Origin of the sequence: Halomonas dongshanensis (genome assembly GCF_024790395.1) — a bacterium.
Taxonomy (GTDB): Bacteria; Pseudomonadota; Gammaproteobacteria; order Pseudomonadales; family Halomonadaceae; genus Vreelandella; species Vreelandella dongshanensis.
In genome coordinates this window covers 1-115343 of record NZ_JAJISC010000009.1, presented here as the reverse complement: position 1 = coordinate 115343, position 115343 = coordinate 1, and the positions used below count along the sequence as shown (strand labels likewise).

The 115343-nt window shown below is 61.2% G+C and carries 100 protein-coding genes and 1 tRNA gene (1 of these 101 running past the window's edge); 47 read left to right on the top strand and 54 right to left on the bottom strand.

Annotated features, from left to right (window positions below):
* From LLY24_RS17000 to LLY24_RS16955, 10 genes are all read left to right on the top strand, one after another.
* Positions 1-9: the 3' portion of a DUF6094 domain-containing protein gene (locus LLY24_RS17000; RefSeq protein WP_427854573.1), read on the top strand. It extends 1170 nt beyond the left edge of the window; the window shows 9 of its 1179 coding nt (coding positions 1171-1179); its start codon lies off the left edge, out of view; its stop codon occupies positions 7-9.
* A gap of 89 nt (positions 10-98) precedes the next feature.
* Positions 99-2324, top strand: a complete 2226-nt coding sequence (locus LLY24_RS16995; protein WP_345799665.1) for an SNF2-related protein — start codon at positions 99-101, stop codon at positions 2322-2324.
* A gap of 458 nt (positions 2325-2782) precedes the next feature.
* Positions 2783-3517 carry a hypothetical protein gene (locus tag LLY24_RS16990; protein WP_259037498.1) on the top strand — a complete coding sequence of 245 codons (735 nt, stop codon included), beginning with the start codon at positions 2783-2785 and terminating at the stop codon, positions 3515-3517.
* Complete coding sequence (locus tag LLY24_RS16985; protein WP_259037497.1) at positions 3478-4824, top strand: hypothetical protein; 1347 nt, start codon at positions 3478-3480, stop codon at positions 4822-4824. Before LLY24_RS16990 ends, LLY24_RS16985 begins: the two co-directional genes overlap by 40 nt.
* A gap of 344 nt (positions 4825-5168) precedes the next feature.
* Positions 5169-7034, top strand: coding sequence for a MobH family relaxase (mobH, locus tag LLY24_RS16980; RefSeq protein WP_259037496.1), 1866 nt, complete (start codon positions 5169-5171; stop codon positions 7032-7034).
* Positions 7027-7980 carry a site-specific integrase gene (locus LLY24_RS16975; protein ID WP_259037495.1) on the top strand — a complete coding sequence of 318 codons (954 nt, stop codon included), beginning with the start codon at positions 7027-7029 and terminating at the stop codon, positions 7978-7980. The genes mobH and LLY24_RS16975 overlap by 8 nt, the downstream gene beginning before the upstream one ends.
* A 210-nt stretch (positions 7981-8190) precedes the next feature.
* A tRNA-Thr gene (locus tag LLY24_RS16970) sits at positions 8191-8274 on the top strand.
* A 407-nt stretch (positions 8275-8681) separates the two neighbouring features.
* Positions 8682-9518 carry a manganese catalase family protein gene (locus LLY24_RS16965; protein WP_259037494.1) on the top strand — a complete coding sequence of 279 codons (837 nt, stop codon included), beginning with the start codon at positions 8682-8684 and terminating at the stop codon, positions 9516-9518.
* Positions 9519-9582: 64 nt separating this feature from the next.
* On the top strand, positions 9583-10086 hold the full coding sequence (locus tag LLY24_RS16960) for a ferritin-like domain-containing protein (RefSeq protein WP_259037493.1): 504 nt from the start codon (positions 9583-9585) through the stop codon (positions 10084-10086).
* Positions 10087-10525: 439 nt separating this feature from the next.
* Positions 10526-11209: a Crp/Fnr family transcriptional regulator gene (locus LLY24_RS16955; protein WP_259037492.1), complete on the top strand. Its 684-nt coding sequence runs from the start codon at positions 10526-10528 to the stop codon at positions 11207-11209.
* A 132-nt stretch (positions 11210-11341) separates the two neighbouring features.
* On the opposite strand, the gene menE is transcribed toward LLY24_RS16955, so the two are convergent.
* Genes menE through frdA form a run of 7 tightly spaced genes read right to left on the bottom strand, consistent with a single transcriptional unit; the run spans position 11342 to position 17894 of the window.
* Complete coding sequence (gene menE, locus LLY24_RS16950; RefSeq protein WP_259037491.1) at positions 11342-12730, bottom strand: o-succinylbenzoate--CoA ligase; 1389 nt, start codon at positions 12728-12730, stop codon at positions 11342-11344.
* Entirely contained in the window at positions 12727-13680 is a 954-nt protein-coding gene (menC, locus tag LLY24_RS16945; RefSeq protein WP_259037490.1) for an o-succinylbenzoate synthase, read from the bottom strand. The genes menE and menC overlap by 4 nt, the downstream gene beginning before the upstream one ends.
* Positions 13680-14540, bottom strand: coding sequence for a 1,4-dihydroxy-2-naphthoyl-CoA synthase (gene menB / locus LLY24_RS16940; RefSeq protein ID WP_267135383.1), 861 nt, complete (start codon positions 14538-14540; stop codon positions 13680-13682). Before menB ends, menC begins: the two co-directional genes overlap by 1 nt.
* 47 nt (positions 14541-14587) lie before the next feature.
* On the bottom strand, positions 14588-14968 hold the full coding sequence (gene frdD, locus LLY24_RS16935; RefSeq protein ID WP_259037489.1) for a fumarate reductase subunit FrdD: 381 nt from the start codon (positions 14966-14968) through the stop codon (positions 14588-14590).
* A gap of 2 nt (positions 14969-14970) precedes the next feature.
* Positions 14971-15363, bottom strand: coding sequence for a succinate dehydrogenase/fumarate reductase transmembrane subunit (locus tag LLY24_RS16930; RefSeq protein ID WP_259037488.1), 393 nt, complete (start codon positions 15361-15363; stop codon positions 14971-14973).
* Between the two features lie 9 nt (positions 15364-15372).
* On the bottom strand, positions 15373-16110 hold the full coding sequence (locus LLY24_RS16925) for a succinate dehydrogenase/fumarate reductase iron-sulfur subunit (protein WP_259037487.1): 738 nt from the start codon (positions 16108-16110) through the stop codon (positions 15373-15375).
* The gene (gene frdA, locus LLY24_RS16920; RefSeq protein ID WP_259037486.1) at positions 16107-17894 is read right to left on the bottom strand and encodes a fumarate reductase (quinol) flavoprotein subunit; all 1788 of its coding nucleotides are present in this window, start codon (positions 17892-17894) and stop codon (positions 16107-16109) included. The genes LLY24_RS16925 and frdA overlap by 4 nt, the downstream gene beginning before the upstream one ends.
* A 401-nt stretch (positions 17895-18295) precedes the next feature.
* On the opposite strand from frdA, the gene LLY24_RS16915 reads away from it, so the two are divergent.
* Positions 18296-19768: an anion permease gene (locus LLY24_RS16915; protein ID WP_259037485.1), complete on the top strand. Its 1473-nt coding sequence runs from the start codon at positions 18296-18298 to the stop codon at positions 19766-19768.
* On the opposite strand, the gene menH is transcribed toward LLY24_RS16915, so the two are convergent.
* The 4 genes from menH to LLY24_RS16895 are packed head-to-tail and all read right to left on the bottom strand — an operon-like array spanning position 19748 to position 24145.
* Positions 19748-20527, bottom strand: coding sequence for a 2-succinyl-6-hydroxy-2,4-cyclohexadiene-1-carboxylate synthase (menH, locus tag LLY24_RS16910; RefSeq protein ID WP_259037484.1), 780 nt, complete (start codon positions 20525-20527; stop codon positions 19748-19750). The genes LLY24_RS16915 and menH overlap by 21 nt on opposite strands.
* Positions 20517-22253: a 2-succinyl-5-enolpyruvyl-6-hydroxy-3-cyclohexene-1-carboxylic-acid synthase gene (gene menD / locus LLY24_RS16905; protein WP_259037483.1), complete on the bottom strand. Its 1737-nt coding sequence runs from the start codon at positions 22251-22253 to the stop codon at positions 20517-20519. Before menD ends, menH begins: the two co-directional genes overlap by 11 nt.
* A gap of 21 nt (positions 22254-22274) precedes the next feature.
* Positions 22275-23618, bottom strand: a complete 1344-nt coding sequence (locus tag LLY24_RS16900; RefSeq protein ID WP_259037482.1) for an isochorismate synthase — start codon at positions 23616-23618, stop codon at positions 22275-22277.
* Positions 23615-24145, bottom strand: coding sequence for a DoxX family protein (locus LLY24_RS16895; RefSeq protein WP_259037481.1), 531 nt, complete (start codon positions 24143-24145; stop codon positions 23615-23617). Before LLY24_RS16895 ends, LLY24_RS16900 begins: the two co-directional genes overlap by 4 nt.
* Before the next feature lie 130 nt (positions 24146-24275).
* Between LLY24_RS16895 and menA the strand changes: the two genes are divergently transcribed.
* A complete protein-coding gene (gene menA / locus LLY24_RS16890) occupies positions 24276-25217 on the top strand; it encodes a 1,4-dihydroxy-2-naphthoate octaprenyltransferase (protein ID WP_259037480.1) in 942 nt (313 codons plus the stop codon).
* Positions 25218-25565: 348 nt separating this feature from the next.
* Positions 25566-26549, top strand: a complete 984-nt coding sequence (gene thpD, locus LLY24_RS16885) for an ectoine hydroxylase (RefSeq protein WP_259037479.1) — start codon at positions 25566-25568, stop codon at positions 26547-26549.
* 83 nt (positions 26550-26632) lie between these two features.
* Here thpD and ykgO read toward each other — a convergent pair whose 3' ends face one another.
* Complete coding sequence (ykgO, locus tag LLY24_RS16880) at positions 26633-26776, bottom strand: type B 50S ribosomal protein L36 (RefSeq protein ID WP_259037478.1); 144 nt, start codon at positions 26774-26776, stop codon at positions 26633-26635.
* Between the two features lie 306 nt (positions 26777-27082).
* On the opposite strand from ykgO, the gene LLY24_RS16875 reads away from it, so the two are divergent.
* On the top strand, positions 27083-27748 hold the full coding sequence (locus LLY24_RS16875; RefSeq protein WP_259037477.1) for a fumarylacetoacetate hydrolase family protein: 666 nt from the start codon (positions 27083-27085) through the stop codon (positions 27746-27748).
* A 150-nt stretch (positions 27749-27898) separates the two neighbouring features.
* Here LLY24_RS16875 and speA read toward each other — a convergent pair whose 3' ends face one another.
* Together speA and LLY24_RS16865 are read right to left on the bottom strand one after the other, a co-directional pair.
* Positions 27899-29812, bottom strand: coding sequence for a biosynthetic arginine decarboxylase (gene speA, locus LLY24_RS16870; protein WP_259037476.1), 1914 nt, complete (start codon positions 29810-29812; stop codon positions 27899-27901).
* Positions 29809-30765: a homoserine kinase gene (locus LLY24_RS16865; protein WP_259037581.1), complete on the bottom strand. Its 957-nt coding sequence runs from the start codon at positions 30763-30765 to the stop codon at positions 29809-29811. The genes speA and LLY24_RS16865 overlap by 4 nt, the downstream gene beginning before the upstream one ends.
* 163 nt (positions 30766-30928) lie before the next feature.
* On the opposite strand from LLY24_RS16865, the gene polA reads away from it, so the two are divergent.
* Positions 30929-33700, top strand: coding sequence for a DNA polymerase I (polA, locus tag LLY24_RS16860; RefSeq protein WP_259037475.1), 2772 nt, complete (start codon positions 30929-30931; stop codon positions 33698-33700).
* Between the two features lie 50 nt (positions 33701-33750).
* On the opposite strand, the gene LLY24_RS16855 is transcribed toward polA, so the two are convergent.
* From LLY24_RS16855 to dctP, 3 genes are read right to left on the bottom strand one after another with little or no spacing between them, the layout of a single operon-like run.
* Complete coding sequence (locus tag LLY24_RS16855) at positions 33751-35085, bottom strand: TRAP transporter large permease (RefSeq protein WP_259037474.1); 1335 nt, start codon at positions 35083-35085, stop codon at positions 33751-33753.
* Positions 35082-35585, bottom strand: a complete 504-nt coding sequence (locus LLY24_RS16850; RefSeq protein WP_259037473.1) for a TRAP transporter small permease subunit — start codon at positions 35583-35585, stop codon at positions 35082-35084. Before LLY24_RS16850 ends, LLY24_RS16855 begins: the two co-directional genes overlap by 4 nt.
* Before the next feature lie 55 nt (positions 35586-35640).
* Complete coding sequence (dctP, locus tag LLY24_RS16845; protein ID WP_259037472.1) at positions 35641-36744, bottom strand: TRAP transporter substrate-binding protein DctP; 1104 nt, start codon at positions 36742-36744, stop codon at positions 35641-35643.
* Between the two features lie 327 nt (positions 36745-37071).
* Between dctP and LLY24_RS16840 the strand changes: the two genes are divergently transcribed.
* Together LLY24_RS16840 and LLY24_RS16835 are read left to right on the top strand one after the other, a co-directional pair.
* Entirely contained in the window at positions 37072-39192 is a 2121-nt protein-coding gene (locus tag LLY24_RS16840) for a tRNA(Met) cytidine acetyltransferase TmcA domain-containing protein (protein ID WP_259037471.1), read from the top strand.
* Positions 39193-39256: 64 nt separating this feature from the next.
* On the top strand, positions 39257-40738 hold the full coding sequence (locus LLY24_RS16835) for an aminoacyl-histidine dipeptidase (RefSeq protein WP_259037470.1): 1482 nt from the start codon (positions 39257-39259) through the stop codon (positions 40736-40738).
* A 128-nt stretch (positions 40739-40866) separates the two neighbouring features.
* Here LLY24_RS16835 and LLY24_RS16830 read toward each other — a convergent pair whose 3' ends face one another.
* Both LLY24_RS16830 and LLY24_RS16825 read right to left on the bottom strand, forming a co-directional pair.
* The gene (locus tag LLY24_RS16830) at positions 40867-41343 is read right to left on the bottom strand and encodes a Dps family protein (protein WP_259037469.1); all 477 of its coding nucleotides are present in this window, start codon (positions 41341-41343) and stop codon (positions 40867-40869) included.
* Positions 41344-41605: 262 nt separating this feature from the next.
* Positions 41606-42736 carry a glycerate kinase gene (locus LLY24_RS16825; RefSeq protein ID WP_259037468.1) on the bottom strand — a complete coding sequence of 377 codons (1131 nt, stop codon included), beginning with the start codon at positions 42734-42736 and terminating at the stop codon, positions 41606-41608.
* Between the two features lie 109 nt (positions 42737-42845).
* Between LLY24_RS16825 and LLY24_RS16820 the strand changes: the two genes are divergently transcribed.
* The 4 genes from LLY24_RS16820 to LLY24_RS16805 all read left to right on the top strand — a co-directional run bounded on the left by LLY24_RS16820 (position 42846) and on the right by LLY24_RS16805 (position 45707).
* A complete protein-coding gene (locus tag LLY24_RS16820) occupies positions 42846-43391 on the top strand; it encodes a hypothetical protein (protein WP_259037467.1) in 546 nt (181 codons plus the stop codon).
* Positions 43388-43768, top strand: a complete 381-nt coding sequence (locus LLY24_RS16815; RefSeq protein ID WP_259037466.1) for a hypothetical protein — start codon at positions 43388-43390, stop codon at positions 43766-43768. Before LLY24_RS16820 ends, LLY24_RS16815 begins: the two co-directional genes overlap by 4 nt.
* Positions 43769-43807: 39 nt before the next feature.
* Positions 43808-44494, top strand: a complete 687-nt coding sequence (locus LLY24_RS16810) for a DUF1007 family protein (RefSeq protein WP_259037580.1) — start codon at positions 43808-43810, stop codon at positions 44492-44494.
* An 82-nt stretch (positions 44495-44576) separates the two neighbouring features.
* Positions 44577-45707, top strand: a complete 1131-nt coding sequence (locus LLY24_RS16805; RefSeq protein ID WP_427854572.1) for a nickel/cobalt transporter — start codon at positions 44577-44579, stop codon at positions 45705-45707.
* A gap of 10 nt (positions 45708-45717) precedes the next feature.
* Here LLY24_RS16805 and LLY24_RS16800 read toward each other — a convergent pair whose 3' ends face one another.
* Complete coding sequence (locus tag LLY24_RS16800) at positions 45718-46143, bottom strand: HIT domain-containing protein (RefSeq protein ID WP_259037465.1); 426 nt, start codon at positions 46141-46143, stop codon at positions 45718-45720.
* Between the two features lie 206 nt (positions 46144-46349).
* On the opposite strand from LLY24_RS16800, the gene LLY24_RS16795 reads away from it, so the two are divergent.
* Together LLY24_RS16795 and LLY24_RS16790 are read left to right on the top strand one after the other, a co-directional pair.
* Positions 46350-46493 (top strand): entericidin A/B family lipoprotein, encoded by a 144-nt coding sequence (locus LLY24_RS16795; RefSeq protein WP_259037464.1) that lies wholly within the window; start codon positions 46350-46352, stop codon positions 46491-46493.
* Positions 46494-46571: 78 nt separating this feature from the next.
* A complete protein-coding gene (locus tag LLY24_RS16790) occupies positions 46572-46910 on the top strand; it encodes an I78 family peptidase inhibitor (RefSeq protein WP_259037463.1) in 339 nt (112 codons plus the stop codon).
* A 25-nt stretch (positions 46911-46935) separates the two neighbouring features.
* On the opposite strand, the gene LLY24_RS16785 is transcribed toward LLY24_RS16790, so the two are convergent.
* From LLY24_RS16785 to LLY24_RS16755, 7 genes are all read right to left on the bottom strand, one after another.
* Complete coding sequence (locus LLY24_RS16785) at positions 46936-47961, bottom strand: ion transporter (RefSeq protein ID WP_259037462.1); 1026 nt, start codon at positions 47959-47961, stop codon at positions 46936-46938.
* A 37-nt stretch (positions 47962-47998) separates the two neighbouring features.
* The gene (locus LLY24_RS16780) at positions 47999-48517 is read right to left on the bottom strand and encodes an acyl-CoA thioesterase (protein WP_259037461.1); all 519 of its coding nucleotides are present in this window, start codon (positions 48515-48517) and stop codon (positions 47999-48001) included.
* An 84-nt stretch (positions 48518-48601) separates the two neighbouring features.
* Positions 48602-49912 (bottom strand): short-chain fatty acid transporter, encoded by a 1311-nt coding sequence (locus LLY24_RS16775; RefSeq protein ID WP_259037460.1) that lies wholly within the window; start codon positions 49910-49912, stop codon positions 48602-48604.
* A 180-nt stretch (positions 49913-50092) separates the two neighbouring features.
* Positions 50093-51418, bottom strand: a complete 1326-nt coding sequence (locus tag LLY24_RS16770) for an MATE family efflux transporter (protein ID WP_259037459.1) — start codon at positions 51416-51418, stop codon at positions 50093-50095.
* A complete protein-coding gene (locus tag LLY24_RS16765) occupies positions 51415-51663 on the bottom strand; it encodes a YfhL family 4Fe-4S dicluster ferredoxin (protein WP_259037458.1) in 249 nt (82 codons plus the stop codon). The genes LLY24_RS16770 and LLY24_RS16765 overlap by 4 nt, the downstream gene beginning before the upstream one ends.
* 79 nt (positions 51664-51742) lie before the next feature.
* A complete protein-coding gene (gene coaD / locus LLY24_RS16760) occupies positions 51743-52225 on the bottom strand; it encodes a pantetheine-phosphate adenylyltransferase (RefSeq protein WP_259037457.1) in 483 nt (160 codons plus the stop codon).
* Positions 52222-54072 (bottom strand): beta-ketoacyl synthase, encoded by a 1851-nt coding sequence (locus LLY24_RS16755; protein WP_259037578.1) that lies wholly within the window; start codon positions 54070-54072, stop codon positions 52222-52224. Before LLY24_RS16755 ends, coaD begins: the two co-directional genes overlap by 4 nt.
* A 211-nt stretch (positions 54073-54283) precedes the next feature.
* Here LLY24_RS16755 and trmB point away from each other — a divergent pair, with 211 nt between their 5' ends.
* From trmB to LLY24_RS16730, 5 genes are all read left to right on the top strand, one after another.
* On the top strand, positions 54284-54958 hold the full coding sequence (trmB, locus tag LLY24_RS16750) for a tRNA (guanine(46)-N(7))-methyltransferase TrmB (RefSeq protein ID WP_259037456.1): 675 nt from the start codon (positions 54284-54286) through the stop codon (positions 54956-54958).
* Positions 54955-56490, top strand: coding sequence for a D-alanyl-D-alanine carboxypeptidase/D-alanyl-D-alanine endopeptidase (gene dacB, locus LLY24_RS16745; protein WP_259037455.1), 1536 nt, complete (start codon positions 54955-54957; stop codon positions 56488-56490). The genes trmB and dacB overlap by 4 nt, the downstream gene beginning before the upstream one ends.
* A gap of 28 nt (positions 56491-56518) precedes the next feature.
* Positions 56519-56890 carry a diacylglycerol kinase gene (locus tag LLY24_RS16740; protein WP_259037454.1) on the top strand — a complete coding sequence of 124 codons (372 nt, stop codon included), beginning with the start codon at positions 56519-56521 and terminating at the stop codon, positions 56888-56890.
* Between the two features lie 27 nt (positions 56891-56917).
* Positions 56918-59893, top strand: coding sequence for a bifunctional [glutamate--ammonia ligase]-adenylyl-L-tyrosine phosphorylase/[glutamate--ammonia-ligase] adenylyltransferase (gene glnE, locus LLY24_RS16735; RefSeq protein WP_259037453.1), 2976 nt, complete (start codon positions 56918-56920; stop codon positions 59891-59893).
* Between the two features lie 61 nt (positions 59894-59954).
* Positions 59955-60848, top strand: coding sequence for an AEC family transporter (locus LLY24_RS16730; RefSeq protein WP_259037452.1), 894 nt, complete (start codon positions 59955-59957; stop codon positions 60846-60848).
* Between the two features lie 22 nt (positions 60849-60870).
* Here the strand turns inward: LLY24_RS16730 and LLY24_RS16725 are convergent, their stop codons facing one another.
* Positions 60871-61263: a hypothetical protein gene (locus tag LLY24_RS16725; RefSeq protein ID WP_259037451.1), complete on the bottom strand. Its 393-nt coding sequence runs from the start codon at positions 61261-61263 to the stop codon at positions 60871-60873.
* A gap of 174 nt (positions 61264-61437) precedes the next feature.
* On the opposite strand from LLY24_RS16725, the gene LLY24_RS16720 reads away from it, so the two are divergent.
* The 5 genes from LLY24_RS16720 to LLY24_RS16700 all read left to right on the top strand — a co-directional run bounded on the left by LLY24_RS16720 (position 61438) and on the right by LLY24_RS16700 (position 65511).
* On the top strand, positions 61438-63063 hold the full coding sequence (locus tag LLY24_RS16720; protein ID WP_259037450.1) for a BCCT family transporter: 1626 nt from the start codon (positions 61438-61440) through the stop codon (positions 63061-63063).
* A gap of 73 nt (positions 63064-63136) precedes the next feature.
* Complete coding sequence (locus LLY24_RS16715; RefSeq protein WP_259037449.1) at positions 63137-63304, top strand: hypothetical protein; 168 nt, start codon at positions 63137-63139, stop codon at positions 63302-63304.
* Between the two features lie 154 nt (positions 63305-63458).
* Positions 63459-64742, top strand: coding sequence for an MFS transporter (locus LLY24_RS16710; protein ID WP_427854576.1), 1284 nt, complete (start codon positions 63459-63461; stop codon positions 64740-64742).
* Between the two features lie 15 nt (positions 64743-64757).
* Complete coding sequence (locus LLY24_RS16705) at positions 64758-65264, top strand: retropepsin-like aspartic protease family protein (protein ID WP_259037447.1); 507 nt, start codon at positions 64758-64760, stop codon at positions 65262-65264.
* Positions 65265-65331: 67 nt separating this feature from the next.
* Positions 65332-65511, top strand: coding sequence for a PLDc N-terminal domain-containing protein (locus LLY24_RS16700; protein WP_259037446.1), 180 nt, complete (start codon positions 65332-65334; stop codon positions 65509-65511).
* Between the two features lie 141 nt (positions 65512-65652).
* Here LLY24_RS16700 and LLY24_RS16695 read toward each other — a convergent pair whose 3' ends face one another.
* Positions 65653-65784: a hypothetical protein gene (locus LLY24_RS16695; protein WP_259037445.1), complete on the bottom strand. Its 132-nt coding sequence runs from the start codon at positions 65782-65784 to the stop codon at positions 65653-65655.
* Between the two features lie 256 nt (positions 65785-66040).
* Between LLY24_RS16695 and LLY24_RS16690 the strand changes: the two genes are divergently transcribed.
* The gene (locus tag LLY24_RS16690; RefSeq protein ID WP_259037444.1) at positions 66041-66799 is read left to right on the top strand and encodes a winged helix-turn-helix domain-containing protein; all 759 of its coding nucleotides are present in this window, start codon (positions 66041-66043) and stop codon (positions 66797-66799) included.
* A gap of 23 nt (positions 66800-66822) precedes the next feature.
* On the top strand, positions 66823-68418 hold the full coding sequence (locus LLY24_RS16685) for an ATP-binding protein (RefSeq protein WP_259037443.1): 1596 nt from the start codon (positions 66823-66825) through the stop codon (positions 68416-68418).
* On the opposite strand, the gene LLY24_RS16680 is transcribed toward LLY24_RS16685, so the two are convergent.
* The 3 genes from LLY24_RS16680 to hemB form a co-directional block, all read right to left on the bottom strand.
* Positions 68381-69319: a LysR family transcriptional regulator gene (locus tag LLY24_RS16680; RefSeq protein WP_259037442.1), complete on the bottom strand. Its 939-nt coding sequence runs from the start codon at positions 69317-69319 to the stop codon at positions 68381-68383. The two genes, LLY24_RS16685 and LLY24_RS16680, sit on opposite strands and share 38 nt — an antisense overlap.
* A 103-nt stretch (positions 69320-69422) precedes the next feature.
* Positions 69423-71615, bottom strand: coding sequence for a polyphosphate kinase 1 (gene ppk1 / locus LLY24_RS16675; protein ID WP_259037441.1), 2193 nt, complete (start codon positions 71613-71615; stop codon positions 69423-69425).
* 143 nt (positions 71616-71758) lie between these two features.
* Entirely contained in the window at positions 71759-72769 is a 1011-nt protein-coding gene (gene hemB, locus LLY24_RS16670) for a porphobilinogen synthase (RefSeq protein WP_259037440.1), read from the bottom strand.
* Between the two features lie 149 nt (positions 72770-72918).
* On the opposite strand from hemB, the gene elbB reads away from it, so the two are divergent.
* A complete protein-coding gene (gene elbB, locus LLY24_RS16665) occupies positions 72919-73578 on the top strand; it encodes an isoprenoid biosynthesis glyoxalase ElbB (protein WP_259037439.1) in 660 nt (219 codons plus the stop codon).
* A gap of 107 nt (positions 73579-73685) precedes the next feature.
* Here the strand turns inward: elbB and tatC are convergent, their stop codons facing one another.
* The 13 genes from tatC to LLY24_RS16600 all read right to left on the bottom strand — a co-directional run bounded on the left by tatC (position 73686) and on the right by LLY24_RS16600 (position 86353).
* On the bottom strand, positions 73686-74489 hold the full coding sequence (gene tatC / locus LLY24_RS16660; RefSeq protein WP_259037438.1) for a twin-arginine translocase subunit TatC: 804 nt from the start codon (positions 74487-74489) through the stop codon (positions 73686-73688).
* The gene (gene tatB, locus LLY24_RS16655) at positions 74486-74977 is read right to left on the bottom strand and encodes a Sec-independent protein translocase protein TatB (RefSeq protein ID WP_259037437.1); all 492 of its coding nucleotides are present in this window, start codon (positions 74975-74977) and stop codon (positions 74486-74488) included. The genes tatC and tatB overlap by 4 nt, the downstream gene beginning before the upstream one ends.
* Positions 74978-74980: 3 nt before the next feature.
* Positions 74981-75241, bottom strand: a complete 261-nt coding sequence (gene tatA, locus LLY24_RS16650) for a Sec-independent protein translocase subunit TatA (protein WP_259037436.1) — start codon at positions 75239-75241, stop codon at positions 74981-74983.
* Between the two features lie 77 nt (positions 75242-75318).
* Positions 75319-75687, bottom strand: a complete 369-nt coding sequence (locus LLY24_RS16645; protein ID WP_259037435.1) for a phosphoribosyl-ATP diphosphatase — start codon at positions 75685-75687, stop codon at positions 75319-75321.
* A gap of 42 nt (positions 75688-75729) precedes the next feature.
* Entirely contained in the window at positions 75730-77352 is a 1623-nt protein-coding gene (gene ubiB, locus LLY24_RS16640) for a ubiquinone biosynthesis regulatory protein kinase UbiB (protein ID WP_259037434.1), read from the bottom strand.
* A complete protein-coding gene (locus tag LLY24_RS16635; RefSeq protein ID WP_259037433.1) occupies positions 77349-77993 on the bottom strand; it encodes a ubiquinone biosynthesis accessory factor UbiJ in 645 nt (214 codons plus the stop codon). Before LLY24_RS16635 ends, ubiB begins: the two co-directional genes overlap by 4 nt.
* 7 nt (positions 77994-78000) lie before the next feature.
* Complete coding sequence (gene ubiE, locus LLY24_RS16630) at positions 78001-78756, bottom strand: bifunctional demethylmenaquinone methyltransferase/2-methoxy-6-polyprenyl-1,4-benzoquinol methylase UbiE (RefSeq protein ID WP_259037432.1); 756 nt, start codon at positions 78754-78756, stop codon at positions 78001-78003.
* A gap of 196 nt (positions 78757-78952) precedes the next feature.
* Positions 78953-79336, bottom strand: coding sequence for a gamma-butyrobetaine hydroxylase family protein (locus LLY24_RS16625; protein ID WP_259037431.1), 384 nt, complete (start codon positions 79334-79336; stop codon positions 78953-78955).
* A gap of 117 nt (positions 79337-79453) precedes the next feature.
* Positions 79454-80776 (bottom strand): ATP-dependent protease ATPase subunit HslU, encoded by a 1323-nt coding sequence (gene hslU, locus LLY24_RS16620; protein WP_259037430.1) that lies wholly within the window; start codon positions 80774-80776, stop codon positions 79454-79456.
* Between the two features lie 10 nt (positions 80777-80786).
* Positions 80787-81320 (bottom strand): ATP-dependent protease subunit HslV, encoded by a 534-nt coding sequence (hslV, locus tag LLY24_RS16615; RefSeq protein ID WP_259037429.1) that lies wholly within the window; start codon positions 81318-81320, stop codon positions 80787-80789.
* A gap of 238 nt (positions 81321-81558) precedes the next feature.
* On the bottom strand, positions 81559-82293 hold the full coding sequence (locus tag LLY24_RS16610) for an SPOR domain-containing protein (RefSeq protein ID WP_259037428.1): 735 nt from the start codon (positions 82291-82293) through the stop codon (positions 81559-81561).
* Positions 82294-82296: 3 nt separating this feature from the next.
* Positions 82297-83982: an arginine--tRNA ligase gene (argS, locus tag LLY24_RS16605; protein WP_259037427.1), complete on the bottom strand. Its 1686-nt coding sequence runs from the start codon at positions 83980-83982 to the stop codon at positions 82297-82299.
* Between the two features lie 133 nt (positions 83983-84115).
* Positions 84116-86353 carry a primosomal protein N' gene (locus tag LLY24_RS16600; RefSeq protein WP_259037426.1) on the bottom strand — a complete coding sequence of 746 codons (2238 nt, stop codon included), beginning with the start codon at positions 86351-86353 and terminating at the stop codon, positions 84116-84118.
* Positions 86354-86563: 210 nt separating this feature from the next.
* Between LLY24_RS16600 and rpmE the strand changes: the two genes are divergently transcribed.
* Together rpmE and LLY24_RS16590 are read left to right on the top strand one after the other, a co-directional pair.
* Positions 86564-86779 carry a 50S ribosomal protein L31 gene (rpmE, locus tag LLY24_RS16595; RefSeq protein WP_259037425.1) on the top strand — a complete coding sequence of 72 codons (216 nt, stop codon included), beginning with the start codon at positions 86564-86566 and terminating at the stop codon, positions 86777-86779.
* Between the two features lie 426 nt (positions 86780-87205).
* A complete protein-coding gene (locus LLY24_RS16590; RefSeq protein WP_259037424.1) occupies positions 87206-88480 on the top strand; it encodes a malic enzyme-like NAD(P)-binding protein in 1275 nt (424 codons plus the stop codon).
* On the opposite strand, the gene LLY24_RS16585 is transcribed toward LLY24_RS16590, so the two are convergent.
* Positions 88465-89289 carry an acyl-CoA thioesterase gene (locus LLY24_RS16585; protein ID WP_259037423.1) on the bottom strand — a complete coding sequence of 275 codons (825 nt, stop codon included), beginning with the start codon at positions 89287-89289 and terminating at the stop codon, positions 88465-88467. The genes LLY24_RS16590 and LLY24_RS16585 overlap by 16 nt on opposite strands.
* A gap of 96 nt (positions 89290-89385) precedes the next feature.
* On the opposite strand from LLY24_RS16585, the gene tadA reads away from it, so the two are divergent.
* On the top strand, positions 89386-89841 hold the full coding sequence (tadA, locus tag LLY24_RS16580) for a tRNA adenosine(34) deaminase TadA (protein WP_259037422.1): 456 nt from the start codon (positions 89386-89388) through the stop codon (positions 89839-89841).
* A gap of 79 nt (positions 89842-89920) precedes the next feature.
* Positions 89921-90469, top strand: coding sequence for a sterol desaturase family protein (locus LLY24_RS16575; RefSeq protein ID WP_259037421.1), 549 nt, complete (start codon positions 89921-89923; stop codon positions 90467-90469).
* Here LLY24_RS16575 and crtB read toward each other — a convergent pair.
* The 8 genes from crtB to mltF form a co-directional block, all read right to left on the bottom strand.
* Positions 90396-91337: a 15-cis-phytoene synthase CrtB gene (gene crtB, locus LLY24_RS16570; protein WP_259037420.1), complete on the bottom strand. Its 942-nt coding sequence runs from the start codon at positions 91335-91337 to the stop codon at positions 90396-90398. The genes LLY24_RS16575 and crtB overlap by 74 nt on opposite strands.
* Positions 91334-92815, bottom strand: a complete 1482-nt coding sequence (locus LLY24_RS16565; RefSeq protein ID WP_259037419.1) for a phytoene desaturase — start codon at positions 92813-92815, stop codon at positions 91334-91336. Before LLY24_RS16565 ends, crtB begins: the two co-directional genes overlap by 4 nt.
* Positions 92808-94016 carry a lycopene beta-cyclase CrtY gene (gene crtY, locus LLY24_RS16560; RefSeq protein ID WP_259037418.1) on the bottom strand — a complete coding sequence of 403 codons (1209 nt, stop codon included), beginning with the start codon at positions 94014-94016 and terminating at the stop codon, positions 92808-92810. The genes LLY24_RS16565 and crtY overlap by 8 nt, the downstream gene beginning before the upstream one ends.
* Entirely contained in the window at positions 94013-95296 is a 1284-nt protein-coding gene (locus tag LLY24_RS16555; RefSeq protein ID WP_259037417.1) for a glycosyltransferase, read from the bottom strand. Before LLY24_RS16555 ends, crtY begins: the two co-directional genes overlap by 4 nt.
* On the bottom strand, positions 95293-96354 hold the full coding sequence (gene fni / locus LLY24_RS16550) for a type 2 isopentenyl-diphosphate Delta-isomerase (RefSeq protein WP_259037416.1): 1062 nt from the start codon (positions 96352-96354) through the stop codon (positions 95293-95295). The genes LLY24_RS16555 and fni overlap by 4 nt, the downstream gene beginning before the upstream one ends.
* Positions 96355-96449: 95 nt before the next feature.
* The gene (locus LLY24_RS16545) at positions 96450-97370 is read right to left on the bottom strand and encodes a polyprenyl synthetase family protein (protein ID WP_259037415.1); all 921 of its coding nucleotides are present in this window, start codon (positions 97368-97370) and stop codon (positions 96450-96452) included.
* Between the two features lie 135 nt (positions 97371-97505).
* Positions 97506-98105: a YtfJ family protein gene (locus LLY24_RS16540; protein ID WP_259037414.1), complete on the bottom strand. Its 600-nt coding sequence runs from the start codon at positions 98103-98105 to the stop codon at positions 97506-97508.
* Between the two features lie 90 nt (positions 98106-98195).
* A complete protein-coding gene (gene mltF, locus LLY24_RS16535) occupies positions 98196-99632 on the bottom strand; it encodes a membrane-bound lytic murein transglycosylase MltF (RefSeq protein WP_259037413.1) in 1437 nt (478 codons plus the stop codon).
* Between the two features lie 177 nt (positions 99633-99809).
* Here mltF and purL point away from each other — a divergent pair, with 177 nt between their 5' ends.
* From purL to LLY24_RS16500, 7 genes are all read left to right on the top strand, one after another.
* On the top strand, positions 99810-103745 hold the full coding sequence (gene purL, locus LLY24_RS16530; protein ID WP_259037412.1) for a phosphoribosylformylglycinamidine synthase: 3936 nt from the start codon (positions 99810-99812) through the stop codon (positions 103743-103745).
* A gap of 14 nt (positions 103746-103759) precedes the next feature.
* On the top strand, positions 103760-105568 hold the full coding sequence (gene radD, locus LLY24_RS16525) for a DNA repair helicase RadD (protein ID WP_259037411.1): 1809 nt from the start codon (positions 103760-103762) through the stop codon (positions 105566-105568).
* A gap of 158 nt (positions 105569-105726) precedes the next feature.
* Positions 105727-106671 (top strand): segregation and condensation protein A, encoded by a 945-nt coding sequence (locus tag LLY24_RS16520; RefSeq protein WP_259037577.1) that lies wholly within the window; start codon positions 105727-105729, stop codon positions 106669-106671.
* Positions 106668-107456 carry an SMC-Scp complex subunit ScpB gene (gene scpB / locus LLY24_RS16515; RefSeq protein WP_259037410.1) on the top strand — a complete coding sequence of 263 codons (789 nt, stop codon included), beginning with the start codon at positions 106668-106670 and terminating at the stop codon, positions 107454-107456. The genes LLY24_RS16520 and scpB overlap by 4 nt, the downstream gene beginning before the upstream one ends.
* Positions 107443-108309 carry a 23S rRNA pseudouridine(2605) synthase RluB gene (rluB, locus tag LLY24_RS16510; protein WP_259037409.1) on the top strand — a complete coding sequence of 289 codons (867 nt, stop codon included), beginning with the start codon at positions 107443-107445 and terminating at the stop codon, positions 108307-108309. The genes scpB and rluB overlap by 14 nt, the downstream gene beginning before the upstream one ends.
* Before the next feature lie 475 nt (positions 108310-108784).
* Entirely contained in the window at positions 108785-109570 is a 786-nt protein-coding gene (locus LLY24_RS16505; protein ID WP_259037408.1) for an OmpA family protein, read from the top strand.
* A gap of 273 nt (positions 109571-109843) precedes the next feature.
* On the top strand, positions 109844-115343 hold a 5500-nt coding region (locus tag LLY24_RS16500), incomplete at its 3' end, for a BapA/Bap/LapF family prefix-like domain-containing protein (protein WP_259037407.1).

Here is a 115343-nt window from a genome sequence, read left to right as displayed (position 1 = left end):
ACGGCATAACCACCACGCACGCTCATGGAGCGTGCCAACCCTACGGGCAGAACTTCGCCCGTAGGGGCGTGTTCTGCCCGTTTTCATTGGAGACGGATATGAACATGCCCTGCACAGCACCGGATAACGTCATTGCTCTCAACGATTTCATCGATGAGTTCGGCGACGGGCTTCTGGATACGCTCAACCACACCCATCCCCCGGTCTATGACGGTCGCGGGGATCCGGCGCGACAGGCGGTGATGAACGCGTTGGCACGCCAACCGTTCCCGGCACAGGCAGACGTCGTTCACGCGATCTGCGCCCTGCTGCTGGATCAGAACGAACGTGCCGGCGTGATCAACGCCGAGATGGGGACAGGCAAAACGATGATGGCGATCGCCGTCGCCGCCGTGATGGCGAACGAGGGCTATCGTCGATCGCTGATCGTGTCTCCACCGCACCTGGTCTACAAGTGGCGGCGAGAGATCCTCGAGACGGTGCCCGAAGCTCGGGTCTGGGTGCTCAATGGACCGGATACGCTGGCGAAATTACTCAAGCTGCGCGAGCAGTTGGGGCAGCCAGACGATGGTCGGCCGGAGTTCTTCGTGTTGGGGCGCGTGCGGATGCGGATGGGATTTCACTGGGCGCCGGTGGCTACCCCCAGGCGCACGCTGTCCGGCCGCTTCGCGGCGTGTCCGGATTGCGGCCGCATGATCCTCGACAACGACAATGAGCCGATCCGGTTCGAATCGTTCCAGCAGACCGAGCGTCAGCAGGCGTGCGCGGGATGCGGTGGCCTGCTCTGGACACTCATACGACAGCGGCAGCCCGAAGGGGGTGCCCGCCGTCGTTCGGTACTCAAGGCGCTGCAGCGCATTCCCACCATCGGCAAGGTGACGTCCGAGAAGCTGATCGACCAGTTTGGCGAGGGATTTCTCTCGTCGATGCTGGCCGACAACGTGCACGAGTTCATCAACCTGATGGACGAGAACGGCGACCTGGTGTTCAACGATCGACAGGCGACGAGGATGGAGCGGGCGATGGCCAACATTGAGTTCGGCTTCGGTGAAGGCGGTTTCCAGCCGAGCGAATTCATAAAGCGCTATCTGCCGGACCAATTCTTCGACCTGCTGATCGTCGACGAGGGACATGAGTACAAGAATGCGGGGTCGGCCCAGGGCCAGGCCATGGGTGTACTGGCAGCGAAGGCACGCAAGACGCTTTTGTTGACTGGCACGCTGATGGGCGGCTACGCCGACGACCTGTTCTATCTGCTCTTCCGGATCCTGACACCAGTGATGATCGAAGACGGCTATCGTCCCCAGCGCAATTCACTGGGGGCGGCGTCCATGGCCTTCATGCGCGAGCACGGTGTCCTCAAGGACATCTACTCGGAGCGTGAGGGCGTTGGGCACAAGACGGCGAAGGGGCGGAAAACCTCGGTGCGGACGGTGAAGGCACCTGGGTTTGGCCCCAAGGGCATCCTGCGCTACGTGCTGCCCTTCACGGTCTTCCTCAAGCTCAAGGACATCGGCGGCGATGTGCTGCCGCCGTATGACGAGGAGTTCGTTGAAGTCCCGATGTCATCTGCTCAGGCCAGTGCCTACGACAAGCTCTCTGGAGAGCTGACAAAGGCGCTGCGGGAAGCGCTGGCACACAAGGACACCACGCTTCTGGGTGTGGTGCTCAATGTGCTGCTGGCGTGGCCTGACTGCTGTTTTCGACCGGAAGCGGTCAAGCACCCGCGTTCGCGGGAGCTGATCAGTTTCACCAAGTCGATTTTCGACGAAGCGTCGACGATGCCGAAGGAGGACGAGCTGGTCGAGCTATGCCGGTCGGAGAAGGCCCAGGGCCGCAATGTGCTGGTCTACTCAACCTACACCGGCAAGCGCGACACCACGAGTCGCCTGAAGCGCGTACTAGAGCAGGAGGGCCTCAAAGTGGCCGTGTTGCGCTCGAGCGTCGATACCAGTCGGCGAGAGGACTGGATCGCGGATCAGGTCGAGAAGGGGATCGATGTACTGATCACCAACCCGGAGCTGGTGAAGACCGGGCTGGATCTTCTCGACTTCCCGACGATCGCGTTCATGCAGACTGGCTGGAACGTCTACACGCTGCAGCAGGCGGCGCGACGTTCCTGGCGTATTGGTCAGCACCGAGCGGTGCGTGTGCTGTTCTTCGGCTACGCCCAGACGTCACAGATCGCCTGTTTGCGGCTGATGGCAGCCAAGATCGCCGTGGCACAGAGCACGTCCGGAGACATCCCTGAGTCAGGGCTCGATGCGCTCAACTGCGATGGCGAGTCTGTGGAAATGGAACTGGCCCGTCAGCTGGTCGCGTGATGATCAGGTTCACCCCAACCCCTCTTTGGAGGGGTTTTCATTTCATAATGACTTCTGTGCCGCATTTTTCTGAACGTTGCCCAAGTCATATAAGTTATATGTATCAGTCGCTCGAGATGGCTAAGTGTATGCCTGTGCTTTCTGAAACCTAAACCGAATTGCGCGCGCATAGCTCCGAGCGGTATTTTGGAAGCTGAGGCTTTCCGAGGAATCAATGCGGCAAAAATCAAGCTCACCAAATCCTCAGTCGATGCGGCACAGCCTCTGGCACATCTAGTCGAAATGTGCGAGGCCCTAGTTCCTCAGCAGGTAAGGTGTAGTACCGTACTAATACACAAGATGGCGGATGGGGATACATTAGATGGTCTACCATACGCAGGACTTCTTGAACTTGTGCGGGAATTGATCAATTTCGCCTACTGCTGCTTCATCGTTGAGCATCGGCTTGGAGAAAAGACGTGACTATTTTTCGATGGCAGAACTGTTACGCCGATGTCGCTACGGCGATGCATGGGATCAGCGTTCAGTCATTTCTTGATGATGTCATCGTGCCATCGATACAGGCACTCGAAGAAAAGATGCACATACTCAGTCGCAGCGATGAGCCTATTACCGCGCTTGCCCTTTCCGATACAGGAGACATGCTTCGCGAAACTAAGATGGCCTTTGCCCTTTCCATCCAGTCGATCTGGGAGCGTCAGCTACGTGGTTACCTGCGTGGATGTGCTTCGGCTTTGCGTCCGCACAAAGGCTTGGAAGAAAAGGCAGAGAAGGCAAACTGGCGCAGGCTCCGCGAGTTGTTCATTGAACTTCGCGACATAGAGCTTGAGGCGTTCCCCAGTTTCTCCGAGTTGGACAAGTTACACCTGCTGGGTAACGCATGCCGACATGGCGATGGGCCCTCTGCAACCGAATTGGCCAGACATTGCCCCGAACTGTGGCCAGATTACCTTTTGCCCCCGGCCGATGCGAATCAAGTCACAGCGGTGGCTCCGTCCGTCGAATTGATGGACATTCCTTTGGATCGACTTCGATTGTTCTGTGCGGCAATCGTTACCTTCTGGGGCGATGCGGAGTACATCTACAATGAGAGCATCGAATGCAAGCACCCGAGCCTCGAGGCAAGGCTTGCGCAGGAGCGTACACAGCGATCATGGCAGCCGGTGGCTGGCATGAGGAGGCTGCGTCGATGATATCGGTGGACGAGGAACTTCTCGCCAAGTTGGGAGCCCTGTGGCGGATTCCTCCACCAGGTCCCGACAATTTGTTGTCGGCACCCGAATTCATATCGTTGAGCAAATTGATAGCGCAACGCACTGGCAATACGGCAACCTTTGCATTGAGCAACGCACTCAGATCCCTTGGTCTGCCATGTGGTTTGCCTGCCGGCCACAGGGTGCAGGCTCTCGACTTGCCGACAGTGGCAGATATGCTGGTGAAAGCCTTCTCTCGCAGTTCCATCACTAGGCGCCATCTCTGTCCTCTCGATCTTGCCGACGACCTGCCTTTAATGACGTTCGGCCAGGCGCGCGTTGCGAGGTTCAGCGCAGCACAACTATACGATCTTTTCGACTGGCCCAGGCTGAGCCGTTATTTCCCTACGTTGACTTCGGGCGCGGAGCGTCTGTCCGAGTTCCAATGGCTAGTCGTCGAGGAAGAGGTCCCTGTTCGAACTAACCCGGAAGCGCGGGCATTCCCGTTCTTGGACATGGACATCTCTCGCGATCTTGGTGAGATTGAGCCGCATCGTGGCCGGTTTCCCCAGGCTGTAGAGGATGCGCTTTTTTTCCTTCTTCTCGCTCCATGGGAGGATTGGTCCACATTGAACGAGGTCGATTGGCGCGGGTTCCGCGTTCCATGGATATACACGCTGGACGATGATTTGTTCGTATCGCCCACTCGCCCGCCTAGCGCAGAAACCCTGTCTTACGAACCTCGCACCTACACGGATAATAGGGGCGAGGTAATAGAAATCGAGCGTCCCATTGTTCTCCCCCTCGATAATGCTGCTACAGAGGGACTGCAATGGGTGAACGACACCGCATGGAAGCAAGTTCAGGCTGCTCGCGCGACTTCCCTGTTCGAAACCCCGGTGGTGCATTTTCTCGTGCGAGCGTTTCTCGCCAGTGGCATCGACGAATTCATTGCCCACCTGACGGTCATTGAGGCGGCATTGGGCTTGGAGAGCGACTACAAGCGAAAGTTGCGACCTAATACTGATCCCTGTCCCAGACTATCTGCGACCCAGCGCGTCGCAGTCCGCCTACGTGCCGCGGTTGGGGAAGGGAAGGCAGAGCGGGACTATATGAATCTGTTCGATTTGAGGAGCGCATTCATTCATGGGCGGTCTGGGGTTCAATGCATCTCAACGAAGCAAAGAGTGTTGGCACGCAGTCTTGCAAGGCGAGCCGCATGTGCATTGGTTCGGCTGTCTCGACAACCAGAAGTGGCACGGGAACAGGTGCTGTCGGATCTCTTAGGTTCGCCTCGTCAAGCTTAGATCAGCTTGGAAAAACGTATGCATCAAATCGATCGCCCGGTAGACGTCCAAAAGCAGTGAGTCGCCGTCGTCGGTCCTGGCTTGCTCTTTAATATGTCGCAACGGTTGGATGATGTTGCGCATGATGCATAGCTCCCTGTTGTGTGTATTTATACAGTGTTTTGGGGTGGTCCTGAATGGGCAAATGAATTTTTCAACGTTTCACCATCTAGCATGGTTAGTCTTGAACATAAGCAGCCCTTCAAAAGCCAAGAAAGCCAAGCCACACAACTTAACATTCCCGCTTCACCAGTTCCTCATGTCGTGTCACACCTGTTTGTTGCGAAACACAACAGGAACCACAGATGCTACGTCGCCTATTCCAGCGATCCAGCCTGAAGTTAGAGCCGTCAGCAGACTTCACGAAGCCTTCCTCTGGCAAGGAGCTACTAGATACTCCGCGTCGCCAGCAGATGATCAAAATGCTTTGGGACACGACGTCGTTGACCCAGAGCGTCTTTGACGAGTATCTGCTCGCGCCGATCAGAAGGTATGCGGAGCTGGTGCAGCTTCTGCCGGCATCAGAATCACATCACCATGCTTATCCAGGTGGCATGCTAGACCATGCCCTAGAGATGGCGTGCTACGGACTGCGTCTGCGTCAACGTCATCTCCTGCCTCCTGGCGCAAAACCCGAAGACCAAAGTTCAGCAGGTGAGCTTTGGAGTGCCGCCGTGATCCACGGAGCGCTCATGCACGATATCGCCAAGACGTTGGTCGATGTCGAAATTCATCTTGAGGATGGGCGGGAGTGGAGGCTATGGCATGGTTCCATTCCTTCGCCTTATCGCGTCAGATACCGATCGGGACGGGAGTATCATCTCCACGCGGCAGTCAATCCGTTGTTGTGCGAACGAGTCCTTGGGGCGAAGGTGCTCGACTGGATGATGACTCAGCCCAAACTGTTTGCGCTGTTCATGTACACCATCGCAGGGCACACCGAGCGAGGCGGGATCGTCGCAGAGCTGATCCACCAAGCAGATCGTGCGAGTGTTGCTAAGGCTCTAGGAGGTGATCCGGTTCAGGCACTTGCGGCCCCGGTAGAATCTATTCAGCGGAAGCTGGCCGAGGGCCTGCGATACATGGTCAAGGAGCAGTTCAAACTCAATCAGAAAGGCGGGGTCGCATGGCTGACAGAGGAGGCGCTATGGCTGGTATCTCCTCGAGCGGTCAATGAGTTGAAGGCACATCTATATGCGCAGGGAATCAAAAGCATTCCGGCTGACCTCAATCGGCTCTATGGAGAGCTGCAGGCGCATGGACTGATTGAAGAGGTCAGTGAGGGAAAATCGGTCTGGAAGTGCGATGTTTCGGAGGGCAACTGGAACCAGTCCTTCAACATGATCAAGGTGCCTCCAACCCTCATATGGGGAGTAGAGGAAAAACCCCCTCTATTCGGCGGAAAACTGACAATTCAGGGGGCTGGGACGGCAGAGGGGGACAAGCCGAAAACTGACTCTGATATTGGGCTAGGCATGGATTCAGAGAGTGGCCAGCCAGTCATTAAAGGTGAGGTCAGCTCGATCAATCCAGCCTGCGCAGCCCAGAAGCGGCCGGTAGCGCGTCAGGCAGCAGCTGCCTCTGGCGCGGATAACAACGGGCTCGACGATGACATCCTTTCTCTATTCCCCGAAGTTACTCCTTCAGATACCCCTGACCCACTTGGCTCACTTGATATTAATAACAAGGATGTTGTTGATGACAGTTTAACTTCATCTGAATTAGAGATAGGTTGTGAAAGGGATCCTGCTGCAAGTGCTGGTCAGGATTTTAATAATAGTTCGGACCTCGGTGTACAGTTCTGGCAATGGTTGAAGACGGGTCTAGCTGATCATTCAATCGTTATCAATGACACAAAGGCACCTGTTCACATCGTGGACAGAACCTACTTCCTCGTCAGTCCGGGAATATTTAAGCGCTTTAGTACGTTAGTTCTGAATGACGAAGGTCAGTGGAAAACAGTACAGAAGCGCTTCCAAAAGCTCGGGTTACACATCAGAACTCAGGGGCAGAATATCCATAACGTCTCCGTCGAGGGGCCAAACAAGAGCCGACTGCTGAAAGGCTACTTGATCAGGGATCCGAGAACAGTGAGTCAAGAAATACCTCCTGATAACTGGGTGTTGACTCTGAAGAAAAATCAAGGTGACAAGGAAGAAGTGGATGAATGATGTGTCTTTTATGGAGCTGCTGAGCAGTTATGCAGCAGACAAACATTTGCGCCCTAAAAGCGTGACCACCTATTCTGGCGTGGTACGCCTTTTTCGCAAATACCTGGGACACCAGACCTTCCCCAGCATGGTGACAAGAGAAATGGTCATCAAATGGCGGGTTGCTATCATACGGTCAGAAGCCAATCCAAAGGGAATAGCAGAGTCCAGCTGGAACAACTACTCAAGACATCTCAAGGCGCTATACAGCTTCGGCATCAAGCATGATCTCATTGCCAGTATCCAAAATCCGTTCGAGGGGGTGTCTGTAAAACAACCCAAAACACCTAAAAAATCTCTTCAGCCTTTACAGATCCGGTATGCGCGAGAAGTTCTGAGTGTATGCAGACGCTTCGAGTCATGCTATGACGAGTGCTCAAAAATTCATCCAGCCTGGTTCTGGCAGGCTCTTTTCGAAACGTTTTTTCACACCGGGATCCGGTTAAACCAGCTGCTTCATATCGAAGCAGGGGATATAAATTTGAAAAAGAGGATTTTTCGAGCCTCAGCGATCGGGTCCAAAACGCATTCGGAAACCATTCTGCCAATTCCGGATGATCTTTACCCGTATCTTTATGAGCTCATTGTTGCAGCACACAGCGCTGGTTTTAAACGAAAAGATCAGCTTTTCAACGTGAATAGATTTAGCCAAAGACATAAGCGGGCCAACATGAATACTTGGCAGGTGGAGCACTTTTTCCAAGCACTGTCAGAACTCACCGGCTACAAAATGTCACCACATCGTTTCCGGCACTTTCTTGGTACCAGTCTCATGGAGAGCCCCGAACGGAACATCCATCTCACACAGAGCATACTCAATCACACGGATATCCGAACCACAATGGAGTATATTAGTCCTGATGTCGAAGCAATGCGCCGTGCGCTGAATGCTAGACCTCCTGTCTGATTGGAGCACTTGGGCAGGGTGAGGAAATTGTTTCGCTGTCTCTGCCCAAGTCGAAATTAAGATCGTGGCCAAAGAGAGCAATATGAGCGAGTTGACATCTGCTGAATCACACGCCATGATCTGTAGTGCCAATGTAGTGCAGTAGGGCAACGGAAGGGCTATGTTTCCTTGCACACTTGGAGTTAAAGTTCATATAGCGTATAATGCATTGCATATACGCTGTGCTGGTCGCCCACACACAGCAACTGACTTGTAATCAGTAGGTCCCGGGTTCGACTCCTGGTGTCGGCACCATCATTGTGATGAAGCTTAAAGCGCTAGATAATACGAAAAGCCACCCTAATCGGGTGGCTTTTTTGTTGTGGCTAGGGTTATCCACTGTTGTTTATTTGTGTGCTTGTGTAGCCATCTCCTCTAACGTTACTTTGCCTTTGCCTATAATTTAATTCTTGTCGGCAAACAAGATTAAAAAAAAGGTAGGCATCTGCCTTTCTCCTTGAACCCCTTGCCTCTTTGCCTAGGCTCAAGTGACTCGCCCCACAGGCGAGAAACTCTGCCACTTTGGCTTTCGGGGCATGTATTCCCCGTAGTCTGTAGCAGCATGCGAGCGAGACGTTAAGCATCAACACGCTCCAGCAGTAAGTGTTGCTAGTGTGGCGGCTTAATATCATTGCGAATGAAGATCTGCTAAGGAGGGTAAGATGTTTCATCACTCATCCAAATTACAGTATCCCGTCAAAGTGGATAAGCCTGACCCGCAGTTTGCCATGCTTTTGCAGCAGGCTATCGGGGGTATCGAAGGAGAAATTCGCGTAGCAATGCAGTACTTCTTCCAGGCAATGGGGGCACGAGGAGACGACCGCATCCGCGATCTGCTTATGTCTACGGCAACGGAAGAGCTTTCCCATATCGAAATGCTTGGGCATGCCGTGGCTCTTAACCTTGAAGGTGCGCCGGTTTCCTATCAGGAAGAGTCGGCCAAAGACCCTATCATCAATGCCATTCTGGGGGGAGCCAATCCGCGTCACTTGCTCTCGTCGGGGCTTTCAGCAATGCCGGTGAATGCTAATGGGGTACCCTTTGACATGAGCCACATTTACGCGACCGGCAATATTGGGGCCGATATGATGGCTAACGTGGCTGCCGAATCCGGTGGGCGCGTGCTGGCAACCCGACTCTATAACTGGACTGATGATCATGGGATGAAGGATTTCCTGTCCTTTTTGATTGCTCGTGATACCTACCATCAGCAGCAGTGGCTCGCTGTGATCGAGGATTTGGGCGGTATGGAGGCCCAACTGCCGATTCCCAACTCTACCCCGCAAGAGCACGAGGCCACCGAGCACTCTTACTATTTCCTCAATACGCTGCTCGATAAAGAAGCTCCGAAAGGGCGTTGGTCGGAAGGGCCTTCCCTCGATGGTCGCAGTCAGTTCTCGGTGAAAGAGCAGCCCGAGCCTCTGGGGCAGGCACCTTCGTTAGGGGGCGCTAAGCCGAATTCAGGTGCTCAAACCGAGCAGGTCGATCCGTCCAAGTGAGGCGTAAGGCACTTACGCTTTTAAAGCTGTGGGCGCCACAGAATGCAGCGACGAGGATTTTGTCATGATGGAAAAACATCTGCATGATTGGTTTCGTGATGCACATGCCATGGAGCAGCAGGCGGAAAAAATGCTGAAAGCTCAGGCGGGGCGGCTTGAAAGCTATCCTGAGCTTAGGCGGCGTATCGAAGAGCACCTTCGTGAGACGCAGCACCAAAGCGAAAGGCTTGAGCACTGCATGGCGTTAATGAATATCGATACTTCTATTCTCAAGGACATAGGTGCAAAGGCAAGTGCATTTGGTCAGGCCATATCGGGCGTCATGGCCAGTGACGAAGTGCTCAAAGGTAGTATCGCCTGCTATGCATTCGAGAACTTCGAAATTGCCAACTACAAAGTGCTGATAAAAGCGGCTCAAGTGCTCAAGCAAGAGGAGGTGGCGCGTATTTGCACGGAAATATTGCAAGAAGAGCAAGCTATGGCTGACTGGCTGAGTCAGCATTTAGAAGACACGACCCAGCGCTTTCTTGAGCGCTCAGAAAGCGATGAACTGAGGTCTAAGTCATAATTATTGAAAGACGTTATAAAAAGCTCGGCTAAAGTCGAGCTTTTTTTATTTGCATTAAATTTAATAAACAAGGTAGACCAAAAATCAATATTTGTTAATTTTTATTTATTTTAATAAATCATAACTTATGTTAATGAAATTAATATGTTTTGTTGATCTTTTTTTTCGTCTCTTGTTGGCGTTAATTCTCTCATCTATATTTTCTCGGCTCATCGCTGCTCTTTAACGTGCGTTGCTGTTTTTCCTGAATTTTTTCGTCAATATGGAGGCCAGAGGTAGCGCTTGGGGAAGGGTGGGTAATGGATTGGTCGTGAGGTGAGGATATGGAAAAACCCAGTTCATCTGTGAGTGGGGGAGAGGTTTGAATAACATAAAAAGTAATGAGCTAGGTGAGACATTAAGCCTTTATAGTGGCTTAGGAAAGTCTGCCTGGGAAAAGTTGGCAAATCTCGATATTAAAACGCTCGAGCTCAAGAAGAACCAAAAGCTCTACACGGCCCTTGAGGGCCGTGTGGATGTCTACTGGATTAAAGAGGGCTGGGCCAGCTTGAGCCACTCAGCAGATCGACGCGGTCAGGATATTTACAACCTGTTTACGCCAGGTGATTTGGTTGGCATGCGTGAAAGCTACTTCGTTAATCAAGATATCGTATTGATTGCGCTGACCAGCTGTACGCTGGTGAAAATACCTGCGTCGCAGCTTCACGACCTGATCAAGGCAGAGGAGGACGTTGAGCGCGCCATACTGGCGTTTATCCTCTTCAACGATAACATCATCATTGAGCGCCTACGTAGCTGTACGCATCACAAGGCCGAAGAGCGAGTGGCGCACTTTCTGCTCGAAGTCTTTACCCGGCTGAAGTTTCAGGGCTTGGTGAGTGAGCAGGCATACCCGCTTCCCATCACTCAAGAAGTGATCGGCGAGCTCTTGGGTATGACCAGCGTACACGTTAGTCGCTGCATGAACGCCTTGGAGCAGAAAAAGCTGATTCGCAAAACGCGTAACAGCGTTAACCTGCTACAGATCGATCAGATGGTCGCCATGACCGGATTCGATAGCCGCCTCATTTATGGCCATGTCACGCGCGAGGCTGGCGTCTCTGATCTAGGTGCTAGCCACTGACGCCCCCCACGCTCGTGCGTGGGGCGGGGCACTTCATACATTCCGACGTAGCGCTGTACTTTCTCCCCCTAACACTTCGCTGTTTCTCCCCTTTTAAATCGCTCGCCTGTTGTCGTTGACGCTTGGCGATCTTTATACCTGCGCTGCGGCAATCTCGGCAAAGCGCTGGCGCGAAGGTTTTAGCCCCACGGCCTGCCGAGGCCAGCTTAGCCAGGCGTCCGGTGTCATATAAGCGGGTAGCGCTTCGCGCACCCAGGCTGCCAACTGACAATTGGGGATAGGCGCTTTTCTCCAATCGATGAAGGCCACCGGGCGCTGCCCCCACTCGGGATGCTCCACGGGCACGACGAGTGCTTGAGCGACGCCCGGATGATCGACCAGACGCTGCTCGATGGCTTCGGGCTGGATATTCTCTCCACCGGAGATAAAGGCGTTATCCATCCGACCATGCACGATCAGGGCGCCCTCATCCGTAAGCTCTCCCCGATCCCGAGTGGCAAACCAGCCGCTTGTGTTACGTGCGCTATCCACGCCGGTAGGCGTTAGATACCCTGCAAAGAGCGTTTCGCCGCGTACCTGGATCTCACCTGCGACGAGACGGACTTCGCGCCCCGGGAGCGGCTTGCCTACTTCACCGGAGCGTGTAGGCGCGCCCGTGCACACTTGGCTTGCCATTTCGGACAGCCCATAGCTGACCTTAGGAGGCAAGCCGAGCGCCGTCATCCGAGCGACTAGCGGCGCCGGGATGGGCGCGCCGCCAAGCAGCAGTTCGCGCAGGCGCGTTGTACTGGGGTCGAAACCTGCTTCGAGTAGTCGCCAAAGCTGCGTGGGAACCAGCGACAAATGAGTGATGGGTAGACGTTCAAGGCGCATCGCCAACGCCGAGTGACGGTTATCGAGCACCACGCGCGCTCCAGCGCGAAATACGCGAAAGGGGATGGCATAGCCCCCAACGTGAAAGAGCGGTAGCGAAAGTAACCATGCGCTATCGGCGTCGAGCGGCATCAGCGTCGCCGCCCCCTGCGCCGAGGCTAAATGATTTCCTAGCCGATGTAGTACCGCCTTGGGGGCTCCGCTCGATCCCGAGGTGAAGATGGTATTGCTGAACTGCTCGGTATCGAGCAGCACATCCTGCTCCACTCGCGCTCGTTGGCGCGTATCGAGAAGGAGAATGGTCACATTTTCGGGCAGACCGGACGTGGACTCGAGCGGGCAGAATGCCGCCGCCTCAAGTCGCGCCGTGAGCGATGCCTGCAATACCATAGGTAGTGCTGGGTCGAGCGGGCAAAACACGATGCCCGCACGCAGGCAGGCCCAAGCCAGCAGCAGTGCGTCGAGCGAGCCGCGCGCCGTTACCGTAAGGCGCTGCCCTGGCGTTAACCCCTTAACAAGCAGTTGCTGACTAAGCGCCTCGATATGTTCATCGAGAGTGGCGTAATCCATTACCCGGCTGCCGCTCTGTACGGCGATCCGCGCTGGCGCTTCCCGCGCCCAACGGTGAATGGGGCAAACGATCTTCATATACGGGTCTCAACTTGATAGCAGCACCTGAGCCGTTCGCGCACTATCTGGCTGTCTCTGGTTTGGCTGTCATCGCTTAGCAAGCCGCCTACCAGATGGTGACGGGTATCGAGCCCCGGCGCTATGTCGGGCGCCCATTCGGCGGCTAGCCGTGCTAAATGGCCAAGCCCAACGTCGCTTTCAAAGCTTGATGACACCACGATGGCCATACCATGCAGGCGTGCTTTGGCGACCAGTGCCTCGCAGCGTGCGAGCGTCCCTATGAGCGTTGGTTTGATGATCAAGGCGCCTACCCGTGGGTGCGCGTGCCAGGGCTCGTTGCGCGCCAGGGTTTCATCGAGGCCTAGCGAAAGTCCCGTCGCGCTGGCGACGGCAAGGCTTGCAGCGAAGGTCTCGCAAGGCTCTTCGATGTAGGCGACAAGCCCTTCTGGCAGGCGTGAGCAAAATGCCAGCGCCTGCGATTTCGACCAGCCGCGATTGGCATCGAGCACCAATGCGCCAGGAGGCAAATGCGTTGCGAGGGTTTGGATAAGCCGGTATTCGTCGTCGAGCGGATAGCGCGCCACCTTGAGTTTCAAGCGCGATAGCGAGCCAGGTTCGATTGTGCTCAGCCGTTCGATGAGTTCCTGCGGGGTACCCTGCCATAGTGGGTAGGGCTTAACCAGCGGGTGAGCCGATGGCGGCCATTGGCGCTGGGCGCAATCAAGGCCAAAGGCCACCGAGGGCAGGGTAGGTTTACAGTGCCCGAGCGCGGCAAGCTGGTCGAGGCAGCGTCGGCATTCGGTTTCGGCAGCGGCCAGGGATTCGCGTGAAAACCCGGGCAGTGGGGCGATTTCCCCCCAGCGCCCGTTTATCTCTACCAACAATCCCTCGCGGTGTTCGAGCCGCTGCCCAGCGAGAACGAGCGGCGAGCGTAGCGGCAGCGCATAACGATACAGCGCCAGCGTCATCAGGGATTACGCGGATAACGGGAGAAGTCGGGGCGGCGACGCTCGTTGAAAGCGTTGCGCCCTTCCTGACCCTCCTCGGTCATGTAATAGAGCATGGTGGCGTTTCCTGCTAGCGCCTGAAGGCCCGCTTGGCCGTCGCAGTCGGCGTTCAAGGCCGCTTTCAAACAGCGCAGTGCCATAGGGCTATGCTGCAGCATCTCCCGGCACCAGCGTACGGTTTCGCGCTCCAGCGCCTCATGCGCCACTACGTGATTGATCAATCCCATATCGAGCGCCTGATGGGCATCGTATTGGCGGCAGAGAAACCAGATCTCCCGCGCCTTTTTCTGGCCGACGATACGCGCTAGATAGGCAGCGCCAAAGCCACCGTCGAAAGAACCGACCTTGGGGCCGGTCTGGCCGAAAACGGCGTTGTCGGCGGCAATGGTCAAATCGCACATGAGGTGCAGCACGTGGCCGCCGCCAATAGCGTAGCCGGCTACCATGGCAACCACCGGTTTAGGGCAGGTACGTAGATCGCGTTGGAAGTCGAGCACGTTGAGATGATGGACGCCCTGATCGTCACGATAGCCGCCATAGTCGCCGCGAATACGCTGGTCGCCGCCCGAGCAGAATGCCTTGCCCCCGGCCCCGGTAAGAATGATGACCCCGACGCGGCTGTCGTGGCGGGCGCTGTCTAGCGCCTGGATCATCTCAGCGACGGTTTGCGGACGAAAGGCGTTGTGAACGTCGGGCCTGTTAATGGTGATCCGAGCAATCCCCTCGTGGCTCACGTGGTAGCGAATGTCTTCAAAGTGGTCGCCACACTCCTCCCACTCGATGGGGGCATAGAGTTCGGCATCGGTTGGTCCTGCGATCATAGGGCTCTCTCTCAATCAAAAAGCGGCAAAGTGTTAGGCGCGCCTCATCAGCGCCAAAGTCCCAGCGCGACCAGACTCAAGGCGGCAAAGCTCAATAGCGCGGCCAAACCATACATAAACCATTTATTGATGCCGTCGTTGCCAAGGCGTAAATCGAGTAGGCCGTGACGACAGCGGTGGGCGGCGTGAAAGAGCGGCAGGCAGATCAGCGCACCAATCGCTGCCAGGTCCGGCAGGCTGAACACCAGCGCCGTCATGCGTTCGGCTGTGATGGCGTTAGAAGGCAGTAAGCCTAAAGGAGCTAGAACGCCGAAGAAGAGAATGGTGGCCGGTAGCAGGACGGCAAAGCAGACGCCACCGGCGCTGAAGAGTAGCCACCAGAGTGGCTCGTCGAAAGCCTGACGCGAGCTTGGACGCGGTTGAGACATGGTTAGGTCCTCCCAAAAAGCCAGAAAAACAGCAGGCCAATGATCATAACGCCAACCCATTGCCCAGCTACGATGGCTTGCGGTGCTATTGCCCGGCGGCCCAAACGCAGTGGCATGACACGGGGAAAAAGTACGAAGAAGGTCGCCGCATGGTAGAGACTCGCTGCCAACGCCAAGAGATTGAGCGCTACCACCAGCGGTGAGCGCATGAAAACAAGCCATGCCGCCCAGGCCTCTTCACCGCGATAGAGCGCCCATAGCCCGCCCATCAGGCAGAGTAAAAAGAAAATCAGCGGCAACACGGTTGCTTCGCGCAGCATGTAGGCCTTGAAATAGCGGTGTTTCAGCCACCAACTGCGCGGTAAGCGAGGAAAGGCGTCGGGTGGTCGGTTCATAGAGCGCTCCTAACCTTTGAACAAGGCGATCAAGGTATGCTTGGCCGCTTCCACTTTGCCCTGGTTGACGGCAGCGGCGGGATCGACGTGCTTTGGGCACACCTGCGAGCAGAAGCCAACGAAGGTGCAGCTCCATACGCCCTCGTGGCGGTTGAGCACGGGCATGCGTGCCTGTTTGCCGCTGTCGCGACTATCGAGGTTGTAGCGATGCGCCAACGCCAGTGCGCCTGGGCCGAGGAACTCAGGATTTAGCCCAAACTGGGGGCAAGCCGAATAGCACAAGCCGCAGTTGATGCAGTTGGCGAACTGTCGATAGCGTGCGAGTTGAGCAGGCGTCTGGCGATGTGGCGTCGGAGCTGCGGGGTCGAAGGTGCCCACGGCAGCGTCTTCGATCAGGTAAGGCTTAACGGCAGCGAGGTGATCGAGAAACACGTCCATGTCGACGATCAAGTCGCGTGCCACGGGAAAATGCGCAAGCGGTTCGATACGCAGCTCATGGGGCAGGTCTCGCAAGAACGTCTTGCAGCCCAGCCGTGGAATGCCGTTGACCATGACACCGCAAGAGCCGCAGATCGCCATGCGGCAGGACCAGCGATAGCTAAGCGTGCTGTCCAGCTCTTCCTTGACGTAGTGCAGCGCGTCCAGCAAAGACGTGCTGTCGTCAGCGGGCACCTCGTAGCGTTGCCAGTAGGATGCTTGATCCTGATCGGGAAGATAGCGACGAATACTGAGCGCGCGATGGGTCATGCGTGTTTCTCCTTGGCAGCGTCACCGTAAACCCGCTCGGCAGGTGGCGAAAAGCGTATGTCTACCGCCTGCCAGCAAAGCTCGGCGGCCTGCTCGCCACGATAGAATACCTGGCTGTGGCGCAGGTAGTTGACGTCGTCACGCGTCGTAAGCCCAGCATCCAAACGCTGATGAGCTCCGCGTGATTCGCGCCGCTCTAGCGCGCCTAGGCAGGCCGCTTCGGCCACGTCGAGACCGAAACCAAGTTCGAGACATTCGAGAAGCTCGGTATTGTAGGCCCGGCTGGTATCGCTGACGCGGACGTTGCGAAAGCGCTCGCGTAGCTGACGAATAGTATCGAGGGCGGTTTGCATGCCGTCGGTGGTACGGTAGATGCCGCAACCGTTCTCCATCGCTTGCACCATGGCGCGCTTGAGCGTCACCCAGTTTTCACCGCCGTTGCCTCTCTCGCAGCGCTGCGACAGCGCCTGCTGTTGGTGGTTGGCAGCCTCCAGCAGAAGATGCGGGGAAGTATGAGTACGGCTACTGGCGCGTTGGCTTGCGCGCTCGCCCGCCAATCGGCCGAAGACCAGAAGTTCGGTCAGCGAGTTGGAGCCCAGACGGTTGGCGCCATGTAGCCCAACGGAGGCGCACTCGCCTGCAGCGTATAGCCCTTCGATACGCGTCTCGCATTGATCATCGGTTTCGATACCGCCCATGGTGTAGTGCACCGCTGGGCGGATCGGGATGGGCTCATGGATAGGGTCGACGTTGATGTAGGCCTGGGCCAGTTCGCAGATGAAAGGCAGACGCTCCTTGATATGCGCCGCCCCCAAGTGGCGCAGGTCGAGGTAAACCACGTCGCTATCGCCAAACGTGCCCGTCCGCCCTGCCTGCTGCTCCTGCCAAAAGGCTTGAGAGAGCTTGTCGCGAGGGCCGAGCTCCATGTATTTGTTCTGCGGCTCGCCCAGCGGCGTCTCGGGCCCCAGGCCATAGTCTTGCAAGTAGCGGTGGCCCGCCTTGTTGAGCAGGATGCCCCCTTCGCCACGGCACGCCTCGGTGATCAGAATGCCCGAGCCTGGTAACCCTGTGGGGTGATACTGCACGAACTCCATGTCACGCAGGGCAGCGCCGTGGCGGTAGGCCAGCGCCATTCCGTCGCCGGTGACGATGCCTGCATTGGTGTTGAAGCGAAACAGCCGTCCCGCGCCCCCGGTTGCCAGCACCACCGCCTTGGCACCTAGGGTAATGAGCTCGCCAGTGGCGACTTCGAGTGCCACGATGCCTGCAATGGCGCCCTCGTGGAGGACCAAATCGAGCACGAAGTATTCATCGAAACGCTCGATCTCGGGATATTTAAGTGATGTCTGAAACAGCGTGTGCAGCATATGAAAGCCGCTTTTGTCGGCAGCAAACCAGGTGCGAGCGGTCTTCATACCCCCAAAGCGGCGCACTTGAATGTTGCCATCTTCTTGCCGGCTCCACGGGCAGCCCCAGCGCTCCATCTGCACCAGCTCGCGGTAGGCGTGGCGCACGAAGTAGTCGGCCACCCCTTGCTCCACTAGCCAGTCGCCGCCCGCTACGGTGTCATGGAAATGCGCCTCGATACTATCTTCGTGGCTGGTGACTGCCGCCGCGCCCCCTTCAGCAGCAACGGTATGTGAACGCATGGGATAAACCTTGGAGAGTAGGGCTATGCGCTGGGGTCTGCCTTCGGCCCGGGCCTGTTCGGCCGCGGCGATGGCAGCGCGAAGCCCTGCTCCTCCGCCACCCACTACAACGACATCGAAATCACCCTGCTGCATGATAACCCCCTGCTCGGCATTTGCTTTACCTGGAATGACGCTTTTGTGCTTTGCTCATAGCGCGAAACCAGCGTGTCTTAACGCTTCTTTATTCTCGCTCAAGCTTTGTTGTTTTAGCGCCTATTTGAATCTATCACGTAACGTGGACGTTGTTGTAGGTATGCGGTTGGTTAGCTGAGATGTCTTGATCAGGATCAATAAGGCGAGTGATTTTTCGTGTTTTTATGTCAGTGCTTTAAGTGTGTTTAATGAATGATTTTTATTGGCAGAGTAGGTGAGAGTGTTTCTTTTCACTCTGTAACTTGTGTTGTGATTAAGCAGTTGAATGGTTAAGAAGTGTAGTGATTAAAGAAATTTGGTGAGGAAGAAAACAAATCATTCAGAGTAGGAGGGGAGCGCTGATGGCCCATCACGATAAAGCTACACCTCGTTGGAAATCGCTGGCGCCGCTCGTCGTTGCCGTTGTGATCGCACTTTTGCCAGTGCCTGCGGGACTGGCACCCCATGCCTGGTACTTCTTCGCGCTCTTCATGGGCTGCGTGGTAGGGCTGATTTTCGAGCCACTGCCGGGGGCGGTGATTGGTCTCATCGGGGTCACTCTGGCGGCACTGTTTTCGCCCTGGGTGCTCTTCTCGCCTGCACAGCTGGCCCAGGAGGGTTTCGATGCGCCGGGGCAGGCCTTTTCCTGGGCTGTGTCAGGTTTTACCAACGCCACCGTTTGGCTGATCTTCGGGGCCTTTATGTTCGCCCTGGGGTATGAAAAAACCGGGCTTGGGCGGCGTATCTCGCTCTGGCTCGTGGCCGCCATGGGAAGGCGTACGCTGACGCTGGGTTATGCAGTAATGATCGCCGATACCATTCTCGCCCCCTTTACGCCGTCCAATACGGCACGTAGTGGCGGCACTATCTATCCCGTACTGCAAAATCTTCCGCCGCTCTACGACTCGCACCCTAACGATCCGAGCATGAAGCGAATCGGTAGTTTCTTGATGTGGACGGCCATCGCCTCTACCTGTGTGACTAGTTCGCTGTTTCTCACAGCACTTGCGCCCAACCTTTTAGCCATTGCGCTGACCCAAAGCGCCACCGGGATCCATATTAGTTGGGGCAGTTGGTTTCTAGCCGTCGCACCCGTGGGCATCGTCTTGCTGCTCATCGTGCCGCTACTTTGCTACTGGCTCTGCGCACCGGAAATAACCTCAGGCAGCGAAGTATCGGATTGGGCGCGGTCAGAGCTCAAAAAACTGGGCAAGCCAACGCATCACGAGCTTTTGCTGGTGGTGATGGTGGTGGCAGCACTGCTGTTGTGGATCGTGGGTGGTAGCTTCATCTCTGCTTCGTTAGTCGGTCTCGTGGTGGTCTGCGCCATGCTGGTAACCGGCATCGTAAGCTGGAACGACATTCTGGCGAACAAGGCGGCGTGGAATACCTTCGTTTGGTTCGCCACGCTCGTGGCGCTGGCGGGCGGCCTCAGCCGTGTGGGGTTCGTCGACTGGTTCGGCGCGCTAATGGGAGGCTATATCAGCGACTTCGACCCCCTGATCGCGATGTTGGCGCTAACGGTGATCTTCTATTTGCTGCACTATCTCTTTGCCAGCATTACCGCCCACGTCACCGCGCTACTTCCGGTCATGCTGGCGGCGGCCTCGGGAATCAGCGGGCTCGATATGCAGACCTTCGTGCTACTGCTGCTGCCGACGTTAGGCTTCATGGGCATCATCACGCCCTATGGTACTGGTCCTAGCCCGGTCTATTACGGCAGTGGCTATTTGCCGAGCGCGCTTTGGTGGCGGCTAGGAGCGTTGTTTGGGCTCCTTTTTCTCGTTGCTTGGCTGGCGCTGGGGACGCCATGGCTACTGTGGGTCGTGGGGTGAGCGATAACGCATGCAGCGGGCATACCAATCGCTGAGCAAACGCGCGACGGCTTGGGGCACTTCAGCGTGCAAGTTGTGCCCACCATCGAGTACGTGGTGTTCAAGCTGCGGGCAGGTCGTTGCCAAACGCGTGGCCAAGGCATGGAACTTGGCGTCATCGCACCCTGAAAGGTACGCCACCGGTAGCTGCGTGCGCGCAAGCCACGCGGTGAGATCCGGCTGATGGCCAAGTGAGGTGGCGCGCAGCATGGCGGCAACGGCGCGACCATCGTTGCCTTGGCGCCGCTGCTGGCGTTGCATACGCTGGGCAGCATCGAGGTCGGCAAAGACCGGCTGGCGATACCAGTCGCGCAGAACACGATGCAATGGCTCGCGTTCGAAGCGCACCGCCCAGCGCTCGTCATGCTCCAGGCGCGCCTTTCGCTCATTGAGGCTAAGCCCAGGATGGGCGCTTTCGAGCCATAGCCCGCAAAGCCCGGCGGGGGCGTGGCTAGCGTGATAAAGCGCCAGCCGCCCGCCCAAGGAGTAGCCTGCCAAGCAGTAGCGCGATACGCCATGGGAGGCCAGTGTGTGCGATAGCCAGCGATGGGCCTCGCTAAAACCCTCGGTGCGATCTTCCCGCGCTAGCCCATGTCCCGGCAGGTCGAGAGAGAGTATCGGTAAGGAGTTACCGAGCAAGGCTTCGACCGCGGACCAGTCGTGGCGATCCCCCCATAAGCCGTGGAGCAGCACTAGCGTCGGTGGTGTCTCAGGCGTCATGCGACATGCCACTCAATGCACTGCGTAGAGCGTCAAGCTCGTCAGCGACTTCCTGTGAGGGGAGGCGTACCTCGATCAGCGTAGCGCCCTGACCAAGCGCGCAGCGATAGGCGTGCTCGAACGCTTCGAGCGTCGTGGGCGCTTGGTAGGCCAGCCCAAACATAGCAGCGGCATGGCGAAAGGTAGTGTCATGGGAGTGAACGAAACAGCGATCGCGCACTTGGGGATCGGCAGGCACTGGAAGTAAGTGAAAAATACTGCCGCCAGCGTTATTGAGCACGATGACGATGAACGGAGCGTCCAGTGCGTTCACTAGGGCCAGGCTATTGAGATCGTGCAAGGCGCTAACGTCGCCCAGTAGCAGCGTCGTAGCAGAGGCGTGCGTCAGGGCAACGCCACAGGCGCTGGCAATCAACCCATCGATCCCCGAAGCGCCTCGATTGCACAGAACGCGCTCGATATCTGGGTTGGCAGCCCCCAGCATGTTCATCACCCGCGCCGGTAGGCTGTTGCCGACGAAGAGCTCGCCTTTGATGAGCGTACAGAGCCGGTGGCAAACCCCCAGTTCGGAAAAACGAGTATCGAGGCCTTCTAGGTGTCGACGCGTGCGCGCCTGCAGCGCCGCAAGATCATGCCACGGCGAGCGTGATGTGACTGGATGTACGGCAACGAAGGCAGAAGCCGGGCCGACCAAGCGGCGCTGGATACAGGTATCGGGGTCGAGCGAGGCGACGGCGTGATCGACGAACCAGTAGTCGTGCCAGGCGTGGCGAGCGATGAACTGCGCCAAGCGCTTTGATATTAGCCTCCCGCCAAACTGCAGTAGCACCTCGGCGCGTTCGAGCTCGTGAGCAAAGGCGGTATCCAACAGGGCAAGATCGGTATGCAACAAGCTGTGCGTATCGAAGCGCAACTGGCTCTGGAGATCGGCGAGCAGGGGCCAGCCGAGCGTTGCGGCAAGCGCTTTGATGCTCTGCGCCTCTCGGGGATCGTCGATACGCCCAACGACGATGACGCCACGCTGGGCAGAAAATGTGGCCCAGTCGCTCTGAGGTGCGCATGTGAGAGGTGTCGAGTGCCACGCGCTCCAGGGAGTGTCATGGTCGAGCCACGCCCCTAGCGGAGCGAGATAGCTCGAGGTGTCTTCTTGGGGCGCGTAGAGCGGCTCGCGGTAGCGGCAGTTGAGATGTAGCGGGCCAGAGGTGGCGCGTTGGCGTGCCAGGGCGTGGTCGAGCGTGCTCAACACGAAGGCCGCCGAAAGCGAGGTCGTTGGCGGCGGGAAATCGCGCTGGTCGATGACGTGGCGGGCAAAAATATCGCGCTGGTCGATGGCTTGATTGTTGCCGTTGTCAACGAGCTCGGATGGACGATCGGCAGTGAGCGCAATCAACGGCGTGCCTAGTTGGTAGGCCTCTACAATGGCAGGGTAGAGGTTGGCTACTGCGCTGCCAGAGGTGGTGATGAGCGCTACCGGGCGCTTGCTTGCGCGTGAAAGTCCAAGCGCCAGGAAACCCAGACCACGTTCATCGAAGTGGGTGTGGCAGCAAAGCCGAGGGTGGCGCTGAGCAGAGACGGCCAGCGGCGCCGAACGCGAGCCCGGCGCCACGACTATATCGCGTACGCCGTGGCGATAAAGCTCCTCCAGTAACAGCGCGGCCCAAACGTGGTTGATGGTGGCGTGGCAACGGGGAAAGGGCGTTGCTTCGGCTATATCAGGCGCGATCATCCGTACTCCTCTTAGGCGATTCTAGGCGATTCCCAACAGCGCCATGACATCGGCGATCTTGTGGTCGAGTTCGGCCCACTCCGCCTCGGGGCGCGAACCTGCGACGATCCCTGCTCCGGCGTGTAGACAAATACCCTTGGTGTTCACCAAGGCGCTGCGTAGGGTGACGGCCAGCTCGCTGGTATCGCGGCTGATGCGGCCAAAAGCGCCGCTATACCAGCCTCGCGCGTGGGACTCGTGCGTGCGAATGAAAGCAAGTGCCCGGTCGCGTGGGACGCCACCCACCGCAGGCGTGGGCGGCAGCGTTTCCAGCAGAGCGGCGTCGTCGATGGCGGTGGTGAGCGTAGCGTTCACGCGGCGGCGAAGGTGATAGAGCGACGGCAGCGTCACCACTTCCGCTGGGGCGACATCGAGCTGCGTGGTGAGAGGGCTCAAGCGTTTGGTGATATCCGCCTGCACCCAGCGATTCTCACCGTCATTTTTGGCGTCGTCGAGCAGTGCCTGGGTATTGCGTCTCTCGTGGCCTCGCACCCAGCGCGGCCACGTACCGGCCAGCGCTTCACTGGTAAGCGAGCGCTGCTCCCGGCGATAGAGCCGCTCGGGCGAGCAGGCAATCAGCGTATCCTCGTGGGTGAATTGGGCGCCGAGATGAAAGCAGTGGGGTGCGCGCGCTTGCCAGCGTGCGAGCAGTGCCCAGGGCGACGGCGGCGCTATGCAGGCAAGGCGGGTTTGGCGTGAGAGCACGACCTTGGGCAACTGCGCCAGCGCGTTGGGGGCCGTCGCCTCTTCTACCCAGCGACACCAGGTTGCCCGGTCGGGCGTATCGAAGCGCTCGAATGCCGTTGGCGTCCAGTGAGGCAGCGGCCGAGCAGCCACTAGCTGAGCCAGGGTGTCGCGCGCGCGGGCAATCTCGAGCGCATGGGGCGTACCATCGAAGCGCAGGTTGAGCGCAAGCGTAGTTTTATCGGCGCTGACGGCGACGACCACGCGCGGCAGCACGAAACGGCAAGCCCCGAATCCCGGCCAGGCCGTGCCTGCCGCATCGAAGGCGATGCCGCCAAAGTAGTCGCTCGCCGTGCTCCCCGACTGCGCCAGGGCCGCACGCAGCTCATCCAGCGAGGCCACTTCGTGCGCCGCCCCCACGGCGGCGTAGGCAATACTGCCTGCTTCGCGGGAGCGCCAGTAGAGCCGGGGTAGCAGCGTCTGAGCGTTGAGCCAAGCGGGGAGGTGAGTAACACAGAAGGACACCTCCAAACGTACTAGCGCCGCTGGCGACGGCGCGTTAGCTACTCTATCCAACTCGGCATGGAGATGCGCAAGCGCTGTATCGAGCGCCTGCGCATCGGTTGACCAAAGCGCGCTCACGGAGCGGACCTAGGCTCATGATCGACGTTGCCGTGAGATGCGTGTAGACGCGCAAATAGCGTGCGGCGCAGATAGGGCAGCACCCAGCGATCGCCTCCCAGACGTCCCGCATTGGCCCCGGCAACCAGCAGGAAGAAGGTCAGTGCGATCATCCATGGGTTGGTCGAGACGGTGCCTGCCATCAGAAACGACATGTTCATGACGATACCGAAGAAGGCCGCCCATGACGTCAGCACTCCTGCAATCAGTCCCAAACCGACGAGGATTTCGCCCAGCGGAATCATCACGTTGAAGACGCTGGCGTAGGGCAGTGCGACGTGTTCGAGAAACGCAACGTAGGTAGGGTAGACTACTTCGCCCTGGTGCATGACCGGATTGGCGACGGCATTGCCGAGAAAACCGGCGGCATCGAAGCCATCGGTCATCTTGCCAATGCCGTGGTGCAGCCAGGTGATACCTAAATAGAGACGTAGCACGAGCCAGACGAGGGCTGCAAAGGGATGGGTTCTCAACAAATGGCCGATCATCGTTCGCGCTCCTATGGCAAAAATTGACATGGATCAGTATGCGCGCCCGTTCGCAGCGGTTTATTGATCTGGCTCAGGGTTGCGGTGGGTACAATGGTAGCGACCGACCGATCAGCATGGAGAGAGACGGATGCATGCGATTCACCACACCTCTACCCCTTCGCGCGCGAGCGCGTGGCTCTTGGCGGCCCGTCCGCGCACCCTGCCTTTGGCCTGTGCCTCGATCTTTCTCGGCTCAGGGCTGGCCGTACAGGAGGGGGGCTTTCAAACGGCCGTGCTGGTGCTGGCACTGGTGACGGCGATCTTGCTTCAGGTGCTATCGAACCTGGCCAACGATTACGGTGATGCCGTCTCTGGGGCCGACGATGAGCGGCGTATCGGGCCGCAGCGCGCTGTTGCCTCAGGGTTGTTAAGCTTAGATGCCATGCGCCGAGGCATGTGGGTTGCCGCCTCGGGAGCTGCGATTGCTGGGCTTTTACTGGTGTGGCAGGCGCTGGGCGCCGATCCGCTCAAGGCCGCGCTGTTCCTTCTTTTTGGCGTCATCGCGCTGGCTGCAGCCGTCACTTATACCGTAGGTGTACGCCACTACGTGCCCTATGGCTATCGCGGCCTGGGAGATCTCGCCGTCTTCGTGTTCTTCGGTTTACTGGGGGTACTGGGTACTGCTTATCTGCATGCTCAAACGCTTTCTATGGGAGCGCTGTTACCCGCTGTGGCCTGCGGCTTGCTATGTGCGGCGGTGCTCAACGTCAATAACGTCCGCGACATCGAGAGCGACGCGCAAAGTGGCAAGATCACCCTGGCCATTCGCTTGGGGCGTCGGCGTGCCATCGGCTACCACTGGGGACTTTTAGCGGTGGCGTTCTTGGCTACTTTGGCGTTTCTACTCCTCTACCGGGTCTCGTGGCTTGGCTGGGGAGCCCTGGCAGCTTGGGCGCCCTTGATAAAAGCGCCCATGGTGATGGCGCATTGCCGTGATGGCGCAACGCTAACGGCCATGCTCAAGCTAACGGCGCTCGCCACGTTGGCCTATAGCGTACTGCTTTCGGCAGGGCTTGTGCTGGGCGGGTGAGCAAGCGCTTTGCTGCAAGGAGGCCAAGGCGCTTGGGTCGAGGGCTGTTGAGTGAAGGTTTTCTCCTAACACACGTTACGAAAGTGTGTGCAAGACTTGCACTGCTGTATAGGTTAACTACCTTTTCCACTGCACGTAGCGTATACGTCAGAGATATTCAAAGTGGCTGCACTAAGCACCACATGCGCGTTGGCAAACGGCCACGCGTGACCGATTTAGCCGAGAGGGATATTCGAGAAATGTTGGCGCCACGTGAGGGCGTTATTTCAACATCAGACCTAACACCAGCAAGCGTATAGAACGAGAAAACGCTTGATCTGAAGTTTAATCATACAAGGAGTGGATTAGATGACAGTCAAGAAGCCTATCTTCCAAACGCAAGCGCAAAAGCAGTATTCCGAAATGAACGATTTGCCGTCGGCTCAACCCACGGCGGTCAAGGATCCTTACCCATCGCGTCTGGCCTCCCCTCCAGATTCGCTCTGGATCGAGCGCCAAGACGCGGTTGTTAAGGGGCGCGAACTCTCTGGTCCCCTGAGTCAGGCGCAGCTCGATGAGTTCGAGCGTAAAGGGTTTTTGTTCATTCCCAACCTGATCAAGGGCGACGAACTCAAGGCGCTGCGCGATGAGATGGACGCGATGATGAGCCGCGACGAGTTTCGCAATAAAGCGTTCAGTATTACCGAGCCAGAAAGCCAGGAGATCCGTTCGCTGTTTGCCGTGCACTTTCTCTCCGAGCGCTTCAAGGCGCTCGCCGAAGACGAACGTCTCGCGGGGGCGGCGCGCCAAATCATCGGAGACGATCCTTACGTGCATCAATCGCGGATCAACTACAAGCCAGGGTTTGCCGGTAAAGGGTTCAACTGGCATTCGGACTTCGAAACCTGGCACACCGAAGATGGTATGCCGCGGATGCACGCAGTGAGCGCCTCCCTAATCCTGACCGATAACCACGAGTTCAACGGCCCCTTGATGCTAATTCCTGGGTCGCAAGAGAAGTTCGTACAGTGCATCGGCGAAACGCCGGAAGACAACCACAAGAGTTCGCTCAAGGCACAGGAAGTCGGCGTGCCAAGCCCTGAAGCGCTGACCGAGCTCGTTCGCGAACACGGTATCGAGGCGCCCAAGGGCGAAGCGGGCGGGCTCTTGCTGTTCGACTGCAACGTGCTGCACGCCTCCAACGCTAACCTTTCACCGGATCCGCGCAGCAACGTTTTCTTCGTTTTCAACCGTCCGGACAATCGTTGCCACAAGCCTTACGCGGCCAAGAAAGAGCGGCCGAAGTTTCTCGCCCACCAGCCGGGCGAGCAGTGGAGCGTTGACGCCCCCTGAGCACGACCGCTGAAAATGAAACGCGCCAAGCTAACCCTGGAAAGGTTGGTTTGGCGCGTTTTTCGTTGCTACTCGGTTATGGTTTAGCGCTTTTTCTTGGCACTACCTTGGCGTGCTTTGAAGCGCGGGTTGCTCTTGCAAATGACGTAGAGCCGCCCGCGACGCTTGACCACTTGGCAGTCGGGATGGCGGCTCTTGGCCGATTTGAGTGAACTCAGTACTTGCATATAGCTCTCCAAAACGATGAATTATTTTAAATGTTATATCATTTCAATTAAGCATGATTCTCATTGTTTTGTGAAGCCCTATTTGAAACGCTCTATGCGAAGCGCTATGCGAAGTTTTATGTAAAGTGCTATGCGACGTTCTATGCACAGGCAGGTTCAAAGCGCGATCCAAGCTGCGCTCAAGCGCTCTATCCACGACGTAGGCTAAATTTGCACCGCTGGGGTTGTGGTGGGTCGGTAAAGGTAGGGTAGACTGGCTGTTTGCTGCTAATAGGCACTGGTATAACGAGAAGGAGAACACCCGCCATGCGTTTCGTACCACAGTTTGCCGATGGTCAGGCATTTCCCCACCCGCTGGGCAAGATCGTCTGTATCGGACGTAACTACGCTGAGCATGCCAAAGAGCTGGACAACCCGGTGCCCACCGAACCGCTGCTGTTCATCAAGCCCTCCACCAGCGCTGTCGCGCTTGAAGAGCCGCTTGAGCCCCCTTTTGCCCGGGGCGACGTACACTTCGAGACCGAACTTGCCCTGTTGATTGGTGAGACGCTGACCCACGCGACTCAGGACGAAGCCGAGCGCGCCGTCGTGGGGATTGGCCTGGCGCTGGATTTGACCCTGCGCGGCGTCCAGAGCCAGCTCAAGGAGAAGGGCCACCCCTGGGAGATCGCCAAGGGTTTCGATGGTGCCTGCCCGCTATCGACTTTCTTGCCGCTGAGCCAGGTGCCCAACTGGAACGCCCTAGCGTTCACTCTCGAGATCGACGGTGAGACGCGCCAGCACGGCGAAGGCTCCGACATGATCTTCACCGTGCCTACCTTGGTGGCCGAGATGAGCCGCCATTTCACCCTCGAACCGGGCGACGTCATCCTTACCGGCACGCCCGCAGGCGTAGGTGAGCTTCCCCGCGGCGCCAAACTGCGCCTATCGCTGACCGGCGGCCTCGAGATCGAGACCAGCGTCGTCGAATAAGCCTAAGCGTCGAAGATTGAATAGCCTCAACGCAAAAGCGCCATCTGCCAGCATGCATAGAGCATCGCAGCAGATGGCGCTTTGCTATATAGGCCGACGAAAGGCCATACGACGCCTCCTCAGGCGTCGTTAAGGGTCACTCAATAAGGTTCACTCAAGATAGGTATAGCCTTCGAGCCCTTCGGTAAGGCTTGCCGCGAAGCGCTCGCGCTCGTCATCGGAGAAGTCGCTGGTGATGAGCTGAGCGTGTAGCTTCTGCTTGAGCACCGAGGCGTCGAAATTGACGTAGCCAAGTACGTTGGCCACGGTGTCCCCCGCCTGCGGATTGGAGATATGCCACTGACCCTCGGCGTCTAGCGCCACGTCCACCGAATCGGTATCGCCGAAGAGATTGTGCAAGTCGCCCAAAATCTCCTGGTAGGCACCGACCAGGAAGAAGCCGAGCCAGCGCTCATCATCGCTCTCCCATTCGGGGAGCGGCAGGGTGCTCTCCACGCCCTGGCCGTCGACGTAGCTATCGATACGCCCGTCGGAGTCACAGGTGATGTCCTGAATCACCGCGCGGCGGGTCGGTTCGCGGTCGAGGCCGCCCAGCGGCAGCACTGGGAAGATCTGCTCGATCCCCCAGACGTCCGGCACCGACTGGAACAGCGAAAAGTTGACGAAGAGCTTGTCGGCAAGCTTCTCGGCCAGTTCGTCGAGGATGTCCCGGTGGGCGCGGTTGCGTGAGTCCAGTTGGCCCTTGAGCTGTGCGCAGGCGGCCATGTAGAGGCGCTCACCTTTGGCGCGGGCGCTGATGTCGGAAAGCCCGAGCACGAAACGGTCCTGCAGCTCGCTCACCGCCTGGAGCAGATCGTGCCACGCCTCGACCAGTACGCGCGGCTCCTGGGGTGTTTCCAACTGATCGAGGACGCGCCACAAGGCCTCGACCTGAGGATCTTCCTGGGAGTTACGCTCAGGCGGTGTAGCGTCGATGCGCTCTTCGCCGATCACGTTGGTGACCAGCACGGCGTGGTGCGCGGTGAGCGCCCGGCCCGACTCGCTGATCAAATGCGGCTGGGGCAGATCGGCCTCTTGGCAGAGCTGGGCGAAGGCGTTGACCACGTTGCGCGCGTACTCGGGCATCGAGTAGTTGGTCGAGCAGTCGCTACGCGAGCGCGTACCTTCGTAGTCGACGCCAAGGCCACCGCCAACGTCCACGGTGTCCACCGGCGCGCCGAGGGCGATCAGATTCTGGTAGAAGCGTGCGCACTCGCGCAGCCCGCGCTGGATATCGCGGATGTTGGCGATCTGGGAACCCAGGTGGAAGTGCACGAGCTGCAGGCTCTCCAGGGCATTTTCGGCGCGCAGCGTCTCGACCACGGCGAGAATCTGGCTTGCGGTGAGGCCAAACTTGGACTTCTCGCCGCCGGTATTTTGCCACTTGCCCTTGCCCACCGAAGAGAGGCGGGCGCGCAGGCCGATGCGCGGCACGACGTTGAGCGCGCGGGCCTCTTCCAGAATCACATCGAGCTCGGAGAGCTTTTCGACTACCAGGTAAACCCGGTGTCCCAGCTTCTCGCCGAGTAGCGCCAGACGCACGTACTCGCGGTCTTTGTAGCCGTTGCATACGATCAGCGACGAGCCGCCGCCGGAGAGCGCCAGCACCGCCAGAAGTTCGGGTTTGCTGCCCGCTTCGAGCCCCACGCGGCCGTTGCCGCGCTCGGCGGTAGCCAGAATCTCCTCCACTACGCGGCGCTGCTGGTTGACCTTGATCGGGTAGACCGCAGTGTAGCCGCCCTGGTAGTCGATATCGCTCATGGCGGCATCGAAGGCGCCGCAAAGCTGCTCGACGCGGTCGTGAAGAATGTCGCTAAAGCGCACCAGCACCGGCAGGCGAAGGCCGGACGCCTGCAGCTCGCGCACCAGCTCGCGCAGGGGCAGGGCGGGGCCTTGGGCCTCGCTGCCGTGCGGGCGCACCAACGCCTGGCCCTGGTCGTCGACGTCGAAATAGCCGCTGCCCCACTGGTCGATGTTCCAGGTACGGCGAGCGCGCAGCGCGGGGCTTGAAGTCGTAGTGGTCATGGGCGTGCCTCGGGCAGGGGGAGCGCACCCAAGGCGATGCGCGCCTTGAGAATCGTCTTGAAGCGTTCGGGATCGTGGGGCGTCAGGTCGTGGGCGGGCGGGTCGACGTACACCACCAACAGACGCGACAGCCAGTAGCGTAGCGCCGTTAGACGCAGCATCATCGGCCAGCGCTCGCGCTCGATGGGGGTCAAGGGGCGCTTGGCGAGATAGCTGCCGAGAATCGCCGCGTAGCGCGCCGGGTCGAGCGCGCCGTCTTCCTGCGAGGCCCAGTCATTAATGACGATGGCCAAATCGAAAAGCAGATCGCCGGTGCAGCCGTTGTAGAAGTCGATGATGCCGCCAAGTCGATCACCGTCGTAAAGCGTATTGTCGCGAAATAGATCGCCGTGCAGCGCCCCCTGGGGCAGCTCGGCGTCAGCGAAGGCACTTTCGTACTCTTCGACTTCGTACTTCATCAGCGCCTGATCGTCCGGGGCGAGGTAGGCCAAGACTTTATGATGCATCGCCTGGAGCCAGTGTAGATCGCGCGGGTTGGGGCGGTGCCCCGGAAAGCGCTGGGCGACCAAGTGCATCTGCCCCAGCGCCTCGCCGAGGGCTTCGCACTGGGCCAAATTAGGCGCGCTTGGGTGCTGTCCCGGCAGGCGCGGAAACAGTAGCGCAGGCTTGCCCGCCAGGCTGTGCAGGGCGATGCCGTCGCGATCGTGCACCGGGCCCGCCACCGGCAGGCGGTGCTCATCGAAATAATCCAGCAGTTCGACGAAGAAAGGCAGTTCCTCGTGCTCGCCCTGCTCGAACAGGGTCAGCACGAGTTCGCGCTGCTCGGTGGTGACGAAGAAGGTGGAGTTCTCGGTACCTCCGGCCACGCCCTGCAAGCGGCGCAGGGCACCTACATCGAATTTTTCCAAAAACGTGGCGACCTGCGCGTCGCTCAGCGGGGTGAATACGGCCATGAGAATCTCGCCCAGGTTGCTAAGCCGCATATTGTAGCGGCTTGGGTGGCGTCGTTGATAGCCGTTCTGCTGGGAGTCTGGCATGCAAGGCGCCTTTCGATTCGGCAGCGCACGGTACAGCGCGTATCATGCAAGACATTCACGTCTCAATGGATCAAGGATTATGGCCCGCGCTCCTATCGTTCTCGTCGATGGCTCTTCGTATCTCTACCGCGCCTTCCATGCGCTGCCGCCGCTGACCGCGTCCAACGGCCAGCCCACGGGTGCGGTAAAGGGCGTGCTGAACATGCTCAAACGGCTGATGAAGGATTACCCCGAAAGCCCCATGGCGGTGGTCTTCGACGCTCCAGGCAAGACGTTTCGCGACGCTATCTACTCAGACTACAAGGCCCATCGCCCGCCCATGCCTGACGATCTACGCAGCCAGGTCGAGCCGTTGCACGCCTGCGTGCGGGCGCTGGGGCTGCCGCTTCTGTGTATCGAAGGGGTCGAGGCAGACGACGTCATCGGCACCCTGGCCCACGCGGCGACCCAGGCCGGGCGTGACGCGGTGATTTCTACCGGCGACAAGGACATGGCGCAACTGGTCAATGCGCACATTACGCTGGTCAACACCATGAAGGACGAAACGCTTGATGTCGCGGGCGTGAAGGAGAAATTCGGTCTGCCGCCTGAGTTGATCATCGACTACTTGGCGCTGATGGGCGACAAGGTCGATAACATTCCCGGCGTACCGGGGGTGGGGGAGAAGACCGCGCTCGGGCTCCTGCAGGGCGTTGGTGGCGGCCTCGCCGCCATTTTCGGCGACCTCGACAGCATCCAGGGGCTTTCGTTTCGCGGCGCCAAGTCGCTGGGTAAAAAGCTCGAAGAGCACAAGGAGCAGGCCTACCTCTCCTATGAGCTCGCCACCATCAAGACCGACTGCGAGCTGCCCGTGGGCCTCGACGATCTGGAACTCGCTCAGCCCGATCGTGAGGCGCTGCGCCAGCTCTATACAACGCTCGAGTTCAAACAGTGGCTGAGTGAGCTACTCGACGGCAACGACGAAGGCGTTGATGACGTCAGCGGTGGCACGCCCACGCCAGAGGCGGCGGATGAGACGAGCGACGCTACCCAGGGGAGCGCCGAGCGTCGGGACGTCATCATTAGCGACGTAAAGACGCTGAAGGCGTGGATCGCCCGGCTCGAGAAGGCCGAGCGCTTCTGCTTCGATCTCGAAACCACCAGCTTGAACTACATGGAGGCCGAGATCGTCGGTATTGGCCTTGCGCTTGAGGCGGGCGAAGCGGCGTATATTCCCGTGGCTCACGACTACCTCGACGCGCCCGCCCAGCTCGACCGCGCCGAGGTGCTCGACGCGCTCAAGCCGATTTTGGAAAATGACCGTGTCGTCAAGATCGGCCAGAACCTCAAGTACGACATCTCAGTGCTGGCCAATTACGCCATCACCGTTGCCGGGCCCTTTGCCGACACCATGTTGGCGTCGTACGTGCTCAACTCCACCGCCACCCGTCACGATATGGACTCATTAGCGCTGAAGTATTTAGGCGAGAAGACCATTTCGTTTGAAGAGATTGCAGGCAAGGGCGCCAAGCAGCTTACCTTCAACCAAATCGCCCTGGAAGAGGCGGTGCCCTACGCCTGCGAAGACGTCGACATTACCCTGCGCCTGCACGACACTTTGCGCCCGATGGTCGAAAAAGAGGGGCGTTTGAGTGACGTGCTCGACACCCTGGAACTGCCGCTGATCAAGGTGCTTTCGCACATGGAGCGCAGCGGCGTGGCGCTGGACGCCGAGCGCCTACACGCTCAGAGCCAGCAGCTCGATAAACGCATCCGCGAGCTCGAGAGCGAAGCCTTCGAACTCGCCGGACGCGAGTTCAATCTGGGCTCACCCAAGCAACTCGGCGCGATCCTGTTCGATGAGCTCAAGATTCCGGTGATCAAGAAGACGCCCAAGGGTGCGCCCTCCACCGCCGAGGCGGTGCTCGAGGAGCTGGCGCTCGACTATCCGCTGCCCAAGGTGATCATGCAGCACCGCGGGCTCTCCAAGCTCAAATCGACCTACACCGACAAGCTCCCCCGGCTGATCAACAAGCAGAGCAAGCGGGTGCATACCAGCTACCATCAAGCGGTCACCGCCACCGGGCGGCTCTCGTCGAGTGATCCCAACCTGCAGAACATTCCCATCCGTACCGACGAGGGGCGTAAGATTCGCCAAGCCTTCGTTGCTCGGCCCGGCTACAAGATCGTCGCCGCCGACTACTCGCAGATCGAGCTGCGCATCATGGCGCACCTCTCCGAGGACAAGGGGCTTTTGGAGGCCTTTGCCGAAAACCGCGATATCCACACCGCCACCGCCGCAGAAGTGTTTGGCACCTCGCTGGACAAGGTCTCGAGTGACCAGCGCCGCAGCGCCAAGGCGATCAACTTTGGGCTGATCTACGGTATGAGCGCCTGGGGGCTCGCCCGCCAACTGCGCATCGAGCGTAATCAAGCGCAGACCTACATCGACCGCTACTTCGACCGCTACCCGGGGGTGGCGCGCTACATGGAGCGCATCCGCAGCCAGGCCGCCGAAGATGGCTTCGTCGAAACGGTCTTTGGTCGTCGCCTCTACCTACCCGAGATCAACGCCCAGAACCGCGCTCGCCGTCAGGGCGCCGAGCGCACCGCAATCAACGCGCCCATGCAGGGCACCGCCGCCGACATCATCAAGCAGGCGATGATCGACGTCGATGCCTGGCTAGAGAAGGGCGAGTTCGACGCGCTGATGGTCATGCAGGTGCACGATGAGCTGGTGTTCGAGGTAAAAGAAGCCCAGGTAGAGAGCTTCATCAAAGAGGTGCAGCAGCGCATGCAGGGCGCTGCAGAATTGAAGGTGCCGCTCATCGTCGAAGCCGAAAGCGGCGATAACTGGGACGAAGCGCACTAAACGGCGTTCGCCGCCGCTTAAAGAAGCGGCGGCGACGTCTTATTCACGACTCAGTAACCTACCATCACGCCCGGTAGTCCCGTAATCAATACGGGGAAGAGCCAAAGCAGCGCGCAGGCGAGCAGGATGAGAATGACGAAGGGCACCACGGCGCGGTACAGATCGACGATCTCCACCCCGGGCGGGGCGACGCCCTTCAGATAAAACAGCGCGTAGCCAAACGGCGGGGTCAAAAACGACGTTTGCAGTACCACCGCGACCATCACCACGAACCACAATGGGTCAACGCCCATCTGCTGGATGATCGGCAGCATGATGGGAAAGCTCAAGAGCACGATGCCGGTCCAGTCCAAAAACATGCCCAGTACGAAGACCAACAACAGCATCATGATCAGCGCACCGGTAGTGCCGCCGGGCATCGCCAATAGCAGATCCTGAATTACCTGCATACCGCCGCCGCGCGAGAACACCCCGGTGAAGGCGGTGGCTCCCACCAATACCAGCATTACCATGGTGGTGGTCTTGCCGGCGTCGATCAGGGTGCGATAGCAGGTAGAGGGCTTTCTATCGCCGAAGATCAAAAACAGCAGGAAGGCAATCAATACGCCAATGGCCGAGGCCTCCGTCGCCGTGGCGATCCCGGCGAATAGCGCGCCCAATACGCCGAGAATCAGCGACATCGGCGGCACTACGTACTTACCCAGCATGATCAAAAGCGCCCGCGTGCTTACCGTAGCGCGTTCCACGGCGGGCACGCGCGGGCCGTAGTCGGGGCGCAGATGACAGATCACCAGCACGTAGAGCGCGTACATCATCCCAAGCAGTAGCCCCGGCACCAGCGCCCCGGCAAATAGCGCCCCGACCGAGACCGGCGAGTAGCTCGCCATCAGAATCAGCATGATGCTCGGCGGAATCAGAATGCCGAGACAGCCGCTGGCCATGATGACACCGGCGCTGAGCTCCTTGTTGTAGCCGTAGCGCAGCATCGGCACCAGCGCGATCATCCCCATTACCGCAATGGAGGCGCCGACGATACCGGTAGTCGCAGCCAAGAGCACCGAAACGATGACCACGGTGAGCGCAAGGCCCCCGCGCAGGTTGGCAAGCAAGAGGCGCATGGCCTCGAACATTCGCTCGGTGACGCCGGAGTCGTTGAGAAAGCGCGCCATGAGTACGAACAGCGGAATCGCCACCAGGACGTAATTGTCCATGGCGTTGCCGTAGATGTTGTTGATCAAGGTGCCCAGCACCCGCTCGCCGGGGCCGAGAAAGGCGCCGATGACCGCCGTTCCCCCCAGTACGAACGCCAGCGGATGCCCCATGAAGAGCCCAATGATCAGGCCGCCGAACATCACTAGCGTGAGCAGCTCGGGACTCAGGTTCATGCCACACTCTCCTTACGCAACGCGACGATGGCTCGCAGCACGATGGCGACGGCCTGGAGCAGCAGCAGTGCCGCCGCTACCACGATCACACCCTTGATCGGGTAGACCGGCAGCGCGACCATGCCGTAGGTGGTCTCGCCGCGCGTGAAGGCACGGTCGAAAAACGCCCAGCCGTAGGTCAGCAGCATCCACAAAAACGGTGCGCAGAACAGCGCGTAACCCACGAGGTCGAGTACGGCCTGTTTGCGCCGCGACAGCAGCCGTTTGAGGATGTCGACCTCGACGTGGACGTGGTGGCGCAGGCCAAAGGCGGCCAGCAGCATGAAGTGGGCGCCAAAGAGCATCTTGGTGACATCGAACGCCCAGTCGCTCGGGCGGCCGAGAAAGAAGCGCGAGGCGATATCGAAAAGTACGATCAGCGTAATGATCGCGATCAGCGGCGCAATGAGTCGGCCCAGCCACTCATTGATCGCATCGATCGCGTTGGCAAGCGCGGTCATGGAAGGTCTCCATCGTCAGCACACGCCGCCCCGGTCGGGGCGGCCGGTTCATGCCTTACATGCAGGCTTCGATCTCATCGAGCGAAGGTAAGTTATCCATGGTGCGGCTCATGTTGTAAGGCACCGAAACGTCGCGCCAGGTGGCGTACTCTTGCAGATAGCTGATCATCGAGTGGTAGACCTTAGCGTGATCGGCATTTTCACAGGCGCCTTGAACGATCACCTGGTTGGTGACGTCTTGGATGCGCTCGAGATCTTCGGCCGAGAACTGGTTGATGGTGATACCGTCGTCGATGAAGCGCTGGGTGGCATCGTTGGACTGCCGCTCCGACCAGGCCAGCGACCACGCCATGGTGGCATCGGCTGCGATGCGCAGCTTCGCCTGGGTCTCTTCCGATAGCGCGTCCCAAGCATCCTTGTTGATCATCACCCCAAAAACGCTGGCAGACTGGTGCCAGCCTGGCGTTGCCCAGTTGTCGGCGACCTCGGAGAAGCCCGCGTTGTAGTCCACCCCCGGGGTCGAGAACTCGCCGGCATCGATCACTCCCCGTTCGATGGCCTGATACACTTCGCCTCCGGCAAGCGTGACCTGGGAGCCGCCCAGCTGTTCGAGCACGCGGCCCTGGTCGCGCCCGGAAAGCCGCAGGCGCTTGCCCTGCAGGTCGGCGATACTCGCGATCGGCGTGCGGCCCATGAATCCCGACTCGTTATTGGTAATACCGTAGGGCAGGTAGATCATGTTGAACTGGCCGTAGATCTCCTCGTAGAGCTCGCGCCCGCCCCACTGCTGAATCCAGTTGAGGTAATCGACGCCGTTGAACAGGCTCGTGGTGGTCGCCAAGGGAGAAAAGGCCGGGTTGAGCCCTGCCCAGTAGCCAGGCCAGTCGCCGGCGGCCTCGATGCTGCCGGTCTCGGTGGCGTCGAACACTTCGCTGCCGGGCATTAGCGTGCCGCCCGCGCGGAAGTTGATCTGAAGCTCGTCACCGGCCAACTGATTGACCAGCTCGACCCAGTGCTGGTCGATCTTGATCAGGTCCAGGTTTTCGGCCCAGGTCGAGGTCATGGTCCACTGTTGCTGAGCGTAAGCGGTCGAGCTTAGCGCCGCCAGCATGACCCCGGCGGCAAGGCCGGAGAGGGCAAGGGGCATGGTCTTTTTCATGGTGGGATTCCTGTTAGCGTGGCGTTGGTTATTGATGTTGGATACCCAAAGCAGGAAGCAAGCGACTTACGTTGACGTAAAGGGGAGGCAAGGCGCTACAGCGCTAAATTAGCACAGCCTGCGCCAAGCAAAGCAATGTCGACCAAGGGCGAAGCCCGGTAGGAGACGATGCTCGATATTCGTCCTGCGCTGCAAGATTTACGCTATGCACCAATGGCTTAGCACCGCTGGTGAGATAGTCACAGCGCTTTGCTGACGCCAAGAAGCGTTGAAAGCGACGCCGATATCACACCAAAGTGCTAGAGATATTCAATGAAGGAGGGCGATATGGCCGCGAAGGCCACGAGTACGCTACTAGCGCACGTCAAGCGCTTGGCGCGCCGTCGCTGGCGCCAGCTAGTGTGGCTTTATGGCGAGCGCGAGGCGTGCCAGCGTGAAGCGCTGGCGCTGTGGCAGGCCAACGACTGGCAGGCGCCGCTGTGGGTGAGCGAGGCCCCCTTGGTGGCGCCCAGCATACGCCTACGCCGCGCGCGCCAGCAGCTGGGCGGCGAGCACGATCTCGTGGTGATCGATACCTTCGCACCCTCGGGCCTCGACCCTGATGCCTTGGGCGCTCTGGCGGGCACGCTTGCCGCCGGAGGGCTCTTGCTACTGCTCACGCCGCGCGAACTTGGCAGCGCCCCAGACGCCGATTACGCACGCTTGGCCGACTACCCGCATGATGCGTCAGCGCTTAGCGCCCACTACCTCATGCGCCTTGCACGGCTGATGCGAGACGACCCTGGTATCACTCACTGGGACGTTGAGACATCGCCTCGCCTGGGCCGACTAGTCCAGCGTTTGCCCACCGCATCGAGCCAAAGCGATGCCGACTGCCTTAGCGACGATCAAGCCCGCGCGGTGAGGGAGCTGACACGGCTAAAGCGTCGCCGTCCGCTGGTGATCACCGCCGATCGCGGTCGGGGCAAGAGCGCGGCGCTTGGCATTGCCTGCGTGCGGCTGTGGGCGGCGGGCGTGAACGAGATCATCGTGACCGCCCCCCACTTCCGCGCGATTGCCAGCCTATTTGCCCGGGTGAGTGCGCTCTGCCCACAAGCGGGCCATGATGCGTCGCAGCTGTTTGACGCCGAAGGGCGCACGCTGCGCTATCTTGCCCCGGATGCACTCGACCAAGCGCTCGCGCGCGGCGAGGTGGGTGGGGCCGGTAGCTACCTGCTGGTCGATGAAGCCGCTGCGCTTCCCGCTGTGCGGCTGAGCCAGTGGCTCGCGGCATTTCCGCGAATCGCCTTCGCCACCACGGTGCATGGCTACGAAGGTTCGGGGCGCGGCTTTGCGCTGCGTTTTCAAGCCGTGCTGGCGCGCCAGACGCCCGACTGGAAGGCGCTAGAGCTGACCACACCGATCCGCTGGGCCGAGGGCGACCCGCTCGAAGGTAGCGTCAATCGTCTACTGCTGCTCAAGGCGCCATTGCCGAAACTCTCTACAGCGCGCGGCCTCGAGACGCCAACGGCCGTGCGGCTTAAGCGCCCTACGCTTGCCCAAGACGAGCCCGCGCTTGCAGCGCTCTTTGGTCTCTTGGTGCAGTCGCACTACCGCACCTCGCCAAGTGACCTGCGTCAGTGGCTCGATGGGCCGAACGTGGCGCTGCGCGTGCTGGGCACGCCGCAGGCGCCCCAGGCGGTGCTGATCAGCCGTGACGAAGGTGGTTTCGATAGCGCACTGTGCGAGCGCGTGGCGCGAGGAGAGCGGCGGCCTCACGGCCATCTCATGGCGCAGTCCTTGGCCGCCCACGAAGGCAGTCGTGAGGCGCTGGCGGCGCGCTGGTGCCGGGTGACGCGTATTGCCACGCATCCTGAGCTACGTCGTCGGGGGCTGGGAGCGGCGCTGTTGGCAGCAGATCGACGTGACGCTGCCGAGCGCGGTATCGATCTGTATGGCGCGACCTTCGGCGCCGATGCCGAGCTGCTCCGCTTCTGGCTGACCCAGGGCTTCGTACCGGTACGCTTGGGCGTCACCCCAGAGGCGTCGACCGGTGAGGTAGCGGTCATGCTCGCCTGCGCCCTGAGCCCCTCGGGGGAGGCGGTGCTCGCGCGCTTGGCCGAGCGCTTTGCCGAGCAGTTGCCCGAACGGTTGGCTTTCGAACTCAAGGCGCTGCCCGCTCGCGTGGTGGTCGCGCTACTCGCCACGCTTCCGGCGCCGTTATGGGGGGAAGAGAGCAGGCGCGACTGCATGGATGTGGCCCAATCCCATCGCGATCCGGTCTTTGCCCGCCCGGCGCTCAAGGCGCTAGCGCAGCAGGCAAGCCGCTTAGGCGTAACAGGGGAGGCGATAGAGCGGTTGGCGGGTTGGGCGTTTCAGAACCGCGCGCTCGACGCTTCGCCCGGGGCGTCGGTGAAGGCGCTGCGTGCTGCGGTGGCAAGCGTGCTGGAAGAGGGCGCTTTTGGTTAACGCACTTTTCCCGCTCGAGCCTGGGCGCTAAAGTAGGCCGGTTAACGATGACGACGAGCCGATAATGACCGACACTACGAACGCCCATCTCGACGCGCTTGAGCCCACACTGGTTTGGCGCCATTTTCGCACCCTGTGTAATACGCCAAGGCCCTCGGGCCACGAAGCCGCGCTCGTCGCGAAGCTCGAAGCCTTTGCCGATGCGTTCGGCTTTGCCCACGACCGCGACGCCTTCGGCAATCTGCGCATCAAGAAGCCGGCCAGCCCAGGGCATGAAAGCGCCCCCGGCGTGATTCTTCAGGGGCACCTCGATATGGTCGCTCAGGCCAACGCCGATACGCCCCACGACTTCGAGAAAGATCCGATTCGCACCTACGTGAAAGACGGCTGGCTACACGCCGATGGCACGACGCTGGGGGCGGACAACGGCCTGGGCGTGGCGGCAATTCTCGCCGTACTCGAAGACGACACGCTCACCCATGGCCCGCTGGAGGCGCTGTTCACGCTCGAAGAAGAGACCTCCATGGGCGGGGCGCTGGGGCTTGCCGAACACTGGCTCGAAGGATCCTTGCTGCTGAATCTTGACAGCGAAGCCCGTGGCGAAGTCTATATTGGCTGCGCGGGCGGGGCGGACGTGATGGTCGATGCCCAGCTTCCGGGCAAGGCGCTTGGCGATGACGAAGCGGTGATTGCTCTGGCGCTCACCGGCCTCAAGGGCGGCCATTCCGGTATCGATATCCATAAGCCCCTGGGCAATGCCAACCGGCTGCTGGTGCGTGCCCTGCGTGCGCTGGATATGCTCGACGCCCGGTTGATCGACTACCGCGGTGGCACCTTGCGCAACGCCATCCCCCGCGAGGCGTTTGCCACCCTTGCGCTTCCCGCCGATGAGCTCGAGGCCGCTTGTGACAAGATCGCCAAGCTCGAAGCCGTGCTGAAAGCGGAACTTGGCAGCGGCGATCCGGGGCTTTCGCTAACGCTCACGCGCGTTGAGAAGACCGCGCAGGAGCCGCTAACGCGGGACGCCAGCGCCATGCTGCTCGCCGCGCTCACCGCCACCCCCTGCGGCGTGGAGCGCATGAGTGCGGATGTGCCAGGCGTGGTCGAAACGTCCAATAACCTCGGCGTGTTGAGCCTTAGCGACGGGCGCCTGCATCTGTGTGCGCTGGTGCGCTCGCTGCACGACAGCGCCACTGACGCCATGGCGGATCGTTTTAGCGCGCTGTTTGGCCTGATGGGCGCGCGAGTGAAAGTGGATAACGGCTATCCGGGCTGGGCGCCAAATCCGCAAAGCACCCTGTTGGAAACCTTCAAAGCGCGCCATCAGGCGCTTCTAGGGGCAGAGCCAGCGGTGAAGGTGATTCACGCCGGGCTCGAGTGTGGCATTCTCGGAGCCAAGTACCCCGAGCTCGACATGATCTCCTTTGGCCCCCTAATTCGCGGCGCCCACTCGCCGGATGAGCGCGTCGAGCTTGAGTCAGTAGTGGAGTTTTGGAGCATGCTACGCGCGCTGATCGAAGACCTGGCAAGTGCGCAACCTCGCTAAGCGGTGGGATAAGCGTTAGGTATAGACGCGTACGACGCAAGACGGCGCCTTCACGGCGCCGTCTTGCGTTACTGCTTCTCAGCTACTGGCTCACAACGTCATTGCTTTGCGCGCTTGCCATAGAGGCATCAACGGCCAAGGTAGGCGTTGAGCATCCACACGGTTTTTTCCTGCTCGCGGATGTAATCGCTTACCTGCGAGGCGGTACCTTCATCGTCGGCGTCGGAGGCCAGCGAAAGCACTTCGCGCTGCAGCTCGATCAGCGTCTGAAAGCCCTTGAGAACGCCTTTGACGCAGGTCTTGCCGTCGCTGACGTCCTTGTCTTCCTGAATGTGCGAGAGCTTGGCGTAGTCGCTGTAGGCGTGTACCGGCTTGTGCCCCAACGTCAGGATACGCTCGGCGACTTCGTCGATCTTGGTCAGTAGATCGGTGTAGAACTCCTCGAACTTGACGTGCAACTCGAAGAAGTCGTTACCCTTGATGTTCCAGTGGTAACCCCGCACGTTCATATAGAAAATCTGGTAGTTGGCCAGCAGGTGATTGAGTTTCTCGGCGAGCTGGCTGGCGCTGGCTTCGTGAAGACCAATGCTGTTGGTATCGGACATCTCCTACCTCCTTGTCGTGGGCCACGAAGCGGCCCGTTCGCGTTGGTTCCAGAATAGATCGTGCTCGGTGCCGGGTAAAACGAGTTTTCTATATCGCCCCCATACAGGCGTTGCATGAGCGCAAGAACTTGAGCGCAAGCACTTGAGCGTAAGAACATGAACGCAGGGCAGGCGGCACCGCCGTTCTAAAAGAGATGCTGGCGCTGGCTGCGTTTTTCAAGGGGGCTCTTCGTGAGCTTGCAACACGGCCTAGCCGCACGATTTAGCCATACGACCAGAGGCCGGCAAGGCTTAGGGTGCGGGCTTCCAAAAGCTCGGCAGTGCGCGGCAGCGCTTGCTCTAAGGTCATGGGGCCGTCCGCCAAGGCAAAGGCGGCGCTCACGCCTTCGTCGAAGCACGCTTCCCAGCCGTCGCCGAGGCTTCCCGCGAGCACGATCACGGGAAGCCCTGCGCGCTTGGCGGCGCGTGATACGCCGATGGGCGTTTTGCCCGCTAGACTCTGGCCGTCTAAACGACCTTCGCCGGTGATCACTACGTCGGCCTTGGCCAGCAGCTCGGCGAAGGCGACCTGCTCCATGATCATTTCGATGCCGGGGCGTAGCGTCGCTGCGAAAAAGGCACGGGCGGCAAAGCCCATGCCGCCCGCTGCACCGGCGCCTGGTAGATCGCGGTAGTCGGCACCAATGGTGGCGGCGGTGACGTCGGCGAAGCGCCCAAGCGCTGTGTCGAGCGTGGCAACGTCGGCGGCGCTGGCGCCCTTTTGCGGGCCGAAGATGGCACTGGCGCCGCGCTCACCCAGCAGCGGATTGTCCACGTCTACGGCGGCTTGAACGTCGAGGCTTGATAGGCGTGGATCGAGCGCGCTGAGATCGAGCGTGGCAAGCTTTGCCAGGGCAGCGCCGCCGGGAGGCAGCGCGCGTCCTTCGGCATCGAGCGCGCGCGCGCCGAGTGCGCATAGCATCCCGATGCCGCCGTCGTTGGTGGCGCTGCCACCGAGCAGCAACAGGGCGCGCTCGGCGCCCTGATCGAGGGCGGCAAGAAAGAGCTCGCCAACGCCGTAGGTCGAGGTATGTAGGGCGTCGCGCTCGCTCGGGGTCAAGTGCTGCAGGCCGCTCGCTTCTGCCAGTTCGATAAACGCGGTACGCTGGGCGGCAAGCCAGCCCCAAGCGGCGCGGCGCGGGCGCCCTAGCGCATCGCTCACCTCGATATGGCGGCGCTCGGCCTGCGTTGCTGCGATCAATGCATCGAGGCTGCCTTCGCCGCCGTCGGCCAGCGGGCAACAGGTCGTCTTGGCGTCGGGGTGTCGGCGCAAGACGCCTTTGGCCATCGCCTCGGCGGCGTCTTGAGCGCTTAGGGCATCTTTGAAACTATCGGGACACAACAGCACATGCATGGGGCACCATCTCCTGATTATCTTGTCTTTATCACAGCGAGCTTAAGCGCCGATGCGGCTAAAAACCAGCGCTTCTAACCACCAGCGGCGCGCCTCGAAAGGAGTCGTTATGAAGTCTATCCCATTGACCCTTGCCTGCGCCGTCTTGTTAGCGGGGTGCCAGGTAACGCCTGATCGCCTACCTCAGGCAGAGCCGCTACCGGCCGCATCGTGCCATTTTCCTTACGCCGCCGATGACGCGCTCAAGCATAGCGTCGATGTGCTGACCGAGTGGGGCTTCAAGCTTGACAATAGCGATACCGCACTCGGGCTCGTCAGCGCCAGCCGCGCGCGTGAACTACATGGCTACTACGACCCCTACGATAATGCCTACGGCTATGGCCGCGGGTTTCGGCTCTTCGGCGGCTATGGTGTAGCGCGTCACGGTGGTATCGGCGTGGGCTTTGGCACCGGCATTGGTCAGATCCCCACCGAGGTCGAACGGGTCTCGATACTCGCAAGCGACGATTATCTGCGTATTACCCGCGACATTCGTCGTTTCGACCACCTGGGCGACATGCGCGAGTCCTACACCGCCAGTAACGACGACTTCTGCCAGCGCTTTGCCCAAGCCTTGCCGCGTGCGACAAACCCGAACCTAGGAGAGAGACGATGAAACGGCTGCAATGGGGAACATGGCGCCGCCTTGGCTGTCTTGCCATGGTGGTGGGGCTTGCGGGGTGTGCCGCAACGCCGCCGCCAGAGCCGCGTGAGCTGACCTACGCGGTGCCCGCCGAGACCACCTTTCGCCAGGCGGTAGAGTTGATGATGGAGCAGGGCTACGTGGTGCGCTATGCCGATCTCGATCTGGGGCGCGCCGAGGCGACCCTGGCGCGTTGGCCGGAGTACCGTTTGCAGCTGCAGGTCGACGATCAGGGTAGCGCGCAAAGCCGTGTCAGCGTCATGGCACAGCGCGGTGGCCAGGCGCTGCCGCCTTATCTGCTGGATCCTTGGCTGGTGGCGCTGCAGCGGCGCCTTGGCGTGGCGCCTTGAGCAGCCGTGTTGGATAGCACGTTTGACAGCATGAGTACGATGGGAGATGGCGTGATAGTACGATTTCGATGCAGCGCAACCGCGCTGCTAATGGGCTTGGCCGTATGGAGTTTGAGCATGTCGGCGCTAGCTCACCCGCACGGCTGGATCGACCTTAGCGTACGTGTCATCACCGACGAGGAGGGCAGGGCCACGGGGCTGCACCAAACATGGCGAATGGACCCTTTCTATAGCTTGGTGGTGTTCGACGAGCTTAGAAACGTACCGGGAAGCTCGTTCGAGGAGGGGCTCGATCAGTTAGGCGGCGAGATTCGTAACAATCTTTCGACTCAGCATTACCTGACCGAGGTAACCCTCGACGGCGCGCCGCTTACGTTTGGCGATGTCACCGAGTATACCGCCATGGAGCATAACGACCGCTTGACGTTTATGTTCATTCTGCCTTTCGAGACACCGCCGCCGCTCGAAGGCAAGCGTTTACAGTATCGCGTATTCGATCCTACCTACTACATCGAAGTGGTGCACGAGGCCGACCATAACGTGCCGCGTGACGATGCGCTGGTTCACCACGGTGAGCCGAGCTGCGAGCTCAGTATCGATCTTGCCAACCCCGATCCGGAGCTTGTGCTTCAGGCGGCACTGCTTGATATCAACGACGACGGCGGTACCGAGCTTGGCCAATTCTTTGCCGAAACCGGCAATGTGGACTGCCGAACGGGCGAGTAAACAGTGCCGAAAAGTTAGCCGATTATTTTTTTCTATGATTATTCAATGCTCTATTGGGTTTTAGAGGTAAAGGAGTGTGAGGGTGTCAGGAGCACGTAAGTGGATTTATTTGGGCGCTGCGCTAGTGGCGGGGATTTTTATCTTCACCCTGCTGCACGGCGAGTGGCGCGCCTTAAGTCTTCACCTGTTGATGTGGCAGCGCGATCTGCACCGCGGTTTGACGTTGGCGATCATGGAGCTGGCCCAAGCGCCGTCGACCACTACCTGGCTATCGCTGATGGGGCTGAGCTTCGGCTACGGTATTTTCCACGCGGCAGGCCCTGGCCACGGTAAGGCAGTGTTATCGACCTATCTCGCCTCCCACGGTGGCGCCGTCAAGCGTGCGTTGGGGCTGTCGTTCGCCGCCTCGCTGATGCAGGGCGTAACCGCCATCGTCATGGTCATGGTGCTGGTGCACGGCCTTGGCTGGGTCACCCGCCGGGCGATGGGCGGCGTCGCTTGGGTGGAGCAGACGAGCTTCATGCTCGTCGCGCTCCTGGGCCTCTGGCTCTGCTGGCGCGCGCTTGGCCAGCTGCGCCGCGCCTATGCCGCAGACCCAGCCAGCGTCGCCCCTGCGCCCGCTACGGCTATGGCAGGCAACAGCGCCGGGCCTGCTGCAGGATTTGCTCCCGTCAGTGGGGCGGGTTCGGCATCGGGCGCTGCTCCCATGTACGCCTTCTCACCCGTTGCCGCTTCTGCTCGGCCCAGCAATGCCGTGCATACCCATGTGCACGATGCCCACTGCGGCTGCGGCGGAACGCATCATATCGAGCCGTCCCAGGCGCTGGACTGGCGTACGGCGGGGATGACGGTGCTGGCGATCGGTATGCGTCCCTGTACCGGCGCGGTGCTGATCTTGGGGGCTGCGGGGCTCTTGGGCCAGTTTGCCGTGGGTATTACTGCCGTCCTGGCGATGTCGATCGGTACGGGGATTACCGTCTCGGCGCTGGCGCTGCTGAGTCTTTTCGCTCGCGAATGGGCCACGCGGCGGCTAAATCGTCAGCAGGCCAACACGGCCTGGGTGCACAAGCTCACGGGATGGGCGGCGCTGACCGGCGGCGCCGTCATCGTGGCGCTGGGTGTTTCGCTCAGCGTGGTCGGGGTAACCCAGCCAACCGATAGCCCACTATTCAACTCCTCCCCTGCGGCGCGCTCGGGTGGGCCTTTGGGCTAGGAAGCGGTAGCTAGGACAGTGCTCGTGTCAGCTCGGCGCAAAGCGCGCTTAGCTGCTCCCGGGTGGCATCAAGGGCGCCATCTGCGTAGGCGAGAGGGCAACCCTGGCCCCATACCGGCCCCGGCCAGCTGTCGTCGCCCTGGCGGCGTATCACCACGTGAAGATGAAGCTGGCTCACCACGTTGCCAAGGGTAGCGACGTTGAGTTTGTCGCCTTTGAACGCGGTCATCATCGCCTCGCCCAAACGCGTACCTTCCTCCCAGAACTGACGCTGCTCTGCTTGGTTAAGCGCGAAGACCTCGGTGATGCCAGGTCGGCGCGGTACTAAAATGGCCCAAGGGTAGCGCGCATCGTTCATTAGCAGTACGCGACACAGCGGAAGCTCGGCAATGGTGTACGTATCATTTTCCAGGCGTGGGTCGAGGGTAAAGGTCATCGCGAGCTCCTGCTCAGGAAAAAATCAGATAGGGAGTCGCCATCTTAAGGTGGGCAAGCTGTGACGAAAAGGCGAAAGCACGCCCAGTAGGCAAGATTCGTTGATCTTTGTTACTCTGATAGTGACTTGCCGACCGGTAAGGATACCGACGCGCAGATCATCGATCTGCGCAACAATACGTGAAGGAAGACGTGAAGGAGAACACCATGAAAAAATTATTCGCGCTGAGCCTGGTACTGCTGATGTCTGCAGGTGCTTTGGCAGGCTGCAACACCGTTGATGGCGCGGGCAAAGACGTCGAGCGCGGCGGTGAAGCCGTCCAGGATGCGGCTCAAGACGCTTCCAACTAAGTCCAAGGCGCCCGGCATGCCGGGCGCTTTTTTTTGCAGCTCTTTCCCTCCCATTGGCTATCTCCTAGGATTCTCCCCATGCGCTCACTCTCTCTCGTTCTGGGCGGCTGTTGCCTGTCCCTGCTCACTGCCTGTGTCTACTCGCCCATGCCTGAAACGGGTAATGCCAGCGATGTCGAACCAGCGCCGCCGCCGCCTACGCTCGAGCAAACGGGCTCTACCTGCGATGCGGGCCAGCTCGACGCCACCGGGCGCGACTTCGACGAAGCCCAGGTCGAGGAGCTCAAACGCGCCAGCGGCGCGCGCCACGTACGCGTCCTGCGCCCTGGCGATGCCGCTACCATGGATTACCGCATCGACCGCCTCAACATCCGCCTCGACGACAACGACCGCATCAGCGCTCTGGGCTGCGGTTAACGCCACAAGGGCTTGAGTCGCTGCCTCACTCGTAGCGCTCTTTCCAGCGCTGGCGGCGAACGTGGTCCTTGAGCATTTCGAGGGCGTCGATGATGATCGCTTCGGTGACCTGATGGCTGCCCTCATCCACGTTGAGCCAAGTGTCGAAGCCGCTTTCGGCGGTGCGCTCGACGAGTTGGCGAAAGGCCGGAGTATGGATGCCCAGCGCGAGCTCGTCGACTAAGCGCCGGGCCGTATCGCTAAGCGAGGCCTCTAGCGCCTGCGTTACCGCGTTGCCCATGGGCAGGCGTTCGAGGCGTCTGAGCTCTGGGCTTTCGCGCAGCGTGCGTACGATCACGTCGCTGATGTGTGCCATGGCCGCTTCGCGATTTTGCTGGTAGGCGCGCCCGGCGGTCTGCTCGACGCGCTGCACGATCTCATGGATTAGCTGCTGCTTGCGCGGCATGATGACGCGCTCGACCACCTGCTCGGTGAGCGAGTCGCTCGCCCCCACCTGCTGCTGAACGTTGCCCAGCAGACGCAACGCGATGCGATCGGAAAGCTCTTCGAGCAGGATGTCGTAATACTTGGCAACGAAGCGGTAAGCCGACCAGCGCGTTACATCGATCAGTTTGAGATTGTGTAGCCGGTGGAGGAGCGATACCACGCGCAGCGCGCGCAGCCAGCGAAAACCGGCTAGCGGAATGCAGCCGAGTACGTCGTACCAGTGAATGAACGGATAGAAGAACCAGCGGTGGTAGCGCCGCTCGATGATGGCGGCGGCCCAGCCGATCAAGACATCGACCGCGAACAGCGTAACGAAGGCGAGATCGATGGCGAGAAAGCGCTGATGGATGACGCGCTCGTAGTCTGCCTGAAGGGTAGGTGCCAAGGCAGCAAAAGCGTCGTTGAACGGTGGAATCAAGTAGAGCGTATCGAATACGATCAGTGTCAAATTGGCCATCACGGCCAGCAGAATCAGCAGATCCCAGCCGACGTGGACGATTTCGATCCCGCGCGGCAAACGCGGGCGTTGGCGCCGCGGTAGAAAACCTTCCCTCTCTTCCAGCATGCACACTCCTTTGGCTCGATGGTTTTCTTACTTGCCCTCAATGATGCGACTGATGCTGCTGCTGTGCGAGTTTTTCTTCCTGCTCGGCCTGTTTACGGTGCTTCTTGCGCAGCGCGGCCTTTTCGAAGCGCAACTGCTGAAGCGGCGTTTCCAAGGTCAGCGGCGGTACGCGCGCGGGCTTGCCATCGGCATCGACCGCCACCATGGTCAGGTAGCAGCTGTTGGTGTGGCGAATCAATTTGTTGCGAATGTCTTCGGCGACCACTTTGACGCCGATCTCCATGGAGGAGCGACCAACGTGATTGACCATGGCGAGAAAGGTGACCAGCTCGCCGACATGAATCGGCTGCTTGAAAAGCACCTGATCGACCGAGAGGGTAACCACGTAGTGACCCGAGTAGCGGCTGGCGCAGGCGTAGGCGACTTCATCGAGTTTCTTGAGAATGGCGCCACCGTGCACCTTGCCGCTGAAGTTGGCCATGTCGGGTGTCATCAGCACGGTCATCGAAAGCTCGTGCTGGCCGGGAATGAGGTTGGCGTCGGTGGATGCGCTCATGCGGGTTCCTTATCGGGTGTCTTTGCGTGACACGCGACGGCCCACCAAAGTGGGCCGTCGCAGCTAGGTAAGTCGATTCTACGTTCAGAACCAAACCAGGCCCACCGAAATGATCACCCCGGTGACGAACAGCTGGATCAAGCAAAAGCCCATGATGTCCTTGGCCTTGAGCCCGGCGATGGCGAGCACCGGCAGCGCCCAGAAGGGCTGGAGCAGGTTGGTCCAGGCATCGCCCCAAGCAACTGCCATGGCGACGCGGGATATATCGGCGCCGAGCGCCTCGGCTGCAGGCAGCATGACCGGCGCCTGCACCGCCCACTGACCGCCGCCGGAGGGCACGAACAGGTTGACGATACCGGCGCTGATGAAGGTCCAGAAGGGTAGCGAGGTTTCGGTGGCAAACGACACCAGCCACGCCGACATGCTCTCAGCAAGCCCTGACTGGATCATGATCGCCATAATACCGGCGTAGAAGGGGAACTGGATGACGATCCCGGCACCGCCTTTGATCGCCTCGTTCAAGCTATTGAGCAGGCTGCGCGGCGTGCGGTGGAGCACGATGGCGAGGAACAAGAACATGAAGTTGACCACGTTGAGGTTCAGCCCGCCGCCACGCAGGAAGAAGTGGTCGAGCAGAAACAGCAGCCCCGGCACGCCGACCAGCAGCGAAAGCGTCAGGCTATTCTCCAGTCGCTCCGCCGGGCGGGTAATCCGCCCTTGCGTCTCGGGAGCGTCGTCCAGGAGGCTGGCATCGACGTAGACGCTATCCTTGGCGTCCGGCAGCATCAGGCGGTTGACCAGCGGTACGGCGACGAACAAGCAGACAACGATGGCGAGATTGAAGAAGGCGAAAATGGTCGAACCGGTGCCGATCACGCCGATCTGATCGGCGGCGAAGTGGCCTTCAGTGGCGATGGTGAGCGGCACCGAACCGGCGAGCCCGCCGTGCCACACCACAAAGCCAGAGTAGGCGCTAGCGACCAGCAGGCGATAGTCGACCCGCACAAGGCGCGCGAGCTCCTTGGCGAACAGCGCGCCCACCACGAGCCCAAAGCCCCAGTTGATCCAGCTGGCGGCGAGCGACACCAAGGTGACCAGCACGATGGCACCACCCGGGCTCTTGGCGGTAGCGGCCAGGCGTTGAAGCAGGCGCTTGACTGGCGGCGAGCTTGCCAGGATGAAACCGGTCACCAGTACCAGCAGCATCTGCATGGAGAAATTCAACAGCCCCCAGAAGCCGTCGCCCCACATGCGCAGCACGTCCAGCGGCGATTGACGCTCGATGGCAATCGCCGCCACGGCGGCCACGAGGGTCAACAGCAGCACGAAAATATAAGGGTCCGGCAAGTAGCGCTCGACCAGCTTGACCGCTGGCTTCGATATCGTTTTTAGCATGGCAGTGGCTCGCTCGGTGTCATAAACGGTAGGCAGTCGCGCACCAAGGCGCGCTCCTTGTTGGCCACTATAAGGGCGCGCGGCGCCGGGCGCAGTTCGCTCTTGGTCGTGTTCCCCACCGCCTCACGTTAGCTCAGACGAGCGAAAACGCCACCTTGGGCGTCAACGCCATAATCAGTATCAATGCCAATAGTGGCGGCGGTAATGGCGGTAATAGACGACCAGCGTCGCGGAGCGAACCAGCATGAACAGGCTAAAGGCAAACCACAGGCCGTGGTTGCCGAAACCTTGAGTGAGCCACCAAGCGGGAAGGTAGGCGGTCAGGCCAATGAAGATACTGTTACGCATCTCGCGCACGGCGGTCGCGCCGATGAAAACGCCATCGAGCAGATAGCTAACCACCGCTACCAGCGGCAGCAGTACGATCCAGGGTAAGAAGTGGGCTGCCGCCTCGCGTACCTCACTGAGCCCGGTGAGCAGGGCGATCAGGGCGTTGCCGCCCAGCGCGAATACTATAGCCGCGCATAGTGCGGTCCAGAACGAGAAGCGGGCGACGCTTTTCACCGTAGTGGCGAACTCGCGCCAGTCGCGACGGCCGAAGGCGCGACCCACCAAAGATTCGGCGGCGTGAGCAAAGCCGTCCAAGGCGTAACTCGTGAGCAAGATGAACTGCAGCAGCACGGCGTTGGCAGCCAGCAGCGTATCGCCCTGGCGCGCGCCTTGCGCAGTGAAGAAGGCGGTCGCGAACAAAAGCCCCAAGGTGCGTACGAACAGGTGCGCATTGACGCTAAAAAGGGCCTGATAGGCGGAGAGGGCGATGAGGCGCTGACGCTGGAAGTGTCCCTGCAAGTGTCCCAGTTGGCGCATTACCAGTACCGCCCCGAAAAGCAGCGCAGCGTAGTCGGCGATTACGCTGGCGAGCGCCACGCCGTTACTGGTCATGCCCAAGCCGACCACGAAGACAATGTCGAGCACGATGTTGACGCTATTGGTCAGCACCAGAATCATTAGCGTGACGCGGGCGTTTTGCTGGCCCAGAAACCAGCCCAGGATGGCGTAGTTGGCGAGCACCGCCGGGGCCGACCAGAGGCGTATCTCGGCGTATTCGCGCGCCAACGGCGTGGCCGCTTCGCTGCCGTCGAGCAGGGTGAGGCCGAGCGAGACGAGCGGTGAGCCGAACAGGATCAATAAAACGCCGATGAGAAGCGCCATGATCAGCGACTGGCCAAGCAGGTTGCGTACGTCGCTGTGAGCTTCGCGCCCCATTGCCTGGGCCACGAGCCCGGTGGTGCCCATACGCAGAAAGCCAAAGCCCCAGTAGAGAAAACCGAACAGCGTTGCCCCTAGGGTCACGCCAGCCAAATAGCGCGAATCGGGCAGGTGGCCCACCACGGCCGTGTCGACCAAACCCAGCAGCGGTACGGTGACGTTGGAGAGAATGATCGGCCAGGCGAGCGCCCAAACGCGTTGCTGCGTCGTCGTGGTCGTTGCGGGGAGCGTGCTCACGCAGCGGTGATGATGCGGTATTTCTCCATTAGCTGGTCATGCGTCTCCTGGCGCTCCGGGTCGAGCGGAATGCAGTCGACCGGACACACCTGCTGGCACTGAGGCTCGTCGTAGTGGCCCACGCACTCGGTACATCGCGCCGGGTCGATGATATAGATCTCCTCACCGGGCGAAATGGCGTCGTTGGGGCATTCGGGTTCGCAGACGTCGCAGTTGATGCACTCGTCGGTAATCATGAGCGACATGGAGAGACCTCGCGGTAGCTGGCGGATTCGAAAATCGGCGTCAACCGATTTCCGACTATTTTACTCAACAATAGAGGTTCTAGGTAGTGTAGTGGCGTTGCAGGGCGCTTGCGACCTCGGGATGCACCAGCTTGGAGACGTCGCCGCCGAGCTTGGCGATCTCACGCACGATGGTCGAGGAGATGTAAGAGTTCTCTACCGCCGGAGTCAGAAAGACGCTATCGAGCTCGGGGTTTTGCGCCCGGTTCATGTTGGCCAGCTGCAGCTCGTACTCGAAGTCCGAAGCTGCGCGCAGCCCGCGCACGATGATCGTTGCCTGCTGCTCACGCATCAAGGTGGTGAGCAGCCCCGAAAACCCCACTACGCTGACGTTGGGCAGCGCGCCTGTGACCTTGGTGATGAGCGCGGTGCGCTCCTCGATATCGAGCAGAGGGCGCTTGCCAGGGCTCGCCGCCACGGCGACGACGATACGATCAAAAAGCCGTGAGGCACGCTCGATGATGTCGACGTGGCCGTTGGTCACAGGGTCGAAAGTGCCAGGGTAGACGGCAACGGTGCTCACGACTCCTCCTCCAAGCGGCCGAAAGGATTGGCCACTTTCATCGATACCGGCTGGGCGTAGCCCGGAATATGGATGCGATCGGCGTGAATATCGAGCTCGGGGCCTTCGAGCACCGACTCGCCGAACTGATAGCGTGGTGCATAGTGACCTTTGTCGGCTGCGCTCAAATAGGCCGCAGCGCGCTCGCGTACGCCTTCGCGCTTGGTTTTCCAGACGCTAAGGGCTGCCTGGCCGTGGCGCTGGGCTAGCAGGCGCTCGGTCACGCTGGGCGAGAGCAGCACACCGGTGGCGTTGTTGCCGCCAAAGCCCTTGGCGTTGATGAAAGAGGCATCGGCCTTGAACGCCATCGGCGTTTGCGAGAAGCGCAGACGTTCGGCGTAGACGTCGTCGGCCACCGCGTCGAGCGTGGGGATGCCCGGTAGCAGATCGTGGGCGAAGCCGCTCAGAGCACTCACTACCTGATCCCCCGCCGCGGTGCCCTGCGAGTGGCCGATGAACGCCTTGATCGCCACCACCGGCCAGTCGTGCAGGTCGTGAGCGCGGGCGATCTCGTCGAACACGTGGGACTCGGTCACCCGGTTCTTGGGCGTGCTGGTGCCGTGGGCGTGCAGGTAGGTGCGCGTCTTCAGCGCGCGTTCGCCGAGCATATCGCGCACCAGCGCCGTGGCTTTGCCGAGCGTTAGGTAGTTGCCGATGCCGGGGGCCGAAATCGAGCGCTTGAAGCCGTCGGCGTTGACGAAGACGTCGGGCACAGCTCCGAGAATCTCGGCGCCGAGTTCGAGCGCCAGGGCGTCGTCCATTAGCAGCACGAACTGGCTCGCCTCGGCCATGGTGAAGCCGCAGTTGAGCGCAAAGGGGCGGCAAGCGCGCTGATAATCGGCGTCGGTGAGCAGCTCCAGCGCATCGAGCGCCTTGAGGCTGGCGTCGTCGGCAAGCGCCCCCATGACCCGAAAACCCTCGATGATCTCAGGTGTGATGGGGGCGTCGCTGGTACCCACCATGACCACGCGGCGACGCCCAGCGCGAATGTCCTCGACGCCCAGGCGCAGGTTGTAGAGAAACGAGGCGCAGGCGCCTAGTGCAGCACCCGTGCTACCTACGCTACCGAGCACGTAGGCGTTGAGAAAGTCGGCGGGCATCTGGCCATAGCCGAGCGGCATCTGCTTGGAGGTGGCGCGATTGCCGCTGGCGAAGCTCTTGAGCAGCCCCCCCCAGCCCTCGTCGTCCATCTGGCCGATGGAGTTGCCCGCATAGACGCCGATCAAATCAGGATCGAGCTGCTGACGAATCTGCTCCCACTCGAGGCCACTGGCCTCCAGACAGTCGCTGGCGGCGAAAATCGCCATGGCGAGGCCGCGCGGATGGTGCACGCTGCGGTAGAGGCTGGCTGGCTCGAACCCGCTAGGGAGCTGAGCGGCCGTGCTCACCTTGGCCGTCTGAGCGTCGGGTAATAGCACGTCGAGCGTGCCCGCAGGCAGGGTGACCTCGACCTGGCGGGCGTCGATCTCTCTCACCTGCCAGTCGTGGGGCAAGCGGTCGGGCAACTGGCGGCGCTTGACGCGAAAGCGCAGCGGCTCGGCGAATACAAGGCTTGCCTGACGGTTGGCGGGAATGCCCTCGGCGAGAAAGCGCGGGTCTTCGTTGCGACGAATCAGGGTGTGCTTGAGTACCCGCTCGCGCAGCGCCTCGGCACTGAGCGCTGTGGCGTCGCCGGGTTCGATCAGGCGCATGAGCGCCGCCAGACTCTCGATGGTCTGGCGCTGCTGGTCAGCGGGTAGGGCATCTAGAACGGTGCGGCGAAAGGCCTGATGGCCCGAGGTTCTGCCGGCCGGACTGACGCCGCCCATGCCGACGATCACCGGTAAGTGTGGCAAGCCGGGTTCCTCGTGGTGCGGTGGTGACAAAGACGGTGATGACCGTGCGCACGCGCAGGGCGATGGCGCATCCTACATCAAGTGGTGGGATCATAGCACCGGGCACGCAACGGCGTCATGCCGCAACGCTGAAGGACTGATAGAATCATGCTCTTTTAGCGCCATCCCCTTTAGTGAATCCTGCATGCATCACACTTCACGCCCTGTGACCTCCAACCAGCCAGGCCCCCATCGCGACGTCGAAAAGCGCGTTCGCCGGGCGCTGGCTACACCGTTGCAAAAACCGGTGGCCGCGCATACCCAGCGCGCCTTCGAGGCGGCCAACGCCTGGCTCGGTGCCCGCCGCGCGCCCCTGATCCTCGATGCCGGTTGCGGAGTAGGGCTATCGACGCGGGCGCTGGCGACGTGCTTTCCCGAACACAGCGTGATTGGCGTGGATCGTAGCGAAGCGCGCCTCGAGCGCGAGCACGGTGCACTGCCCGATAACGCCCTGCTGGTGCGCGCCGATCTGGTCGATTTTTGGCGTCTGGCCCACGCGGCGGCGTGGGCGCCCGAACGTCACTACCTGCTTTACCCCAACCCCTACCCCAAGGCGTCGCACCTCAAGATGCGCTGGCACGGGCATCCGGTCTTCCCTACCCTGTTGGCCTTGGGTGGGGCGCTGGAGCTGCGCTCCAATTGGGCGCTTTATGTCGAAGAGTTCGCCCAGGCGGTGCAGTGGGCAACGGCAAACGAGCCCACGTGGGGGCGCTTCGAGCCCGAAGGGAGCTTTTTGACGCCCTTCGAAGCCAAATATCACCGCAGCGGGCAAACGCTTTGGCGTCTGCGCGTTGCGCTCGAACACAAGACGTACCCATGAACGATTCAAGCGAGCAGCGAAGAGGAATACAGGGCAATATGGTGACGATGCAGTGGGCAGCAGCAGGGCGTTTGGCAGTGGCGCCTGGAAAAGGGCGTTTAGCGCGCGGCCTGACGCAGGTGGGGATCGCAGCGTGTTTGGCCCTGACAAGTGCCAGCGCTTGGGCCGATTTCGCCCGCTTGGGCGCACTGCAAAACCAAGGGTTTGCCATCAGCGCCGAAGCGCGCATGCTCGATAGCGGGGAAGTGCTGGCCAGCATCGATGCCGAGCGCGAGCTTACGCCTGCCTCTGTGACCAAAGCCTACCTTGCTGCCGCAACGCTCGATCGCTTTGGTCCCCAGCACCGCTTCACCAGCCAGTTCGTCACCTCAGGCTCGGTGCAGGAGGGCGTTCTCTATGGCGACTTGGTGTTCGAGGGTGGCGGCGACCCGAGCCTGACCACGGAGAATCTCTGGCGTCTGGTACAGCGATTGCAGCAGGCCGGGGTGCATCGTGTCGAGGGCAGCCTGGTGGTGAGCCAGTGGCGCTTTGGTCCGGTCACCTGTATTACCAGCGACCGCTGTAATGCCCAGCAGCGGGTCACCAACGCCTATAGCGCGCCGCTCTCATCGGCGGGAGTCAACTTTGGCAACTGGTGCGCCACGGTGGCGCCAAGTGCAGCCGGAGAGCCTGCCCGCGTAACGCTGTGCGACGGCCAGACCTCGATGATCACCATCGACAACCAGGTGGTGACGCGCCCGGCCAACAGCGGCACCGAGATCAGCGCCGAGCGCATCACCGACGAGCGCGGCGACGTTCTGCGCGTTAGCGGCCAGATCTCCACCAACGCCGCTGCGCGCGATGTCTATCGCGGCGTGAGCGATGCCGCCGAGGCGAGCGCTGAGGTCATTTCCAGCATGCTGAATCAGGCGGGCGTGGCGGTCAGCCAGCCCTGGCAGGTCAGCTCGACGCGCCCGCCGAGCAGCGCCCAGCGCCTGGCCGCCGTCGATGGTCAGCCGCTGCAGGAAATCCTGCTGCGCTTGATGAACTACTCCAACAACTACATGGCCGACATGCTGGCGCTGAACCTGGTCGACGGACCACAGGCCCAGCTACGCCAAGCGGGGGCGGAAATCGAAAACTTCGTCTCCCAGTTCCCCGGCCATGGGCCGGTCACACTCTATAGCGGGAGCGGATTGACCACGGAAAACAGCACCTCGGCGCACGGCGTTACCGTGCTGCTGGAGGAGATGTTTCATCGCACGGCGCTGTTTCCAAGCTACGTGGCGGCCTTTCAGTCGCCTGCCAACGGCGTCATGCGCTTCATTCGCCGTGGCTCCTCCACCTTCCAGAACAGCGTCATGATCAAGACCGGCACGCTCAATCAGCCCGTTACTGTGCGCGCACTGGGCGGTTACTTTCGCACCGCGCAGGGGCGCTGGGGCGTGTTTAGCGTGCTGGTCAACGGCACGAGCAGTACGCCTTACCTCAGCTGGTCGGAAGTGCTCGACCCGCTGTCGCTGGATATGGATGCCATGATTCTGGCCAACTGACACCACCGTTCACCGCCTGAGGCACGCAATGAAACCCGAGCATACCGGCTTTACCCACTTGGCCTACTCGACGCGCTACTCGCTCAAGGGCCTCAAGGCGGCGTTTCGTAACGAAACGGCCTTTCGTCAGGAGGTGGCGCTCACCGCCGTACTGCTGCCGCTGGCGTGGTGGATCGGCGAAGGGCCGATCAGTTGGCTGATGCTGGTCGGCAGCTGCTTTTTCGTGCTGATCGTCGAGCTGCTCAATAGCGCGATCGAGAACGTGGTGGACCGCATCGGCACCGAACACCACGAGCTCTCCGGGCGGGCCAAGGACATTGGCTCGGCGGCGGTCATGCTTTCGCTGATACTCGCCGGGTTGACCTGGGGCCTGCTAGGCTGGCAAAAGTTTTTCGGCTGACCTAAGCGCCCACCAAGGAGAGTCGCCATGCCGTTAATCGACGTACCGTTGCCGTTCACGACGCTGCCAGCGTCGCTCAAGTCGGCGACCGAAAACGCCTGGCAGCGCCTTAGCGAGGCGCTTGAGCAGGCCGACAACGTCGCCTCGATGACCGGCAAGGTGCTGCCTTCGGCGGCGTGGCGAACGCTTTCTGCCGCGCGCCTGGAGGCCTTGGTTCGGGTACTTGCCGTGTCGCGCTTTGCCCTGGATACGCTGGCGCGCTATCCCCAGTGGCTCGAACTGCTCGAAGACCAAGGCGAGCTCGACCAAGCCCCTAGCCGTGACACCCAGGCCGCGTGGCTTGACCAGGCGCTTGCCGACGTCGATGACGACGCCGGGCTTCAGCGCGAACTGCGCCGCTTTCGTCGTGCGCGCATGCTCGGCATCGTCTGGCGCGATATCAACCGCACCGACAAAGCCGAGGCGGGCGGGCGCGAAAGTGGCATGTGGGCAACGGCGGCGGCGGTTTCCGAACTCGCCGAACTCTGCCTCGACGCCGCGCTTGGCTGGATCGAGCGCTCGGTGGCGCCACGCTGGGGGGCGCCCGCGCCGCGCAGCGACGGTACGCCGCAGCGCCTGGTGGTGCTCGGCATGGGCAAGCTGGGCGCCGGTGAGCTCAATCTGTCGTCGGATATCGATCTCATCTTCGCTTATCCGGAAAAGGGCAATACCACGGGCGGGCGCACGGCGCTCGAACATCAGGAGTATTTCACCAAGGTCGGCCAGCGACTGATTGCCGCGCTAGACGCCATGACCGCCGATGGCTTTGCCTTTCGGGTCGACATGCGCCTGCGCCCCTTGGGCGACGGTGGGCCGCTGGTCGGTAGTTTCCAGGCGCTGGCAGGCTACTATCAGGACCAGGGCCGCGAGTGGGAGCGCTATGCCATGCTCAAGGCGCGCCCAGTGGCGGGCGATCTGGAAGCAGGGCGCGAGCTTCTGACCACGCTCAAACCGTTTGTCTATCGGCGCTATCTCGATTTCGGCGCCATCGAGTCGCTGCGCGAACTCAAGGAGATGATCAATCGCGAGGTAAAGCGCAAGGGCATGCAGGGCAACATCAAGCTCGGCCCTGGCGGCATTCGCGAGGTCGAGTTCATCGTTCAGGCGTTTCAGCTGATCCGCGGCGGCCGCGATACCGAGCTTCAGGTCACTTCGCTGCGTCAGGCGCTCGTGCGTCTGCCCGAGCTCGAATTACTGCCGCAAAGCGTCGTGGATGAACTGCTGCCCGACTACGCCTTTCTGCGCGATCTCGAACACGCCCTCCAGGCGCTGGAGGACCGCCAGACCCAGACGCTGCCAGGCGAGCCGCTCGATCAGGCGCGCGTGGCGCTGGCCCTGGATACCTCTGACTGGGCGCAGCTGATGGCCCGGCTAGACGAGGTGCGCGCCCGCGTGCGGCGCCACTTCGATGCGGTGATTGCTGCTCCCGAAGAGGAGGCCCCCGAGCAGGCACAGACGCCACCTGCGCGCTTGGCGCAGTGGCGCTATCTGTGGCGCGGTGAAATGGAGCTCGACGAGGCCGAGCCGCTGTTGCGCGACGCGGGCTTTCCCAACCCCGAGGCCGCCTTCAAACGCATTACCGAGCTTTACCGTTCGCGCGCAGTGCAGGGCATGCAGCGAATCGGCTTCGAGCGTCTGGATGCGCTGATGCCGCTTCTACTCGAAGCAGCCGCCTGCCATCCGGCGCCGGAGGTGGCGCTTACCCGGGTGCAGCCGCTCATCGAGGCGGTGCTACGACGCACCGCCTACTTGGCGCTTCTGCGCGAGAACCCGCAGGCCCTCGAACATCTCATGCGGCTGTGCGAGGCAAGCCCCTGGATTGCGGCGCAGCTGGCGCGCTACCCGATCCTGCTGGACGAGTTGCTGACGCCCGCGTCGCTTTACACCCCGGCCGACCGGCAGCGGCTCGAAGACGAACTGCGCCAAGCGCTCAACCGCCTGCCCGAGGACGACGAAGAGGCACAGCTCGAAGCGCTAAGGGTATTCAAACACGCCCAGACGCTGCACGTGGCGGCCTCGGATATCGCCGGTACGCGCAAGCTGATGAACGTTAGCGACTACCTGACCTACATTGCCGAGGTGGTGCTCGACGCCGTGCTGGCGATGGCGTGGAAGAGCGTGGCGGCCAAGCACGGCGTGCCCGAAGGGCTGGACGCTCGACGCCCCGACTTCTTGATCGTCGGCTACGGCAAGCTTGGCGGTATCGAGCTTGGCTATGGCTCCGATCTTGATCTGGTGTTCTTGCACGATAGTCCGTCGACGGGCGTGACCGACGGCCCTCGGCCGATCGATACGCCGGTGTTTTTCACCCGGCTTGGGCAGCGCATCATTCATCTGCTCACCGCAGTGACGCCTGCGGGTAGCCTCTACGAGGTCGATATGCGCCTGCGCCCCTCGGGGAGCGCGGGTCTCTTGGTGACCTCGCTTAGCGCCTTTGCCGACTACCAGCGCCAGCACGCCTGGACCTGGGAGCATCAGGCGTTGGTACGCGCGCGCGTGGTGGCGGGGAGCGAGCGGCTAGCGCAGACGTTTGCTCGCGTGCGCCACGAAATCCTTACCCGTCCGCGTGAGCGAGGCGCGCTGCGCCAGGACGTGGTGGCGATGCGCCAGAAGATGCGCGACCACCTCGGCGGCAAGGCGCCCAGCGGCGCCTTCGATCTTAAGCACGACGCCGGAGGTGTGGTCGATATCGAGTTTCTCTGCCAATACGCGGTGTTGGCGCTCTCGCACGAGGCGCCCTCCTTGACCACCTACAGCGACAACATGCGCATTCTCGATGCCTTGGCGGCAAGCGGCTATTTACCCGACGACGAGGCCGAGCATTTGCGTAATGCCTATCTGGCTTACCGCCATGCTATCCATCGTGCAGCGCTAACCGGCGAGAAAGCGATGGCGAGTTCGGCGGCGTTCGAGGCCGAGCGCGGCGCCGTCGTGCGACTTTGGCAGCGTTTTCTCGACACATGAGGGCCGTTAGGATCGCTGTGTCCGAACGGTCGTTCCTTGGAGTTTTCGTGCACGCGCCATCATGTTAGCCAGTCTGCTCGGCACCTTGCTGCCGGTGTTTCTCATTTCCGGGTGCGGCGCGCTCTATGGTCGCTTTCGCAAGCCCGATATTCGCAGCCTCAATACGCTCAACATGGAACTGTTCGTGCCGCTGTTGGTGTTCGCCGTGTTGGCAGATCGTCAGGCTCCGCTCGGCGATTACGCTTGGCTTGCCACGGGGGCGGCGCTGGTGGTGCTGGGGTCGGGCGTGGTGCTATGGCCGCTAGTGCGCTGGCTTGGGCTTTCGTCCAAGGTGTTTCTGCCGCCGATGATGTTCAACAACACCGGCAATATGGGTGTGCCGCTGCTGGTGCTGGCCTTTGGGCCCGAGGCGCTACCAGCGGCGGTGGTGGTGTTCATCGTCGAGATGCTGCTGCACTTTTCGGTGGGGCTCTACATGATCGACCCCCGCACCTCGCTTAGGCGATTAATGCGCATGCCGATCGTTGCGGCGAGCTTGACGGGACTTGGCGTTAACGTCACGGGCATTCCGCTGCCAGGCTGGCTGGTCGAGGCCATGCACATGCTGGGCGGGGTGTGCATTCCGCTAATGCTCTTTGCGCTGGGTGTACGCTTATTGGAGATCGACTTCAAAGAGTGGCGCACCGGGCTTCTGGGGGCGCTTCTCTGCCCACTGTCGGGGCTCGTCATTGCGTTGCCGCTTCTGTGGTGGCTGCCGCTCGATACGCTCCAGTCAGCGGTCCTGTTGGTATTCGCTGCGCTGCCTCCGGCAGTGCTCAACTACCTAGTGGCCGAGCAGTACAAGCTCTCGCCACACCGGGTGGCCTCGCTGGTATTGATCGGCAACGTCGGCAGTCTGGTGGTCATGCCGCTGACACTGGCAGCGGCCTTCACCTGGTTACACCCGCCTATTTAGGCTGTTTAGGCTGTGTGGTGGCTTATTTGCGACGGTTGTCGTCCTGTTGCATTTCCTCCGTTTTTACTTCGTAGCTGCCTTCGAGGACATCATGGGGTGAACGTGCGTGCGTGCCGTCGTAGCGGTCGCGGTTATGCGCCGCACCGCCGCCGATATCCTGGGCACGCTCGGCACGCATTTGCTCCATGCGCTTTTTCATCTTGTAGCGCACGAAGGGCATCATGATCAGCCCCAAAAGCAGTAAGAAAACTCCAAGCACCACGCTAATGATCAATAGTGCGCCAAAGATCACCCAGGCAAGCAGCAGCTTGAGCGCACCGGCAAGGCCGGTGGCTTGGGTTTGGGTGGCGCGGGCGCGCCACTGACTGGCGGCTTGCCAAGCTGCGTTTTTGCGTTCCCAGTCGGTATTGGGCATATCGCCTCCAAGTAAACGTCTGCCACTTCGAGTGATGGGCAGGACGGGAGTTCCGAAATTCTATTTACCCGCTAAGGTTAAGTAGGGCAACTATGCAGAAAAAGCGCAGCGATGTTACGATTTTTTACGTATTCGCATCACAAATGCGTTCACTCGATATAACAGGATGGTTATATGACGAATCATGGAGGCAAGACCGTTTTCATCGCCTCGGCGCTGATTATCTTTGCGCTAGTGATGGTGGGAGCGTTTTTTCAAGAAGCGTTTGGCAACGCAGCCGTTGCTGCACTCGAAACCGTTACGCGGGTCTTTGGCTGGTTCTACCTCTTTTCGGTGTTCGGTTTCGTCATCTTTCTGCTCGTGCTCGCTTTCGGTAAGTACGGTAAGGTGCGGCTAGGACCGCAGGACAGCACCCCCAACTACAGCTTTTTCTCCTGGGTCAGTATGTTGCTGGCTGCAGGGTTTGGCGTGGGGCTGGTGTTCTACGGCATGGCCGAGCCCATGCGCCACTACCTCGAACCTCCTTACGGCGACATGCCCGGCGAGACCGAGGCCGCTGCCCGCTACGCCATTCAGTACAGCTACTTCAACTGGGGCATTCATCAGTGGGCCGCGTTCTCGGTGGTGGGGTTGATCATCGCCTACTTTCAGTTCCGTAAGGGTCAGCCTGGTCTGGTCTCCTCAGTGCTCTCTTCGGTGACGGCCAAGTATCCGCGCGTGCGCCCTTACGCCTCCTGGCTTGATGTGTTTGCCGTCGTGGCAACGGTCATGGGGGTTGCGACGTCGCTCGGGCTTGGCGTCTTGCAGATGAACGGTGGCTTGAATGCGGTGTTCGGGATTCCCGAAAACGGCTGGTGGCAGTTCATCATCCTCTTCACCATGTTCTGCGCCTACATGCTATCGACCTGGTCAGGGCTGGATAAAGGCATCCAGCGCCTCTCCAACCTCAATCTGGCGCTGTGTCTGTTCCTCATGGCCTACGTACTGGTGACCGGCCCGACGCTGGTGATCCTCGAGACCATTACCCTTGGTATCGGTGACTACCTGCAGAACTTCATTGGTATGAGCCTGCGCATCGTGCCCTTCCAGGACAACGTCTGGGCCGGTGAGTGGACGCTATTCTACTGGGCTTGGGTCATCGCCTGGTCGCCTTTCGTGGGCACCTTCATTGCCCGCGTTTCGCGTGGTCGTACCATCAAAGAGTACGTTTTTGGCGTACTGGTCGTACCGCCGCTGCTAGCCTGCTTGTGGATTGGCATCTTCGGCGCTACGGCGCTGAATTTCGAGCTCAGCGGAGACAATGTTGGCTTGGCGCAGGCGACCAAGGACAACATTACCGTAGCGCTATTCTCCATGTACGACTTGATGCCGTTCTCGGGCGTTTTGTCGGTGGTTTCGATGATGCTGATCTTCATCTTCCTGGTTACGTCGGCAGACTCTGCTTCTTACATCGTGGCCCAGATGACCGATAACGGTTCGATCAACCCGCCGCTCTACAAGCGCATCATTTGGGGCATGCTGATCGCCGCCATTTGTTTGACGCTTATCGTAGCCGGGGGGCTGACTGGGCTACAATCGGCCGCAGTGCTGTCGGCGCTGCCGTTTACCTTCATCCTCTACTTGATGGTGTTCGTGCTGGTACGCGAGCTACGTGCCGACCGCAAGGCGATGTTGACCCAGCTCTACCGCCGCCACGGTGAAACGCCGGTGGGTGCGGATGCCTTCGAAGCCGAGCATCTGGGTGAGGAGGAGCGCCTGCGCCGCGCACCCAATGTGATCAATCGCCGTATCAATCGCTAGGTGGCGCTTTCGCGCCATCACGAGCAAGGCGCTTAACCAGCAAGGAGCTTAGCGCTATGGAGTGTAGTGTGTGATGGCGCGTCAAGGGCGTCATGGAGCGACGCGAAGACAGCCTAAAACATCCAAAGAGCCAACCTTCGAGCGTTGGCTGGATCGCTGGCTCGATACCGTGGTCACCGTTGCGGTGGTCACGGCGTTGGTGATCGGTATCTCGGCGGTCATCGCCCACTGGGTATTCTAAGTCCTTGGCTACTCGGCGATGGCACTGGCCGTCGCCGACCTGCTAGGCTTGGCGTTTCGCGTACGAACGCCTTTAAGAGAGCCGTAAACGAGCCATGACGGTGACCGCTTCCCAACCTGCCTACGCCTCACGCCGCGAAATATTCGGCTGGGCCATGTTCGACTTCGCCAATCAGGCTTACACCCTGCTGATCATCACCGTGGTGTTCGGCGAGCTTTTCACGACGGTGGTCGTGGGGGATCGCAACGATGGCTTTCGTCTGGCCAATTTCCTCTGGAGCCTGGCGCTGGCTATCAGCTACCTGCTGGTGGTGATTACCGCCCCTTTATGCGGTGCGGTGATGGATTACCGCGCCGAGAAGAAGCGCTTTCTGTTTTTCAGCTATCTGGCCACGGTGTTCACCACGGCAATGCTCTACTTCGTTGCCCCTGGCTATGTGGTGTTGGGGCTTTTGCTCATCGTTATCTCCAACTACGCCTACTCGATGGGGGAGTCCTTCATCGCCGCCTTTTTGCCTGAGCTCGGCCCGCCCGAGTCGCTGGGCAAGATTTCTGGTTTTGGCTGGGCGCTGGGCTACGTGGGCGGGCTCTGTGCGGCAGGCTTCACCTTGGTGGTGTTAGGCGAAGCGACGGCGGAAAACTTCGAGCGTATTCGCTGGGTGGGGCCGTTTGCGGCGGGCTTTTTCCTCTTGGCGGCCATCCCTACCTTCCTTTGGCTTAAGGAGCGGGGCACTCCCACGCCGAGTCAGAAGGGCTACCTCAAGATCGCCAAGGCTCAGCTGTTGGGTACCGCTGCCGAGCTGCGTCACTTCAAGGATCTGACGGTCTTTCTGGTCTCGCTGCTTTTCTCCATGGCGGGGGTCTATATCATCATCGCCTTCGCGTTCATTTATGGCGCTCAGGTGATTGGCTGGGAGGCGGGCGTGCGCAATATCATGTTCGTCATCGTACAGATCACCGCCGCCGCCGGGGCCATCGGCTTTGGTTGGATTCAGGATCGCGTCGGCGCCAAGCGCACCTATCAGGTGACGCTGGGGCTGTGGATTCTGGCGATTCTGGCCATCTGGGCCACGCCCGAGGTGACCGCCTTGGCCAATGCGCGCATGGGCTGGGCATGGCAGGCGCAGTACGTGTTTCTCGTCGTTGGCTGCCTGGCGGGGCTTAGCTTGGGCTCGAGCCAGTCAGCCAGCCGGGCGCTGGTGGGGCTCTTCTCGCCGTTGGCGAAGTCGGCGGAGTTTTTCGGCTTTTGGGGGCTTGCCAACAAGCTTGCCGGGGTCTTCGGTATCGTGGCACTTGGCGTGCTGCAAACGCTCGTTGGGCTACAAGCGTCTATCCTTCTATGCGTAGCGCTCTTTGCGGTGGCCATGGCCATCTGCTGGCGCGTCGACGAACAACGTGGCCGTGCCGCCGCGCTTGCCTGGCGCCAGGAGCGCGCCTAGATGCGGAGGGAGCCGATGAGCAAACAGCGTGGCGGTATCGTGGGAATGGTGGTTTTCTGGGTGCTGCTGATAGGCGCGGGCACTTGGCTGATCGATGGCGGCTTCGACAAGCTCATGAGTCCCAATGCGCATATCGTCAGCGCCTCTCAGGGCGAGCCGATCACGCTAAGGCGCAATCGTTCGGGGCACTATGAGGCGCCGGGCCGGATCAACGGCGAACCCGTCGATTTTCTTCTCGATACCGGCGCTACCTACGTAGCGATTCCCTCGCATATGGCCGAAACGCTTGGGCTCACACCGGGGCGCGTGGCGTGGTTCAACACCGCCAATGGGCGGGTTGAGGGAGCATTGACGCAGCTCGACGAAGTATCACTGGGCGGTATTCGTATTGAGAACGTTCAGGGCTCGCTAAGCCCGGGTATGCACGATGACAAAGTGCTTTTGGGTATGAGTTTTCTCAACCTTCTCGATATCAAGATTCAAGGTGGCGAGATGCGCTTGAGCGTGCCCGACGAAGGTTAAAAGCTTGCGATTTCTTAGCTTTGTGCTTAGCTGAAAGTTCAAGGAAACCAATGCAAAGGAAGTTGTTATGGGTATCGAAGTCGGTGGTTTGTTCGGTCTTATCTGGCTCGTCATCATCATCTGGGCAGTGGTTAAAGTAGCCAAGAGCACGGCAAGCGGCCTTGCCAAGCTCATTTGGATTCTCGTACTGCTGTTCTTCCCGCTGGTCGGTTTAATTGCTTGGCTCTTGTTCGGACCTAAAGGATAGCGAATAAACGCCAAACGCTAACAACGACAAGGCAGGCCCTAGGGCCTGCCTTGTCGTTGACACCTACTCATCAGCCTCTGTCTCCTCTTCACGCGCCCATAAAAAATAGAAGGGGGTGTAAAGAGACTCAGCGATACGCGTTTAGGCTTCGCTATCTTCGGGCGGAGATTTGTAGTGGCCAGGAATTTTCAGCTTTTCGCCATTGGGTAAATCGCGCACCTGAGTAGGCACGTAAACACGTTTGATCACGCTCTTGCCGTTGCTAGTGGTCATGACATTGGTCTCCTGTCACCGTCACCTGTCAGATTGTCGACAGTAAGCGGCACCACAGTAGCGCCGAGCGATATAAGAATCAAGTGGCACTAAGCCCCTGGCGATGAACAACTGGCTATGAAACAGCGTCCAAGCAAAAGAGAAGCGTTCAACGCAGGGTGCCGTGGTGGTTTTGAGGTATCCTCTGTAACATCAGGCCCGGCGGTACTCCAAGGATCGGGCAGGACGATATGGGCTCAAGAGGGGGTTAAACAGGATGGTGGACCACTTGGAACAACAGATTCAGTCGCACGGCACTCAGGACGCCGTGACGCTTGATGCAGCCGACCAGGATCACGTACTGATCATCGAAGACGACCAACGTCTGGCCGAGCTGACTCGCGACTACCTCGAAGCCAACGGTTTTCAGGTGACCTTGGAGGCCGACGGCGCCAAGGGTGTCGATTGTATTCTCACGCTGCAGCCGGACCTGGTCATTTTGGATCTGATGCTGCCAGGGGAGGACGGTTTGGCCATCTGCCGCCGCGTTCGCCCCAACTTTGCTGGCCCGATCATGATGCTTACCGCGCGCACCGATGATCTCGATCAGGTGCTGGGACTCGAAATGGGCGCCGACGACTATGTGCCCAAGCCCGTGCAGCCGCGCGTGCTCCTGGCGCGCATGCGCGCGCTGCTGCGCCGCGCCGAGGGCCCCGCGCCGGATGGCCAGATGCGTTTGAACTTCGACAATCTGGAGATCGACAGTGCCACGCGCGAGGCTTGGCTTTCAGGTGAACGCATCGATCTCACCAGCGCCGAATTCGATCTGCTTTGGCTACTGGCGAGTAACGCCGGGCGCGTGCTAACCCGCGAAGAGATCTTTAGCGATCTGCGTGGTATCAAGTACGACGGTCAGGATCGCTCTATCGACGTACGCGTATCGCGTATTCGTCCCAAGATCGGCGATGACCCCAACCAGCCCCACCGGATCAAGACCGTACGTAGCAAGGGATATCTGTTCGTCAAAGAGTGCTAAAAAGAGAGCGGACACCCTCACCCATGCGACAGATGCTCGGACACGGCGCTTTTTTGCGCTTCTACCTTTTGCTTGGTTTGGCGCTGTTCGCCATCTTTGCCATTGCTCTTGGCGGGCGTAGCTTTCTCGAACAGGTACGCCGCGAAGACTACCGCGAACAGCTCGCGGCGCTTCCCATGTCGCTGATGACCCAGCAGCTTTCAAGCCTTCCCGCCGAGGCGCGCAGCGACCAATTGAGCCGCTTCGCCGAAGAGCTCGACATGTCGTTGATGCTACTGCCCCTCGACGATAGCGATATCGGCTTCTTCTCCCGCGCGCGGCTCGAGCGCGGCAGCCTACTCGTCAGCGAAAGCCCCTGGCAGCTCCAGCAGCGCCTGCCGGGGGAGTCGCTGGTGCTGCGGGCAAGCTTGAGCGAGTGGAGCGAGCGGCAGTGGTTCGCCAGCGTCAAACTGCTCGGCGAGTGCCTGATCGACAAGTCCGCTGAAGAGCGCGCCACTTTTCTTTCCTCATTGCGCCCCGGTAGCTGGCCGGTAGCGCTGCGCCAGAACCTTCCGGATGGCCTCACCGCCGAGCAGCATATGCAGCTCAATCGTAATGAGGTGGTGACGCGGCTGCTTGCTGATCGCCTAGCGGTAGTGCTGCTCTACCGGCTGCCCGACGGCTCGGGCTGGCTCCAAGCTGGCCCTATCACCCGGGGCGATACCCTGCCTGCCAACCTGCATTTGCCGCTGTTGATCGGCTTGATGCTGCTGCTGGCGTTGACCATCTATTTGATCATGCGCTCGATCGAAGGCCGCATGGCGCGTCTGGAGCTGGCGGCCACGCGGATTGCCAGCGGGCGGCTGGAAACGCGGGTGAAGGTTGAGAGTAGCGACTTCCTGGGGCGCCTAGGGCTTGCCTTCAACGGCATGGCGAGCCAGGTACAGAGCCTGTTACGCGGCCAGCAGGAGATGATTCGCGCCGTCTCCCACGAGCTGCGTACCCCGGTGGCGCGGATTCGCTTCGCCGTGCAGATGGTCGAGGACATGACCGATCAGCCCGCGATCCGGCGCCAACTGCAGGGCATCGATGGCGATATCGCCGAGCTTGACGAGCTGGTCGACGAGATTTTGACCTACGCACGCCTGGGCGGTGAGACGATCAACGGTGCCGAGCTCGAAACCGCGCTGATCGAGTGCCGCACGATGGCCGAACGGGTCATCGATACGCTTTCCCCGCTGCACGCCGATCTTACGCTTGAACTGCTGCCGAGCCCCGAAATCGAGCTGCTCGCCGAGCCGCGCCATCTGCAGCGGGCACTACAAAACCTAGTCAGCAACGCCTGCCGTTACGGCAAGTCACGGGTTCAGATTCAACTGGTCGACGAGCCGCATCTGGTGCGGATCGACGTCGAGGATGACGGGCCGGGCGTGCCGCCGGAGTCGCGTAACTATATCTTCAAACCCTTCTCGCGCCTCGATGACAGTCGGGCGCGTAGCTCCGGTGGCTATGGCCTGGGGCTCTCCATCGTGCATAAAATCATGGCAGCCCACGGTGGCAGCGTCACCGTCGACCGTAGCCCAAGCCTTGGTGGAGCGCGCTTTACGCTGCTGATTCCCCGTCGTGAGTCGCAGGTTTGATACCCGAAAGCACGGCAAAGGAAGTCTCCTGCGCGGTGCGTAGAAAATCCTGCATCCAGGTGGTATCGCGGGTCTCCTGGCGGATGGCAGCGTAGAGCGTACTCCAGATGCCGTTTTCACCGAGTTTGACGGCGCTAACGTAGTCGCGCTCCAGATACTCGGTCAGCGCCCAGTTGGGCAGGGCGCAAACGCCGCGGCCGCTGGCGACCAGCTGCATCATCATGATGGTCAGCTCAGCGGTGCGGATTTCTTGAGGGTAGACGTTGGCCGGGTTGAGAAACTGGGTAAAAACGTCCAGTCGGGTCTGCTCTACCGGGTAGGTGATCAGCGTTTGGTCGGCAAGGGCGTCGGGGGTAACGAAGGCGCGCTTGGCGAAAGGATGCTGTTTGGCCACGGCGAGCAGTCCCTCGTAGCGAAAGAGCGGCGCGTAGTGAATGCCGTCCAGTGGCTGCGGATCGGCGGTGATGACCAAATCGAGCTGCTCGCGCGCGAGTCCCTGCAGCGGGTCGAAATGGTGCCCGCTTGGAATGTCGATCTCGATCTCCGGCCAGTGATTACGAAAGTAGTCGACCGTGGGCATCAGCCACTGAAAGCAGCTGTGGCACTCGATGGCCATGTGCAGCCGCCCCTGCTCGGCGCCGGAAAGGCGGGCCAAATCGCGCTCGGCGCGGCGCACCTCGGGCAGGATCTGATCGGCCAGCGCCAGTAGGCGCATGCCCGCACGGGTGAACGACACCGGACGGGTCTTGCGCAGAAACAGCGCATTGCCCACGCGCCCCTCCAGATCTTTCAACTGGTGCGACAGCGCCGACTGGGTGAGATGAACGCGCTCGGCGGCTTCGACCAGCGAGCCGGTTTCGCGTAGGGCGATGAGCGTGCGGAGGTGGCGAAGTTCGATCATGAGAGCGCTCACTCGAAAAGACAAAAGCGCCGCGCTAAGGCGAGGCGCCCTCATCATGACAGTTTTTCAGCGCTTTCTCACCCAGGCTTCGTCCCAGAGGCACTCAGGCTTTCGAGGCGTAGGCGTAAAGCATCGTCTCTTGGGCGCTGATGGGATCGCTGCCGCCGGGGTCCTGCTGGCGATAGCGGCCGTCGGGCTGCAAAAGCCAGCTCTGGCAGTTGTCCACCAGGTAGGTTTCCAAGTCCTTGCGCACGCGGGTGGCGAGCTTCTTATCGAGCAGCGGGAAGCAGGTCTCGACGCGATGAAACATGTTGCGCGACATGAAGTCGGCACTTGAGCACCAGGTCTCGGATTTACCCAGATTGTGGAAGTGAAACACGCGGGTGTGCTCGAGAAAGCGGCCGATGATCGAGCGTACGCGAATGTTCTCGGAAACGCCCGCTATCCCTGGCTTCAAACAGCACATGCCGCGAATGATCAGGTCGCACTCCACGCCCGCCTGAGAGGCGCGGTAGAGCGCTTTGATCAGCTTGGGCTCGGTTAGCGAATTGCACTTGATGATGATGTGGCCGCGCTTGCCTAGGCGGGCGTGCTGCGCTTCACGCTCGATCATCTCTAGCAAGCGTTCGTGCAGGGTGAAGGGGGCGTGGAGCAGAGTATCGATCTTGCGCGCCCGGCCCATGCCCGACAGCTGCTGGAAGACGCGATGGACGTCGGCGCAGAGCTGCGGATTGGCGGTCAGCAAGCTGTAGTCGGTGTAGAGCTTGGCGGTCTTGGCGTGATAGTTGCCGGTGCCAAGGTGCGCGTAGTGGCGAAGCTCACGGCCTTCGCGCCGCACGATGTGAAGCATCTTGGCGTGGGTCTTGTAGGCCATGATGCCGTAGATGACGATGGCTCCGGCCTCCTGCAGGCGCGAGGCGAGCTGCAGGTTGTCGGCTTCGTCGAAGCGCGCGCGCAGCTCGATCACCACGGTCACCTCTTTGCCGTGGCTGGCGGCATCGACCAGGGCGTTGACGATCGACGACTCCGCGCCAGTACGATAGAGCGTTTGCTTGATCGCTAGCACGTTAGGGTCGCGCGCTGCTTCACGGAGTAACTCCTCGATAGGCGCAAAGGACTGGAAGGGGTGGTGCAGCAGAATGTCGTGCTTGGCGACGGCTTTGAACAAACTGCCTCCGTTGAGCGCCTTGGGCACGCCCGGCGTGAAGGGGCGATAGAAGAGCTCAGGACGGTCGACGTCGCCCAGAATGGCCATCAAACGCGTCAGGTTGACCGGACCCTGAACGCGATAGAGATCATCCGCTTCCAAGTGGAACTGGCGCAGCAGGAAGTCGGCGAGTACGGAAGGGCAGTTGTCGGCCACCTCCAAGCGTACGCCGCTGCCGTAGCGGCGCGCCAATAGCTCGCCGCGTAGCGCCGAGGCCAGGTCGGACACCTCGTCGGGGTCGACGGTCATGTCGGCGTTGCGCGTCAGGCGAAACTGGTAGCAGCCCAGCACGCGCATGCCGGGGAAGAGTTCGTCGGCGTAGGCGTGAATCAGCGAGGAGAGAAAGACGTACTCGGTGAAGTCCTCCTCGCAGAGCTCCTTTGGCAGCGCCATGAGGCGTGGCAGCGAGCGCGGCGCGGGCAGAATCGCCATGCCCCCGGCGCGCCCGAAGGCGTCCTTGCCTTCGAGCTCGACGATGAAGTTCAAGCTCTTGTTGACCAGACGTGGAAACGGATGCGAAGGGTCGAGGCCAATGGGGCTAATGACCGGCATGATCTCGCTGTCGAAAAAGGCGTGGGCCCATTCGCGCTGGGCCGCCGTCCACTGATCGCGGCGGCGAAAGCGCAGGCCTTGGGCGTCGAGCAGCGGCAGCAGCTGGTCGTTGAGAATCTGGTATTGGCGGGCAACGAGCTCGTGGGCGGCTAACGAGATCTCTGCCAGCACCGCCTTGGGCAGGCGTCCATCGGCACCGGTGGTATCGTCGCCGAGCGCGATCTGGTGCTTGAGCCCGGCCACGCGTATCTCGAAGAACTCGTCCATGTTGGAGGAGAAGATCAGCAAGAACATTAGCCGATTGAGCAACGGGTGCGCGTCGTCCAGCGCCTGTTCAAGCACGCGAATATTGAACTGCAGGTGGGAGAGCTCGCGGTTGAAGTAGAGCTGCGGGTCGTCGAGGTTGGTCTCAAGCGGTGTCTCACGCGCCTGAACGCCGGTCGGCGTGCGGTTGATCCGCAGCGGCAGAGCGTCGATGTCGTTGAAGGCGCCTTCTAGTGATGCCGCAGGCGGCGCATTCGGCTCGACGTTGTCCATGGCAATTCCCCTCGTAGGCGTGCGGGCGCGGCCTCGTCTTAGCGTAGCCCATCCAGATAGCCCATTGGCGTAATACTGAGAAGTATGCCGAAAGAATATGACAGTTCGATGTCATCGAACTGTCATACAAGCGGATGCCAAGGTTAAGCGTCGCGCAGAAGCCTTGCCGCTTCAACGGCAAAGTAGGTGAGGATGCCGTCGGCCCCGGCGCGTTTGAAGCACATCAGTGATTCGAGCACGATGGCGTCGCGATCGAGCCAGCCGTGATCGAAGGCGGCGCAGTGCATGGCGTACTCACCGCTAACCTGGTAGGCGAAGGTCGGTACCTTAAGCTCCTCCTTGACCCGGCGGACCACGTCGAGATAGGGCATCCCTGGCTTGATCATCACCATATCGGCGCCTTCGCTGATGTCGAGGGCGACTTCGTGGATGGCCTCGTCGCTGTTGGCCGGGTCCATCTGGTAGGTGCGCTTGTCGGCCTTGCCCAGATTGCCCGCCGAACCGACGGCATCGCGAAAGGGGCCATAGTAGGCCGATGCGTACTTGGCGCTATAGGCCATGATGCGCACGTTGTGCAGGTTATCCTGTTCGAGCACCTGACGAATAGCGCCGATACGACCATCCATCATATCGGAGGGGGCCAGGACATCGGCGCCTGCCTCGGCGTGGGAGAGCGCCTGCTTGAGCAGGGTATCTACCGTGCGGTCATTCTGTACGTAGCCGTGCTCGTCGAGAATGCCGTCCTGGCCGTGGCTGGTGTAGGGGTCAAGCGCGACATCGGTGATGATGCCAAGATCGGGTAACGCGGCCTTGAGCGCGCGTACGCTGCGCTGGATAAGGCCGTTGGCGCTATAGGCTTCTTCGGCAAGCTCACTTTTGTGCTCGGGACCGACCACCGGAAACAGCGCTAGCGCCGGAATGCCCAGCGCCACGGCCTCGCGAGCGGCCTCGATCAATAGATCGATGGAGAGGCGCTCGACGCCCGGCATCGAAGGAACGGCTTCGCGCTGGTTGTCGCCTTCGAGCACGAATACCGGCCAGATCAGATCGGCGGGGGTGAGCGTGGATTCGCGCATTAGGCGGCGCGAAAAGTCGTCGCGGCGCATCCGGCGCATGCGCGTGGCGGGAAACAGGCGGGGGGTAAGCGTGCTCAAGAGAATCTCCAAATTACGCGTGAACGTCTGGCTTGAGTATATCAGCCCTGACGGAGTGCAGCGAAAGGCACCTTGTGGGCCGGGGAGAGACTGTTCTAAAGTGAGCGACGGTCGTGCCATGGGCGCGGCACTTCGACAAGGAGAACGACATGACCAAGCGGGTAGCCGTCATTTTGGCCGGTTGCGGCGTGTTCGATGGATCGGAAATCTACGAAACCACGCTGACGCTGCTGCGTCTTGACCAGTTGGGTATCGAATACCGCTGCTTTGCGCCCGATATCGAGCAGCATCACGTCATCGACCACCGTACGCAAGAGGTGAGCGAAGGGGAGGTGCGCAACGTGCTGACGGAGTCGGCGCGGCTGGCGCGCGGAGACGTTAGCGCGCTTGACGAGCTCAGCGCCGATGACTTCGATGCCGTTTTCGTGCCCGGCGGCTTTGGGGTGGCCAAGAACCTTTCCGACTTCGCCGAAGCGGGCGCCGAAGCGAGCGTCTTCGAACCGCTCAAGACGGCGCTGGCGGGCTTTCTCACCGAGGGTAAACCTATCGGCATGATGTGCATTGCGCCGGCTCTGGTACCGCGCCTTTTGGGTGAAGGCATTGCTGTCACGGTAGGAAACGACCCTGGTGTTTCAGGGGCGATCAGTGCCATGGGCGGGCTGCACCGCAGCTGCGGCGTCGATGACATCGTGGTCGACCTCGAACACCGCGTCGTTACCACGCCAGCCTATATGCTGGCGACGCGCTTGAGCGAAGCCGCTACGGGCATCTTTAAGCTGGTCGATCGCGTCGATGAGATGATGGCCTAGACGCGGTACGCGGGCTTGGTGAGCATTAGTAACACCGTAAAAAAGCCGCCAGCACCTAGGTGCTGGCGGCTTTCGACATATTAAGTGGCGGCGTTTTAAGTGGCCGCTTAGGCCGACTCTTTTTCTGCTTCGCGCGCCTGCTCGTCGCGGCGCTTGCGCACTAAGCGGCCAAACAGCAGCCCAATCTCGTAGAGTAGGTACATCGGCACCGCTAGCAGGCTCTGGGAGATGACGTCTGGCGGGGTGAGCAGCATGCCGATGATAAAGCAGCCCAAAAAGATGTAAGGGCGCTTTTTCGACAGGCTCTCCACCGTAGTGGCGCCGGAGAGAATCAGCAGGAAAGTGGCAATCGGAATCTCGAAGGCCACGCCGAAGGCAAAGAAGAGCTTCAAGACGAAGTTCAGGTACTGGTTGATGTCGGTCATCACCGCAACGTTCTCTGGGCCCGTTTGGGTAAAGAACGCGAACAGCAGCGGAAAGACCACGTAGTAGGCAAAGGCCGCACCGCCATAGAACAGCACCACGCTCGACACCAGCAGCGGGAATGCCAGCATTTTCTCGTTTTCATACAGCCCAGGGGCAACGAAGGCCCAGGCCTGGTGCAGCACGAAGGGAATGGCGATGAACACCGCCACTACCAAGGTGAGCTTGAAGGGGGCGAGAAACGGCGAGGCCACTTCGGTCGCGATCATCTGCGAGCCTTCGGGCAGAAGCGCCATCAGGGGCTTGGCAACGAAGGTGTAGATGTCGTTGGAGAAGGCGTAGAGCGCCAAAAAGACCACCACGATCACCACCACCGAGCGCAGCAGCCGTGAGCGCAGCTCGATCAAGTGCTCGATGAGCGGGGCCTGCGGAGGTTCGTTTGGGGTGTTGCCGGGGCGTGAATCGAGAGGATCGCCAGTGCTGCTCATCGGGGATCGCTTTCCTTGTGGGACGAAGACTCTGAGGGCGGCGTCGACGTGGTTTCAGGAGGCGTTTCACGCAGTTGCTCGAGCGCCTCATCGACGTGAGCCGAGGCGTTGGCAGCCTGGGCGGCCGTTTCTGGCGCCACCTTGGCCGCTGTATCGGGCTGCGTGTCGGCTTTTGCGTCGTTCGTTGCGCCATCTGCTGCATTAGCCGAAGGCGCGCGTCTGGCGGGTGCCTCGGTGATGCGCTCCATGTCGCGCTTGGCCTTGGTCAGGCTATCGTCGAGCTTTTTCTGCTGTTCGTTGAGCTTCTGGCGCAGCTCTTCCGCTTCGAGCTGGGCGCTGATCTCGCGCTGCATTCCGGATATCGTACGCTTGATCTTGCCGACCCAGAGCCCGGCGGTTCGCGCCGCGCGCGGCAGCCGCTCGGGGCCGAGCACGAGCAGCGCGACGACGCCGATGAGCATTAACTCGAGAAAACCGATATCCAGCATGGCTTACTTGCGCTCTTCGCGCGCGTCGACGTCCTTGGCTTCGGCCTGGACATCGTAGGTGTTGCCCGGCTCCTGGTGGCCAACTTTGGCCTGCGGGTCGGCCTTCTTCTCTTCGTCTTTTTCGTCCTCGTGCATGGCGCTCTTGAAGCCTTTGACCGCGCCACCGAGATCGGTACCGACGTTACGCAGCTTCTTGGTTCCAAAAATCAGGATGATGATGCCGAGCACGATCAACAGTTGCCAAATACTGATGCCACCTAACATATGCGTTTCCTCGCGGGTTCGAAGCGTTCGGTTATGAAAATCGGGGTGTGTTGCGGGTATTAAGGAGGCCAAAGTCCCTAGGGCGACGTCGTGCGCATTGCCTTTTCGGCGTGGCCCGAGAGGCCAAATCGCCGCGCCAGCTCCTTGAGTACGTCCTCGTGATCGAGATCCAGGTGCGACAGCATGACCAGGCTATGAAACCACAGGTCGGCGGTTTCGGCGACCAGCGCCTGACGCTCGGCCTCGCTGCCGTGCTCAGCGTCCTTGGCGGCGAGCAGGGTTTCGGTTGCTTCTTCGCCCACTTTTTCGAGAATCTTGTTGAGCCCCTTGTGGTGCAAGGAGGCAACATAGGAAGACTCGGGAGCGGCGTTGCGGCGATGACGTAACACTTCCCCCAGGGCATCCAAAACGGTGGCGCTCTGCGCAGGCGTGGAGGGCGTATCCATAAGACTCCTTTTACAACGTTGGGCAGGGCGGTGCAACGGCGCCTACTGCCACACTAGCAGTAACAGGCCAATCGCGCCTGCGACGAGTACCGGCCACTGCTGCGCGGCGATCCAAGGCCCCAGCGTCTGCCAGGCAAGGGCGCCAGCAAGTAGTAATAGGCCGATGCGCAGACGCTGGTGACGCTTGCCGCGGGCGTCGAATTCGGCGCGCATGCTATCGACTGCTTTGGCCTGAAGTTGGCGTTGGCGCTGCTCCTGCTCCATGCGCGTCAGCGCCTGATGGGCGAGCACGGGAAGTTCGGGCAACTGATGCGAAAGCTCGGGCGCCTGGCGCTTGAGCGACTCCCAGAAGCCTTTGACCCCGGCACGCTCTTTCATCCACTGTTCGAGAAAAGGTTTGGCGGTGCGCCAAAGGTCAAGATCGGGGTAGAGCTGGCGGCCCAGCCCCTCGATATGCAGCAGGGTTTTTTGCAGCAGCACGAGTTGAGGCTGTACTTCCATGTTGAAGCGCCGCGCGGTTTGGAAAAGCCCCAGCAGCACCTGGCCGAAAGAGATGTCTTTGAGCGGTTTTTCCAAAATGGGCTCGCAGACGGTACGTACCGCCGCGGCGAACTCGTTGGCGCGGGTGTTTTCGCCCACCCAGCCCGACTCTATGTGTAGTGCCGCGACCTCGTAATAATCCTGATGGAAGAAGGCCAAGAGGTTGCGCGCCAGATAATCCTGATCTTCACGGGTCAGGCTGCCGACGATGCCGCAGTCGATGGCGATGTACTGCGGGTCTTCCGGGTCGTCACAGTTGACGAAGATATTGCCCGGGTGCATGTCGGCGTGGAAGAAGTTATCGCGAAATACCTGAGTGAAGAAGAGTTCCACACCGCGCTCGGCGAGCTTCTTCAAATTGGTGCCGCGCGCGGTCAAGCTCTCCATGTCGGCGACCGGAATGCCGCGAATGCGCTCTTGTACCATGACCTGGCGCCGGGTGTAGGGCCAGTAGATAGTGGGCACGAACAGCAGCGGCGAATCCTTGAAGTTACGCTTGAGCTGAGAGGTGTTGGCGGCTTCCTTGTAGAGGTCGAGCTCGTCGAACAGCGTTGCTTCGTAGTCGCGAATCACCTCGACCGGGCGCAGGCGCTTGGCCTCGGGGATCTTGGCAAAAAGCTTGGCGGCCTGGTACATCAGCGCCATGTCCTGACGCATGATGCGCTCGATGCCCGGGCGGATGATTTTCACCACCACGTCTTCGCCGGTGTGCAATCGCGCAGCGTGGACTTGAGCGATCGATGCCGAGGCGAGCGGCGCGCGCTCGAACTCGGCGAAGGCCTCGGCGAGGGTCATTTCGAGGGCTTTTTCCAAGCGCTCGACGGCCAGCTCCCCCGGGAAGGGGGGCACCTGGTCCTGCAGGCGGCGAAGCTCGTTGGCGATGTCGTCGGGCAGTAGATCGCGTCGGGTCGAGAGCATCTGGCCGAACTTGACGAAGATCGGCCCCAGCGACTCGAGCGCCAGACGTAGACGCTCGCCGCGCGAGCGCTGGCCCACCGGTAACCAGCGAAACGGCAGCAGCGGCATGAGCAAGCGCAGCCAGAGCGGCAGGCGCTCGACCGGCACCAGAGTATCGAGGCGGTAGCGAGCAACGATCCAGAGGATCTTGAACAGACGCAGGCTCATTGTGACCGCTCCTGGGCGCGCAGAAGGCGCTGGTGCAGATGCTTCAAGCGTGCTTCCAAGCGGTCGGTGGCGATTTCGAGCTCGGTCAGGTGATCGCGCAGAATGTCGCGCTGCTGACGCCCGGGAAGCAGACGCGCCTCCTCGAAGACGTACTCCGCGATATCTTGCATCAGCTCATCGTGAGCGCGCAGGCCAAAGCGCGCCACGCGGCGCAGGCCCTCGGCCAGCGAGTGAGCGGGCAGAGGACCCAGCAAGCGGGCAAGCTCGTTTTCCCAGTCGAGATCGAGATCGGTCAGCAGTTCGCGGGTCGCTTCCAGCAGGTGGATGCGCCCGCGCACCGAGAGACGCCCCTCGAACATCAAACGCTCGAGGCTGCTGCCACTAAGCCACGCCGAAAGCGTTTCGGGGCAGAGCTCGACCACTGCGTCGACTTCACTCTCCTCGACCTCGTCACCGCGTAGAAGATCGAGCCCCTGGGCGTTGTAATGAATTACCAGGTGAAGGTCGGGGCGCTCGAAACGAATCAGCAGGCGCTGTCCCGCCAGCGCCTGTAGGCGCGCGGGAGCGGCGGGGTCGCGCGCGAGCAGAGCATTGAGCGTACGTTCGCCACCGGCCAGCAGCAGGGTCGGGGTTACCAGCATGCCCACCTCACAGCTTGATGCCGCGGTGTAGGGCGACGATGCCGCCGGTCATGTTGGTGTATTCCACCCGCTCGAGCCCCGCAGCCTCCATCATCGCCTTGAGCGTCTCCTGATCCGGGTGCATGCGGATCGACTCGGCGAGATAGCGGTAGCTTTCGGCGTCGCTGGCGATCAGTTGGCCCATGCGCGGCAAAAAGCGGAAGGAGTACTCGTCGTAGGCCTTCGATAGCAGCGCATTGGGTGGCTTGGAGAATTCGAGCACCAACAGGCGCCCGCCCGGCTTGAGCACGCGGGTCATGGAGCGCAGCGCGGCGTCTTTATCGGTGACGTTGCGCAGGCCAAAGGCGATGGTGATGCAGTCGAAGCTGTTGTCGGGAAATGGCAGGCACTCAGCGTTGGCCTGGACGTACTCGACGTTGCCGCCAACGCCGTTGTCCATTAGCTTGTCGCGGCCGACCTTGAGCATCGAGGCGTTGATGTCGGCGAGAACGACCTTGCCGCGAGGACCGACCAGACGCGAGAACTTGAGCGTCAAATCGCCCGTCCCCCCCGCGATGTCGAGCACCTGATGGCCCGGGCGCACGCCTGCGCGCTCGATGGTGTAGCGTTTCCAGATACGGTGAATACCCATCGACATCACGTCGTTCATGATGTCGTAGCGTGCAGCGACCGAGTGGAAGACATCGGCAACGCGCGAGGCTTTCTCGTCGACCGGCACTTCCTGGTAGCCGAAGTGGGTGGTGCGCTTGTCTGAGGGGCTCATGGGGCTCTGGCTCCCGAATTCGAGGCGGTGACCGCCGACGCCAGCACGGGCGCCGACACGTTCATCTGCTGCGCGCGTGTTGCGGCTCGCTAAGTGTGGGTCGCATTGTAGCCTTGTCGCCCCGGCTTGTCTCTGACCGGTCTCAGGAAACGGGCCTGACTAGGCGCAACAGCACGAATCAGACGAGGCTAAAACGCTACAACTGCTTGAACTGAATACCGGCGGGGTCGCGCGAGGCGCCCGCGTCGGCTAAGCGCTCGAGATAGTTGGCCCAGTAGGTGTCCTGATGCTTGGCCAGATCGAAAAGGTAGTTCCAACTGAACAGGCCGCTATCGTGACCATCGTCAAAGTGTAGCTTCAGGGCGTAGTTACCCGCCTGGGAAATATCGAGCAGCCCAACGTCGCGCTTGCCTACCTGGAGCACGGCGCTTTCGCCGCCGTGGCCGCGCACCTCCGCCGACGGCGAATAGACGCGTAAGAGCTCGATCGGCAAACGGTAGCTATCGCCCGTGGCGTAGCTAAGCTCGAGCAGCCGCTGGCCCTTGTGGTAGTGAACGCGCGTGGGGGTCGGGCTATCCATGAAAAGCTCCCAAGAGGTGTGCGGTGAGCAAAGCATAGCGCCTGGGCGCGATCGGTTTACCGGTCGCGCCCAGGCCGACGAGGGACGGTCCTTAGCAATACCGACTAAAGACGTCGCCTATAGAATATAGCGCGACAGATCCTCGTCCACCGCCAACTCGCCGAGCTGAGCATTGACGTAGGCAGCGTCGATGACAAGCGGGCTATCCATGTCGCCACCCTTGAACGAGGCCTCTTCCAGCAGGCGCTCCATCACGGTGTGCAAACGTCGTGCGCCGATGTTCTCGGTGCCCTCGTTGACCTGCCAGGAGATCTCGGCGATGCGCTCGATGCCGTCGGCAGTGAACTCGATATCCAGCCCTTCGGTGGCCAAAAGTGCCTGATACTGCTTGGTCAGCGAGGCCGAAGGCTCGGTAAGGATGCGCTTGAAGTCGTTGGGGGTGAGGGCATCGAGCTCGACACGGATCGGCAAGCGGCCCTGCAGCTCCGGGATCAGATCCGACGGGCGTGACAGGTGGAAGGCACCCGAGGCGATGAACAGGATATGGTCGGTCTTGACCATGCCGTACTTGGTCGATACCGAGGAGCCCTCGATCAGCGGCAGCAGGTCGCGCTGTACGCCCTCGCGGGAGACCTCGCCACCGCTGGACTGCCCGCTGCCCTTGGCGACTTTATCGATCTCGTCGAGGAAGACGATGCCGTGCTGCTCGACCGCTTCGACGGCGCGCGCCTTGATCTCCTCCTCGTTGACCAGCTTGCCCGCCTCTTCGTCGCGCAGCAGGGTCAGGGCTTCTTTGACGGTGACGCGACGACTTTCGCGCTTCTGCTGACCCATGTTGGAGAACATGCTCTGCAGCTGGCTGGTCATCTCCTCCATACCCGGCGGGGTCATGATATCGATGCCCGGCGTCTGGGCGGTGACTTCGATGTCGATCTCTTTGTCGTCGAGCTGGCCTTCGCGCAGCTTCTTACGAAACGACTGGCGCGTACCGCTTTCATCGCGCGGTTTGTCTTCCTGGCCGCGCGGTGGCGGCAGCAAGGCGTCGAGTACGCGGTCTTCGGCGGCGTCCTCGGCGCGATGACGAACCTCGACCTTGGCCTGTTCACGCACCATCTTGATCGCGGCTTCCATCAGGTCGCGAATGATCGACTCGACGTCGCGACCCACATAGCCCACCTCGGTGAACTTGGTCGCCTCGACCTTGATGAAGGGGGCGCGAGCGAGCTTGGCCAAGCGCCGGGCAATTTCGGTCTTGCCCACGCCGGTGGGGCCGATCATCAGGATGTTCTTCGGCGTCACCTCGGGACGCAGGGCGTCGTCGAGCTGCATGCGCCGCCAACGGTTGCGCAGGGCAATGGCCACGGCGCGTTTGGCATCCTGCTGGCCGATGATGTACTGGTCCAGCGCGTGGACGATTTCGCGGGGAGTCATCTGGGTCATGTGCGTGGCCTTAGCGGTCGTTGATGTTCAGCTCTTCGAGCGTGACGTGATGGTTGGTGAACACGCAGATGTCACCGGCGATTTGCAGCGATTTCTCGGTGATTTCGCGGGCCGAAAGTTCGGTGTTCTCCAGCAGCGCGCGGGCGCTGGCCTGGGCAAAGTTGCCGCCCGAGCCGATGGCGATGATGCCGCGCTCGGGCTCCACCACGTCACCGTTGCCGGTGATGATCAGCGAGGCGCTATGGTCGGCCACGGCGAGTAGAGCTTCGAGACGGCGCAGGGCGCGGTCGGTGCGCCAGTCTTTGGCGAGCTCCACGGCGGCTTTGGTCAGATGACCCTGATACTTTTCGAGCTGCGCTTCGAAGCGCTCGAAGAGGGTGAAGGCGTCGGCCGTGCCGCCAGCGAACCCGGCAAGCACCTTGCCACGGTAGAGGCGACGCACCTTGCTGGCGTTGCCTTTCATCACGGTGTTGCCAAGCGATACTTGGCCGTCGCCGGCGAGGGCTACCTGGTCGCCACGGCGTACGGAAACGATGGTGGTCATGGAGAATACTCCTTGAGGGGAGGCGAGCTCCCGATGACGGGTGGCGCGAAATGCAGCTCAAAGCACGGGTAACGCAGTACGACCCAAGCGCGTTGGCAGGTGAAAGTGACAAGGCCGTGCTTTCGCTCATCGCGCCGATGTAAAAGCGGTTGCCCAACAAAATGCGGGCGGTCGATGAAAAATCAACCGCCCGCATCACTTGTCGCCGTGAAAAGCTCAATAAAGGCTCAGTAAAAACTCAGTTTTGTAGCTGAATCAACAGCGGTTCGATGCCTTGCGTGGTCATCAAATCCTGCGCCCGGTTGAGCTCGCGGGTGTCTTCGTAGGGGCCCACCTGGACGCGGTGCCAGGTATTGCCCCCCGCCTGCACTTCGGTGATTTGAGCTAACAGGCTCAGGTTGCGCAGCCGTCCGCGCAGCTGCTCGGCATCGGCCAGATCGCGAAACGAAGCGGCCTGAAGCATGTAGCGGGTGTTGTTAGCGGGCTGCGCCGGTGCGGAGGCGGCCGCAGGAGGGGACTCGGCCGTCGCCGCGCGCTCTTCCGGCCGCGTATTGGCGGCGATCACCTGGGCGATGGGATCGTCCTCAGCGGTATCGCTGCTGCTCGCGCTATCATCGCTGCTCGACGCGGTGATCTCCGGGCGGTTGACCTCGGAGGGCAGTACACCGCCGGGGGCGATGACCTCGGTTTCCGGCAGCAGGGTGTAGAACTCGAAGGTCGGCATGCTCGGCTGGCTGCCGCCACTCTGTTCACCGCCACCGCTCGGTTTGGGTAGCACCGTCGCTTGGGGCGTCTCGTCGGGGCGCTCCTGCCAGGGTGCGGTGCCGTTTTGATGATGGGCGAGGAAGAACCCCGCCGCGACGCCAACGATGCCCCAGACGACGCCGGGAATGCGAAAACCGCCGCTTTTGCGCGGCGCGCGACGTTGGGTGGTGGCACCGCGACGCGAAGGTTTCTTGCGTTGGCCTGCCATGGCTTACATCTCCTCGGGGGCGCTCACACCCATTAGATCCAATCCGTTGCGTAGTACCTGACGCGCCGCGAGGCCAAGCGCCAGGCGGGCATTGCGTACCGCGTCGTCGTCGACCATCACCTTGACCGCGTTGTAGCAGGTGTGGAAGTCACCGGCGAGATCGAGCAGGTACTGGGCGATTTGCTGGGGCTCGCGGTTCTTCGCCGCGTGCTCGACCACTTCGGGGTAGCGCGCCAGGCGATTGAGCACGGCTTTTTCCTGGTCGCTATCGAGCAGGGCAAGATGGCTCATGGCCAGCGCATGATCGAAGCCTTGGCCTGCCTCTTCGGCCTTGCGCAGAATGCTGCACACCCGCGCATGCGCGTACTGAACGTAGTAGACCGGGTTGTCGTTGGACTGCGAGCGTGCCAGATCGATATCGAAGGTCAACTGGGAGTCGGCGCGGCGCGCGGCCAGGAAGAAGCGCGTGGCGTCGCGGCCTACCTCGTCGATCAGGTCGCGTACCGTCACGTAGCTACCGGCGCGTTTGGAGAGTTTCACCTCGACGCCGGAGCGCGTCACCATGACCATCTGGTGCAGCACGTAGTCGGGCCAGCCCTGGGGAATGCCCACGCCCAGCGCCTGGAGCCCGGCGCGTACGCGGGTCACGGTGGAGTGGTGGTCGGCACCCTGTTCGTTGATCACGCGGGTGAAGCCGCGCTGCCATTTGTCGAGGTGGTAGGCAACGTCGGGCAAGAAGTAGGTGTAGCCGCCTTCGCGTTTGCGCATGACGCGGTCTTTGTCGTCGCCAAAGTCGGTGGTGCGCAGCCACAGCGCGCCGTCCTGCTCGTAGGTGTGGCCGTTGTCGACCAGCATCTTGACCGTCGCCTCGACCTTGCCTTCGGCGTAGAGCGAGGATTCGAGAAAGTAGACGTCGAACTCGACGCCGAAGGCCTTGAGGTCCAGGTCCTGCTCGCGGCGCAGCCACGCTACGGCAAAGGCCTGGATGGCGTCGAGATCGTCGGGGTCGGCTTTGGCGGTAACTTCGCGATCGTCGGCGGTCACCGTCTTGCCCGCCAGGTAGTCGGTGGCGACATCGACGATGTAATCACCGCGATAACCATCCTCGGGCCAACTGTCGTCGTCAGGCCCTAAGCCTTTAGCGCGTGCCTGCACCGAGCGGGCGAGGTTGCTGATCTGGGCGCCGGCGTCGTTGTAGTAGAACTCGCGGGTAACGTCGAAACCGGTGGCTTCCAAGAGGCGGCAGAGGCAGTCGCCGATGGCAGCGCCGCGACCGTGCCCCACGTGCAGCGGGCCGGTGGGGTTGGCGGAAACGAACTCGACCTGCACTTTCTCGCCCTTGCCGATCAGGCTGCGGCCAAAGGCGTCGCCGCTATCGAGAATCTGAGCGACGATTTGGGCGGCGGCATCGGCGGCGGCAAAGAAGTTGATGAAGCCGGGCCCGGCGATATCGGTCTTCTGGATCGCGTCGCTTGCGGGAAGGGCTGCGACCAGCGCCTCGGCCAGCGCGCGCGGATTCATTCCCGCCGGTTTGGCCAGCATCAGCGCGAGGTTGGTGGCGTAGTCGCCGTGCGCCTTATCCTTGGTCGGGTCGACCTTGATGGTGGGGTTGGCGTCGCTTGGCAGCACGCCCTGTTGCTTGAGGGCGGCAACGGCGCCGTCGAGCAGCGTGATAATCGTGTCTTTCATCATTCAATGTCCGGATAACGTCGGTGGCGGCGTGTGCAGGCTTTGCTGCCACGAGGCAGGCGCGCAAAGCGGTCATTATCGGCAATTGGCCGCCAGTTTCAAAGCGCTGTCGCCAAAGCGCCGCGAGTAAGCATCAGCTCAGCGTCTGCGGGTCGATATCGATCGACCAACGTACCTTGCGCGCCTCGCGGTGCGCATCGAGCCACTGCACCAGCCAGTTGGCCGCCGCATGGAGCTGGCTGCGGCGCTCGGCGGTGAGCATCAAATGGAGGTGGTAGCGATTCTGGCGGCGCTCCATCGGCGCCGGTACGGGCCCAAGGCAGAAACAGTCAGCGCTTTGAGGGTTTGCCAGCCACTCGCGTAGCGCCGCCGCCGCTTCCTGGATCAGCGCCGTAGCGGCCTCCTCGCGCGGGCTTTCCACGCGCAGCAGGGCCATGAAGCAAAACGGCGGTAGCTTCGCCTGGCGGCGTTCGTCGAGCAGGCTACGCGCCAGCGCCCCGTAGCCGTGCTCGGCCAGAAGTCCCAGGTGGGGATCGTCCGGGTGTAGCGTTTGGACCAGTACACGTCCTGGGTCGGCGGCCCGCCCGGCGCGTCCGGCGACCTGTTCGAGCAGTTGAGCGCTATGTTCCAGGGCGCGAAAGTCGGCGGCATACAGACCGCCATCGGCGTTGATCACCACCACCAGGGTGACATGGGGCAGGTGATGCCCTTTGGCCAGCATCTGTGTGCCGACCAACAGACTCGCTTCGCCGCGATGGATCTCCTTGAGCATCTGCTCGAAGCTATCCTTGCGCCGCGTACTGTCGCGGTCGATGCGGTAGATCGGCGTCTTGGGAAACAGCGACTGCAGCGTCTCCTCGGTGCGCTCGGTGCCAGCGCCGAGCGCGCGCAGGTCGGCGCTACCGCACTCGGGGCAGGCATCTGGCAAGGCGCGGCGGCTATCGCAGTGGTGGCAGGCGAGCAGCGAGGGCTGGCGGTGCAGGGTCATGCGCGCATCGCACTGCAGGCAGTCGGCGGTCCAGCCGCAGGCGTGACAGGCAAGCGTTGGGGCAAAACCGCGACGGTTGATGAACACCAGTACCTGTTTGCCCGCCGCCAGCGTGGCCTTGATGGTGCGCAGGGTGATAGGCAGTAGCCCGCCTTGGGTCGGTTGGTGGCGTAAATCGACCAGCTCCAGCTTGGCCGGGGGATGGACGCTGGCGCGCTGGGTGAGGCGCAGATGGCGGTAACTTCCCGATAGCGCCTGATGAAGGCTCTCTAGCGACGGCGTAGCGCTGCCCAGCAGCAGCGGAATTTGGTGATGGTGGGCGCGGGCCACGGCCAGGTCGCGGGCGTGGTAGCGCAGGTTGTCCTGCTGCTTATAGGAGCCGTCGTGCTCCTCATCGACGATGATGGCGCCGGGGTTGGCCAGAGGGGTGAAGATGGCCGAGCGGGTGCCGATGATGATCAGCGCTCGGCCGTCGGCCGCCGCCTCCCACACGTCCAGGCGCTCGGCATCGCTAAGCCCCGAGTGCAGGGCCAGTACCGGTACTTTGAAGCGGCTGCGAAAGCGCGCCAGCGTCTGCGGGGTCAGGCCAATCTCGGGTACCAGCACCAGCGATTGACGCCCTTTGGCGGCCACGGCTTCGATCAGCTGCAAATAGACCTCGGTCTTGCCGCTACCGGTGACGCCTTCGAGCAGACAGGGGTGGAAACGCTCGAGCCCTTCGTGAAGCGCTGCCAGCACCACCGCCTGCTCACGATTGAGCGGCAGCGCCGGGGTGGCGAGAAGGTTGCCTCCCTGCAGCGCGGGCGCGGCGAGCGTCACCTCCTCGAAGCGGGCCAATCCCTTTTTTTCTAGCCCCAACAGGGCATCGCGGGGAAAGCCGTGGGCGCTGATCGCGCGTGCAGCAAGGCCGTGGGGGTGCTGGCGTAGTAGCTCGAGCAGCGCGGCCTGACGCGGCGCGCGGGCAAGAGACGTCTCATCAACCCCCGCATTGGCATGCCACAGCCGCTGGGTGCGCCCGGCCATGGGGTGGCCCTGGCGCAGCCGCGCGGGCAGGGCGTGATGCAGGGTGTCGCCTAAACCGTGTTGGTAGTAGCGCGCGGCGAAGCGACACAGCCATAGCCAGTCGGTGGGCAGCGGCGCCTCGTCCAGCACCTCGCTCACCCGGCGCAGTTGCGTCAGCGGCAGGGCGCTGGTGGCCGCCTGCTCGACGATGACGCCAACCACCTCGCGCCGACCGAAGGGCACACGTACGCGAAGCCCCGGCTGCCACCCGCAGGCAGGGGGCGTCGCGCTGGGCAGGTAGTCGAACAGCCGCCGCAGCGGGGAGGGCAGGGCAACGTTGAGGATGCCTGCGGGCGGGGCTGAAGAAAAGGCGTCGGGCAATTGGCCTCCAATAACCAAGCTGCTATAATACGCGGCCGCTTCGATCTGTGCCTTGCAAGCTGGGTTTTAAGAACTTGGTTTTAAAAACCAAGCTTTAAAAACTCAAGGCGCGCAAGGTGGTCGAAGTAATAACCGGTTAGTGTCTCTAATCCCGTATGCGGTGCCTGGCAGATGATCAGGTGGCGGCATACAGCTTCAGTGAGGTTCGAAATGAAACAAGCAATTCACCCGAATTACAACACGGTCACCGCAACCTGCTCTTGCGGCGCAAGCTTCCAGGTAGGCTCCACCTCTGGTGAAGACTTCAACCTGGATGTGTGCTCCAACTGCCACCCGTTCTACACCGGCAAGCAGAAGCAAGCGACCACCGGTGGCCGCGTAGAGCGCTTCAACAAGCGTTTCGGTGCGGCGATCAAGCGCGGCTAATCTGGCCCTGCGATAGCGCTGTACTTCTTCCAGCTCTCAGCTGGGGGGATCCAAAAGAGACCCGCGCCTTGGCACGGGTCTCTTTTTTGCAACGCATTTTTACCCAGCGACCTCTCTTTTTAGTTTATCCCCGCCTCTGTTTTTCTTCCTGTCGCTAATGGCCCTTGTCTTGGCGTCTTTTCTTTAGACGTTTTCCTGAGCTGATGGAAATTTTTTCCAAAAATGCTGCGCTGCATCTATAAGCTTGCCATTATGGCTAGGACTTAAAGCTATAAGTTTCTCTAAATGGTAAGTAAATGTAGCTATCGTGAAGCTAACGAGCGGGATAGGTCGGCTTGGTGTCTAAGTTGACTGCGTCCTTGAGCAGGCGGGGCTTTTTCTATATTCTGAGGCGACATACTCTACTTTAGGCTAATGGAATATACCATGACGGACGCAAGCAAGCAGGCAGCGCTGGACTATCACGCCAAGCCGATTCCCGGGAAACTCTCGGTCGAGCTAACCAAGCCAACGGCAACGGCACGTGATCTGGCGTTGGCCTATAGTCCGGGTGTGGCCGAGCCTGTGCGTGAGATCGCTCGCGATGCAGAAAACGCCTACCGCTATACCGGTAAGGGCAATCTGGTCGCGGTAATCTCCGATGGCAGCGCGATTCTTGGCCTCGGCAACCTGGGCCCGCTTGCCAGTAAGCCTGTCATGGAAGGTAAAGGCGTTTTGTTCAAGTGCTTCGCTGGTATCAACTCGGTGGACATCGAAGTAGACGCCGAGAGTCCCGAAGCCTTCATCGATACCGTGGCGCGCATTGCCGATACCTGGGGCGGTATCAACCTCGAAGACATCAAGGCGCCCGAGTGCTTCGAAATCGAGAAGGCGCTGATCGAGCGCTGCAGCATCCCCGTCTTCCATGATGATCAGCACGGCACCGCCATCGTGACCGCTGCGGGCATGCTCAATGCCTTGGAGATCGCGGGTAAAACCATCGATAGCGTACGTATCGTCTGCATGGGCGCGGGAGCGGCCGCCATCGCCTGCATGCGGCTATTGATCGCCTGTGGGGCCAAACGCGAAAATCTGGTGATGCTCGACCGTCGTGGCGTGATTCACACCGGGCGCGAAGGCATCAACGACTACAAGGCCGAGTTTGCCGTCGATACCGACATGCGCACCCTGGACGATGCCATCGAAAATGCCGACGTCTTCATTGGCCTTTCAGGTCCAGGGCTGCTCTCGGCCGATCAGGTTAAGCGCATGGCCGCCGACCCGGTTATTTTCGCCTGCACCAACCCCGACCCGGAGATCCATCCAGACGTCGCCAAAGCGGCGCGCCCCGATGTCATCATGGCCACCGGGCGCTCCGACTTCCCCAATCAGGTCAACAATGTCCTGGGCTTTCCATTCCTCTTCCGTGGGGCGCTCGATGTCCGCGCTACGCGCATCAACGAGGCCATGAAGCTTGCCGCCGTGCACGCGCTCAAGGACCTTGCTCGCGAGCCGGTACCCGAGGCAGTGCTTGCCGCCTACGAAGGACGCGACATGCGCTTTGGCCGTGAGTACATCATTCCCACGCCGGTCGACGTACGCCTGCTCGAGCGCGTTTCTTCAGCGGTCGCCCAAGCGGCGGTGGACTCGGGCGTGGCGCGTAAACCCTACCCTGCCCACTACCCGCTGAAGACCATCGACGACGTCTACGGCGCGTGCTGATAGCGCGTTAGCCCCTCCTGCGCGGTGGAGGCGATCAAGCGTCCATCGCGGCTATAGATCTGGCCCCGGGCAAGCGCCCGGGCGTCGCCTGCCCAGGGCGAATCGATGACGTAGAGCAGCCAGTCGTCTAGGCGGGTATCGTCGTGCAGCCACAGCGCATGGTCGAGGCTCGCGATGCGTAGCTGCGCATCGCCAAAGGCAATGCCGTGGGGCACGAGGCTCGTGGTCAGCAGGTTGAAGTCCGAAGCGTAAGAGAGCAGGTGGCGATGCAGCGCCAAGGTGTCGGGAAGCGCGCCACCGGCAAAGCGAAACCATAGGCACTGCCCGGCAGGCTGACCACCGGCGGGATTACCCGGCAGGTGCAGGAATTCGATCGGATGGTTGGGAAAGCGCGAGCGCTTGGCCTCGCCGCTGGCGAGTAGCGCTTCCGGGCTTGCCACCTCAGGCATTTCGCGCTGGTGAGTAATGCTTGCCTCGCGGGCGTGAAACGAGGCGCTGCAAAAAAAGATCGGTCGCCCTTTTTGAATGGCGGTCACTCGGCGGGTGGTGAAGCTGCCGCCGTCGCGAACGTTATCGACCTGGTAGACCACCGGCCGGTGTGGGTCGCCCGGGCGCAAAAAGTAGCCATGTTGGGAGTGCGCGCGGCGATCTTCCGGCACGGTATAGGTGGCCGCCGCTAGAGCTTGCCCCAGCACTTGGCCACCGTATAGCTGTGGCAGCCCCAGATCCTGGCTCTGACCACGAAACAGCGTCTCCTCCAGCGGTTCCAGTTCCAATAACGCTACCAGCGTGTTCAGCGCATCGCTCATTCTCGGTATCCTATGGCCTTTGGGTGCCTTGGCACCTACGTTCATACGGTCGTTTGTCGATCATTGTCAGTGCGTAACTTAGCGGAGTTAGCGCCCATGCGCAGCGACGAGTTTTACATGCACCGCGCGCTCGATCAGGCGCATTTGGCCTTTGCAGCGGGTGAAGTGCCGGTCGGCGCCGTGGTGGTGGACGCCGCAGGCGATATCGTTGCCGCTGCGCACAACGCACCGATTGGCAGCTGTGACCCCAGCGCCCACGCCGAGGTTCGCGCCCTACGCGAGGCAGGAAGAACGCTTGGCAACTACCGCCTCGACGGCTGTACGCTCTACGTCACCCTGGAGCCGTGCATGATGTGCGCTGGCGCCATCGTTCATGCGCGTTTGGCGCGGCTTGTTTACGCCGCCGCCGAGCCGCGCACCGGCATGGTCGAATCCAAAGCCAATCTGCTCGCCCAGCCCTGGTTCAACCACCACGTTGAGGTCACCTCTGGCGTACTGGCCGCGCCGTCGAAAAAGCTCTTGAAAGCGTTCTTTGCTGCGCGACGCAGCTAAACCGCACCGAGTGTCCTTTGCTTGTCGATTGCGCCCGAACCTGCCAGATTGAGTGACGACCCTGCCCGTAGGAGAGCCGATGCTCGCGCTGATCAATACGCTGATTGTGCTGTTCACCATTGCCGCCATGGAAGTGGTCGCCACGCTTGCGCACAAGTACATCATGCACGGCTGGGGATGGAGCTGGCACCGCTCGCACCATCGGCCCAGGCGCGGCTGGTTCGAGCGTAACGACCTGTATGCCGTGGTGTTCGCGCTGCTTGCCATCGTGCTGATCGCGCTCGGGGCTACGGTGGGCGTTTGGCCTCTGCAGTGGGTCGGCGCGGGGATGACCGCCTACGGCGTCATCTACTTCGTGCTTCACGATGGTTTGGTGCATAAGCGCTGGCCGTTTCGCTACATTCCCCGGCGCGGCTACCTCCAAAGGCTCTACCAAGCGCACCGATTACACCACGCGGTGAAAACCCGCGAGCAGGGCGTCTCTTTCGGGTTCATCTACGCGCCGCCGGTCAAAACACTACAGGCAACGCTGCGCGCTCGGCGCGATCAACGCCTTAGCGCGGACGCTGCCACAGCGAAGGATCGCGCGCAGGCGCCAGACGAGAGTGTCGAGAAGCCAGCGCGCTGACGCCCGCACTCGCGACTAAGCCCATTTTCTCAAACTTGCCGGTGCCTTGGCGACCGTCCCAGGCGTGTACGCCTTTGGCCCTCACCTTGACGCCGATCTGGCGGTAGACCTTTAGTGCCGATGCGATTGCCCAGGCCGAGCGCAGCGGTAAGGCGCGAAAGCCCTCCCGCGCCGAGGCGTAGTAGGGTTCGGCGGTAGCGAGTAGCCGTGCGGCCAGACGTGCCACACGCTCGCGCTCGCTGGGGTCGAACAGGACGCTGTGAGCCCTCTCTGCGGTAACGTTCTCCTCTCTCAGCCACTCGGCTGGCAGGTAGCAGCGCCCGGCCTGGGCGTCCTCGACGAGATCGCGAGCGATATTGGTCAATTGAAAGGCAAGACCGAGATCGCAGGCGCGGTCCAGCACCTTTTCATCGCGCACGCCCATGACCCGCGCCATCATCAACCCCACCACGCCCGCCACGTGATAGCAGTAGCGCAAGGTGTCATCAAGGCGCTCATAGCGCACGTCACGCACGTCCATGGCAAAGCCTTCGAGGTGATCGAACGCTTGCGAAGGGGGAATGTCGTGGGCCAGGGCGACTTCCTGAAAGGCAGCAAAGGCGGGCGATGCCATGGGCTCGCCCTGGTAGGCGCGCTCTGTCTGCGCCTTGAGCGCCGCTAGACGCTGCTCGGCGGGTGTGGCGTCTAAAGGCGCAGTGCCAAACCCCAGTGCCTGGCCATCGATGACGTCGTCGCAGTGGCGACACCAGGCGTAGAGCATCAGCGCGCTGCGCCGCGTGTCGGGATCGAAAAGCCGTGCGGCGGCGGCGAAGCTCTTCGAGCCCACCGCCATGGTATGGGTGGCGTGGTCGAGTAGGGCTTCGCTCATGGGGCCAACTGCTCCAGCATTAGCCCCGCCGTGGCTTTGGCCGAGCCGATCACGCCGGGAATACCGGCGCCGGGATGAGTGCCTGCGCCAACGAGGTAGAGATTATGCAAGCGGCTATCGCGGTTGTGCGGACGAAACCAGGCACTTTGCGTCAGGATGGGCTCGACCGAGAAGGCCGACCCCAGATGCGCGCCGAGCTGGTCGCGAAAATCGAACGGGGTGAACATGCGATGGGTCACCAGCTGGCTACGCAGCCCCGGCATGTAGTGCTGTTCGAGATAGTCGAAGATGCGCTCGCGTAGGCGCGGTCCCTCCACTTCCCAATCAAGGGCAGCGGTGCCCAGGTGCGGCACCGGCGCGAGCACGTAGTAGCTGCCGCAGCCGGGCGGGGCGAGCGAAGGGTCGGTCACGCAGGGGGCGTGCAAATAGAGCGAGAAATCTTCGGCGAGGCCGTCGCGATGGAAGATCTCGTCGATCAGCTCGCGATAGCGCGGGCCGAAACAGACGGTGTGGTGGGCGAGCTGGGTGTGGTGATGGTCGAGCCCGAAGTAGAGCACGAAGAGCGAGTTGCTCATCCGTTTGCGCTTGAGCGAGCGCGCCCTGGCTGCCCCGACGCGATGGTGACCGAGCAGTTTCTCGTAGGTGTGCACCACATCGGCATTGGAGGCTACCGCGTCGGCCTCGATGCGCCGCCCATCGGCAAGGGTTACCGCCTGGATGCACTGGCCGCTTGCCTCGATGCGCGCCACCTCAGCGTTGAGCTCGATGCTGCCGCCAAGATCCTCGAACAGCTTGACCAACCCCTGCACCAGCGCACCGGTACCGCCGCGCGGAAACCACACGCCCCATTCGCGCTCGAGGGCGTGGATTAGCGTGTAGATCGAGGAGGTGGCGAAGGGGTTGCCGCCGACCAGCAGCGAATGAAACGAAAACGCTTGGCGTAGATGCTCGTCTTCGATGAAGGAAGAAGCCATGCCATAGACGCTGCGCCACGCCTTGAGCCGGGTGAGCTGGGGGGCGGCGCGGAGCATGTCGCGAAACGATAGAAACGGCACCGTGCCTAGGTTGAGGTAGCCCTCCTCGAACACCGCCTTGGAGTAGTCCAGAAAACGCCGGTAACCCTCGACGTCGCGGGGGTTGAAGGTGGCGATCTGGCGTTCGAGCGCGTCTTGATCGTTGGCGTAGTCGAACACCTGCCCCGACTCCCAGCAGAGGCGATAGAAGGGGGTCACGGGGAGCAGTTCGACGTAATCCTCCATGCGCTTGCCCGCGAGGGTAAAAAGCGCCTCGATAGCGCTGGGGTCAGTGATGACGGTGGGCCCGGCATCGAAGGTAAATCCCTGCTCTTCATAGACGTAGGCGCGCCCGCCAGGCTTGTCGCGACGTTCGAGCAGCAGTGTCGGTACGCCCGCTGCCTGCAAGCGAATGGCCAGCGCCAAACCGCCAAAACCGGCGCCGATGACGATCGTTTTACTCATGATGAAAGGCTCGCAGCCGAGGGGTTCGTTTGAGGGCGGCCTGCATGGCCTCGCCCAGGGGTACCGGTGGCTTGCCGCTAAGCAATCGGGCTTTATCGGCAAGCGTGAGCTGGCCGGCGTAGAAGCGCGCGATCAAGCCATCGTTCAAGGTGTAGAAGCGCTGCATTACGCGCCAGCGCTGCTCGGCAGGCCCGGCGAGAAACAGCATGCGGTTGAGCAGGCGGAAAAAACGCTGCGTTTGCCAGTGAGCCTTCGCATGGCGCTGGATCAAGGCCGCTAGCGTCGCCGCGTCAAAAGAGGGGGGCTTGGCAATCGCATCGGCCAGTGCCACCGCCTGGGGCAGCGAGTAGCCTGTGGTGGCATGAAAGAGCCCTGCGCGCAGGCCGCTGACCGGTTGATTGCCGTGGGCCTTCCAGAAAGCGCTGATGTCACCGGTCAGGGTGATCGGCAGCGTGCCCTGCTCTTCGCGTTCGAGCGTTTTAAGCATCCAGCCCTGGGCATTTGCGTAGTGGGTGATGTTGGCGCGTGCAGTGGGTACATCCAGCGCGTCGGCGTCGATGTAGTGGGTGTCTTCGATCAGCAGGGTGTCCGCGCTTAGCGGCAAGGTGTAAACAAAGCGGTAGCCCGCGCCTTGCGCGACGCTGGCATCCATCAGCCGCGGACGAGTCAAGCCGTGGGGTGCTGCGAGCCGCCACTGCTGGCCGAGAAACGCCTGAGCGCCCACGGTGAGGTAGGGGCTTGGGTGGTAGCCGCGCCCATCGATCACGGCGCGGGCGCGAAGGGTTCGGCCATCCTCCAGCGTGACCTGCGTCGGCGTCAGTGCGGCAACCGGCGTAGCGGTCATAAGCCGCTCACCGAGTGCGGCTTCGAGCACGTCGGCAAAGCGCTCGGCGGTGACGCTTAGATAGTCATCCGGCAGGGTGCGGTTGAAATCGGGAAAGCGCACGTCGTAGCCCGACCAGCGGTGCGCGACCAGCGGCGCGAGCCAGGCGTGCTGATCGGCACTCACATCGTGCTGATGAAACGACCAGGTATGGTTACCCCCCGGTCGGGTATCGGACTCGATGACGCCGACGGTAAGCTCAGGACGGCACTGGCGCAGACGCCAGGCGATCAGGCCGTTGGCGAGCCCTGCGCCAACCAGCAGCATGTCGTACTCAATGCCATTACCAATGCAAGCTTCCTTTGCTGATGTGCTCATGCGGCCTCCTGCTCGACCGGACGATTTTGCCCGAGCGCGCGCTCGACGATGTTGGCCGCACGCTCGGCGCCTCCGGCTTGCGCCAGTGCTGCCTGCATCCGCGCAAGCCGCTGGCGATAGCCGGGATCACCAAGCAGCCGCTCTAAGTGAGCGGCCAGAGCGCGATGCGAGGCAAAGCGCGAGGCGCGCCGCCCTAGGCCGTGGTGGGCCACACGCGCCGCCACGCCCGGCTGATCAAAGGCCAGCGGCAGGGCGAGCATGGGCGTGGCGCTTTCGATGGCATCGACCACGGTATTGAGCCCGGCATGGGTGACGACCGCCTGCGCTTGGCGCAATACCCGAGGCTGGTCGACGCCGCCAACGACCGTCGTTGCGCCGATGGCTTCGAGACGCGCCGCCTGGGCCGGGCTCAGGCGGTGGCAGTGGGCCACCAGCAGGGGAGTATCGAGGCGGCGGCAGGCGTGGGCGATTTTGGCGAAAAGTCGTACGCGATGCCCCTGCAGGGTACCGAGCGAGGCAAACACGAACGGCTCTTCGGGCAGCGAGGGTGTCAAGGTCTTCACAATGGGGGCTGCGGGTAGGCGCAGCGGCCCCACGGCGTGAAAGTGCGTGGGCAGAGCGCGGCGCGGAAAATCGAACGCCGGGATGGTTTGACTGATCTGCGCCAGCGGCGATAGGCAGGCGTGAGCATGAGCATGAGCGCGGGCGGGCAGGCCGAACGCTTGCGCCCAGCGGGCGATGACCCGCCTCTGGGCGGCCATCAAACGGTCGTGAATTCGCTCGCTGACGGCGTACTTTTTCAGGCTTTGGGCATCATCGGCGTAGGCAAACGGCATGACCGGCAGCGGCATGCCGGGCTCGCGGTTGATCGGCAGGGCGCAGGCCACCGAGACGAAGGGAAGCGCCAGCGCCTCGGCGACGAGCCCGCCGGCTGGCTCCATCTGGTCGACCAGCAAACCGTCCACCTGCTGAGCGTCTAAGGCGGCGGGTAGGGTGCGACAGAGCATGTCGGTGGTCGTTGCCAGGGCACGAATGGTGCCGATGAGTCCAAAGCCCGACGGGTGCGCCAGCGTGGCATTGAGCTTCGCCAGGGTGCCCTCGCCGTGACTCTGCTGGCCGATGGCGTAAAAGCCGATGCGTGGGTCGTCGAGCAGCGCCCGGGCCTCGCCTTGCTGGAAAAACGTCACCCGGTGGCCGCGTTCGATGAGCCGCACGGCCAGCGCTTCGAACGCCTTGACGTGGCTATGCAGCGGCGGCGCGATGACGCCAAAGTGGCTCATACGCGCTCCCTGAAAAGAGGAGCTGCGTCAGTGCGGTACAGCGGTGCTCGCGACAGGGCGGCAAGATCGGCGCTGCCGGTACAAAAGCAGGCCACGCGCAGCTGCTCGATCACCTGCTCGAAGTGCGCCTTCACGGCCTCGCTCGACTCGGTAGCGCTACTCAGCACGGCAGCGGCCTGACCGACTAGGCGCGCCCCCAGCGCTAACGCCTTGGCCGCTTCGATGCCGTCGCGAATGCCGCCAGAGGCGATCAGGGGAGCCTCGGGGAGCGCTCGATGCAGCTCGGTGAGCGCCTGCGCGGTGGGGATGCCCCAGTCGGCGAAAGCCATGGCCAGGGCGCGGGCGTGGGGCGTGGCGGCGCGCTCTCCCTCGACCGCCGCCCAACTGGTACCCCCGGCCCCGGCGATATCGAGCATGGCGACCCCGGCATCAATGAGCTGTCGTCCTACGCTCACGGAAAGCCCAGCTCCCACCTCCTTGACCACCACCGGCACCTCGACGCTGGCGACGGTGCGCTCGATGGCCGCGAGAATGCCGCACCAATCGCGATCGCCCCCGCGCTGCAGGGCTTCTTGCAGCGGGTTGATATGCACGATGAGGGCATTGGCTTCTATCATCTCGACCGCCTGACGAGCGTAGGCGAGCCCGCGCTCGCTTTTGAGCTGGGCTGCCCCGAGGTTGGCCAGTAGGGGAATATCAGGGGCGAGCTGACGTAGTTCGCGGGTGAGCCCGGCGTTGGTGTCACCTTCGATGGCCACACGCTGCGATCCCACCCCCATGGCAAGCCCTAGCGCCTGGGCGGTTTCGGCAAGGTGGCGGTTGATCTGGGTCGCCCGGGCGGCCCCGCCGGTCATCGAACTGATCAATAGCGGCGCCCGCATGGCGCGACCAAACAGCGTTGTGGAAAGATCAATGGCGTCGAGATCGAGCTCGGGTAGCGCGCAGTGCTCGAAGCGCCAGGCATCGAAGCCGGTGGTGGCGTAGCGGGCGCGCTCGCCTGGGTGAAGCACGATATCCAGGTGGTCGTCCTTGCGCTGGGTCAGCTCCCGCTTGTCCATGCTCACTCCTGTGAATTAGGCGTATGGCGTGCTCGGTAATGAAAAAGGCCGTTCGAGGTTTCTGGCTATATCTGCCGAGAAGCGTGTTCGAACGCTCAGCTTAGCCGGGCGAGTTGGCGGTCGAAAAAGGCGCGCACGAAGAAACGCGTATCGTCGCCATGGGGGCACGCCTTGGCAAGGTGGCGTTCGGCACTTTGCAGGTGGGCGTGCAGGCGGTTACGTACGGTGCAGGCACCGAGTGTGGCGATTAGGGTCGATTTATCTGCATCCTGATGGGCGTCCTTGCCGGTGCCCTCTGCGCCGTCGGACAGGTCGTCGAGCAACTGAAACGCCTGGCCGAGGTCGCGGGCGAAGCGGGCCAGTGCTTGACGAGCAGCGGCGTCTGCGCCGGTGGCGAAGGCCGCCATTTGTAGCGCGGCGTCGAAGAGTACGCTGGTCTTGAGCTCGTTAGTGGCAGTGATTGCCTCTGCGCTGCGCGCGCCTTTACCGTAGCGCAGATCACGAAACTGCCCCTGTACCAAGCCTTGCAGGCCCACCGCGCAGGATAGGCTCGCTGCCGCTTGGGTACGGCACTCACTCGATAGTCCGTGGGCCTGGGCGACGACGCCAAAGGCGCGGCTTACCAGAGCAACGGCGGCCAGAATGGCGACGTCCTCACCGAATTGGCGGTGGCTGGTTGGGCGTCCTCGGCGCAGGGCTGCATCGTCCATGCAGGGCAAGTCGTCGAGCATCAAGGAGGCGGCGTGGATCATCTCTACCGCGCAGGCAAAATCGAGCAGGCCAAGCGGGTCGGCCGCATCGCCCGCATCCACATCGCGCGCCACGAGCAGAAGAAGTAGCGGCCTTACCCGCTTGCCGGGCGCCAGCACGCCTTCGCGCATGGCGCTGCACACGCGGTCGCTCTCATGCCCGGCAGGCAGCCAGTACCCCAGGCGCTGTTCGAGCGCTGCGAGCAGCGGTTGAACGTCCAGTGGCTGGCGCGAGGAAGCGGGTGACGGACGTGCTGAAGTGCTCACTAAGGAGCGCGATGTGGCATTGGCATTGCTCAAGAGGCTGTCCCCGGTTTCCTATCGTAGCGCGATTTCGGCGCCAGTATTGTGTGGGCGCTGACCTCTTCAACATCGGCAGTGAACGCACAAATGTCAATGTCGTCATTGACTTGGCGGCTGGGCTTGCGTGAGCGATTCGAGCAAGGCCATGACGTGTTGTACCTCGCCTAGCGTTAGAGCGCCATCCTTGGCAAAACGCACCTGACCTGCGGCGTCGTGAACCACCACCGCCGAGCTGCCAGCGTTGAGCCCCCAGGCGCGACGTACGGCGCCCTGATCATCGACCACGAAGTGGGCCTCAGGGGCATCGCGCTTACTGCTTTCGACGCTGCGGCGCACGAACATGGCGCTGCCGAAAACGGCGTCGTCGGTATTGACGATGGTGGTGGTGCGGTAGCGCGTCTCGGGCAGGTCGGTTGCGTCGAGCGCCTCGATGAGACGCGCGTTCAGGTCCTTGGCCGATAGTCTCCCGGCCACGTGTAGCACCACGCCGGCCTGCCCAGAAAGCTGCTCGCTTGCCCAAGGTCGGTAGTGAAGATCACCCGCCTCGAGGGCCAGCTCACCGCGGTCGGCCACCGCCACGGCGGTCACTGGCTCGCCCTCAAAAAGCGATAGCGCCTGCACCAAGGGGGAAAAACCAGCGGCGATGGCAAAGGCGCAGCCAGCGGTGGTGAGAAAACGCCAGGGGACACGTCGCTTCATGCAAGGCTCCAGGGAATCGGCGATGACCCTGGCAGTGTAGCCCTTTAGACCATGAGTGCTGAGTGTATCAATGCATTGAGATGAGAGAATTCAGGGCGCATTGGCGGCGGCGAGGCCACGCCGTTCGAGCTGGAAGAACTGCTGGCGGCTGCGCTCGACGTAGTCGAGCATTTCGTAGTAGCGGCGGATGTTGCGCACGTAGATGACCGGCTCGCCGCCCCGGGCATAGCCGTGGCGCGTGCGGCTGTGCCATTCGCGCTGCTGCAACAGCGGCAGGGCGTCGCGAACGTTCTCCCAGCGGTTGGGGTCGGTGCCGCGCAGCTCGGCAATGCGCCGGGCGTCGTAAAGGTGCCCAAGACCGACGTTGTAGGCGGCCATGGCCATGTAGAGACGGTCGTCGCCGCTGATGCTGTCGGGCAGGCGGTCTTTGAGGCTGCGCAGGTAGCGCGCGCCGCCGTCGATGCTCTGGGCCGGGTCGCGGCGGTTTTCGATCCCCATCTCGCTGGCGGTGGGGTGAGTCAGCATCATCAAGCCGCGCACCCCGGTAGGCGAGACGGCACCGGGGTCCCAGTGCGACTCCTGATAGCCCACGGCGGCCAGCAGCTTCCAATCGAAGCCGGTATCGCGGGCGGCCTGCTTGAAGTAGTCGGTAAAGCGCGGCAGGCGCTCGTCGAGGTGAGTCAAAAAGGTGCGCGTGCCGACGTACTCGAGGTAGTCGTCGTGGCCGAAGTAGCGAGCGATCAAGTGTTCGAGTTCGCCGCTTTCGTCGAGTTCGGCAAGGAAGCGGTTGGCAGCGTCGAGTAACCCAAGCCCGCGGCCGCTCGGGACGGCCCACACCATCGATAGTGGATCTCCGAGCGAGAAGCCGCGCTCGACGTTGGTAAAGAACAAGCGGTTTAGGCGGAACTGATGATCGAAGATCACCGCCGCATCGAGCTGCTCGTTTTCGATACGCGCCAGAAGCTCGGCCACGTCGCTATTGGCCTCTGCCGTCCAACTGAGCGTAGGGTAGTGCTGCTGGAGCTCGGCAAGCGCTGCCTGGGTGCCCTCGTGGCTGAGCGTGCCGATCTTGAGCCCAACCAGGTCGCTGGGGGCGTTGATGCCGTGTAGCCCACGGCGGTAGACCACCAGCGGCTGCATTTCGAAAATCGGGCGGGTGTAGTGCACGCCAGGGGTGTCGGGAATCAGCGGCAGCGCTGCCGCACCGAGATCTCCCTGCTCGCTGACGGCGGGCAGGATGCCATCGGCGTCGTGGTCGGCATTGAGGTTGAGGCTCACCCCTAGGTGATCGGCGAAGCGCCGCACCAGCTCGTACTCGAAGCCAGTAGGACCTTGGCTGCCTTCGTAGTAGGTCGTTGGGGTCGTGCGGGTGTGCACCGTTAGGTAGTCCTTGGCGAGCACGTGCGACAGATGCTCGCCGTCGGGGACGAGGGGAAAGCGCGGAATCAGCGTAAGCAGCGTCGCGGTCACGAGCAGCACGTAGGCTTTCCAGTAGATGGAAAAATGACGGTCGATCAGTAGCGGCATAGGAGACGTTTGGCCGAAAACAAGCCGCCAAGATACCCATCCCCGGCGAAGCTGTCATCTTGTCGATGCGCGCGTCGATTTCGTGTGGCCGCCGCTTTCCAGTATCATAGGCGCACTGCCGCGCTGCGGCCCGATGTTTTCCCGCTCGAATTCTCCCTGCTCTAGAGGCTTCAGGATATGCTCGAACTGCGAGGCGCGCCCGCCCTTTCTGCCTTTCGTCACGCTCGGCTGTTATCGGTGCTGCGTGGACGTGTTCCCGAGGTGGAGGCGCTCTCTGCCCACTACGTTCACTTCATCGATCACCGCGACGCGCTGGACGATGCCGCTCGCACGCGCCTGAGTGAGCTTCTGGACTACGGCGTTCAAGCCGAAAGCGACGTGCTGGACGAGGCGGCGCGCTTTTTGGTGGTGCCGCGCCTAGGAACGCAGTCGCCCTGGTCCTCCAAGGCTACCGACATTGCCCATAACTGTGGCCTTGCTCAGGTGGCGCGCATCGAGCGTGGCATCGACTACCGCGTAAGCTTCAGTGCCCAGCCCAGCGATGACGCCTTCGATTCGCTGGCTGCACTGCTCCACGACCGCATGACCGAGACGGTGCTCCAGGAGAGCGCCGAAGCCGCGCGGCTGTTCTCTCACCTCGACCCGGCGCCGCTTGGCAGCGTCGACGTACTCGAAGGTGGGCGCGCCGCGCTTGAAACGGCCAACCGCGAGCTGGGGCTGGCGCTGGCCGAGGACGAAATCGACTACCTACAGACGGCCTTCGAGGAGCTTGGGCGCAACCCGACCGACGTTGAATTGATGATGTTTGCCCAGGCGAACTCCGAGCACTGCCGCCACAAGATCTTCAACGCCGACTGGGTCATCGATGGGCAGGCGCAGACTCACTCGCTGTTCAAGATGATCAAGAACACCTTCGCGTCGTCGCCGGACAACATCCTCTCGGCCTATAGCGATAACGCCGCCGTCATCAAGGGCTCTTACGCCGGGCGCTTCTACCCCACGCCGCTAACCGGCGCCGAAGGGGAGCGCGCGCAGTACGGTGCGCATCAAGAGCCCATTCACATTCTGATGAAGGTGGAAACGCACAATCACCCCACGGCCATCGCGCCGTTCCCGGGGGCGGCGACCGGCTCCGGCGGTGAGATTCGCGACGAGGGCGCCACCGGCATCGGCGGCAAGCCCAAGGCCGGGCTTTCGGGCTTTACCGTCTCCAACCTGCGTATCCCTGAGTTCGTTCAGCCCTGGGAAGCCTTCGACTACGGCAAGCCCGAGCGCATGCAGTCGGCGCTTGCGATCATGCTCGACGGCCCGATTGGCGGAGCGGCGTTCAACAACGAGTTTGGTCGTCCCAACCTCACCGGCTACTTCCGCACCTATGAGCAGGACACCCTGAGCGACGGCGGCATCGAGCGCCGCGGCTTCCACAAGCCGATCATGATCGCCGGCGGCTACGGCAACATTCGCGCTCAGCACGTGCAGAAGGGGGATATCCCCGTTGGCGGCAAGCTGATCGTGCTAGGCGGCCCGGCGATGCTGATCGGCCTTGGTGGCGGTGCAGCGTCGAGCATGGCCTCGGGTGTCTCCAGCGCCGATCTCGACTTTGCCTCGGTGCAGCGGGAAAACCCCGAGATCGAGCGCCGCGCCCAGGAGGTCATCGACCGCTGCTGGGCGCTGGGTGACAAGAATCCGATTCGCTTCATTCACGACGTTGGCGCCGGCGGGCTCTCCAATGCCTTGCCGGAGCTGGTCAAGGACGGTAATCGCGGCGGACTTTTCGATCTGCGCGCGGTGCCCAACGCCGAGCCGGGCATGAGCCCGCTCGAAATCTGGTGTAACGAGGCCCAGGAGCGCTACGTACTCGCCGTGGCCCCCGACGATCTGGCTACCTTCGATGCCCTGTGTCAGCGCGAGCGCTGCCCCTACGCGGTAGTGGGCGAAGCCCAGGAGGCGCACCACCTGGAAGTGCGTGATGGCCACTTCGAGAGTAAGCCGGTCGATCTGCCGATGAGCGTGCTGTTCGGTAAGCCGCCCAAGATGCAGCGTGAATTCAGCCGTCGCGAGGTCGAGCTTTCCGGTGTCATGCTCGACAACCTCGATCTGCGCGAAGCGCTCGACCGCGTGCTGCGTCTGCCTACCGTGGCGTCCAAGAGCTTCTTGATCACCATTGGCGATCGTTCGATCACCGGCCAAGTCGCACGTGACCAAATGGTCGGCCCCTGGCAGGTGCCGGTAGCGGATGTTGCCGTGACCACGGCGAGTTTCGACACTCACGCAGGCGAAGCCATGGCCATGGGCGAGCGCCCGCCGGTGGCGCTGATCGACCCTGCCGCCAGCGCCCGCCTGGCAGTGGCCGAAGCGATCACCAACCTTGCTGCCGCCCCCATTGCCAAGCTCGGTGACATCAAACTCTCGGCCAACTGGATGAGTGCGGCCGACCACCCCGGTGAGAACCAGGCGCTGTTCGATGCCGTTCACGCCGTGGGAATGGAGCTCTGCCCGCAGCTGGGGATCGCCATTCCGGTGGGTAAGGACTCGATGTCCATGCGCACCGCCTGGCAGGCGCCGAACGCAGAAGGCGACGATGAAGAGAAGAGCGTGACCTCGCCGCTGTCGTTGGTGATCACCGGTTTTGCCCCGGTCACCGATGCGCTTGCGACGCTAACGCCGCAGATCAATCTGGAGCAGGACGAGTCGGATCTTTTGCTGATCGATTTGGGCGGCGGCAAAAACCGCCTAGGCGGCTCGGCCCTGGCGCAGGTATACGGCCAGGTGGGCGACGACTGCCCGGACGTCGACGACGCCGAAGACCTGAAAGCGTTCTTCGAAGTCATTCAGGGGCTCAACCGCGACGGCAAGCTCTTGGCCTACCACGACCGCAGCGACGGCGGCCTGATCGTCACGCTTCTAGAGATGGCCTTCGCCGCGCACTGCGGCCTCGAGATCAAGCTCGACTGGCTGGTCGACCAGCCGGTGGACGCCGTCAATGCGCTATTCAGCGAGGAGCTGGGCGCGGTCATTCAGGTCAACCGCGCGGACACCGAAGAGGTGCTCACCCAGTTCGCCATGGCCGGGATCGAGACCTGTGGCGTGATCGCCAGACCCCGCTACGACGACCAGATTCGCGTCACGCTCTTCGAGGAGCCGCTGCTCGAAACCACCCGCCAGCTCACCCAGCGCACCTGGGCCGAGACCAGCTACCGGATGCAGGCGCTGCGCGACAACCCCGAGTGCGCCAAGAGCGAATTCGACGGCCTGCTCGACCTACGCGACCCCGGCCTTTCGGCGACGCCGAGCTTTGCCATCGATGACGACGTGGCTGCCCCCTTCGTCAACCTGGCCAAGCCCGCCGTGGCGGTGCTGCGCGAGCAGGGCGTCAACGGTCAGGTGGAGATGGCTTGGGCCTTCGACAAGGCCAACTTCGACGCCGTCGACGTGCACATGAGCGACATCCTCGAAGGGCGCGTCTCGCTTGACGACTTCAAGGGGCTGGTCGCCTGTGGCGGCTTCTCCTACGGCGACGTACTGGGCGCTGGTGGCGGCTGGGCCAAGTCGGTACTGTTCAACGAGCGCGCGCGCGAGCAGTTCGCGGCGTTCTTCGCCCGCGACGATAGCTTCTCTCTTGGCGTGTGCAACGGCTGCCAGATGCTCTCGCAGCTGAAGTCGCTGATCCCTGGCGCTGAAAACTGGCCGCAGTTCTTGCGCAACGAGTCCGAGCAGTTCGAGGCGCGGGTGGCCATGGTTCAGGTCGAGAAGAGCCCGTCGATTCTGCTTGCCGGGATGGAGGGCTCGCGCCTGCCGATCGCCGTGGCCCACGGCGAAGGTCGCGCGGCGTTCCGTGACACGGCTCACCTGCGTAGCATGCAGTCGAGCAGCCAGGTCGCACTGCGCTATATCGATAACTATGGTCAGGTAACCACGCGTTATCCCGCTAACCCCAACGGCTCGCCCTCGGGCATCACCGGCCTGACCACGCCTGACGGTCGCGTCACGATCATGATGCCGCACCCCGAGCGGGTAACCCGTGCGGTGACCAACTCCTGGCGTCCGGCTGAGTGGACCGAAGACGGCGCCTGGCTGCGCCTCTTCCGCAACGCCCGCGTTTGGGTGGGTTGATGGCGTCTGAGCCCATGCCTTCGTCACTGCATTCACAGGCGGCCTCCGGGCCGCCTTCGCGTTCTGGCGGCGTGGTGCTGCGCGACTATCAGCGTGAAGCCGTTGCTCGGGTCATCACCCACTTTCGTGCTTCGAGCGACCCCGCCGTGGTGGTTTTGCCCACCGGCAGCGGCAAGTCGCTGGTGATTGCGGAACTGGCGCGTCTGGCGCGCGGGCGCGTGCTGGTGCTGGCGCACGTGCGTGAGCTGGTCGAACAGAACCACGCCAAATACCAGGCCTATGGCCTGACCGCGGATATCTTCAGCGCCGGGCTCAAACGCAAGGAGGCCGAACGCCAGGTGGTCTTCGGCTCGGTGCAGTCGGTAGTGCGTAACCTTCATCGCTTCGACGATGCCGGATTTACCCTGCTGGTCATCGACGAGTGCCATCGCGTGTCGCAAGAGAAAGAGGCCAGCTATCGCCAAGTGATCGATCACCTGCGTAAGCAAAACCCCAGCCTCAAGGTGCTTGGCCTCACCGCCACGCCTCATCGACTGGGGCAAGGCTTTATCTATCATCTGCACCACCACGGCATGGTGCGCGGCGAGAGCGGAAGCTTCTTTCGCACCTGCGTGTTCGAGCAGCCGCTAAGACGCATGGTGAAGCAGGGTTATCTCACCCCGCCCAAGCGCCTGGACATGGCCATCGAGGGGTACGACTTCTCTATGTTGGCGCCTGCGGGATGGGGCAGCTTTAGCGAAGCGGCGCTCGATCGCGTCGTGGCGGGCAACCGGGCCACACCCGGGATCGTCGCCGATATCGTCGGTCGGGCGGCTGCACGCCGGGGCGTGATGATCTTTGCCGCGACCGTGGCCCACGCCGACGAGATCATGGGCTATTTGCCCGCGAATGAGGCCGCGCTCATTACCGGCGCCACACCTGCTCGCGAGCGCGCTCGGCTGATCGAGGCGTTCAAGGCGCAGTCGCTCAAGTATCTGGTCAACGTCGCCGTACTGACGACCGGCTTCGACGCTCCGCACGTCGATCTTATCGCCATTTTGCGGCCGACCGAATCGGTCAGTCTCTACCAGCAGATCGTTGGGCGCGGGCTGCGCCTGGCACCCGGCAAGGAGGATTGCCTGGTGCTCGACTACGCCGGTAATCCTTGGGATCTCTACGCCCCCGAAGTGGGCGAGCCGCGACCGGACAGCGATAGCGAACCGGTGCAGGTCGAGTGCCCCGCCTGTGGCCATGCCAACCTCTTTTGGGGCAAGCGCGATGGCGAGTTGGTAATCGAGCATCACGGCCGCCGCTGTCAAGGGCTCGTAGAAACGCCAGAGGGCAAGCAGCGCCAGTGCGACTTCCGCTTTCGCTTCAAGGTGTGCGATCAGTGCGGTGCCGAAAACGATATTGCCGCGCGGCGCTGCCACGGCTGTGAGCGTGTATTGGTGGATGCTGACGACAAGCTCAAAGCGGCGCTCAAGCTCAAGGACGCGCGCGTGCTGCGAGTCAGCGGTATGGCGCTCGAGGCCACGGTGAACGGGCGTGGACTGCCACGGCTCAAAGTCACCTATCACGATGAGGACGGCGCGACGCTGAGCGAATGGTTTGCGCTTGAAACCCCGGCCCAACGCGGCGCTTTCTATGCCGCTTTCTTGCGCCGCCATCTGCGCGCACCGGGCGTTCCCTGGCGCCCGACGACGCCCGAAGAGGTCATCAACGAGCGCGCGCGGCTGCGCCATCCCGACTTCGTGGTAGGGCGCAAGGTAGGGCGGCACTTTCAGATTCGTGACAAGCTCTTCGACTACCAGGGGCGCTACCGTAAAGCGTCTGAGGCGGGTTGAATGCGCGAATGGCGGCGCGGTACTGCCGTCGCTTGGGCGCTCTTTGTTACACTGACGTTTTTGTCTGGCGTGATTGTCGTTATGTCGATCATGTCATTTTACGGCTCTTTTGAAGGAAGCTGCCCTGCGTGAGCGCACCACCCCCTGACTCGGCCGAGCTGCCCCAAGACGATAGCGTGACGCTTGCGCCCGACACGGCGCAGGCGCTCGGGCGTCTGTTCGACGAGCCGATCACCCAGCTTCCCGATGATCTCTACATTCCGCCCGATGCACTGCGGGTCTTTCTCGAAACCTTCGAGGGGCCGTTAGACTTACTGCTCTATCTGATTCGACGCCAAAACCTCGATATTCTGGCGATCAACGTCGCAGCGATTACTCATCAGTACATCGAGTACGTCGAGCTGATGAAGGCGATGGAGATCGAGCTGGCGGGCGAGTACCTGCTGATGGCGGCGATGTTGGCGGAGATCAAATCGCGCACGCTGCTGCCGCGCCCACCCAAAGCCGAGGGGGAGGACGAAGAGGATCCACGCGCTGAGCTAATCCGCCGCCTGCAAGAGTACGAGCGCCTGAAGGAAGCCGCTGAGACGCTGGATACGCTGCCGCGCATGGGGCGCGATTGGTTTAGCGTTCAGGCGGGGCTACCGCCCTTGGAGGCGCGCATCATCCACCCCGATGTTGAACTCGACGAGCTGCTGGGGGCGCTGAGCGACATTCTCAAACGCGCCGAGCTGACGCAGGCGCACCAAATCGGTCGCGAAGTGCTCTCCACCCGCGAGCGCATGCTGAAGATCATGGAGCAGCTCAGTCACGAGCGCTATACCCCTTTCGAGGCCCTGTTCACTCTGAAAGAGGGGCGGGCGGGCGTCATCGTGACGTTCATGGCCATTCTGGAGCTCGCCAAGGAAGCAATGCTCGAAATCGTCCAGAATGCGCCGCTGTCGCCGATCCACGTGCGCGCCCGCAGCGCCGCCTCGCAAGAAGAAACTCCCTTCGACGATGACGTCACTACCGATGCTGACGATGCGGAAAGCCCTTTCGAGCATGCCTTCGAGCGCCCCACACCCGATGACGATAGCCCCACGCCGGAGACGCCTGCATGACCGCCACCGCCCTTGACGACATCATCGAGGCGGCGCTGCTCGCCGCAGGCGAACCGCTGGCCCTTGAGCGCCTGGAAACGCTGTTCCTTGAGGCCGAATGCCCGAGTCGCAAGGAGCTGCGTCAGGTGCTCGAACGCCTGAGCCAGCGCCATGCTGATGGGGCGCTCGAGCTCATCGAAAGCGCCTCGGGCTATCAACTGCGCATTCGGCCACGGCTTTCGCCCTGGGTATCTCGGCTATGGGACGAGCGCCCACAGCGCTACTCCCGAGCGCTGCTCGAAACCTTGGCACTGATTGCCTATCGCCAGCCCGTAACACGGGGCGATATCGAAGAGGTGCGCGGCGTGACCGTCTCGAGCTCGATCATGCGCACATTGATGGAACGCAGCTGGATCCGCGTGGTCGGACATCGCGACGTCCCCGGCCGCCCCGCCGTTTATGCGACGACACGCAGCTTCCTCGACGACTTCGGCCTCAAAACGCTCGACGCCTTACCGCCCATGCACACCTTGGCTCAATGGGGCGATGGCACTGACGACGTTCATGAAGGCCCTAGCGAAGCGCCGACGGACGATGCCTCGAAAACGCTGGACGTTGACGCCGAAAGCGGGCAGGATGCGCAGCCCGCAGCGGCCGAAACGGCCGACCCACACGCCGAGACGGCGTTAACCCCACCGCTGAGCTTCGCCGATCTTGAAGCGCGACTGGCGGCGCGTGCCGAGCATCATCAACGCTTGCGCACGACGGATGAACAGACGAGGTCAGACGACCATGAATCAGAGTAATACCCCCGCGACGACCAGCGAAAAACTGCAGAAAGTGCTTGCCCGCGCCGGTCTCGGCTCGCGTCGTGAAATGGAAACCGCCATTTCCGATGGCCGCGTCAAGGTCAACGGTCAGGTTGCCAAGCTTGGGGACCGCGTCGAGATGCGTGACAAGGTCAGCGTCGACGACCGCCCGATAACGCTGCGCCCCGAGAACGAGTCACCTCGCCGGGTGATCATGTACAACAAGCCCGAAGGCGAGCTATGTACGCGTAAAGACCCGGAAGGGCGGCGTACCGTCTTCGAACGCTTGCCGCGTCTCAAAGGTGAGCGTTGGATCGCCATTGGCCGTTTGGACATCAACACCAGCGGCTTGCTGCTGTTCACCACTGACGGCGAACTTGCCAACCGCTTGATGCACCCCTCGACCCAAGTGGAGCGCGAATACGCCGTGCGCGTCATGGGTGAAGTGAAGCGCGAGCACGTCGTCGCCATGGTCGATGGCGTCATGCTCGAAGATGGCCCGGCCCGCTTTACCGACGTGCAGGAGTTCGGTGGCGAAGGCATCAACACTTGGTTTCACGTGGTCATTCTCGAAGGACGTAACCGCGAAGTGCGTCGCCTGTGGGAGTCGCAGAGCCTGACAGTAAGCCGCTTGAAGCGCGTACGCTACGGCAACATCTTTCTCGACAAGCGCGCCAAAGCCGGTGAGTGGGTCGAGCTCTCTCAAGATGAGGTCGACGATCTCGCCACTCTGGCCGGTCTTGAAGCACGCAAGGTGCCCGAACTCACCCCCGATGAAAAGAACCGTTGGAGCCGCGATAAGCACAAACGCCGTCCCGTACAAGCGATGCGCAAACCTAAGCGTCGTTAAAACGAGCGTTCATTTTATACCCCTTGATGAATAAGATGCAGATCAGCCATTTGGTTATGTGATTTATTTCTAATATTAAAATGGTTTGAGACCGCCAGCCGTATTACGGCTGGCGGTTTTTTTTGCGCAAAATAAAATAACGCCGTTTTAATTAAATTTGTTTTTTGTTTATTTAAATAAATTTTTATATATGTTTTTAAATTAAATTATTTTGGCTTTATTTTAATATTCATATTCGATAACGTTAAGTTTAAAAAAGTTACACGCCTCTTGTTTATTTCTAATTTTTGTTTATCTTCTCCTAATAGCGCATCTAATAGCCGTTAATCGTTAGGCGTTAAATAATAAAATATTAAATCGTTTTAGCGCCAAATGATTGAGATGCTTTTTATATCTGCGCAATAAAAATCAAAAAAAGGTGTGGCTATATTAGCCAACCTTTTTGTTCGTCTATCTACATGTAAAGGGGCGGGTCATGGGAATGCGATTGAAACCCAAGGCGTTTTTATCGTTGGCCGGGGTAGTGCTGCTATTCGGAATGGGGACGGCGCCAGCCGGAGCGCAGCAGTTTACCGATGTTAGTGCTGAACTGGCAGAGCTAGGGCCAGCTTACCTGCGCGATGGCGTGCGCATGCCAATTGAAAATTTGCGCCGAGTAGAGCAGGGAAGCGGCCAGCTTGCCAAGCCAGAGGTAGAGGCGCTTCTAGGCGCCCCCAACGATATGGCTTCCTCGAGAGAAAGTGATAACTGGCTGTTTAATATAAATTTACCCTTGGGTGAGCGCGACTATTTAGTATGCCAGTACCGTGTTGCCTTCGCTCAAAATACGGTAGCTAACGTTCAGTGGCGCCGCCCTCAGTGTGAAGCTCGCTATCGTGAGCTCTCCGTACCGCAAGAGTACTCCCTTTCTGCAGACCTGCTCTTTGGCTTTGACAGTGCTTCCATCTCCAGCGAAGGCCAGCGCGCCATTCAGCAGATCGCTTCTGAAGTACGCCAAAACTTCCAGACGCCCACCGTTACCGTCGTGGGTTACTCCGACCGGATTGGCGCAGCTAACTATAACTTGCAGCTTTCCGAACGCCGCGCCGAAGCGGTGGCAACCGCTTTAATCAATGGTGGGGTCGATCGCAGTTGGGTGCGTTACGAAGGTCGTGGTCAAGCCAATCCCATTGTCGAGTGTTCCGGTATCACGGGTAATCAGCTGATCAGCTGCTTGGCCCCTAATCGACGCGTCGACGTATCGCTATACGAGCAGTTCTAACGAAGCACAAAAGATTAATGCGCCAACTTAATGGGGCGTGGTTTTAGTAAAGAAAAGTAAAAAGAAACGAAAGGCTCGGCTGACGCTGGGCTTTTCATATCGATATCCCCTGGCGCAACACAGTGCCTCTTCTTTTAGCCGTTATACCGGGAAAGGGGAGGTAATGATCGTTGCGGATCCTCTCAAGCTGCGCTTAAGGGCTTAATTCTGGAACGAAGCAGGTGAAACATGAATAGTCAAATGATAGCGGTCACTGGCAAGGCTAATGGCAACATGACCGAACAGCCTTGGACGGGTGAGGTGAGCCTTCAGTCACCCAGCGTTGTGAAGCTCCCCGTCGGCCCTGAAGAGATAGCCTCCTTCAGCCAGTCCGGCATGGATCTCGTCATCGTACTCAACAACGGCGAGCAGATCGTTATCGCTGACTTTTTCGTCGAAGCTGACGGCCAGCGCAGCGAGCTGATCCTCGAAGACGCCAACGGCGTACTCTGGCTGGGCCAATACCAAGAGCCCTGGACCCACTTCGCCTTCGCCGAGATCAATGAAGAAACCGGTGCCGCCGCCGCAGGCGGCGTACCGCCCTGGGTCTTCGCCTTAGGCGCCTTAGGCGTAGTCGGCGCCGCTATCGCCGCTGCTGATTCATCCTCTTCCAACGACGGCGCCCCCGTACCGCCACCAGACGATAGCGAAGACCCCGAAGCTGAGCCAGCGGATCCCGATGATGATGAAGATCCTGACGCTGAGCCTACGGATCCAGAAGAGCCTGTCGATCCGGAAGAGCCTGTAGATCCAGAAGAACCCGTGGATCCAGAAGAGCCCGTGGATCCAGAAGAACCCGTGGATCCAGAAGAGCCCGTGGATCCAGAAGAGCCCGTGGATCCAGAGGAGCCTGTAGATCCAGAAGAACCCGTGGATCCAGAAGAACCCGTGGATCCAGAAGAGCCCGTGGATCCAGAAGAGCCCGTGGATCCAGAAGAACCCGTGGATCCAGAAGAACCCGTGGATCCAGAAGAGCCCGTGGATCCGGAGGAGCCTGTAGATCCAGAAGAACCCGTGGATCCAGAAGAACCCGTGGATCCAGAAGAGCCCGTCGATCCAGAAGATCCTGATGATGGAAATGCAGATGCAGATGCAGATGCAGATGCAGATGCAGATGCAGATGCTGACGCCGATGCAGATGCAGATGCCGACGCGGATGCGGATGCTGACGCAGATGCAGATGCAGATGCCGATGCCGACGCTGATGCGGATGCAGATGCAGATGCAGATGCAGATGCTGACGCTGACGCAGATGCAGATGCAGATACAGATGCCGATGCAGATGCCGATGCAGATGCCGATGCAGATGCCGATGCGGACGCCGATGCCGATGCCGATGCCGATGCCGATGCCGATGCAGATGCTGACGCCGACGCCGACGCCGACGCCGATGCTGACGCGGATGCCGATGCTGATGCGGACGCCGATGCTGACGCGGATGCGGATGCGGATGCCGACGCTGATGCTGATGCGGACGCCGATGCTGATGCCGACGCGGACGCCGATGCAGATGCAGATGCTGACGCCGATGCCGATACCGATGCCGATGCGGACGCCGATGCAGATGCAGATGCAGATGCAGATGCAGATGCTGACGCGGATGCCGATGCCGATGCCGATGCCGATGCCGATGCTGACGCGGATGCGGATGCGGATGCGGACGCCGATGCAGATGCTGATGCCGACGCTGATGCTGATGCTGATGCGGACGCCGATGCAGATGCAGATGCAGATGCAGATGCCGACGCCGATGCCGATGCCGATGCCGATGCCGATGCGGACGCCGATGCTGACGCCGATGCCGATGCCGATGCCGATGCCGATGCCGATGCCGATGCCGATGCGGACGCCGATGCGGATGCAGATGCTGACGCGGATGCCGATGCTGACGCCGACGCCGACGCCGACGCCGACGCCGACGCCGACGCAGACGCAGACGCCGACGCCGACGCGGATGCCGACGCCGATGCTGACGTGGATGCCGATGCTGATGCTGATGCGGACGCCGATGCAGATGCTGATGCCGACGCGGACGCCGATGCAGATGCAGATGCTGACGCGGATGCCGATGCCGATGCCGATGCTGACGCGGATGCGGATGCGGACGCCGATGCAGATGCCGACGCTGATGCTGATGCGGACGCCGATGCAGATGCCGACGCCGACGCCGACGCCGATGCCGATGCTGACGCCGATGCTGACGCCGATGCTGACGCCGATGCTGACGCCGATGCTGATGCCGATGCCGATGCCGATGCCGATGCCGATGCTGACGCCGATGCTGACGCCGATGCCGATGCCGATGCGGACGCCGATGCGGATGCAGATGCTGACGCGGATGCCGATGCTGACGCAGACGCAGACGCAGACGCAGACGCAGACGCCGACGCCGACGCCGACGCCGACGCCGACGCCGACGCCGACGCGGATGCCGACGCCGATGCTGACGCGGATGCCGATGCTGATGCGGACGCCGATGCTGACGCGGATGCGGATGCCGACGCTGATGCTGATGCGGACGCCGATGCTGATGCTGATGCGGACGCCGATGCAGATGCGGACGCCGATGCAGATGCAGATGCAGATGCCGACGCCGATGCTGACGCCGATGCTGACGCCGATGCAGATGCTGACGCGGATGCCGATGCTGACGCAGACGCCGATGCTGACGCGGATGCGGATGCCGACGCTGATGCTGATGCGGACGCAGACGCGGATGCTGACGCGGACGCCGATGCTGACGCTGACACCGATGCCGATGCGGACGCCGATGCTGACGCTGATGCCGACTTCGATCTAGTCGATATTGATATTGCGGCGAATCTTGAGCGTGAAGTTCGCCTTGAGCGCGAAGAAACTCCGGAGACGGATAGCGATAGCCAGTTTGATCTGCTTGGCGTCAACCTTTTAGGTGGACTTGCCAACCTGAATATTGGCTCCGGTAATCATCCGCTGGTCGAGTTTGACCTGAGTGAAGATACCAACGAGACCACGTTCAACGTCGATATTTCGGGTACTTTGGGAATTGGCGTACTGAGCAGCTATGTGCTGATCGTCGAGGCCCTTCAAAACGGTGAGTGGGTTCGCGTTGAGAATAGTGACAACAACCTCGATGAAGGCTTGCTCTCACTGAGCTTGCTGGGTCTGGGTGGTACATCTGCACAGGTAACTCTCAACAACCTGGATGCGGGCGAATATCGCGCCACTTTGGTGCCTGATCCTAGCTTGATTAATGTCGGTGTAGCTCTTACCCGTGATCTTGAGGTCACGGCTACTGACTTAATCCAAGTCGAAGAGATCACGATTGGAGCCTCTGCGGAAGGCAACTTCATTGTTGAGGCGGCTAGTGGAGAGACCGGTAACCTGGAAATCCGGTCGGTCACTTTCAATGGCAATGAGTTCTTACCTAATGATGGCGTAATAACCGTTGTTGGTGAGTTTGGCACGTTAGTCATGAACGTTGACGGTTCATACACCTACACCCCTGATGCAGAAGCTGGCAACGCTGGAGTGGATAGCTTCACGGTAAGCGTCATCGATACCGTCACCAACGAAGAAAAATCCTCGGATATCAACGCGAACGTATCTCTGAGTGATGTGCCAGAAGAAGGAGATGCTGACGCTGATGCCGATGCCGATGCCGATGCCGATGCCGATGCCGATGCTGATGCTGATGCGGACGCCGATGCGGATGCGGATGCGGATGCGGATGCCGACGCTGATGCGGACGCCGATGCTGACTCGGATGCGGATGCGGATGCGGATGCGGATGCCGACGCTGATGCCGACGCCGACGCCGACGCCGACGCCGACGCCGACGCCGACGCTGATGCAGACGGCGATGGCCTGCTAAATCCGGCTCAGGTCGCTGTTGGTGCGTTACTTGGTAATCTGGAGACCACGCTTGGCTTGCAAGACGGTTTGCTGAGCGATCTTGTAGACACGACCGCTGGGCTAAGAGATAGCCTCAATGATGCCTTCGGGCCGCTGCTGGGCTTCGAGTTCACCCCTGACGACCCTAATGGTCTCGATGAGCTAGATAGCTTGGTCGATGATCTTGCGACTCAGTTGGGCACGCTTCTTGATCCAGTTATCGGGCCGTTGCTAGGAGAGGGGCTATCACAAGCCATCTTCGAAGCAATCGGGCTGCAAGTCGACTATGCCACTGACGCTATCGTTAACCTTCTCCAAGATGGCTTGCTGGGTGGAATACTAGCTGGTTTGGGATTGGGTGGAACGCTGGAAAATCTAGTGGGTGAAGATGGCCAATTGGATGCTCTGCTCGAAACATTGCTGGGGGACGGCAGCCTCATAGGCAATACCTTGGCGCCCCAAGGCTTGGTAGGTGGCTTGCTGGCCAGCGAAGGCCTCGTTGGAAACCTACTTGCCGATAATGGCTTGTTAGGCCTTCTGCTAGATGACGATGGTTTGGTAGGTGGGCTTCTTGCCGAAGGTGGTGCACTCAACGATCTATTGGGTGGTCTACTAGATGATGAGGGGATTCTTGGTGGTCTTCTCTCCGGCATTCTTGGCGACAATGAGGGTGTGCTAAGCGGTCTACTGCAGAACGGCGCTATGAACGGCTTGCTGGATGAGTCAGGTTTGCTTGCCTTGCTCATTGGCTCCCAAGGCGCTTTGGGTAATCTGATTGACACGCTTGAGACCAGCCTTTCCAACCTAACCAATAGCCTGGGTCTCGATTTGAGCCAGTTGCTGGGTAATGAACTGTTGCCTGGACTACTCAATGAAGGAGGTGCAGTTGATCAGTTACTTGGCTCGTTGGTGGGCACTGACGGCATTCTCACACAGCTGTTAGGCGAAGAGGGCCTTGGAGGGCAACTTACCGAAGGCCTGTTGGACGCGGACGGCCCGTTGGGCTCACTGCTTGATAGCCTTGTAGGTGAAAACGGCCTGCTGACTACCTTGGTGGGCGGCTCGGTGCTCGACGGCAACGTGGTAAATGACGTTCTAGATGGACTACTGGGTCAAGAAGGTCTTCTTGCGAACCTGTTGGGCGAAGGTGGCCCCTTAGGTGGTTTGCTGGATGAGGCTGACCTGTTGAACGGCCTCTTGGGCCAAGAAGGGCTACTTGCGGGATTGGTTAATGAACTGCTTGGCTCTGGTGGCTTGCTCGACGGCGTCCTGGGAGAGAATGACATCCTCGGTGAGAATGGTTTAGTCGACGAACTGCTCTCTACCATTTTGGGACCAAATGGTCTGCTTTCCGGACTCTCTATTACTGCCATCGTAGATGTCGAGCTACAAACAGATTTGTTGGCCAATCTGCTGGGCCCCGATGGTCTATTGGCGGGGGTATTGGGAGCCAATAGTCCGCTGGGCAACCTACTGGGTGACGACGGGGTGCTCGGTGGACTGTTGGGTGAGAATGGCATTGTTGCCAATCTGCTCGATACCCTACTGGGTGAGCAAGGCTTGCTGAGCGGCCTGACCGACGGCGACCTGTTGGGCGACACCGGCCTGCTCGGCAGCCTGTTGCAACCGGTGCTGGGTGAAAACGGCCTGCTGTCTGGCCTGCTTGGTGACGCCCCGCTGGAAGGCGATCTCCTCACTAACGTGCTCGACGGCATCCTGGGGGACGAAGGACTCCTGGGTGGCCTGTTGGGTAACGGTGGCGTCCTCGATGGCCTGCTGGGCGAAGGGGATGGCCTGCTCGACGGCGTCCTGGGCAACGACGGTGTCGTGGCCCAAGTGCTCGACACCCTCCTGGGCGAGA

Bases quoted from the DNA above. Each gene is read 5' to 3' on its own strand.
- LLY24_RS16610 (WP_259037428.1), bottom strand. From the start codon at position 82,293: ATGGCAGGCCAACGCAAGAAACCTTCGCGTCGCGGTGCCACCACCCAA.
- trmB (WP_259037456.1), top strand. From the start codon at position 54,284: ATGCATCACACTTCACGCCCTGTGACCTCCAACCAGCCAGGCCCCCAT.
- LLY24_RS16825 (WP_259037468.1), bottom strand. From the start codon at position 42,736: ATGCATGTGCTGTTGTGTCCCGATAGTTTCAAAGATGCCCTAAGCGCT.
- polA (WP_259037475.1), top strand. From the start codon at position 30,929: ATGGCCCGCGCTCCTATCGTTCTCGTCGATGGCTCTTCGTATCTCTAC.
- LLY24_RS16775 (WP_259037460.1), bottom strand. From the start codon at position 49,912: ATGCTAAAAACGATATCGAAGCCAGCGGTCAAGCTGGTCGAGCGCTAC.
- LLY24_RS16930 (WP_259037488.1), bottom strand. From the start codon at position 15,363: ATGAACCGACCACCCGACGCCTTTCCTCGCTTACCGCGCAGTTGGTGG.
- purL (WP_259037412.1), top strand. From the start codon at position 99,810: ATGCTCGAACTGCGAGGCGCGCCCGCCCTTTCTGCCTTTCGTCACGCT.
- LLY24_RS16695 (WP_259037445.1), bottom strand. From the start codon at position 65,784: ATGACCACTAGCAACGGCAAGAGCGTGATCAAACGTGTTTACGTGCCT.
- speA (WP_259037476.1), bottom strand. From the start codon at position 29,812: ATGACCACTACGACTTCAAGCCCCGCGCTGCGCGCTCGCCGTACCTGG.
- LLY24_RS16855 (WP_259037474.1), bottom strand. From the start codon at position 35,085: ATGAACCTGAGTCCCGAGCTGCTCACGCTAGTGATGTTCGGCGGCCTG.
- tadA (WP_259037422.1), top strand. From the start codon at position 89,386: ATGCGCAGCGACGAGTTTTACATGCACCGCGCGCTCGATCAGGCGCAT.
- tatA (WP_259037436.1), bottom strand. From the start codon at position 75,241: ATGTTAGGTGGCATCAGTATTTGGCAACTGTTGATCGTGCTCGGCATC.
- dacB (WP_259037455.1), top strand. From the start codon at position 54,955: ATGAACGATTCAAGCGAGCAGCGAAGAGGAATACAGGGCAATATGGTG.
- LLY24_RS16585 (WP_259037423.1), bottom strand. From the start codon at position 89,289: ATGAGCGATGCGCTGAACACGCTGGTAGCGTTATTGGAACTGGAACCG.
- LLY24_RS16685 (WP_259037443.1), top strand. From the start codon at position 66,823: ATGCGACAGATGCTCGGACACGGCGCTTTTTTGCGCTTCTACCTTTTG.
- LLY24_RS16590 (WP_259037424.1), top strand. From the start codon at position 87,206: ATGACGGACGCAAGCAAGCAGGCAGCGCTGGACTATCACGCCAAGCCG.
- LLY24_RS16725 (WP_259037451.1), bottom strand. From the start codon at position 61,263: ATGCCCAATACCGACTGGGAACGCAAAAACGCAGCTTGGCAAGCCGCC.
- LLY24_RS16730 (WP_259037452.1), top strand. From the start codon at position 59,955: ATGTTAGCCAGTCTGCTCGGCACCTTGCTGCCGGTGTTTCTCATTTCC.
- tatC (WP_259037438.1), bottom strand. From the start codon at position 74,489: ATGAGCAGCACTGGCGATCCTCTCGATTCACGCCCCGGCAACACCCCA.
- LLY24_RS16820 (WP_259037467.1), top strand. From the start codon at position 42,846: ATGAAGTCTATCCCATTGACCCTTGCCTGCGCCGTCTTGTTAGCGGGG.
- LLY24_RS16755 (WP_259037578.1), bottom strand. From the start codon at position 54,072: ATGGGCGGCGTCAGTCCGGCCGGCAGAACCTCGGGCCATCAGGCCTTT.
- LLY24_RS16710 (WP_427854576.1), top strand. From the start codon at position 63,459: ATGTTCGACTTCGCCAATCAGGCTTACACCCTGCTGATCATCACCGTG.
- LLY24_RS16765 (WP_259037458.1), bottom strand. From the start codon at position 51,663: ATGTCGCTCATGATTACCGACGAGTGCATCAACTGCGACGTCTGCGAA.
- scpB (WP_259037410.1), top strand. From the start codon at position 106,668: ATGACCGCCACCGCCCTTGACGACATCATCGAGGCGGCGCTGCTCGCC.
- LLY24_RS16840 (WP_259037471.1), top strand. From the start codon at position 37,072: ATGGCCGCGAAGGCCACGAGTACGCTACTAGCGCACGTCAAGCGCTTG.
- ubiB (WP_259037434.1), bottom strand. From the start codon at position 77,352: ATGAGCCTGCGTCTGTTCAAGATCCTCTGGATCGTTGCTCGCTACCGC.
- LLY24_RS16700 (WP_259037446.1), top strand. From the start codon at position 65,332: ATGGGTATCGAAGTCGGTGGTTTGTTCGGTCTTATCTGGCTCGTCATC.
- LLY24_RS16625 (WP_259037431.1), bottom strand. From the start codon at position 79,336: ATGGATAGCCCGACCCCCACGCGCGTTCACTACCACAAGGGCCAGCGG.
- LLY24_RS16740 (WP_259037454.1), top strand. From the start codon at position 56,519: ATGAAACCCGAGCATACCGGCTTTACCCACTTGGCCTACTCGACGCGC.
- LLY24_RS16790 (WP_259037463.1), top strand. From the start codon at position 46,572: ATGCGCTCACTCTCTCTCGTTCTGGGCGGCTGTTGCCTGTCCCTGCTC.
- tatB (WP_259037437.1), bottom strand. From the start codon at position 74,977: ATGCTGGATATCGGTTTTCTCGAGTTAATGCTCATCGGCGTCGTCGCG.
- ykgO (WP_259037478.1), bottom strand. From the start codon at position 26,776: ATGCAAGTACTGAGTTCACTCAAATCGGCCAAGAGCCGCCATCCCGAC.
- LLY24_RS16865 (WP_259037581.1), bottom strand. From the start codon at position 30,765: ATGGCCGTATTCACCCCGCTGAGCGACGCGCAGGTCGCCACGTTTTTG.
- elbB (WP_259037439.1), top strand. From the start codon at position 72,919: ATGACCAAGCGGGTAGCCGTCATTTTGGCCGGTTGCGGCGTGTTCGAT.
- fni (WP_259037416.1), bottom strand. From the start codon at position 96,354: ATGGACAAGCGGGAGCTGACCCAGCGCAAGGACGACCACCTGGATATC.
- LLY24_RS16925 (WP_259037487.1), bottom strand. From the start codon at position 16,110: ATGACCCATCGCGCGCTCAGTATTCGTCGCTATCTTCCCGATCAGGAT.
- mobH (WP_259037496.1), top strand. From the start codon at position 5,169: ATGCTACGTCGCCTATTCCAGCGATCCAGCCTGAAGTTAGAGCCGTCA.
- LLY24_RS16645 (WP_259037435.1), bottom strand. From the start codon at position 75,687: ATGGATACGCCCTCCACGCCTGCGCAGAGCGCCACCGTTTTGGATGCC.
- frdA (WP_259037486.1), bottom strand. From the start codon at position 17,894: ATGCAGCAGGGTGATTTCGATGTCGTTGTAGTGGGTGGCGGAGGAGCA.
- LLY24_RS16965 (WP_259037494.1), top strand. From the start codon at position 8,682: ATGTTTCATCACTCATCCAAATTACAGTATCCCGTCAAAGTGGATAAG.
- LLY24_RS16680 (WP_259037442.1), bottom strand. From the start codon at position 69,319: ATGATCGAACTTCGCCACCTCCGCACGCTCATCGCCCTACGCGAAACC.
- menD (WP_259037483.1), bottom strand. From the start codon at position 22,253: ATGATCGCGCCTGATATAGCCGAAGCAACGCCCTTTCCCCGTTGCCAC.
- LLY24_RS16800 (WP_259037465.1), bottom strand. From the start codon at position 46,143: ATGACCTTTACCCTCGACCCACGCCTGGAAAATGATACGTACACCATT.
- LLY24_RS16995 (WP_345799665.1), top strand. From the start codon at position 99: ATGAACATGCCCTGCACAGCACCGGATAACGTCATTGCTCTCAACGAT.
- LLY24_RS16810 (WP_259037580.1), top strand. From the start codon at position 43,808: ATGGGAGATGGCGTGATAGTACGATTTCGATGCAGCGCAACCGCGCTG.
- ppk1 (WP_259037441.1), bottom strand. From the start codon at position 71,615: ATGGACAACGTCGAGCCGAATGCGCCGCCTGCGGCATCACTAGAAGGC.
- argS (WP_259037427.1), bottom strand. From the start codon at position 83,982: ATGAAAGACACGATTATCACGCTGCTCGACGGCGCCGTTGCCGCCCTC.
- LLY24_RS16565 (WP_259037419.1), bottom strand. From the start codon at position 92,815: ATGAGTAAAACGATCGTCATCGGCGCCGGTTTTGGCGGTTTGGCGCTG.
- frdD (WP_259037489.1), bottom strand. From the start codon at position 14,968: ATGTCTCAACCGCGTCCAAGCTCGCGTCAGGCTTTCGACGAGCCACTC.
- glnE (WP_259037453.1), top strand. From the start codon at position 56,918: ATGCCGTTAATCGACGTACCGTTGCCGTTCACGACGCTGCCAGCGTCG.
- crtB (WP_259037420.1), bottom strand. From the start codon at position 91,337: ATGAGCGAAGCCCTACTCGACCACGCCACCCATACCATGGCGGTGGGC.
- rluB (WP_259037409.1), top strand. From the start codon at position 107,443: ATGAATCAGAGTAATACCCCCGCGACGACCAGCGAAAAACTGCAGAAA.
- LLY24_RS16635 (WP_259037433.1), bottom strand. From the start codon at position 77,993: ATGCTGGTAACCCCGACCCTGCTGCTGGCCGGTGGCGAACGTACGCTC.
- LLY24_RS16505 (WP_259037408.1), top strand. From the start codon at position 108,785: ATGGGAATGCGATTGAAACCCAAGGCGTTTTTATCGTTGGCCGGGGTA.
- crtY (WP_259037418.1), bottom strand. From the start codon at position 94,016: ATGAGCACATCAGCAAAGGAAGCTTGCATTGGTAATGGCATTGAGTAC.
- hslV (WP_259037429.1), bottom strand. From the start codon at position 81,320: ATGACCACCATCGTTTCCGTACGCCGTGGCGACCAGGTAGCCCTCGCC.
- menB (WP_267135383.1), bottom strand. From the start codon at position 14,540: ATGATCGCAGGACCAACCGATGCCGAACTCTATGCCCCCATCGAGTGG.
- LLY24_RS16575 (WP_259037421.1), top strand. From the start codon at position 89,921: ATGCTCGCGCTGATCAATACGCTGATTGTGCTGTTCACCATTGCCGCC.
- LLY24_RS16835 (WP_259037470.1), top strand. From the start codon at position 39,257: ATGACCGACACTACGAACGCCCATCTCGACGCGCTTGAGCCCACACTG.
- LLY24_RS16555 (WP_259037417.1), bottom strand. From the start codon at position 95,296: ATGAGCCACTTTGGCGTCATCGCGCCGCCGCTGCATAGCCACGTCAAG.
- LLY24_RS16895 (WP_259037481.1), bottom strand. From the start codon at position 24,145: ATGATCGGCCATTTGTTGAGAACCCATCCCTTTGCAGCCCTCGTCTGG.
- LLY24_RS16785 (WP_259037462.1), bottom strand. From the start codon at position 47,961: ATGCTGGAAGAGAGGGAAGGTTTTCTACCGCGGCGCCAACGCCCGCGT.
- LLY24_RS16780 (WP_259037461.1), bottom strand. From the start codon at position 48,517: ATGAGCGCATCCACCGACGCCAACCTCATTCCCGGCCAGCACGAGCTT.
- hslU (WP_259037430.1), bottom strand. From the start codon at position 80,776: ATGACCCAGATGACTCCCCGCGAAATCGTCCACGCGCTGGACCAGTAC.
- radD (WP_259037411.1), top strand. From the start codon at position 103,760: ATGCCTTCGTCACTGCATTCACAGGCGGCCTCCGGGCCGCCTTCGCGT.
- LLY24_RS16715 (WP_259037449.1), top strand. From the start codon at position 63,137: ATGGCGCGTCAAGGGCGTCATGGAGCGACGCGAAGACAGCCTAAAACA.
- menE (WP_259037491.1), bottom strand. From the start codon at position 12,730: ATGAAGATCGTTTGCCCCATTCACCGTTGGGCGCGGGAAGCGCCAGCG.
- LLY24_RS16985 (WP_259037497.1), top strand. From the start codon at position 3,478: ATGGCAGCCGGTGGCTGGCATGAGGAGGCTGCGTCGATGATATCGGTG.
- mltF (WP_259037413.1), bottom strand. From the start codon at position 99,632: ATGCCGCTACTGATCGACCGTCATTTTTCCATCTACTGGAAAGCCTAC.
- rpmE (WP_259037425.1), top strand. From the start codon at position 86,564: ATGAAACAAGCAATTCACCCGAATTACAACACGGTCACCGCAACCTGC.
- ubiE (WP_259037432.1), bottom strand. From the start codon at position 78,756: ATGAGCCCCTCAGACAAGCGCACCACCCACTTCGGCTACCAGGAAGTG.
- dctP (WP_259037472.1), bottom strand. From the start codon at position 36,744: ATGAAAAAGACCATGCCCCTTGCCCTCTCCGGCCTTGCCGCCGGGGTC.
- LLY24_RS16540 (WP_259037414.1), bottom strand. From the start codon at position 98,105: ATGAAGCGACGTGTCCCCTGGCGTTTTCTCACCACCGCTGGCTGCGCC.
- LLY24_RS16915 (WP_259037485.1), top strand. From the start codon at position 18,296: ATGGCCCATCACGATAAAGCTACACCTCGTTGGAAATCGCTGGCGCCG.
- LLY24_RS16705 (WP_259037447.1), top strand. From the start codon at position 64,758: ATGAGCAAACAGCGTGGCGGTATCGTGGGAATGGTGGTTTTCTGGGTG.
- thpD (WP_259037479.1), top strand. From the start codon at position 25,566: ATGACAGTCAAGAAGCCTATCTTCCAAACGCAAGCGCAAAAGCAGTAT.
- LLY24_RS16830 (WP_259037469.1), bottom strand. From the start codon at position 41,343: ATGTCCGATACCAACAGCATTGGTCTTCACGAAGCCAGCGCCAGCCAG.
- LLY24_RS16875 (WP_259037477.1), top strand. From the start codon at position 27,083: ATGCGTTTCGTACCACAGTTTGCCGATGGTCAGGCATTTCCCCACCCG.
- LLY24_RS16850 (WP_259037473.1), bottom strand. From the start codon at position 35,585: ATGACCGCGCTTGCCAACGCGATCGATGCGATCAATGAGTGGCTGGGC.
- menC (WP_259037490.1), bottom strand. From the start codon at position 13,680: ATGACGCTGGCGCTGTATCGTTATGCGCTGCCGCTACGCTCGCCGCTC.
- LLY24_RS16690 (WP_259037444.1), top strand. From the start codon at position 66,041: ATGGTGGACCACTTGGAACAACAGATTCAGTCGCACGGCACTCAGGAC.
- menH (WP_259037484.1), bottom strand. From the start codon at position 20,527: ATGACGCCTGAGACACCACCGACGCTAGTGCTGCTCCACGGCTTATGG.
- LLY24_RS16795 (WP_259037464.1), top strand. From the start codon at position 46,350: ATGAAAAAATTATTCGCGCTGAGCCTGGTACTGCTGATGTCTGCAGGT.
- LLY24_RS16815 (WP_259037466.1), top strand. From the start codon at position 43,388: ATGAAACGGCTGCAATGGGGAACATGGCGCCGCCTTGGCTGTCTTGCC.
- menA (WP_259037480.1), top strand. From the start codon at position 24,276: ATGCATGCGATTCACCACACCTCTACCCCTTCGCGCGCGAGCGCGTGG.
- LLY24_RS16975 (WP_259037495.1), top strand. From the start codon at position 7,027: ATGAATGATGTGTCTTTTATGGAGCTGCTGAGCAGTTATGCAGCAGAC.
- LLY24_RS16720 (WP_259037450.1), top strand. From the start codon at position 61,438: ATGACGAATCATGGAGGCAAGACCGTTTTCATCGCCTCGGCGCTGATT.
- LLY24_RS16960 (WP_259037493.1), top strand. From the start codon at position 9,583: ATGATGGAAAAACATCTGCATGATTGGTTTCGTGATGCACATGCCATG.